This window comes from Herbaspirillum chlorophenolicum (assembly GCF_001189955.1).
GTDB classification, from domain to species: domain Bacteria; phylum Pseudomonadota; class Gammaproteobacteria; order Burkholderiales; family Burkholderiaceae_D; genus Herbaspirillum; species Herbaspirillum chlorophenolicum.
Genome location: NZ_LFLT01000022.1, coordinates 1 through 87,267 on the forward strand (window position 1 = coordinate 1; position 87,267 = coordinate 87,267).

Genomic DNA, 87,267 nt, shown 5'->3' on the forward strand with positions numbered 1-87,267 from the left:
GCCGACCGCAAAACCCCCGGCCCCGCCTCCGACAACCGGAAAACAGACAGCGGCGCACATGCCGGCCTGAGCGTGACCGTGAAATTCCGGCTCTAGCGCGTGGCCGACATCGACATGCGATATCGGCCACACCTGCCGCTCTTCTTCCGCCTTACTTTTTCAGCTTCGCCGCCCTGGCTGGTTTTTTGGATTTCTCTTTCCCGCCATTCTTTGCGTTCTTGAACAGCTCAAAGTATTCAGACGCCATCTTCCTGATCGCACGGCCGATGTTGGCGTAATCATATTCATTGAGGTTCGCCAGGGAAACCCGGCCTGACGGATGGGTGGTGCCGAAACCTTTTCCGGGAAGCAAAATGACGCCAGTTTCCTCGGCCAGGCGGAACAAGGCTTCATTCGGCTTCAGTTGCTTGAGAAGCCACTTGGAGAATTCCTCGCCATGCATCTGCGCGGCCAGGGATTCCATGTCGAGGAGGTGGTAGTAGCGTACCGAATTGGCGTCGTAAGGCATGGGCAGGCCGAGCTCGCGATACAGGGCCTCCTTGCGGCGCAAAACGATGCGCTTCATCTCGGCCTTGTAGCTGCCCGCCTCATCCATCAGGGAAAACAGGGAGAACAGGCCCATCTGCGCCTGGACCGGCGTGGACAAGCCGGCCGTGTGGTTGAGCGCGACGGTGCGGCTGTCGGCAACCAGGCGATCGATGAATTTGATATCCCGTGGCGCCGTCGTAATGGAGCTGTAGCGCTCATCCAGTTGGCGCGCCGTCTTTTCGGGCAATTTGGCAATGATTTCGTCGATGACATTCTGCTTGTGTGTCGCCACCACCCCCATGCGCCAGCCGGTTGCGCCGAAGTATTTGGAGAACGAATATACGAGGATGGTGTTGTACGGACAAATCGCAAACAGCGAAACGAAGTTGTCCGCGAAGGTGGCGTAGACATCGTCGGTGAGGATGATCAGGTCCGGGCGTTTCTTGACGATCTCGGCGATGTAGGCAAGGGTCTTGTCATCGATCTTGACGGAAGGCGGATTGCTGGGATTGACCAGGAAGAAAGCCTTGACCTTCGGGTCCAGCAGCTTGTCCAGCTCCTTCTTCGTGTATTGCCAGTTGTTCGATTGCGGCGCGTCGATCGTGACTTCCACCAGGCTGAATTCCGCCAAATGCGGGATCTCGATATACGGCGTAAAAATGGGCATGCCCAGGGCGATGGTGTCGCCCTCCTTGATGACGTGGTTCGCCTTGAGGCTGGCAAACAGATAAGTCATCGCCGCGGTTCCGCCCTCCACGGCATACATATCGAAATGCCCCACGAAGGGATGCGTACCGATCATCTCCTTGTGCAAATAATTACCGACGATGCGTTCGGTCATGCGCAGCATACGGTCCGGCACCGGATAGTTGCAGCCGAGGATGGCTTCGCACATCTCGTAGATGAAGTCGCCCGCCGACATGCCAAGCTGGTCGCGCACGTAGGAAACGGCCGCCTCGATGAAGCGGATGCCGGGCACGCCGGCATGGTTCTTGGCGAATAGTTCGAAACGGGCCTCGATACCGTCCCGTTTGGGAAAGCCGCCCACGCCATCCATGTAGATGTACGAACGCTCGGCTTCGGTCATGGCGAACAGGCCGAACTGGAAGAAGCCGTGCCGCGGCGTCGTTGCAAGGAAGTTGGGATTGCCCCGGCCGGCATTGAGCATCAGTTTGTTGCTTTGCTGGGCAGTCTGGATCAGCGCATCTTTGAGTTCGAACGGGCTCAATAGGGAAAGCTTTTCTGGGTCACTAAAGTCCATGGTGTAGCTCCTTTTCTAAGTCAGGCCGCTTCCAAGCGGAAAAGAACGGATGGGATTACAGTAAAAATCCTGGGGCGGATATCGTCTATACGAATGCCACGATGAGCGGTCCCAATAAAGTCAGGAAAACGTTGGCCAGCGCATAGGTGATGGCGAAGGGTACTGTTGGGATGGAGTTTTCGGCCTTGTCCAGCACCTCGCCGAATGCCGGGTTGGCGCTGCGTGAACCGGACAATGCCCCGGCGAAGATGGCGGTATTGTCATAACGCAGGACGTAGCGGCCGATCAGCATGGTGAGGATCAGGGGCAGCACGGTGACCACTACCCCAACGCCGAACAGGGTCAACCCTTGCTGCTTGACGGTTTCCACCGCCTGCAAGCCCGATGACAGGCCGACGACCACGACGAAGCCCGCCAGGCCCAGGTCCTTGAGAATCTGCACGGCGCCATTGGGCATCGCACCGAAAGTCTGGCGTTTTGCGCGCAACCAGCCAAACAGCAAGCCGGAGAGCAACGCCCCGCCTCCGCTGCCAAGGGTCAACGGGATCGACCCGATGCGCGCGGTCAGCAGACCGACCAGCAAACCAACCACCAAGCCGGCGCCGAGATAGACGAAATCGGTTTTGGCGCTCGGCACGACCGCATAACCGATCAGCGAGGACACACGCTTGATGTCTTGTTCCGATCCAAATATCGAGACCACATCGCCGATCTGGACCACAGTCTTTTCCTGCATGGGCAGTACTTTTCCCATGCGCTGGATCTGGACGACGTAAATGCCGTGCCGGACCTGTTGCGAGGTGTTGGCGCGGATGTCGCCGACCGTCCTGTTGTGATATTCCTTGTTGACCAGGACGATGTCGCGCCGCTCCATCATCAGTTCCATTCCCTCGACCGCGTAGAGTTCCTTGCTGAAGATCGGCACGATATCGACCATCGCCTGCCTGCGTCCGACAGCAAGAACGATGTCGCCGTTTTCCAGCTTGAGGTCGGGCGATATTTCGATGATCTTGCCATTGCGCTTGAGGCGCTCAATGGTGATCCCGTGGGCCGCATGTTCTTTTTCAAGCTGCTGGATGGTGAGGTCGGCGTTGTTGCCGATCTGGTAAATCCGCCCGACCAGATCGGGCGCGGCGGCTTCCTGCCCGGGCGCCAGGACTTGCAGGCCGCCTTGCATGGCTGTTTCGGCGCGTACCGCATCTTCCTTGATGCTTCGCCCCATGAATTTCGGCAGCAAATTAACGCACACCAGAATCGCGCCGAACGATCCGAATACATAGGTAACCGCATAGCCGACCGCAACATTGCCCTGCAGGCGCTGGACCTCTTCTGCCGCCAATCCAAGTTTGTTGATGGCGTCGCCTGCGGTGCCGATGATTGCCGACTGGGTCAGCCCTCCGGCGGCCACGCCGGCTGCAAGCCCTTTATCAAGCCCAAAGAGCCGTGCCATGACGACCACTGTCGCCAGCCCGGTGATGGCCAATACGGCGGCAAGGATAATTTCACGGATCGATTGCCTGCCCAGCGAATTGAAGAATTGCGGGCCGCTCTCGTAACCGACGGCATAGATAAACAGTGCAAACAGCACCGACTTCACACCGGGATCGACCGTGACGCCAACCTGGCTGACCAGGACGGCAACCAATAGCGAACCCGCCACGCCGCCGAGCTGGAATTTTCCGAACTGGATTTTTCCTATGTAATAACCGACTGCCAGGGACAAGAACAATGCAATTTCAGGGGACCGGGAAAATAACTGATGTAGCCATTCCATGATTACCACCTTTCAGCATAGTGAAAATGTTCGATCGGTACCTAGTTCCTCGCCATTTGACCCACCACACCAGCCAATGCAACGACCAGTGGACCAAGCAGGGGCAACACGACATTCGAAATCGCATAGGTAATGGTGTACCCAAGCAACGGCGTAGAGTTGCCGGCGGCATTTTGGATGCCGCTTAATGCCGGCGTGCTGCATTGCTGGCCGGCGATCGCACCGAGAAGAATCGGCGCACTTAACTTGAAGAGGAAATGCCCTACCAGCAATGAAACCAGCGCGGGCACCAGTGCCACGGCCACACCGATCAGCGGCAAGGTGATTCCATACTGGGAAAGCAGATGCAATGCCTGGGGGCCTGCCTCCAGGCCGACACAGGCAATGAAAACCGTGAGCCCGATATCCTTGAGAAGTATGAGGGCGTCCTTATTGATGGTAGGCAGATCGGGACGTTTTGCGCCATACCATCCAAGCACCAATCCGGTCAGCAAAGCACCGCCACCGGTGCCGGCCGAGAATGGCGTATCGCCGATGCGTACGCTCAGCCCACCGATGAAAATGCCCAGCAGTATCCCGAACCCCAGCACACCGATATTGCTCCGGCGATTCTCGGGAAGCGGCTTCCCGATCTGAGGAATAATCTCAGAAAATGCCGATTTATATGTTGCTGCAACGGCGCACAGGCGGATGACATCATTGAGCTGCAGCTCGACGTCGGGAAGCAAGGGCAAACTCTGTTCGCCACGCCGGATCATGGCGATATGCAGGTTCGGCGGCAAGTCCGATGCCAGTTCGTGCAGCGTTCGCCCTTGCAGGGCCTTGTTGCGCACGACAATGTTTTGCGTCTGCAGGCCCGTATTCAGTTCGGAAATGTTGGCCAGCTCTTCGCCAAGCAAGGGGGCTATCTTGATCAGAGCGTCACGACGCCCAACCACCAGGACTTCGTCATCGGGCTCAAGCCGCAGCGTCGGATGAATGGCAATGTCGTTTCCTTGCCGGCTCATCCGCACGATACTGATCCGCTTGCCCAGCTGGATGCCGAGATCGGCAATGGTCTTTCCAGGCGCCAGGCTTCCTTGCCCGCCAATACGATAAATACGCCCTACCAGATGGGGCGCGGCCACCACAGCACTCTCCCCTTCATCGCTCTCTCCGCCCATTTCCGACCAAAGCTTTTTTGCCTCGGTACGGATATTGATGCGCAACAGCCGCGGGAATACCTGGCTTGTCGCGATGACAATCGTGATCAGTCCAAAGATATAGGTAATCGAATACGCGGTGACGATGTTGGCCTGCAATTGCGTCACTTGCGCAATGGGGAGTGGAAGTTTGGAAATGGCATCCGTCGCCGTACCGACGATCGCCGATTCAGTGGCGGCCCCGGCCATCAATCCGGCGGCCGTGCCCGGATCGAGTTGCAATGCGTATGTCGCGGCCAGCACCATGCAGAGTACGACCACGACCTCGATCAGGCAAAACGCACCCAGGCGAAGGCCTTTGGCATTCAGGTTGGCGAAGAATTGCGGGCCGCCGGCAAAGCCCAGGGCGAAGATGAAGAGTGCGAAGAAAACGCTCTTGACATGCGGGTCAAGCGTCACCCCCAGCTGACCGAGGATGAGAGCGGCAATCAGCGTTCCGCATACGCCACCCAACTGAATCGGCCCGAATTTTATTTTTCCAAGGCCATATCCAATGGCCAGCGCGGCAAATAACACGACCTCTGGAATTGCCGTCAATAGAGCGACAACCGAATTCGTCATAAACAACCCATGGCAGATTTATTTCACGCAAGACCGGTTCAGTGGAGGCCGGTATCGATGGCTAGTCACACAGACATAAGTAATGCGCGCGATATTTGCTAGGGCAGTAAATTTGAATAACCGGGTGAGATTCCAGTTTTTCAAAAAATATTGCCGCATGGCTAGTTACTTGCAAAGTAAGCAGAATGCTTGATAAATACAAAAGCGTCAATGCACAACCCTATCAATTGGTTTTCTGCAAAGACGGAGGTGCCGTTGGTCTTCACTGAACGGCATTGCCCGCTAAACGGGGCAGTTTGCGATGCACTGCACCAACGATAGCGATTAATTGCCCGCTTTGATGCTTTTTTGAGACTTACCTATGGAGCAATATCGAATTAGTTGGCAGAATCGCCTATTGAAAATTTCGATGGGAATCGAAATTAATCCAGCAAGGAAATCATTTGTTTCCGCCCTGGAAATTACCGTATCGGAAAACTCCCGATATACGGCTGGCTTGGCAGGAAATAGGATGACGCCATCGCAACACGTCTCCCTTCCTGCATGAGGGAAAAATGAACATCATCGAAACTTTGGTGCACTACGGCACCTACGCATTGACCTTCTACGCCTTGTACGTAGTGATAGGCGCTCTGGCATTCGGCTACTTCATCTGGCGGAAGGTTTTCCGCAGCAGCGGCGCCAAACCGCAGAACATCGCCCCCCAGCTGGGCGATTCCGATTCGCACCTCCCCCACTAATCGGACATTTCGCGCAACCACCCGTCAGAACAGCTCCTGTTGCGGTGAAGTCAGGCTGGCAAAGCTGTCGCCGACGAAGACCAGGATGGCATCGGCCACCGGCGCCAGCTGGCGCTCCAGGTAGTGCCCATAGTCAATGGCGGCGGTGCGCTTTTCCAGCGGCTCCGGTCCTGCCGTGGTCATCACGTAATTGATCCAGCCGCCCTGCTGGTACTGCAGCGGACGCCCGTCCTCCTTGTTCACCTCGTCCGCCATGCGCGCCGCGCGCACGTGCGGCGGCACATTCTTTTCATAATGGTCCAGTTGCCGGCGCAGGCGCTTGCGATAGACCAGTTGCGCATCCAGCTTCCCCGCCAGCAGGTCGGCCACATAACCGGCGATGTACTCGCGGTAAGGCTCCTTCCTGAAAATGCGCAAGTAAAGCTCCTGCTGGAACTGCTGCGCCAGCGGCGTCCAGTCGGTGCGCACGGTTTCCAGGCCTTTGAATGTCACTTTGTCTTCGCCCTGCGCAGTGCGCACGTAGCCGGCGTAGCGTTTTTTGCTGCCGACATCGGAGCCGCGCACACTGGGCATCAGGAAGCGCTGGTAATGCACTTCAAATTGCAGTTCCAGCGCGCTGTCCAACTGGTATTGCTCGCGCAGGCGGCGGCGCCACCAGTCGTTGATCTTTTGCACCAGCGCCAGCCCGATGGCGCGCGCCTGCTCATCGCTGTGCGCGCGTTTCAACCAGACGAAGGTGGAGTCGGTATCGCCGTAGATCACTTCATAGCCCTGCCCTTCGATCAGTTCGCGCGTGTGGTGCATGATCTCGTGCCCGCGCCGGGTGATCGATGAGGCCAGGCGCGAATCGAAGAAACGGCATACGGTCGAACCCAGCACGCCGTAGAAGGAATTCATGATGATCTTCAGCGCCTGCGACAGCGGCTGGTTGCCGTGGCGCTTGGCGGCCTCGCGCTCTTCCCATATCTGCTCGATGATGGCCGGCAGGCTGTGGCTGCGCCGGGAAAAGCGAGCATCGTTGAACCCTGGCACGGTATCGGCCTCGGGCTCGTTGTGCATGCCGTCCACCAGTCCGACCGGGTCGATCAGGAAGCTGCGGATGATGCTCGGGTACAGGCTTTTGTAATCCAGCACGATCACCGAGTCGTACAGCCCCGAGCGCGAATCCATCACAAAGCCGCCCGGGCTGGCGATGGCTTCCGCATCGCCCAGGTTGGGCGCCACGTAGCCCTTGCGATGCATATGCGGCATGTAAAGGTGCGTGAAAGCCGCCACCGAGCCGCCGCTGCGGTCGGCCGGCAAGCCGGTGACGCTGGCGCGCTCCAGCAGGAATTCAAGGATCTCGGTCTTGGCGAAAATGCGGGTGACGAGTTCGCAGTCCTTGAGGTTATAGGTGGCCAACGCCGCCTTGTCCTCGGCGAACATGCGGTCGATCTCATCCATGCGCTGGTAGGGCGTGGCGATCGCCTTGCCCTCTCCCAGCAGCGTTTGCGCCACGTTTTCCAGGCTGAACGAGGGGAAATTCCAGAACGCCGAACGCAGGCTTTCGATGCCGTCGATGACCAGCCGGCCCGGCGCCGTCACCAGCAGGTGGTTGGCGCGAAAGCCGTGCTCGCGCCATTCCAGCGGAGCGCCGCAGCGCCCCAGGCGCAACGGCACCTTGAATTTATCTGCCTGCTTCTGCAAGACGTTGAGGTCGAACTGGATCAGGTTCCAGCCGATGATGGCATCCGGATCGTGGCGCGCCATCCACTCGTTGAGGCGTTCAACCAGCTCCTTGCGGGTATCGCAAAAATGCAGCGCGAAATCCACTGCCTCCACTGCGCCGCTGGCCGGTCCCAGCGTGTAGACGGTACGCTGCCCGCAGCCTTCCAGTGCGATCGAATACAGGTCGCCGTGCCAGCTGGTTTCGATGTCCAGCGAGGCCAATTTGAGTTGCGGCCGGTAGCCCTCTAGCGCGCGGATACGTACATCCGTGAGCACGCCATCCGCACCCGGCGTTCCCGAAAAAGCCAGCGGCGCATTGATGAAGCGTTCCATCAGGTAGCGCTCCGGCGGCCGCACGTCGGCTTCATAGACCGGGATGCCGTTCTCGATCAGTTGCTTTTCCTTCTTCAGCAGTTTGCGGTAATGGCGCGCATACAGGCCCATCACCGGCCGTTGGCTGAAGTCTTTCAGGTTGTCGAGCGCACGCAGCTCGAAACCGCCGTCGCCGGCCAGCAAAGGCTCCACCCGTTCACGCTCGGATTGCGGGATGAACGCCACCGCCTGCTGCGGCGGCAGGCGCAGGCATTGCGGGCCGTCGTCGGTCGCCAGCCACAGTTCGACCTCGATACCGGCAGGCGTATCGCGCCAGTGGCGGCTGAGAATGAATCCCCTGCGCTCGCCTTCCTGCAATTGGCCTTGGTCATCCTGGCCGCCCTTGTCCTGCATATCCTGTCAATCTCCCTTCTGCCCTGCCTGAGTTCGCTGCACCATGGCGAAAAGGGGATTTTACTTGGATAGAAAACGCACTGTGCACAATGCATCGACACGCCATTGAAGTGGCCTCCGGACATCGAATGTAAAGAAGTCCGAACACGCTTTTTCACCTGCAAAGATTTTAAAAAAAAGACCTCTCTTCTTGTCGTTTTGCGCCTGCAATGGCGATGCGATGCTTGCGCACATCGCATCGCAGCAACATTGGAGGAACACAATGAAAACGCCGTTCACGCTTATCCCTCGGCGCATTCTTTCTCTCGATGCCGACCACCCGCAACGTCATTTCGCCAACGCCATGAAGAAAACCACCCTTTACGCAATCTTCGCTGCGCATTGCGCCTTTGCCTGCGCTCCAGCCTTTGCCGCCAGCTTCGATTGCAGCAGAGCAGGTTCCGCCAACGAAAAAATCATTTGCGGCGATACCGAACTCTCTGCGCTGGACGACAAACTGGGCAAGGCGTTCCGCCAGGCTCGCATGCACGCCTCCGACAAGCGCGCCTTTACCATCGATTCAGACAAGCAATGGCGCTGGCGCGAACAGAATTGCCGCGACCGCACCTGCCTGGTCGATTGGTACCAGCGCCGCCAGGCCGAGCTGCAGGCACAGGCCGACAGCTCCATTGCAGTCGCCGCACGCCTGCCGGCCAAAGCCGTTCAGTCACCTATGCCTTCCATACCGGCCCTGGCATCGGTCCAACCTGTGCCGCCCGCGCCGGCGGCCGACGTGGCGCAGGCAGAACCGCTACGCCTGAAGTTGAACAATGCGCAGATTGCCGGCATCGCGCCTGCCGGCGCCATGCCCTGGCCGCACTATGTGCGTGTGGACAGAGGGGAATATTTTTATGAGGACCCGCAGGCCGGCGGCGCGGCAGCGCTCATCGGCGTGCGCTACTACGGCGTCGAGAACGGCCAGTACATCATTGAAGCCAGCCGCGGCAACGCCGTGCTGCGCTACACCTGTAGCGCGGACTGCGCCTACATCGGCCAGCTGACGCTACCGGGTGATATCGAGAAGGACATGGTGATCGTCAGGAACGACCGCAATTCGCTGCCCTCGCTGATCGTCAACGACGCCGTCAACGGCCTGCTGGTTCCATCTGCGGTGCACTGAGTACAGGTTCTTACACCACCACCTGGCGCTGGTTACGCCGATGCGCCAGCTCGCTCAGCCGGCGCAAGGCGTTGACCAGTTCGAAGCGGCTGCGCGCGCGTCCCAGCGAGATGCGGATGTGCGCCTGCCGGGAGGGCATGCCGTCGGCCCCGGCCGTGCGGAAGGCATCATCCGCCACCACGTCCAGCCCTTCCATGCGCGCCTTCTGCACGAAATCGGCCGCGCTCCAGTGCGCAGGCAGCGCCTTCCAGAGATGGATGCCGCCGGCATTGGCCAATGCGCTGTCGCCCAGCGTGCGGTGCGCCAGCTCCTGGCGCGCCCAGGCTTCGGTGCGGATGCCTTCCTGCAGCGCGGCCGCGGTGCCGTCGTGTATCCATTGCGTGGTCAGGGCCGTCATCAGCGGCGTCGACATCAGCACGAAGGACCTCAACGCGCCCAGCACGTCTTCCTGCTGCATGCCCTCCGGCATCGCCACATAGGCGGTACGCAGGCCGGGCAGCAGGCATTTGGACAGCGTCGACACGTAGAACACCTGGCGTGGCGCGTAGTACGCCAGCGGTTTCGGCGCGGCGGCGCTGAACAGCCAGTAGGGATCGTCCTCGATAATGCGCAGGTCCAGCCTTTGGGCCACCGCCGCGATCTCGGCGCGCCTTACCGGGGGCATGGTGTGCGTGGTCGGGTTTTGCAATGTGGGGTTGAGATAAACCAGCCGGGCCTTGTGCTTCTTGACCATCATTTCCAGCGCATCCGGCCGCATGCCGTCGGCATCGCTCTCCACTGCCACCACCTGCCGCCCCAACTGCACTGCGGCTGACAGCAGGCCGGGATAGCTCAATGGTTCAGCCAGCACCGCCTCGCCGGGTCGGGTCTGCGACAGCACCAGCGCCGCCAGCGCCGACTGTGCGCCGGGGCAAGCCAGCACGCGCTCCTCATCCAACGTGCCCAGCATCGGCGCCAGCCACGCTGCGCCGGCCGCGCGGTCCGTGCTGCTGCCGCCGCCCAGGTGGTAGGTCATCAGCAGGTCGACATCGCTATGGATCAGCACCTGGGACACCCCCTGGCGCAGCAGGTCGTCAAGATCGACGCCGGCCGGCGGCGGCGGGATGTTCATGCTGAGGTCGACCAGTTGCGTCAGGTCCACCCTTGGCGACGCAATGAAGGTACCGGCCGGGCCGCGCGCTTCCAGCAGATTGCGCCGGCGCGCTTCGGTGTATGAACGCGTCACCGTGGTCAGGTCCACCCCCAGATGCTCGGCCAGCAGGCGTTGCGGCGGCAGCCGGTCGCCGGCCTTGAGCCGCTCGTCCGAAATCGCCTGTTCGATGAAATCCACGATCTGCAGATAGCGCGGTCCGCCGTTGTCGGCGAAGGTGCGCGTCCATGCCAGGAGGCTGTCGTTGCGGCTCATGTCTTGTTCCTTGAATCCGGCTCTTGCGGGATGCCTCGGGCGTGCCAAAGCACGCTGTGCAGGGATATTGCCAGGATTGTTGCCATGCACATTCGCACATCGAATGTTAGTATGGATTTAATTTAAACACAAATCCATACATATCCGCAGCATCGCATACTAGACGGCAGCGCGCCATTTGGGACATGTGCGGCAGGTCTGCATGGAGCCTGACTTACCTCAACACGGCCTTGATCCATACAAGCCATTGAAGTCGGAAAACCCGTCGGTACGGGTAGAGGTCGTGGCGCTGAACAGGCATCTTCGCCTGTTCAGGCCGCAGAAAAACCGACTCTTTCCATCGTGCCGATGTGCATGCTCAGCAATTGCAGCGCACGATCGACCTTCTTGTCCTTCAACGCATCGATGATCAGCAGGTGGTCGTGGTCGGAGCGCGGTTGCCAGCCGCGCTTGAAACCGGTTGAAAACAGGTAGCGCGAATTGGTCAGCTGCAGTTGCCTGAGCACCGCCAGCAGCCTGGGCATGCCGCATTCGCTGCTGAGGATTTCATGGAACAGGTTGTTGGCCTCGTCCCACTGCGCCAGCGAGGCCGCTTCCGAGCATGAGGCATGCGCCTGCTCAAGGCGCTCGATGTGCTCCGGCGTGAATTTCCCTGCGCTGTGCCTGAGCGCCAGTATCTCCAGCGAGGCGCGCATCTCGACGTTTTCCTTGATGACGGCCGGGCTCAGCGAGGTCACGCGCACGCCGCGGCGCGGCAAGGTCACTACCAATCCCTGCGCTTCCAGGCGCTGGAACGCTTCGCGCACGGGCACATGGCTGGACTGGAATTCCTGTGCGACATGGTCTTGCCGGAGCGCCGCGCCACCGGCTATTTCGCCTCGCACGATGCGGATACGCAGCGCCTCCGCGATGCGTTCGACGGTCGTGCCGGGGTCTTTTTGAGGCTCGCTCATTTATAGATAATCTATAAAAAAATAAATTGTTAAATGAAAATGACGGCAGATAGAATCCGCCAAACGCATCATTCTACGTGATGATGCTACCAACTTCATTTTATCTATACTTTGGGACGATATGACGCAATCAGAATGCACGATCCACTGGGCGCCGTCCCACCGCGATTCCTCGGCCGTCGATTCCGCCCTCGCCTCCGCCCCCTGGAGTGCGGAGGCAGTGCAAGAGCTGTTCGACCTGCCCTTCCTCGACTTGCTGTTTCGGGCGCAAACCGTCCATCGCGACCATTTCCCTGCCAACGAAGTGCAGCTGTCCAGCCTGCTCTCGATCAAGACCGGCGGTTGTCCCGAGGACTGCGGCTATTGTTCGCAATCGTCCCGGCACCAGTCGGCCGATATCACCGCGACCAAGCTGATGTCGGCGGAAGCCGTCCTGGCCGCCGCGCGCGACGCCAAGGAACAAGGCGCCAGCCGCTTCTGCATGGGAGCGGCCTGGCGCAACCCCAAGGAACGCGACATGGACACGCTCACGTCCATGGTGCGCGAGGTACGCGCGCTGGGCCTGGAAACCTGCATGACGCTGGGCATGCTGGAAGAGACACAGGCCCATGCGCTCAAGCAGGCCGGACTCGATTTCTATAACCACAACCTCGACACCGCCCCGGATTTCTACGGCAACGTCGTCTCCACCCGTACCTATCAGGATCGCCTCGACACCATCCGCAAGGTGCAGGATGCCGGGATGCGCGTATGCTGCGGCGGCATCGTCGGCATGGGCGAGACGCGCCGCCAGCGCGCCATGCTGATCGCGCAGCTGGCCGCCCTGTCGCCGCAGCCGGAGTCGGTGCCGATCAATCATCTGGTGCCGATCAAGGGCACGCCGCTGGAAGATGCACCGCCGCTGGACGAGTTTGAATTCATTCGTACCGTGGCGGTGGCGCGCATCACCTTGCCCAAGTCGATGATCCGGCTCTCGGCCGGCCGCGAAAGCATGGGTGAAACCACCCAGGCGCTGTGCTTCGCCGCCGGCGCCAACTCGATCTTCCTCGGGGCCAAGTTGCTGACGACGCCCAATGCCTCGGTTTCTTCCGACCATGACTTGCTCACCCGGCTTGGCATCAAGCCCATGTCCACGGCTTGCGCATCGTGATGCGGCAGGATGGCGCGCATCACGTACATGAGGCGCCCGTGGAATGGAGCGAGGAATTTTGTGGCGGTGCCTGGATCATCAGAAGCTATGCCGATGTCGCCGCCGCCTTGCGCGATCCGAGGTTCTCGGTACGGCGCGCGGCCCGCTGGATCAACAGCACGGTCGCGCCGTCCATGGGAGGCTTGTCTCGCACAGCAAGGGATTCCGGGCTGGACCAGTTCAAGCGCGTGTTCTCGCGTTCCTTGCTGTTTGTCGATGGCCGCGCCCATCGCCGGCTGCGCACCATCGTCAATATCGGGTTCAAGCCGAACGATTTGCAGTCGTTGGCGCCCGCCATTGCGGGCATCGCCGCGGAGTTGATTTCCGCGCTATGCGCGAAGGCGACGGCAAGCGGCGACGGGCTGCGCCATGTCGCATTCGATTTCGTCGAGAGTTTCGCCCGCCCGCTGCCGGCGCTGGTGATCGCCCGCATGATGGGAGTCACATCCAGCCAGCCGGCCGGCTTCGTTGGATGGGCGGCCGACCTGGCCGCATTCATCGGCAGCCCGACGCCTACCGTCGAACAAGCCCGGCGCGCGCAGGAAGCGCTCGCCTGCATGACCGCCTTCTTCCAGGATGAAATGGCGGCACGCGCAGATACCCCAGGCGACGACCTGCTGGGGCGCATCATGCTGGCGCAACAGGAGCATCGCCTGTCCCGCATCGAGGCCCTGGCGCAATGCTGCACCCTGCTCTTCGCCGGCTATGAAACGACCCGCAACCTGCTCGGCAACGGCTTGCTGGCGCTGCTGCGGCATCCGGAGCAATGGGCCAGGCTGAAGGCGTCGCCGCAACTGCTGCGCAATGCCATCCGGGAAATGCTGCGCTATGACAGCCCGGTGCAATACACCGGCCGCCGGCTGGTGGCCGATATCGAACTGCGCGGCAAGACGCTGCGCAAAGGCGAACTGGCGATCTTGCATATCGGCGCTGCCAACTACGACCCTGAACGCTTCACCGATCCGCACCGCTTCGATATTGCCCGCGACGAAGGCAACCACCTCGCGTTCGGCCATGGTCCCCACGTCTGCATCGGCGCCGCGCTCAGTTGCATGGAAGCGGAGATTGCCTTTGGTGCACTGCTGCGAGCCATGCCCGACATGACGCTGGGCTCCGCCGGCCTGTCCTGGCAAAACAATTCCGCCTATCGCGCGCTTGAGCGGTTTTCCCTCACTTGCCACCTGCCGTCCATGTCGCCACGGCGAGCAACATACGAGAGCATCCATTGACCTCACATCACCTTCACTTCCACCAATCCCTGTCCGAATTGTCGGCCCAGAGCCTGCGCCGCACCCGGCGCGTGGTCGACGGCCCCCAGAGGCCGATCCTGGAAGCCGACGGCGTAAAGTACCTGTCGTTTTGCAGCAATGACTATCTCGGCCTGGCCAGCCATCCCGGGATCGTCGATGCCACGATCTCTGCGGCGCAGCGCTATGGCGTCGGTGCAGCCGCATCGGCGCTCATTTCCGGCCACGCCCAGGCGCATGAAACGCTTGAGCGGGAATTGGCCGATTTCGTCGGCATGCCGCGCGCCTTGTATTTTTCCAATGGCTACATGGCCAACATCGGCGCCATCACCGCGCTGGTGGGCGCCGGCGATGCGGTCTTCCTCGACCGGCTCAGCCACGCCTCGCTGATCGACGGCGCCCGGCTGTCGCGCGCCGAGTTCAGTGTCTATCCGCATAACGACATCGCGCGGCTGGAACATCTGCTGGCCAAGTGCCGGAGCCCGCGCAAGCTGGTCATCACCGATGCCGTCTTCAGCATGGATGGCGACATCGCGCCGCTGGCGGCGCTAACAGCGCTGTGCGAGCGCCACGGCGCCTGGCTGCTGGTGGATGACGCTCACGGTTTCGGCGTGCTGGGGCCGCAAGGGCGCGGCAGCCTGCAACACTTCGGCCTGCAGTCGGATTGCCTGGTCTACATGGGCACGCTGGGCAAGGCGGCCGGTGTCGCCGGCGCCTTCGTGGCCGGGCACGCCGACCTGGTCGAGTGGCTGATGCAGCGCGCCCGGACCTATATGTTCACCACTGCCAATCCAGCCATGATGGCGTCGGCGGTGTCCGCCAGCCTCGCCATCATTGGCCGCGACGAATGGCGGCGGGAACGCCTGCGCGAAGGCGCCGCCTATCTCAGGCAGCGCCTGGCGCCGTTGCCGTGGAAACTGTTGCCGTCCTCGACGGCGATCCAGCCGCTGATCGTCGGCGACAACCAGAAAGCCCGTGGCTTGATGGACCATCTGCGCGGCCGTGGCATCTGGGTGCCGGCGATCTGCCCGCCGACCGTGCCGAAGGGAACCGCGCGCCTGAGGATCAGCCTGTCCGCCGCGCACACCAACGAACATCTGGAACAACTGACGGATGCATTGCTGTACGCCGCCTCGGCGCTGGCTGGAGATGCGCCATGAGCGGCGCCCGCTCCCATGACCTGGTCGCGCGCAGCCTGCGCAGCGTCTGGCATCCGTGCACCCAGATGCGGCACCATGAAACCAGCCCGCCGATCGCGGTCGCGCACGCCCACGGCGCCTGGCTCCACGATGCGGACGGCCGCCGCTATTTCGATGCGATCAGTTCATGGTGGGTCAACCTGTTCGGCCACACCAACGCGCGCATCAACAACGCCTTGAAGGACCAGCTCGACCGGCTTGAGCATGCGATGCTGGCAGGTTTCACCCATGAGCCGGTGGTGGACTTGTCGGAAAAACTGTCGGCCTTGACCGGCCACGCGCTGGGCCATTGCTTTTTCGCTTCCGACGGCGCTTCGGCCGTCGAAATCGCCTTGAAGATGAGCGCGCATGCCTGGCGCAATGCGGGAGACAGCAACAAGCGGGAATTCATTTGCCTGCAAGGGGGCTATCACGGCGAGACATTGGGCGCACTCGGCGTCACCGACACGCCCCTGTTCCGCGAACCTTATGAAGGCCTGCTGCGGGCATCGCATGTCGCCGCCTCGCCCGATGCGCGCCTCGCCCGGCCCGGCGAAAGCGCATCGGATGCCGCGCTGGCCAGCCTGGAACGTCTGCTGCAAGAACGCCAGGGCCATATCGCTGCCGTCATCGTTGAACCGCTGGTGCAATGCGCCAGCGGCATGGCCATGCATGGCGCCGATTATCTGGCCGGCGTGCGCCGGCTGTGCGATGCCTACGCGGTACATATGATCGCCGATGAAATCGCGGTCGGCTGCGGACGCACCGGCAGCTTCTTCGCCTGCGAGCAGGCCGGCATCTGGCCGGATTTTCTTTGCCTGTCCAAAGGCATCAGCGGCGGCTATCTGCCGTTGTCGCTGGTCATGACGCGCGATGACATCTATCGCGCCTTCTATGACGACGATGTACGCAAAGGCTTTTTGCACTCCCATTCTTATACTGGCAATCCGCTGGCCTGCCGGGCTGCGCTTGAAGTGCTCTCTATCTTCGAAGACGACGATGTCCTGGCCCGCAACCGCGTGTTCGCCGCAGCGATGGCCGAAGCGCTGCAGCCGATGGCGCACGATCCGCGTATCGCCAATTTCCGCCAGACCGGCATGATCTGGGCTTGCGATGCCGTGATTGACGGCCACCCGGACAAGGCCGATTTCCCGCGTCGCTTTTCCGCCGAAGCGGCGCGCAACGAACTGCTGCTGCGGCCGATAGGCAACACCATCTACCTGATGCCGCCTTACATCCTGGATCGGCAAGACGCCGCGTGGCTGGCCGAGCGGATCCAACGCACCTTCGATGCGGTAATGGAGGCGGCATGAATGCGGCGGGATTTTTCATCACCGGTACCGACACCGGCGTGGGAAAAACCTTGGTATCGGCAGCGCTGATTCGTCTTTTCGCGCAACGCGGGTTCAAGGTGGCCGGCATGAAGCCGGTCGCCTCAGGCGCATTCCGGGATGGCGAAGACTGGCGCAATGAAGACGTCGAGACACTGCGCGCCCAGGCCAACGTCGAACTTCCCATTGCCACGATCAACCCTTACCTGATGAAAGAAGCGACCGCCCCGCATATCGCGGCGCAGACCGAGGGAATACATATTGATCTGGAACATATCGAATGCTGCTACCGGGAGATCCGGCACGTGGCGGATGTGGTCGTTGTCGAAGGTGCTGGTGGCTTTGTGGTGCCGCTCAATGCAAGCGCCAATAGCGACGATCTTGCAGCCCGGTTGGGCCTGCCGGTGATCCTGGTGGTGGGAATACGGCTGGGGTGCATCAACCATGCCTTGCTGACGCGGCAAGCCATCGCCGGTAAAGGCTTGCGCCTGGCCGGCTGGGTGGCCAATGCCATCGATCCGCAAGAAAGCCAGGCCAGTTCGATGATCGCAAGCCTGCAGCAACGCATCGACGCGCCGATGCTGGGCAGTCTCCCTTGGCGCGATGGCATGGATGCCGCCAAGGCATCGGGCCTGCTCGACCTGGCCGCGCTCCAGTCTTCGGGTCTGAACTGATCAATTGCTAGAAGCCAGCAAATATTTCCTCTCTTTCGCCTGCGAGTATCGATTTTGCATCGAGCAACACAAGGTCGCACTTGAAATTTTCAATGGATTCGCCATAATAATGTTCAGTTAATTGAACATTATTGCAGAGGGATGCCATTATGCAACTACGCGAAGTAGGTATGCACGTCCACGATAAGCGGAAGGCCCTTGGGATCAGCCAGGCACAGCTTGCAAAGCTGTCGGGCCTGTCGCGCACTACTGTGAACCAACTGGAAAGTGGGGCGCTGGAAGATCTCGGCTATACGAAGCTGAACCATCTGCTTGGTATCCTCGGTTTGAGTCTAGATGCAAAGACCAAGGCGAAGAAGTCGTCGGCGCTGAAGATGGCTGCGCAGACCGCCAGCACCAGCTACAAGAAAATCCTCACATCCGACGTGCTGAAGAATATTTTGAAGTCAGGTGTAATCCCAGATGACTTCAAACCTCACGTGATGACGCTGCTGGATGAGACGCCACTGCAGTTGGTCGTCAGTGCGATCCACGAAGCCTCGGTTGAGACCAACACGCCGGCGAAGACCGTGTTGAAACACGTTTCAACCATGGCAAAAAATCTTCATGCACATAGGGCAGTTTGGTAATGGCCAACGAAAAGACTTGGGAAGGGCTTTTCCAAAACGCATTGCGTCTGGTCAACGAGATTCAGACTCGTGGTACCAAGCACCTCTACTGGACGTTTGGCGGAGGGACAGTACTGATGCGCAAGTATCAGCACCGCCTCAGCAAGGACATCGACATCTTCGTGCCGGATCCCCAGGCGCTGAACTATGTGAATCCACGCTTGAGCGAGGTCGCCGAAGACATGACCATGCACTACGATGAGGCCAACGGCTTCATTAAGCTGTACTTGCCCGATGGTGAGATCGACTTCGTTGCATCGCCGAATCTCACAGAAAGGCCCTATGTCGACGAAGAGATATTCGGCATGGTCGTGCACGTGGAGACCGCCGCCGAGATCGTGGCCAAGAAGTTCTACCACCGTGGTAATCGCCTGTTGGCGCGCGACATGTTCGACTTTGCTCTGGTGGCGGAAAAAGAGCCGGAAGAGCTATTGCAGGCGAGCGAATTCCTGATTCGCTACATCGCCCCGATCAAGACAGCGCTGGACAGCGATCTCACGAGCCTGCGTGCGCAGTTCGACGCGATCGAGACGCTCTCCTATACCCCCACGTTCGATTACGTACTGGAGGTCGTGCGCTACCAGTTGGACGCAGCGGCGAAGTATGTCGAAGACCAGACTAAGCACACGAAGCCTTAGCAGCTTGCTCTGAGGTTCCTCTAGTCGAGCCCGCCCTCACGGACGATGCGGCCGTGGTCGAGCTGATAAGCGCGGTCGCTGACCATGCGTGCAAAGTGGACGTTCTGCTCGCACAGCAAGACTGCCATGCCGGCTCGCTTGAGCTTGACGATCATGGCTGCCATCTGCTCCACGATCACCGGCGCCACGCCTTCCGACGGTTCGTCCAGCAGCAGCAGGTGCGGGTTGCCCATCAGCGTGCGGGCGATGGTCAGCATCTGCTGTTCGCCGCCGCTCATCTGGCCGCCAAGGCGTTTGGGCATGGCCCCGAGGTTGGGGAAAATCTCGAACAGCGCATCCGGCGTCCATGTTGTCGCCCCGGGGCGCGGCGGCTGGCGACCGGCCTCCAGGTTTTCCATGACGCTCAGTTCGGTGAATACGCGGCGGTCTTCCGGAACGAAACCCAGCCCCAGGCGCGCCCGCTTGTAGGGCGGCAGGCGCGAGATGTCGCGGCCATCAAAAGCCACCTTGCCTTGCGTACCTTCCAGCAAGCCCATCAGCGCCTTCAAGGTGGTCGACTTGCCGGCGCCATTAGGCCCCATCAACGCTACCACCTCACCGCGCCCGACCTCCAGTTTCAGGTCGAACAGGATGTGGGCGCGGCCATAGAAGGCGTTGAGCCCTTCGGCGTCGAGCAGCGGCGCGCTCATGCCTCGCCCTCCTCTGGCTTGTCTTCAAAAGTGCTGCCGGAGCCGAAATAGACTTCGCGCACCTGCGCGTCACGGCGGATGTCGGCGGCGACGCCGTCGGCGATGAGCCTGCCGCGTGCCAGCACGATGATGCGGTCGGCGAAGGCGAACACCACGTCCATGCTGTGTTCGGTAAACAGCACCGAGATGCCGCGTTCGCTGACAAACCGCCGCGTGAGCGCCATCAGTTCGTTGCGTTCATGTGCGGCCATGCCGGCGGTCGGCTCGTCCATCAGCAGCAGGCGCGGCTGGCTGGACAAGGCCATGGCCAGCTCGACGCGCTTGATGTCGCCATAGGCCAGCACGCCGCAGGCGCGCTCTGCCTGTGACGCCATGCCGACCTGCTGCAGCAGTTGCATCGCCTCGTCGCGGTAATAGCGAGCGGCCGGGCGCCACAACTGGCCGAGCTTGCGGTGGTGCGACAGCAAGGCGGCCTGGACATTTTCCAGCACCGTCATCGAATGGAAGGCGGCCGAGACCTGGAAGGTCCGCCCCACGCCGCGCCGCGAAATGCGGCGCGGGCCGAGGCCGGCGATGTCTTGCCCATCCAGCAGTACGGCGCCGCCATCCGGCTTGTGCTGGCCGTTGATGATGTTGAAGCAAGTGGACTTGCCGGCGCCGTTGGGGCCGATCAGCGCCAGCAACTGGCCAGCCGGCAGTTCGAACGACACATCGTCGAGCGCCTGCACGCCGCCGAAGGCCTTGGAGAGATGGCTAACCTGCAGCAGGCTCATGGCGCGGTCTCCTCCGAGCGGCGTTCAAAGCGCCGCAGCAGGCCCGCCACGCCGCCGGGGAACAGCAGCACCAGTGCAAGGATGATCAGGCCCAGCAAGGCGCGCCAGTAATCCGTTTCGCGCGCTACCACATCCTGCAGCCAGGTGAACAGCGAGGCGCCGGCCAGCGGGCCGAGCAGGCTTTGCACGCCGCCCAGCATCACCATCACCAGGCCATCGACCGAGCGGTTGATGCCGGCCACTTCGGGGGAAATACTCCCTTTGGAAAAGGCGAACAGCACCCCGGCCAGTCCGCAGAACAAGCCGGCTACGGCGAAGCCCAGCCACTGCACGCGCTTGACGGCTATGCCCAGCGCTTCGGCGCGCACGGCAGAATCGCGCGCGGCGCGCAGCGCCAGCCCGAACGGCGCATACACCACGCGGCGCAGCAGCCAGACCCCGGCCGCGGCGCACACCAGCGCCAGATAGTAATAAGCGACGGGAGACGCCAAGGCCTCCATCGGCCGAATGCCGACCAGGCCATTGCTGCCGCCGGTGAAGTCGTCCCACTGGAAGATCACGGCCCAGACGATCTGGGCGAAGGCCAGCGTCAGCATGGCCAGATAGACGCCCGACAAGCGCACGCAGAACCAGCCGAACAGCAGCGCGCCCAGCATCGCCACCAGCGGCCCGGCGACGAATGCGGCAGCCATCGGCCATTGCAGCTTCAAGGCCAGCAGCGCGGCGCCGTAAGCACCCAGGCCGAAGTAAGCCGCGTGTCCGAACGACGCCATGCCGCCCGGTCCCATGATGAAGTGCAGGCTGGCAGCGAACAGCACGGCCACCAGGATTTCCACCATCAGCACCGGCAGGTAGGGAAAGCGCTCGGCCAGCAGCGGCAAGGCCAGCAACAGCGCGAACAATGCAATGCCCGTCCAGCGGGCGGCGATGCTTGCCGGACGCAGCGGCAATTCATGCCCGGCGCCACTGCGCGCAGCCGCCAGCGGTTTGCCAAACAGGCCCCACGGCCGCACGACCAGTATCAGCGCCATCACCAGGAATTCCACCACCAGCGTCAGGCGCGACAAGGAAAACTCGATGTCGAACAGCGAGACGTTGCCCAACGCGATGCACAGCGCCTTGACCTCGGCGATCAGCAAGGCTGCCGCGAAAGCGCCGCCGATCGATCCCATGCCGCCGACCACCACCACCACGAAGGTGTTGCCGATGGTGTCCAGGTCCAGCGCCAGGTTGGCGGGAATGCGCGGCCCCTGCAGCGCACCGCCCAGGCCGGCCAGGAAGCAGCCCAGCGCGAACACGGCCGTGAACAGCCAGGATTGGTTCACGCCCAGCGCACCCAGCATTTCACGGTCCTGGGTGGCGGCGCGGATCAGCGTGCCCCAGCGCGTACGGTTGGTCAGGAGCCACAGCAGGCCGAACACCAGAGGCCCGATGAAGATCAGCAGCAAGTCGTATTGCGGCAGGCGGCGGCCCAGCAGATGCACCGCGCCTTCCAGGCCCGGCGCGCGCGGCGCGAACAGGTCTTCCGGGCCCCAGGTCCAGAGCGCGGCATCCTTGATCACCAGCACCAGGGCGAACGTGGCCAACAGCTGGAACAGTTCGGGCGCGCGATAGATGCGGCGCAGGATAAGGATCTCGACTACCGCGCCGATGACGGCCACGGCGAACGCCGACAGCAGCACGGCGCTCCAGAAGCCGCCGGCGCTGGCGCCGATGGCGTCGACCAGGGTGTAGGCGATGTAGATGCCCAGCATGTAGAAGGAGCCGTGCGCGAAGTTGACGATGCGCGTGACGCCAAAGATCAGCGACAGGCCGGCCGCCACCAGGAACATCGCGGAGGCGTCGGCCAGGCCGTTGACCAGTTGGACGGTGAGGCTGGCAAGCGTCATGGGCGCAGCGCCTGCCGGATGAGGACCATCATCGAAACCGCGGTCAATCGGCCGGACGCAGCTTCTTCACTTCGGCATCCGGCAATTGCAGCGCAGCGCCGTCGACGTAGGTGAAGCTGGTCATGATGCCCTTCCCCTCCTTGACGCCGGTGCGGCCGACGAAGGCTCCCAGCGTGGACTGGTGGTCCTGTGCACGGTAGACGATGGGCGCCACCGGGGTATCAACCTTCAGGCCGGAGAAGGCGGCGGCCAGCTTGTCGGCGTCGGTGCTGCCGGCCTTCTTGATCCCGGCGGCGATCGACATCAGCGCGGCATAGCCGACCAGCGAACCGTTGCGCGGGTAGTCGTTGAATTTCTTGCGGTAGGCATCGACGAACTTCTTGTGCTCGGGCGTATTGATCGCATACCAGGGATAACCGGTGACGATCCAGTTCACCGGCGCTTCGCCCTTGAGCGGGTCGAGGTATTCCGGCTCGCCGGTCAGCAGCGAGACCACTTCCACGCCATCGAACAGGCCGCGGGTATTGCCTTCGCGCACGAACTTGCCGAGGTCGGCTGCGAACAGCGCATTGAAGATGGCGTCAGGCTTGGCATCGGCCAGCGCCTGGGTGACCGAGCCTGCGTCGATCTTGCCCAGCGGCGGCGCCTGCTCGGCGACGAACTCCACGTCGGGTTGCGCCTGCTTCATCAGCGCCTTGAAGCTGGCTGCGGCCGACTGGCCGTATTCGTAGTTGGGGTAGACGATGGCCCAGCGTTTTTTCTTCAGCTTGGCCGCTTCCTTGACCACCGAGGCCACCAGCATGTAGGTGGAGGGACGCAGGCGGTAGGTGTATTTGTTGCCGTTCTGCCAGACGATCTTGTCGGTCAGCGGCTCGGCGGCGAGGAAGAACACCTTGTGCTGCTTCGCATAGTCGGTCAGCGCCAGGCCCGTGTTGGAGAGGAAACCGCCGAACAGCAGCGCCACGCGCTCGCGCGCCATCAGTTCTTCGGCAATGCGTACCGAGTCGCCGGGATTGCCGTTGTCGTCGCGTGCGATCACTTCCAGCTTCTTGCCCAGCACGCCACCGGCGGCATTGACCTCATCGAGCGCCATCTCCCAGCCGCGGCGGTAGGGTTCGAGGAAAGCCGGCTGCGCCTTGTAGCTGTTGATCTCGCCGATCTTGATGGTGGCTTGCGCCTGCGCGCCAGCGGAGATGGCAAGGATGGCGGCCCCGGCGGCCAACAGGATACTGTGTTTGAGCGGTTTGAGAAAGCCGATGCGATGTGTCACGTTATTCCCTTCAGAGGTCATTGCTGTCCTGCCGCGGCGCTGCAAAGACGTGCAGCGGATTGGCCCGCGCGGCGTTGCGGCGTAATCATAACCGTTGTCGCACGATCAGGCTTGGCACCATGCCGGCGGCTTATTTGATGCGCTGCTTTTCCAGCTTGCGCGCCAGGGTGCGGCGGTGCATGCCGAGCCGGCGAGCGGTTTCGGAGATATTGAAGTCGGTTTCCACCAGCATTTCGTGGATGCGTTCCCATTCCAGGGTTTTGATCGACGTTGCGCGTCCCGGCAACTCCAATTCCGCCATGCCGGCCACATGGCCGAAGGCGGCTTCGATGTCGTCAGTATTGGAAGGTTTGGCCAGGTACTGGCAAGCTCCCAGCTTGATGGCTTCCACGGCGGTGGTGATACTGGCGAAGCCGGTCAGCACCACGATCAGCATGGCCTCATCGTGGGCGTGCAGCATCTGCACGCAGGCCAGGCCCGAGGCATTGCCGGAGAGTTTGAGGTCGACCACGGCATAGCCTGGATTGTGGCTCCGCAGATGGACCGCGGCCTCCTCCTGGTTGGAGGCTTGCAGCACCGTGTAGCCGCGGCGCTCGAACGAGCGGCTCAAGGTGCGGGCAAAGGCGGCATCATCCTCGATGATCAGAAGCAGGCGCTCAGCCGTCATGTTGCAATTCCCATATTTCTTTCTACTTTCCTAACCCGCTATTGTATGGCGAGATCGGGTTTCGGCACCTATACCAAGGCATGAAATAGGAATTGATTGGCGTCAAACGGCCGCAGCTTGGCTTTTGCGCCCGCTCAACAAGCTGCATCGTTTTCTGTCAGGACGGGGATTGATCAGGTGAATCCGGCGCATCTTCCAGACTGATCGCCGACAGCGGCAGCGTGAGCGTCACCTTGGCGCCGCCGGTTTCGCGGTTGCTGGCGGCCACCCGTCCGCCCAGCTTGCGGGCGACGTTGACCACGAAAAATAATCCCAGCCCCCGGCCCGGCTTGCCTTTGGTCGACTGGTAAGGTTTGCCGAGCTGGCTGAGCATCCATTCAGGAAAACCGGTTCCGCGATCGCTGACTTCCATCTGCAGCAGATCCCCTTCCCGCTTTACCAGCAGCGAAATCCAGCCGGGCGATACCTCGAAGGCATTGTCCAGCACGTTGCCCAGCATCTGCTTGATGGCCGAGTCGAACACCACCGGTACATCCTGTTCGATCAGGTTGTGGTACTCAAATACCTCAATCGGCCGCGATTTGCGCCAGTCTTCGGCCACGCTGTCGAGGAAAGTGTTGAGCGTGGTCTTGACCGATGATTCGCCGCGCGCTTCGCCGGCCGACAGCAGCACGCCGCTGACGATGGCCTTGCAGCGCTGCAGTTGCGCTTCCATCTCGCTGATGTCGTCCAGCAGTTCCTCGCGCTGGCTGATTTCCGGCATGCGGCGCCAGTCGCCCAGGATCACCGACAAGGTCGACAGCGGCGTCCCCAGTTCATGCGCCGCGCCGGAGGCCAGGAGGCCCATCCGGACGATGTGGTCCTCTTCGGCGGCGCGTTGGCGCAAGTCGGCCAGCATGGCATCGCCGGCGCGCAGGTTGCTGTTGATGCGGGTGATGAAGAACACCATCAGTCCGGCATTGAGCAGGAAGCAGATCAGCGTGCCTTCCACATACAGGCTGAACAGGCCGTTGCTGTGGTCGGGCGGCAGCGCCAGCGGTTCGGAGAACAACGCCAGCCCGGCCAGGCAACCCAGGGTGATGCCGACGATGGCCCAGCTCGACCACGGCCGCAACAACACCGCCGAGAGGATGATCTGCATCAGGTAGAGGAAGGCGAACGGATTGGTGATGCCGCCGGAGAGGTACAACTGGAACGTCAGCGCCGCCACATCCACCAGCAAGGCCAGGAACAGTTCGGCATTGGCGACCGTGCGGCGCTCATGCCAGCGCAGGTGGCTGGCGATGTTGAAGGCGATCAGGCAGGACAGCACCTCCAGCATGTGCGGCAGCGGCAGGTGGATATCGAACACCAGCGCCACGAAAGCGACGGTGGAGATCTGACCCAGCACCGCCAGCCAGCGCAGCTGGATCAGCAGCAGCATGTTCTGATGGCCGGCCGGGTTTTCCTGCCCCTGCCTCAGGCGCTGCCAACGCTCCTTGAGCGTCCTGGGCTTGCCTGCCCCTGTGGCCTCAGTACCGGACGTCATCTTTCTTTTCCTGGCCGAGTCGTGCGAGGCCGGCGCGGCGGCGTTCATCGCGCACCACCCAGAAGCCTGCACCTGCGATCATCAGCGCCAGCGCATACCAGGTCAGCGCATAGACCAGGTGGCTGTTGTGGAAGGCGATCACGGTCAGACCGCCGACCGGTTTTTCGGCATCGGGGGCACTGGCGGCATTGGCTTGCGACGATGCGCGGTCGGCATCGACGAAGTAAGGCGCCACACGGTCCGGCGGCAGGCCGCGCGCGACAGCGATTGCCTGCACATCGCGCGAATACCAGCGGCTCTGCTCCGGCTCGTTGCTGCGCAGGAAACCGCCGCCCTTCTCGCTCATGCGCATCAGGCCCACCACCTCGACCTGCTGCTCGCTGGGGCCATCCTGCGCGGTGCTGGCAATTAGCTTGATCGGCGCGGTACCGACAAAGCCGCGATTGACCAGCACCAGGTCGCCGTCGGCGGTCTGCAGCGGGGTCAACAGCCAGGAGCCGCTGCCAAGGTCGGTGCTGGCCTGGACGGCAGTGGTCTTGCTGTACAGGAAGCGGCCGCTCAAGCTGACGCGGCGGTATTCATCGGCATCCGACGAGATTTGCGGCCACAGGTCACGCCCGGGCGCCGGCACCGGCGCTGCGTGCACGCGCGCATCGACCTTGGCGATCAGCGCCAGCTTCCATTGCAGGCGGTAGACCTGCCAGGTTCCGAGCGCGACGAAGGCTATAAAGAAAAATCCCGCACAAAGCGCCAGGAAAATCAGGCTGGCTTTTGAGCGGGATGTCGGGGCGGCTTGCGCACGCCCCGTTTCGATACCTTGCGTCACGCGTTTGCGTGGCGTTTGGCTCATTTCGCTTGCTGCATCTCGTGTTGCATGCCGGGCATGCTTTGCTGCATCGATTGCGGCACGGTTTCGTTAGGCATGTTCTCCGGCGACAGGTGCGGCATCATGTTGTGGTTCAAGTGGTACATGACCCACAGCGAACCTGCCAGCGTAATGCCGACGATGACGATGGTAAAGATCATCGACAGCATGTTCCAGCCGCCTTCGGCCTTGCCGTTCATGTGCAGGAAATACTTGATGTGCACCACGATCTGCACGGCAGCGAAGGCCAGCAGCACGATAGCCATGCTGCTCGGGCTTTCGATCTTCTTGCCCATCACCAGCCAGAACGGGATGGCAGTCAGGATGACCGCCAGCACGAAGCCGGTGACATAGTCCTTCATCGAACCATGCGAAGCATGGGCGCCGTGATCGTCGTGGCCGTGGTGGTCGTCGTGCTGGCCCATCGGGCGGGCCGGGTGTTCTTGGTGGCCGCGGCTCATGGCAGGACTCCCATCAGGTAAACAAAGGTGAAGACGCCGATCCAGACCACGTCCAGGAAGTGCCAGAACATCGACAGGCACATCAGGCGGCGGCCGTTTTCCGGGGTCAGGCCATGCTTGTTGACCTGGAACATCAGCACGATCAGCCAGATGATGCCGAAGGAGACGTGCAGGCCGTGGGTGCCGACCAGCGCGAAGAACGAGGTCAGGAAACCGCTTCGGGTCGGGCCGGCGCCTTCGTGGATCAGGTGCAGGAACTCATACAGTTCGAAGTAGATGAAGCCTGCGCCCAGGAGGCCGGTGATGGCCAGCCAGACCAGCGTGTTCTGCTGTTTCTTGGCTTGCATCGCCAGCATGGCGAAACCGTAGGTGATCGACGACAGCAGCAGCAGCGCGGTGTTCAGCGCTACCAGCGGCAAGTCGAACAGTTCGGCGCCGGTCGGGCCGCCTGCATAGTTGCGGCCGAGAACGGCGTAGCACGCAAACAGGCAGGCGAAGATGAGGCAATCGCTCATCAGGTAGACCCAGAAACCCAGCAGGGTACCGTTTTCCGGATGGTGATGGCGGGTCCAGAAACGCGAGCTTGGCGTCGCGTCGGCCGTAGGGTTCATGGCTTCAGACATGGCTATTCAACAGGCGAGTGCGCTCTGCTTCGACACGGACGACTTCGTCGGCCGGGATGTAGTAGTCGCGGTTGTAATTAAAGGTGTGGACGATAGTCGCTACCACCACGGCGATGAAGGCAGCCACTGCCGGCAACCACATCTGCCAGATCATGGCGAAACCGAAAGCTGCCGCCAGTGCCGCGATGATGAAGCCGGCGCCGGTGTTCTTCGGCATGTGGATCTCGACAAAGTCACCCAGCGGGCGCTTGTAGTCGTGCTTCTTCATGTCGGCCCAGGCGTCGTTGTCATGCACGACTGGGGTGAACGCGAAGTTGTAGGCCGGCGGCGGCGACGATGTCGACCATTCCAGCGTACGGCCGCCCCATGGGTCGCCGGTGACATCTGCCAGCTGCTTGCGGTCGCGGATGGACACGTAGATCTGGATGATGAACGAAGCGATGCCCAGGGCGATCAGGCCTGCGCCAATCGCGGCGACCACGAACCAGATTTGCAGCGACGGATCGTCGAAGTGGCTTACGCGGCGGGTCACGCCCATCAGGCCCAGTACGTACAGCGGCATGAAGGCCAGGTAGAAACCGACCAGCCAGAACCAGAACGAGCAGCGGCCCCAGAAATCGTTGAGCTTGAAGCCGAAGGCCTTCGGGAACCAGAAGTTGATGCCGGCGAACATGCCGAACACCACGCCGCCAATGATCACGTTGTGGAAGTGGGCGATCAGGAACAGGCTGTTGTGCAGCACGAAGTCGGCCGGGGGAACGGCCAGCAGCACGCCGGTCATGCCGCCGATCACGAAGGTGATCATGAAGCCGATGGTCCACAGCATGGGGACTTCAAAGCGGATGCGGCCGCGGTACATGGTGAACAGCCAGTTGAAGATCTTGGCCCCGGTCGGGATCGAGATGATCATCGTGGTGATGCCGAAGAACGAGTTGACGCTCGCTCCTGAACCCATGGTGAAGAAGTGGTGCAGCCACACCAGGTACGACAGGATGGTGATCACGACGGTCGCGTACACCATGGAGGTGTAGCCGAACAGGCGCTTGCCGCTGAAGGTCGAGACGATTTCGGAGAAAACGCCGAACGCCGGCAGGATCAGGATGTAGACCTCGGGGTGGCCCCAGATCCAGATCAGGTTCACGTACATCATGGCGTTGCCGCCCATGTCGTTGGTGAAGAAGTTGGTGCCAAAGACGCGGTCCAGCGAGAGCATGGCCAGTACGGCGGTCAGGACCGGGAAAGCGGCCACGATCAGCACGTTGGTACACAGGGAGGTCCAGGTGAAGACGGGCATCTTCATCATGTTCATGCCGGGGGCGCGCATCTTGACGATGGTAACCAGCAAGTTGACCCCCGATAGCAGCGTCCCTACCCCGGCCACCTGCAATGCCCAGATGTAGTAGTCGACCCCGACATCCGGGCTATACAGGATACCCGACAGCGGCGGATAAGCCAGCCAGCCGGTTCGTGCGAACTCGCCGACGAACAGGGATGCCATCACCAGCAGCGCGCCGAAGGTGGTCATCCAGAAGCTGAAGTTGTTGAGGAACGGGAATGCCACGTCGCGCGCGCCGATCTGCAGGGGCACGACATAGTTCATCAGACCGGTGACCAGCGGCATCGCCACGAAGAAGATCATGATCACGCCGTGGGCGGTGAAGATCTGGTCGTAGTGGTGCGGCGGCAGGAAGCCCGGATTGTCGCCGAAGGCGACGGCTTGCTGGGCGCGCATCATGATGGCGTCGGAGAAGCCGCGCAGCAGCATGACGATGGCCAGCACGATGTACATGATGCCGATGCGCTTGTGGTCGATGCTGGTGAACCAGTCGCGCCACAGCACGCCCCACAGGCGGTACTTGGTCAACAGCGCCAGCAGCACGATACCGCCCAGGGCGACTGCGGCGAAGGTGCCAATCAGGATCGGCTCGTGGTATGGAATCGCTTCCAGACTGAGGCGACCGAAAATCAGCTTTGTCAGGTCAAAATTGTCAGACATCTTTACTTCCCGGGGAAAAAGGAAAATACGGCGCAGCCGGAGACTGCTGCACCAATACAGCTACTGCGCTCGGAACGGTCATTCATGCTTTTGGCCAGGCTTCACGTTCAGGTCGGCGGACATCATCTTGTCCATGCAGACCGAATTGGGCTCGACGCAGCGATTGACGATCGCATGGAACAGGCCGGCATCAACGTTGCCGAACAGGCGGGCAGGTTCACGCTCGCTGGGCTTTTCCAGTTGCAGGTAGTCGGCACGCTTCATGGCGCCGGACTCGGACTTGGCCTTCTTGACCCAGTCGTCAAAGCCTTGCTGGTCCAGGCCGTGGAACTTGAAGCGCATGTGCGAGAAGCCCGCGCCGCTGTAGTTGGCCGAGAAGCCTTCGTATTCGCCGGCCTTGTTGATGACCGCATGCAGCTTGGTTTCCATGCCCGGCATCGCGTAGATCTGGCCTGCCAGGGCGGGAATGAAGAAGGAATTCATCACGTTCGATGCGGTGATCTTGAACTGGATCGGCGTATCGACCGGCGCGGCCAGCTCGTTCACGGTGGCGATGCCCTGCTCCGGATAGATGAACAGCCACTTCCAGTCCAGCGCCACCACTTCGACCGTCAGGGTCTTGGTTTCCGGCGGGATCGGACGCTCCGCATCCAGGCGCGACAGCGGACGGTACGGGTCCAGCGTGTGCGTGGTGATCCAGGTCAGCAGGCCCAGCGCGATGATGATCAGCAGCGGCGCGCCCCAGATAACCAGTTCCAGGCGGGTCGAGTGATCCCACTCAGGCTCGTACGGTGCGGAGGTGTTGCCCTTGCGGTAGCGCCATGCGAACAGCACGGTCAGCGCGATCACCGGGACGATGATCAGGAGCATCAGGATGGTGGAAATGACGATCAGGCGTCCCTGTTGGGAGGCGATATCGCCGGACGGATTCATCACTACGGTGTTGCATCCAGCCAACAGAACTGCGGGCAGGAGGAGCAATCCGCGACGGAGTATTTGAGAAACCATGGAGGAAAAGTCCAGTCGTATGTAGCAGAGCATGCTAATGTAACGGCAATAAAGTGTGTTGGCGATTGGACGTTTTGTCCCACCCCGTCATGCAGCACCCGCCGGGATGGGATTTCGTACTGCGACTAAACCTCTAACAGTGGGAGACAAAGCCATGGCAAGCAGCATCCACAACGGTCAAGGTTCCAGCGAGTTCCGGCCGCAATCCAACGTCCCCCCCGCAACCCATAGTCATGGGCACATCGAGCCAGGTGAAATCGCTGTCGGCGTGGTGATAGGACGAGCATCCGAGTATTTTGACTTCTTCGTATATGCGCTGGCATCCGTGCTGGTGTTTCCGGCCATTTTCTTTCCTTTCGAAAATAGGCTGGAAGGTACGCTTTACGCTTTCGTGATCTTCGCGTTCGCGTTCCTTGCCCGGCCTATCGGCACAGTGATATTCATGGCGATCCAGCGGGCATACGGAAGAGAAGTGAAACTGACGCTGGCGCTATTCCTGCTTGGTTTTTCAACGGCGGGTATTGCTTTGCTGCCAACTTATGAACACATAGGCGTGTGGGCCATCATCCTGCTGTCCTTGTTGCGGGTCGGACAGGGCGTCGCTCTGGGCGGCGCCTGGGACGGGTTGCCATCCTTGCTGGCGATGAACGCTCCTCAGAACAAGCGCGGATGGTATGCAGCCCTCGGCCAGCTTGGCGCACCGATCGGATTCATCATCGCGGCGAGCCTGTTTGCCTACATGCTTGCGGATCTTACCACGGAAGATTTCCTGGATTGGGGCTGGCGCTATCCTTTTTACGTGGCTTTTGCGATTAATGTTGTTGCATTGTTCGCACGCCTGCGCCTTGTTTCCACACCGGAATACGCCAAGCTGCTCGACGAGCGCGAGCTGGAACCCGCCGGCGTGGTCGAACTGTCCCGCACCCAGGGCCGCAACATCATCATCGGCGCCCTCGCCGCACTGGCCAGCTACGCGCTGTTCCACCTGGTGACGGTGTTCCCGCTGTCCTGGGCCCGGCTGTACTCGTTGCGGGCCATGGACGATTTCCTGATCACGCAGATCATCGGTGCCGTCATCATGGCGCTGGGCATCGTCGCCTCGGGCCTGATCGCCGACCGCTTCGGTCGCCGCACCGTGCTGGGCTCGATGGCACTGCTGATCGCCATCCTTTCCGCCTTCGTGCCGACCCTGATGAATGGCGGCGAATACGGCCAGAACATCTTTATCCTGGTGGGCTTCGCATTGCTGGGCTTGTCTTATGGCCAGGCTGCCGGCGCCGTGACGGCCAATTTCCAGAAGAAGTATCGCTACACCGGCGCCGCGCTGACGCAAGACCTGGCCTGGCTGGTGGGCGCCGGTTTCGCACCGCTGGTGGCGCTGGGCCTGTCGGCGCACTTCGGTCTGGCCTACGTGAGCTTCTACTTGCTGTCGGGCGCGGTCGGCTCGCTGGCGGCCCTGAGCCTGAACCGGGCGCTGGAAGCAAAGGAAGACTGATGTACTGATGCTGCCACGAAGCTGGACTGCTTCAGCAACGAAAAAACCCGGAAGTTCGCTTCCGGGTTTTATTTTTTCCGCATGAACTCAGATGAAGTGCTCGCCAATAATGCGCGCGGCGGTAGCCACGACGTCATTGCGCGGCGGCGCATCCTGAACGGTCTGGGTAAAGTAGATGGCCAATATGACCGGCGACTCACTGCCCGGCCAGATGACCGCGACATCATTGGTCGTGCCGTAATCGCCGCCGCCGGTCTTGTCGGCGATTACCCAATCGGATGGCATGGCTGAACGGATACGGGTACCGCCGGTGGTATTGCCGCGCATCCAATCGACCAGCATGCGGCGCTGCAGAGGCGGCAATATCTCCCCCAACACCAGGCGCTGCAAACTCTGGGCCATCGCCAGTGGCGTGGTGGTATCGCGGTCGTCCCCGGGTACGGCGCTGTTGATCTCGGTTTCCATGCGGTCCAGCCGGAAGCTTTCATCGCCGATATTGCGCGCGTATTCGTTGACCGCACCGATCCCGCCCAACTCGCGAATCAGCAGATTGCCGGCGGTATTGTCGCTATATTGCAATGCTGCGGCACATAAGCCGCTAACGGACAAACCTGCGCCGACGGCCTTCTCCGTCACCGGCGAATAGGCCACCAGATCGGCCGCGTCATAACGCACACGGCGTTGCAGCAGAGTACTGTCTTCCAGGCTGCGGTTAAGAATGGCGCTGACCAGGATGAGTTTGAAGGTGCTGCAAAACGGGAAACGCTCGGTCTCGCGATAGCCGATACGGTCGGACGATGCACCGCCAATGTTATCGATGGCCATGACGCCCAAACGTCCACCGGATTGTTTTTCCAGTTCGGCCAATTTCTGCGCAATCACAGCCCGGTTGTCAGGACGCTCGCGAATCAGCGCGCAACCGCCCAGCAAAGTAGAGAGGCCGCCGGCAATCATCAGGGTGCGGCGGTTTGGCGATGGAGTCATGACTGTCTCTTTATTCTTTACATGCCGCCTCGCTGTCAGCGTCGCTGCATGCCGTTCGCGAGGGCAATCTGTATCAGTCGCCCCGCAGGGAAAATGGTTCCGGCCTGTCATGAAAATTTCATATTGGCAGAGGCCTGCGTGGCGGGAACAACCTGGCGTCCAACATGGGAACCGGATGCAAAAACTCAAGGGTGCGAGCGTAAAAATATCGCGCCTGCCGGCGTGGCTGGCTGGTGCTATATTGCCCCTCCCTACTCTCCGCTTCTAGGCCAACCATGCACTATCTGCTCATGTACGATTTCGTCCCGGACTATCTCGAGCGCCGCCCCGCCCATCGCAACGAACACCTCGCATTGTGTAAAGAAGCCGTAGCACGCGGCGAACTGGCGGCCGGCGGCGCCGTCGGCGATCCTCCCGAAAGCGGCCTGCTGCTGTTCAGCGGTTCGGCCACCCATGCCGAAGCCTTTGCCGCTGCCGATCCTTATGTCCGGCACGGCCTGGTGACACGCTGGCAAGTCAAGCCTTGGGCCACGGTGGTCGGCATTCCTGAGCTGGTTCCCAACCCGCTCTGAACACCTCCCTGTCGTCGGCATTCGCTTTTCACACGCCGGCAATGTCGATGCCATTTCATCACAGCCGGTTAAAAACATTCACCTGCAAGCCGCGGGGGAAAACGGGATAATAAGCGCCAGACATCGTCTACTGAATACACAACGGCCAGGCACACATTGCCCAAGCCGTGATCGGAACCAGACGCCTAAGGAGACCCGCAATGCCCCCAAGCCAGCAATTCGCCCGCACCGCCCGCCATCCCGGCAAGCCCGACCCGGTACGCATCGTCAGCCTGGAAGGCGGCGCCATGCACAAGACTTTCACGCTGGAACCGGGACGCACGCTGCGCGATGCCATGAGCATTCCGCTGGACGAAGCCGGCATCGCCGGCGGCACCGTGCGCTTTGAAAACCTGAAGGTAACACCGCACCATTTCCTCATGCCGGCACTGGCGGTGGACGACCAGCATGCCGCGTTCTACAGCGCCCCCTATTCCATCGAAGAAGGCACGGTCATCGAATTCGCCTGCGCCACCTACGGCCGCAAGGACGGCGCGCCCTTCGTGCATTGCCATGCCGTCTGGCGCGGCAGCGACGGCGAGCGCCAGGGCGGCCATATGCTGATGGACCAGACCATCGTGGCCGAAGCCTGCCAGGCGCAAGCCTGGGGCGTGCATGACGCCACCATGGCAACCAAGTACGACCCGGAAACCAATTTCACGCTCTTCCACCCCACCCGCCTGGAAGAGCGGACGCACACCGTCCAGGGCAAGCGCATCATCCTGGCCCGCATCCGTCCGGATGAAGACCTGACCACGGCCATCGAGGACGTCTGCCGTTCCCACGGCATCGACAATGCCGTCATCCGCGGCAGCGTCGGCAGCATCATCGGCGCCGATTTCGAAGACGGCCGTGTGCTGGAAGATCGCGCCACCGAGATCCTGGTACGCTCGGGCGAAGTCCGGAACGGCCCGCAAGGCTTGCGCGCGACGCTGGACATTGCGCTGATCAATCCCGAAGGCAAAGTATGCGAAGGCGTACTGGCACGCGGCCGCAATCCGGTGCTGATCTGTTTCGAACTGGTGATTGAAGAACAATAAAAAAACGCCGCCGTCACGAAGACAGGCGGCGTTCCACAAGTTGCGCCGGCCGCGATCCAGCCGGCCGGCGCACTTTCCCCCTCTACTACTTCCCCACGATAAACGCCGATGGCGGTGCAAGCCCCCGCAAGCACCGCAACCGGCCGAGGTCCACCCTAGCGATTAAGCGCCGACCAGCTTCTTGAACGTCGGCAATACCGCATCGCCCTTGAACGGCTTGACGATCCAGCCCTTGATGCCGGCCGCCTTGCCGCGCTCCTTCATGATCGGCGAGTTCTCGGTGGTCAGCATGATGATGTTGACGCTGGCATTGCCCAGTTCGCTGCGGATTTTCTCGGCCATGGTCAAGCCATCCATGTTGGGCATGTTGACGTCAGAGACCACCAGCTTGATGCCCGGATCGCCCTTGAGCTTGTTCAGACCGTCGCGGCCATCGACGGCCAATGCCACGTCCAGGCCATTCTTTTTCAGGAAATCGCCGACTTCGGCGCGCACCGTGCTCGAATCGTCCACTACCAGAATTTGTGCCATGTTGTTTCTCTCTCGATGATGAAATGCGTGAATTGAATGTTGGTTCAGAACAGTTCCAGCTCGCCCGATTCGAACAGGTCTTCCACTGAAGCCTGGTTCTCGGTGAAGTCCTCGGGCGACCAGGACAGGTTGAAAATGAAGCGCTGCTGCAGCACAACCGGAACGCCGCCATCCTTGTCCGCCAGCACGTACTTGAAGCACAGTTGCGCATCCTCCGAGCCGAAGGAAATGTAGCGGTGCGGATGGTTGATGATGATCGGCACCTGGCTCAATTGCTGGACCAGCTGCGTCTGGTTGATGAAGCGGTTCTTGAACCATCCCCAGATCAGGTTGGTGATCTCGCCCAGGGTATTGTTCAGATCGCGAAAATCCTCTGACTCGTTGGGCACCAGCGCCTGCAGCGCCCGCTGTTCGGCCTGCAGCATCATGTAGCCGCGGCACCAGTTGCTTTCCAGCGGAATCAGTGTGAACACTTCGCCGAAAATGATGCGGTCGCGCACCAGATAAGGCCTTTCCATGTCCACATTCATGCCGGGGAATTGCTTCTCCAGCACCATCCGGCTGATCTCGGCGATGCCCCGCACCAAGGCGTTCGGATAATGCTGGCTGAAGATCGACGCGGCTACGGCCGCGCCGAGCGAGTCGATCTCATCGATGCGATAAACCGCATCGAACAGCATGCGTTCGCGAGGGGAGATTTCATCGTCGGCAGCCGCTTCACGCCTGCGGCGCAGGAAGATCGGCAACTCCGGACGCACCTCGTGGATGCGGCGCGCCAGCCCCCGGCCCGCCTCGCCCAGCCCCGCGCAGCTCTCCGACAGCATGATGCCGCCCAGGTCGACGTTCGAACGCAGCACCGACATGACGTGCTCCTCTTGCACCTTCAGGCCGACCAGGTTGTTGCGCTCGCAAAATGCCTTGATGGTGCCGTAGCAGTCGGCATCCTTGTCCAATACCAGAACCTTGCTGGTGATGGCGGTATCCATACTCACCGTTCCTTCCCTGTTTGATGGCCCGGATGGCGCGCAGCGGCGTCGTTCAGAACAACTCCAGTTCGCCGGTGCCGACATCGGCCTCTTCTTCCGAGACGGCAAAATCCATCTCGGCATAGGCCGACACGCACAGCGTGATGTGAAAACGCGGCGCCTGCGGCATGTCCACCGCCAGATGGCGGAGGTGGCCGACATTGAGCGTCTGCAGGTAAGCCGCACAGTTCTTGTCGATCACATTCGGTGTAGACATGCCAAGGTGCGGGAAGAAACGTCCCAGGTCGCGGTTCAGGATGCCGCAGCACAGGTTGCCGCATTCGGCGATGGCGTCCATGAACACCTGGTCGGACATTTCCTCCGGGGCGATCCGGTTCAGGCGCGCGAAATGCGCCTTGGTGGCTGCGTCCGGCGTGAAATAAAACATCACCATCAGGCGAAACAGATAAGACGACACCGTCAGCACCACCATCTTCTTTTCGCTGATGGCGGCAATATCGTCGATGACCGACATCTCGGCCTCGGTATCGGCCGGCACCAGCCCCGTCCTGAGCGCTTGCCGCAACAGCGTATCGAAGCCGTCTTTGGCGGATTGGCTGATCATGTCGTGCGCCATCATCAGACTGCTTCGGCCAGCGTTTCCCTGGTTCGCTTGTTGATCAGGTCCAGCCCGATCACGGCGCCCATGATCATCTTGCCGCCGGCTTGCAAGTCCTGGAAGGTGGTGGTGGTGATCAAGTCGTTCTGGTACAGGTTGGCGCGATAACTCTTGGACAGCTTCTCGGCGCGCTGCGCCAGGTCGCGTACTTCGGACGCCACCACCGCGAAGCCGCGGCCGTGCGCGCCGGCCCGGGCCGCTTCGATGGAGGCATTCAGGGCGACGATGATGACCTGGTTGACGATCAGCGCGAACTCGTCGTTCTTGCGGTGCATCTCGCGGTTATGGGAAATCAGCACGTTCATGTCGTCGTGCCAGCGCTCGAACGTACGCATCAGGCCCAGCAGTTTGGAAATCGTATCCTGCGAGGCGTCGCAGTTTTCCATCACGCGCGCCATGCTTTGCGAATTCTGCTCGCTCAAACTCGCCACCAGCGCCTCGCTTTCGTGGCGTATCTCGGCCATGCGGCGTTCGCCTTCCAGGCGTTCCTCCTCGATATGCTGCTGGTGCTCCGCCACCTCGCGCTGCTGTTCTTCAAGCGTTTCCTGCACACTGCGCTTCAGGGCCTCTACTTGCGTCAGGTCGATCATGCGCGCCGCACGGGCTTTCTGGCGGCGCCACAGCACCGCCATCGGCACGCCGGCCAGCAAAGCGCCCAGCACCAGGAAGAGTATCGAGTTCCACACCATGACATTCATTTCTCACCACCATCACTTCACATCTGCGCCAATGCGCGCAAACCTGCAACATCAAGCCAAACGCGCCCAATGCGCCCGTTCATGCCACCTGGGGATCGCCGCCCTGCGGCAGGCTCACCGCCGGCGCGGCTTGCTCGTGGCCGGCGACGGGATATGGCACGTCGATACCGTCCACTTCCACTGCCACACTCTCCGGCAGCATCACGATGATCTGGAACGTGCGGAAATCGGCGCCTTCGTCCTGGCCGGTGAAACGAATCTCGATCTTGCCGTGCTCGCGGGTGACGAAGTCCAGCACAGCATCCATGCCCACGCCGCGGCCGGAAACCTCGGTCACTTCGCTGCGGGTCGAAAAGCCGGGCTGCATGATCAGGTGGGCCAGTTCGGTATCGGTCATGGCCTGGTCGATACTGATCAGGTTCTTCTCGACACCGATCTGGCGTACCCGCTCCAGCGCCAGCCCGCGGCCGTCATCGGACAGCGCCATGTGGAACATGTTGTCCATCACGCCCATTTCCAGCTTGATCGTGCCGGCCTCCGGCTTGCCCTTGGCGATGCGTTCGTCGGCGCTCTCCAGGCCGTGGTCCATGGCGTTGCGGATCAGGTGCATGAACACGTTCTGCAGCAGCGGCGAGGCGAAGCTGTGGACCACATAACCGTTATCTTCGATCTCCACCACCGGCGCCGCCTTGCCCAAGTCGGCGGCCAGCGCCGGCAGCGAATCGGTCACCGGCGCCAGCACGTCCTGCACGCTCTCGGTGCCCAGGAGCCGCAGCGTGCGGCGCACTTCGTTGCGCACCGCCACCAGTTCGTGCAGGTTGGACGTATTGACGTTTTCCAGGCGATGCAGGCTTTCCTGGATGTACTTGCGGTCGATCGTCATGATGTGGCGCTCGTAGCCGGCGCCCGCATCGCCCGACTCAACAGCAGCGCCGCGGCCCAGGGTGACATCGTTGATGCGGGCATAACGGTCGATGATCTCGCGCACTTGCGCCAGCTGCAGCAGCAGGTGTTCCTGGCTCCAGGTTGCGCCGGTTTGCGGATGGCGCAGGTCGTCGTAATGCTGCTCGGTATCGTGTACCACGTTGGCCAGATGCAAGAGGCCGTAAGTGCGGCCGTTGCCCTTGATGGTGTGCATGTTGCGGAACAGCTTGGCGATCGCAAAGGCGGTGGCTTCCGGATTCTGGTGGACGATCTGCTCGTTCTCATCCAGGAAGTTGCGCGCGCTGCCGATGAATTCGCCGAACTTGGACGGCGCCACGGCCAGGATCTCGCCGATCATTTCCAGTTCGCGCTTTTGCTCGTTGGCTTCGGCCGCCAGCTGGCGCAGCTCGGTAACGTCGCGCACGCACAGCATCAGGCGGATCACCATGTCGTTGTCGTCGGTAATCGGCGACCACGACAAATCGAGGATCTTCTTGCTGCCGTCGGCCATGGCCTTCTCGACTTCGCCCACCATCAGGTGTTCGTTGAATTCGAAGTTCATCACGTCTTCGCCGATGCAGGCGCCGCCGATGGCTTCGATCTGCGACAGCGTGTCGGCGCCGAGATTGGTGCCGGAGAAGACCAGCTCCATCATGTCGCGGCCGGCGATGTCGGTGGTCTCGAACACGGTTTCCAGGAAGGCCGAATATTCGGGGTGGATCTTGTTGCCGTCGACGATGGTCAGGATGCCTTGCGGGATGTTCTGCAGCATGGCCTGCATGTCGGCGGTCTTCTGGCGCACTTGCGCGGAAGCTTCTTCGATCTTTTCCACCATGCCGTTGAAGGCGACGATGGAGTGGCCGACTTCATCCATGCGCTGCACCGGCAGGCGGCGGGTGAAGTCCTGGCTGGTGGCGATCTCGCCCATCATGCTCGACATGCGGCTGATCGGGCCGGTGATCTGGCGGTACAGCAGGAAGCCGATGCCGGCCAGCAGCACCACGGCCACTGCGGTGACGATGGAAATCGTGGCCGTAGTCGACGACAGCTTGCTGTTGAGCGACGTGATGGCCGTGTCCTTGAAGCGGTTCTTCTCGATGCGCAGAGTGTTGACGATGCCTTCGAGTTCGGTCTGGTACTGCATCACGCCGCCGAAGAACTGCGCCTGGGCGATCTCGTTCTTGCCCGCGAGCTTGAACTTGGCGGTGTTGTCGATGGCGCCGAAGTAGTTATCCAGGCTCTCGCGCGCCTGCTCGATCAAACCGCGCTGGGCTACGCCGTCGGCATGCTGGGCCTGCATCTCCAGGGCTTTTTCCAGCGCCGCCTTTTTCTCGGCCAGCTTTTCGTTTTCCTGGGTAACCAGCTGGTTGTCGGATTCGGTGACCATCACCATGGCCGCCAGCTGCACATCCTTCAATTGGCCCATCAGGTCGGACGAGGCCAGCACGCTCGGCATCACCCCTTCCGTAACCGACTTGACCTCCACCGCGCTGTCGCGGGACTGGATCATCGCGTAGCCGCCAATGCCGGCGATGGCGATGAATGTGAGTATGACAAGCAGCGTGATGCGCAGACGGATGGTCATTGAGTTCCCCTTGTGAAGGCGATCCGTGGCACAGTTTCACGATCATCCCAGGAAAGTGAACAAAAAATCAGGCCGTAGCGGATGCGGGGCGGATTGTTGCATCGAAGTATTACTACTCAATGACAATAGAATTGCTGAATCGCACCGAAAAACGCGACTCGTATTTTCGAGCGACAAGTTTATTTATTCTTTTTTTCAGTGCATGGCAGTCTGGGCAGGCTACCGGTCGATCGATGGCCGCTCTTGAAGAATGACTGTCAGGAAGTGCGCCTCAGCGTGAGGGCCGCTTGCCATTCCACAGCTTGACCGCCAGCGCCACCCAGACCAGCAGGAACAAGGTATTGCATGGCAGCCAGATCATCTGGGTCCAGACATAGTCGCTGACCCAACGCGATACCGTCTCGCGGCAGCCGCAATACTGGTCGGCATACAGCAGCTCTCCCGATTCGCGCGCCGATGCGTATTGTGCCCATAAAAAGGCCATCATGAGCGGAATCATGACAACGCCGAAGGTGCACCATCGCCTGGTTTTTCGCTGCCGCCGGCACCAGTCCGTGCCGCGTGACAGGACTTGCCCTTCCGGTTCGCACGGAGGCATGCCTGGCGCGCCCCCGCATCCGCTCATCGCATCGCTGTGCATTGTTTCCCCTTGCACTTGCATGTGTTTTACGCCCCTGGATCACCGCACGGCCGCCTGCAAGACGCCCTCCGCCGCACATGGCAATCGTCCGCCAGCCGCCCTTGCGGGAAGCCGGTGTTTTACTTGAATCTGGATGAACGCATCGGATAGGTGGGACGCTTGCTCACGCAAGCGCGTCCGGGCGGGCTGAGCCGGGGAAAAACCTCGGCTCGCATTTCAGCAGGACCGGCAGGTGGAACGAAAATTCCACGCCTGGTCACTGAAAACGGCTATTCAAGCATCAAATCAAGCCATCCAAATGAATGGCCATCGTTTGCTTTCGCCATAGAACACTTGCCCAGAACCAATACGATACGTTTCGTCTCGGATTCTAGGTGCAAATTATCTTATGCTCAACAAAATTTACGATTGTTAGCTCGAATATTTACTCAGTCCTGTGATGACTCTGTGATGGGATGCTCAAGGGCGATACTGCTAAGCACCAGCTTCAATTGCGCATTGACCTGGCGCTCATCGATGTCGGCACTGCCGGTAAGAAGCCGCTGCAACAAGGGGGCGTACAGCAGATCGAATACCAGGTTCAGGTCGAAATCCTCCCTGAACTCGCCGCGTTGGGCGCCGCGGCGCAGTGCCTCCACCAGCGCCGAACGGCGCGGTTTCAGATAGCTGTCATTGAAGATGCGCATGGTGTCATCATCGAACTGCGCCAGCGCGATCATCTCCCGCACCACACGCCCGCTCTTGCCGCGAAACAGCTGCGCCAGGCCGGTGATGTGGTCTTCGATGTCCTTGCGGGCGCAGCCGCTGTCGCCGATCGACGGCATCGGCTCGACCGCACGCAGCAGCGCTTCCATCGCCAGCGCGCTCTTGTTGGGCCACCAGCGATAAATGGTCGCCTTGCCCACGCCTGCGCGCGTCGCCACACCTTCCAGCGACAGCTTGTCAAAGCCGATCTCCTCAAGCATCACATAGGTGGCGTCGAGGATGGCGTCGTGGCTGACCGCGTTTCTGCGGCGGCCTGTGGCCGGATCGGAAATGAAGGTGAGAGAAATGATGTGCTCCAATGACAATTGCAGGTAATCCGTGTTGTATAACGGCATGCCTTGCGACAACTTGAGCACTTTTGTCAGCAAAAAACAGGAAATTGCGACAACAAACCCGGAGGAGGTTTGCGAGGCGCCGTCCCAAAAATGGACGGCAGCCGCATCTTAAAATATTTAATCAAACAAAATCAAATACTTAAGATAAATATTTAAGACAAAACATTAAATTTAGTTCCGACCGACCTCGACTATCTCAACGACAGAAAGATTCCCGTGATTTCAATTTTCGGCAGTCGCACCATCCAGCAACCGCCCCGTACGACTCAAGCGCGGCAGGTAACCGCGCTCCGAATCCAGTGAAAACGCAATGCGACGGGTGCGTCCCATCAGTTCGTCGCGGCCGAAGAAACCGTAATAGCGCGAGTCGGCACTGTTATCCCGGTTGTCGCCCAGCATCAGGTAATGGTCGGCCGGCACCACTACCGGCCCATAGCTGCTGCGCAGGCTGGGATGCGACTCCGACAGGCGCACCAGATGGGACATGTCGCCCAGGCGTTCATCGCGATAGGCGGCCTCGTCGATACCATCCCCCGCTTGCGCCTTCACTGCGGCACGGCGGTAGCTGGCGGCCTGGCCATTGATATAGAGGACGTTGTCGCGCAGCTCGACCACGTCGCCAGGCAGGCCGATTACCCGCTTCAGCAGCAGTTCGCCCGCCTCTTTCGAATCGACGGTCACGATATCGCCGCGCTTGGGTTCGCCCAGGCGGGCGATGCGGAGATGCGTCAGCGGCACGCGCAGGTCATAGGCCATCTTGTCGACCAGGATGCGGTCGCCAACCAGCACCGTCGGCAGCATCGAACCGCTGGGCACCACGTTGTAGTCGGCGATGGCGCTGCGGAACACCACCATCAGCGCCATGAACACCAGCACGCCCTTGTACTCGCCCAGCAGGCTCTTGATCGGTTTCATGGGATTTTCCTTCTCGATTGGCAATGGATTGGATATGGGAATCACAATGCGGCAGGGGGCGGCCCGGTTGACCGCCAGCTCAGCCACATGACACCCGTTATCCTATCGTTTTCAGCGCCACTCTGCCGGTACCGAGCGCAATGGCGAAGCCGGAAGATCCCAGCGCATGGGCACGCCGGCGATCGACAACGGCGCACGCAAGCGGCGCGCCGAGCCCCAGACTGTATTTTCCTCGGCAGTTCCCAGATCGCCTGGCTGCTCGGCCTCGAAGGCCGCTTCGACGCCCTCAGGACGATGCGATGCCAACAGTTGCGCCGTACGCGCCAGCGACAAGCGATATTCGCCGCCCTGCCCGGTCTGCTGCCGGCGCACCAGGCCGCGCAGTGCCGATGCAGCCATCAGGTAGCCGGTGGCATGGTCCAGCGCCTGCACCGGCAACGGAGCTGGCTTGTCGCGGCCCAGCAGGCGCATGCCGGCATCGGCGATACCCGAACTCATTTGCACCAGGCTGTCGAAACCACGCCGGCCGGCCCAGGGGCCGCTCCAGCCATAGGCATCCAGTGCCACATCCACCAGCGCCGCATTGAGCTGGCGCCGACGCGCCGTCCCCAGCCCCAGGTGTTCCAGCGCTTGCGGGCGGTAGCCATGCACCAGCACATCGGCTTGGGACAGCAGATGCTCCATCGTGCGCCTGCCATCCGGCTGGCTCAGGTCGAGATGGGCACAGCGTTTGCCCAGCGTCATCTCCGGCACCAGGCCAGGCTCATCCCAGGAGGATGGATCGATACGCAATACCTGGGCGCCGAAAGCCGCAAGGAAGCGCGTGGCAGTCGGCCCGGCCAATACCCGGGTCAAGTCCAGCACCCGAACACCCGCCAGCGGTCGTGCCGGATCGACGGGCGTGGTGCGCCGCCAGGCGGCATCGAAAGCCTGGTATCCGAGCAGCGGTTCGGCGGCGACCGCCATCCCTTGTGGGTGGACGGCCCATTGGGACTGGCTGCGCATCTCCGCCGCACACCCGTTGTTATCCACGATAGCGGCCTCCAGTTCGCCGGCCTTCCAGCGGGCCACGGCTTCGGCCACCTGTTCTCGCGGCGCTTGCTGCGCATCCAGCCCCAGGACCTGCAAGGCTGCGGCCCGGTGATGCGGCGCATTGGTATGCAGCCGGATCCAGCCGTCAGCGCTGCGGTAATCGCCCGCCACCGAATCCCACAAGGCCGGCGGCGTCCAGCCCTGGGCCCGCAGCGAGCTGGAAAACCACATCGATGCCAGCCGCCGGTCGCACTCCACCGAAGGCAATGGGACGCCCGCGGCTTCGGCCAGTTCAGCGACTGCCAATCCGGCAGCAGCTACCGAGGCTTGCGCCAGGTCGCTAGTGGCAAACACCGAGGGCAAGGCGCCGTTACCAGTCAGGCGCACATTGGACAGCACGGCCTGCGGGCCACCCAGTGCAGCCCATATCTCGGCCAGCATGGATGTGGCCACCGGTGGTGCCGTTGTCGTGGCAAGAGATTGCGAGGGCATGGCGAACTCCTTCTGGTCATTGGCGGGATATCAGGATGGTGGCAGCTTAATCCACCCGGACACCCTGTCAATCACCAACATCCAGGCGCTCCACGGGACTTGCATTCATTGCCGGTCAAGCCAGGCATCCCGATGGACTCAAATTGCAACGCCAGGAGCGCCAAAATTTGTAAATAAGAATTATTCCTAATATAATCGCCAGATATCAATCCGTCGCCCAACCCGCGGCGGATTTGCATCCGGGTCCAGCTTCTTCTGCCACGATTACCGGTCGATTCGCGTTCGCTCGATTCATTTTTCCAGTTTCGTTCGTCTCGTCCAGTCCCCAGTCTGACAGTATCGTGGCTTATTCCAGCAATCCGCCCTTGGGCGACTCCCTTGAGAAGGTCTACAGCAGCCATCACAACTGGCTGTACAGCTGGCTATGGCGCAAGCTGGGCTCGCGCGAGGATGCCGCCGAACTGGCGCAAGACACCTTCCTGCGCCTGCTTTCCTGCAAACCGGCAGAAACCCTGCAAGAACCCCGCGCTTATTTACGTACTGTCGCCCACGGCCTGATGGTCAACCACTGGCGCCGGCTGGAACTGGAGCGCGCCTACCTCGACGCGCTGGCCGTCCATCCGGAACTGGAAGAACCCTCGCCCGAACAGCGTGCCCTGGTGCTGGAAACCCTGATCCGCATCGACGCCATGCTGGACAAATTGCCGCCCAAGGTGCGCCAGGCTTTCCTGCTGTCGCAACTGGACGGCCTTACCTATGTGCAGATCGCCGCCGAACTGGGCGTCTCCGATCGCATGGTCAAAAAATATATGGCGCAGGCCATGCTGCAATGCATGCTCCTGCTCGACCACTAAGATTACTCCTTCCCGCCAGCCATTCGCCATGCAGGACAACCTACAGTTTCATCGCCCACCAGAAAACCTCCCGCCGCTGCAGCCGGGTGAAGCCCAACCGTCATTTTCCGATCTGCAGCAGGCCGCCGAATGGTTCGCCGTGCTGCGGGACGAAGATGCAGGCGAAGCCGCACGCCGGCGCTGGCGCCAATGGCTGGAAGAAGATGGCGGCCATCGCGCCGCATGGCAGCGGGTGGAAACGGTCAACGCCGAATTCGGCGTCATGCCGGAAGCGTTAACGCACCGCGTATTGAGCCAGAGCGGACTGCGCCGCCGCAAGGCGATCAAGACCCTGGCCTGGCTTGCCGCCGGCGTCACCGTCGCCGGCGGCCTGGGCAGTTCGCGCGAGGTGCGTGACTACGTGGCGGCGCTCAATGCGCAATACCGCACCGGCGTGGGCCAGACCAGCCGCCAGCAACTGGCCGACGGCTCCATCCTCTGGCTCAATACCGCCAGCGCTGCCGATGCTGAATTCAGCGACGTGCTGCGCCGCGTGGTGCTGCACCGTGGCGAGATCATGATCCAGACCGCCCACGACAACCGCCAGCCTGCACGCCCACTGGTGGTCGACGTCGCCGCGGGCCGCATGCAGGCGCTGGGCACCCGCTTCCTGGTTCGGCTGGAAGGCAACGGCACGATGCTGACGGTGCTGGAAGGCAGGGTCATGGTCACCCCCTCCGGCAAAGGCACACCACAACTGGTCGAGGCCGGCTCGCGCGTGCATTTCGACGAAGACCGCGTTGAAGCCCCGGCCCCGTCCGACGAAAGCATGGCCGCATGGTCGCGCCAGCTGCTCATGCCCGACGGCATGCGCCTGGATGAATTCATCGCTGAACTGGGCCGCTACCGGCGCGGCTATCTGGGCTGTGCGCCGGAAGTGGCGTCGCTGCGGCTGGTCGGCGTCTACCCGCTCAACGACATTGACCGGATTCTCAACACGCTGGAAGCGACCCTGCCGGTCAAGGTGCGCCGCATCCTGCCCTGGTGGGTAACAGTGGAAGCAGCGGCCCCAGACCGTCATCCGGAATAAAGATGCCTGAACGTTTTCCCCCAATTTTTTATCGATAGCGGTTCCCTTTTTTGAATTTCGCTTGGCAATGGATATATCAGACCAACGAATTCAAGAAAGTCCACCCATGCGCCACGCTTCCTTGTTGTCCGCCTCCGCCGTACAGCCCCGTCTTCGCACTCTGGCCCTGGCGGTCCATCTGGCCGCCCTGTCCCTGCCTTTGCTGGCGGTTCCCGCTCATGCACAGCAAGTCCAGGCCACCCGCAGCTACAGCATCGCGGCCGGACCGTTGGGCCAGGCCCTGCGCCAATTTGCCTCCGAGGCGGGAATCCTGCTCTCGGCAGATGCCCGCTTGACCCAGGGCAAGGCTTCTCCCGGACTGCAAGGCAGTGCCTCGGTCGAGCAAGGCCTGGAACGCCTGCTGGCCGGCAGCGGCCTATCGGCGGTGCGCCAGCCTGATGGCGGCTTCGTGGTGATCAATGCCGGCACCACCAGCGCCAGCGCCGATGGCCAATTGCCGCAGATCGCCGTGGTCGGCGCCGCCTCCGGCGAAGCCGACGGCAGCTACCGCGCCGTCCCCAACGCCAGCACCCTGCGCGGCAACGCCCCCATGCTGGACGTGCCGCAGATCGTCAACGTCGTCCCCGCCCAGGCGCTCAAAGACCAGCGCCCGCGCAACCTGGACGATGCGCTTGCCGGCGTAAGCGGCCTTACCCAAGGCAACACGCTGGCCGGCACCCAGGACACCATCATGAAACGCGGCTTCGGCGGCAACCGCGACGGTTCCGTGATGCGCAACGGCATGCCGATGGTGCAGGGCCGCGCCTTCAATGCCACCGCCGAAAGCGTGGAAGTGCTCAAGGGCCCTGCCTCGCTGCTCTACGGCCTGATGGACCCGGGCGGCGTGATCAACATCGTCACCAAGAAACCGCAGCTGCAGCAGCGCAACGAAATCTCCTTCGCCGGCTCCACCTACGGCAACGGCAAGAACGGCGGCCAGCTCACGCTCGACACCACCGGACCGATCGGCGACACCGGCCTGGCCTACCGCCTGATCGTCGACCGCACCGACCAGAACTACTGGCGCAATTTCGGCCAGATCCAGCAGACCGTGGTCGCCCCATCGCTGGCCTGGTACGGCAGCGATACCCAGGTGGTGTTCTCGATGGAGCAGCGCGAATTCCTCTATCCCTTCGACCGCGGCACCGCGATCGACCCGCGTACCAACCGGCCGCTGGCGATCCCCGCCGAACGGCGGCTGGACGAACCCGGCAACGACATGAAGGGCAGCAGCGAGACCGCCCAGCTGACTGTCGACCACCAGATCAACCAGGACTGGAAGGCCCACGTCGGCCTGAGCTACAACCGCGAAGTCTATGACGCCCGCCAGTTGCGCGTGACCGGCATCAACACGAGCACCGGCACCATTACCCGCAGCAACGACGGCACCAAAGGCGCACTGTCCACCGACAACTACGCCATCGCCTACCTCGACGGCAAGCTGAACCTGGGCGGAATGCGCCACGACCTGCAACTGGGCACCGACATCGAATATCGCAAGATCTATCGTGCCGACTTGCTGCGCGGCGTGGGTACCAATACCTTCAACTATCTCAACCCGGTCTATGGGGCGACGTTGCCGGCCAGCGTCGTATCGGCCGCCGACAGCAACCAAACCGACCTGCTGCACAACAAATCGGTATTCGTGCAGGATGCGTTGCACCTGGGTGACCGCTGGATCCTGGTCACCGGCCTGCGTTACCAGGACTACAGCCAGCTGGCCGGCAAAGGCCGTCCATTCAAGGCCAATACCGATCTCTCGGGCGATAAATGGCTGCCGCGCGCCGGCCTGATCTACAAGGTGGATGAAGCGGTCTCGTTATACGCCAGCTATACCAAATCGCTCAAGCCCACCTCCTCGATCGCCGCGCTGACCGGCGGCACGGTGATTACCTCGACCGTTGCGCCCGAACAGGCGACCTCGTGGGAAGGCGGCGTCAAATATGACAGCCCGAACGGCCTGTCCGGCACGCTGGCGGTGTTCGACATCAAGAAAAAGAACGTGCTGGTATCGCAATTCAATGCCGCCACCAACCTGACCGAATGGCGTACCTCGGGCGCGGCGCGCTCGCGCGGCATCGAGCTGGATGTCACCGGCCAACTGACCAAGCGCCTGTCGATGATCGGCAGCTATGCATGGATCGACGCCAAGACCACCGAGGACCCTCTGTACGCCGGCCTGCGCCTGTGGAACGTAGCCAAGCAGACCGCCGCACTGACGCTGGCCTATGACGTTGGTCCCATCGTCGGCGGCGACAAGCTGCGCGTGGGCGGCGGCGCGCACTATGTCGCCAAGCGGGCTGGCGACTCGGCCAACAGCTTCATGCTGCCGTCTTACACCGTGGCCGACACCTTTGCCACCTACGACACCACGATCGGCGGCCGTGCAGTCAAGTTCCAGTTCAATATCAAGAACCTGTTCAACAAGACTTACTACACCTCCAGCGCCAACCAGTACTTCGTCTCCATGGGCGACGCCCGCCAATTCTCGCTGCTGACTTCACTGGAGTTCTGAACATGTCCCGCCATTGCAAGAGCACTGCCGCTGCCGCACTGGCCGCCGCCCTGTTCGCAGGTACCGCCCACGGCGCTGCACCGGAAATGCCGCAGGCCGCCATCCGCAGCGACGTGCTGCCCGGCAGCGGCCACAGCTGGGGTTTCGGCGCGCTCGATCCGACGCGCCCATTCCTGTTCATCGCGCGCCGCGAAAACGGCCTGACCGTGTTCGACACCGCACGCCGCAAGCTGGTGAAAGATATCCCCGGCACGGACGGCGCCAATGCGGTCGCCTTCGCACCGGCGCTGGACCGCGCCTTTGTGGCCTATATGGATGGCGCGCTGGGCATCCTGCGGCTGTCCGACATGGTCCAGCTGCAGCGCATCCCCATCGATGCCGGCAATCTCAATAACGCCGTCTTCGATACCGCCAGCGGCAAACTGATCCTGACCGGCGGCCGGCGGGAGCAGCGCTCGGCCATCTACCAGTTCGATCCGGTGGCCGGCCGCATTACGGCGAAGCGCGAATTCGATGCGCGCAAGTTCGATGCGCCGCTGGGGCTGGCCGACGGCAGCGTACTGGTGCCGCTGCGCGACGAGGGACGCGTCATGCGCATCAGCGCCGCCACGCTGGAACCGCTCCCCGGCTGGTCCGGCAAGCAGTTCAGCGGCTGCGAACACCCCAGCGCGCTGGCTGCGGACGAAAGCCGCAACCGCGTGTTTATCGCCTGCCGCGGCAAGGCGCCGCAACTGACGGTGGCACGCCTGGATGACGGCGCCGCCATCGCCGCCCTGCCGGCCACGCCCGCCATCAATGCCCTGGCCTGGGATGCCGCCCGGCGCGAACTGCTGATCCCCAGCGGCAATGCGGCCAGCCTGTCCATCTTGCAATTGGAAGACGGCAAAGGAGATGAAAAGGCCGGCGAGCATTACCGCATGCTGGGCTATATCGGCACCCGACCATGGGCCCACAACATGGTCTACGACGCCAGCCGCGGGATAGCCCACCTGTTCACCATGGAGTTCACCCAACCGGCGCCGGACGCCGCCGGCGTCAAGCAAGATCCGCAATTCCACGTAGACAGCTTCACGGTCATCAGCATCACGCTCGGCCAGCCATCGCGCTGATCCCGCGCCGCCTCATCCTCAGGCCACACACGGCCGCGGGCAAGGTCTCATGATTTTTACTCATGAGACCTTGCCGATTATCCCGTCTAATCAAGAATACGCCCTGGCACTATCATGCACAGCTACCCGGTGCATCCCCAGTAGCGCGTCAGCCGTTAAAGCTGCGGTTTCTGGCCGCACGGTCTTTTACGTTACAGTTTGCGCCGCCATGCCTTCCATCTTGCCCAGTCCACCCGCCATGCCCTCTGTCTCACCCCAGCCGTCTGCCACCGAAACTCGCCATCAACCCGCTGCCCGCCACAGTTTGGTCACGCTGGGCATCCTCAGTGCGCTGATGGCATTCGCCTCGATTTCCACCGATCTCTACTTGCCCGCACTGCCCGCCATGGGTTTGGCGCTGGGCGCCGGCCACGGTGCAATGGAAGTGACCATTTCCGGTTACCTGATCGGTTTCAGCCTGGGGCAACTGGCGTGGGGACCGCTCGGCGACCGCTACGGCCGGCGCTTGCCGGTGGCGGTGGGCCTGGTGCTGTTCATCATCGGTTCGGCCGGATGCGCACTGGCCGGCAGCGTCGGCGCCATGATCGCCTGGCGCGTGCTGCAGGCTATCGGCGCTTGCGCCAGCGTGGTGCTGGCGCGCGCCATGGTGCGCGACCTCTATGCCGGGCCGCACGCGGCCCGCATGATGTCGACGCTGATGACGGTCATGGCCATTGCGCCGCTGGTCGGCCCCAGCGTAGGTGGCCTGATCCTGCAGGTGGCCTCGTGGCGCGCCATCTTCTGGGCACTGGTGGCGGTCGGCATACTGACCTTGCTGGCACTGCGCCTGCTGCCGGAGACGCTACCGCCGGCACACCGCAACCGCCATGCGCTCGACGGCGTGCTGGCCACCTATTTCAGCCTGCTGCGGCATCGCCGCATGCTGGGCTACATCGGGGCCGGCGGCTTTTTCTATGGCGGGATTTACGCTTACGTCGCCGGCACGCCGTTCGCCTACATCAGCTATCACCACCTGTCGCCGCAGGCTTACGGCTTGCTGTTCGCACTGGGCATCGTCGGCATCATGGCGACCAACCAGATCAACTCCAGGCTGGTAGTGCGTTTGGGCAGCGACCGGCTGCTGCGCATCGGTGCGCTCGGCGCCGCCCTGTCCGGGCTGCTGCTGGCAGTGACGGCACGTTTCGACATCGGCGGCATCGCCGGCCTGGTCGTGCCGCTGTTCCTGTTCGTCTCCGCCAACGGGTTCATCGTCGCCAATGCCATCGCCGGGGCCATGTCGGGCTCCTCGCAACGCGCCGGGGCGGTGTCTGCGCTGGTCGGCGCCACCCAGTACGGCACCGGCATACTCGGATCGGCGCTGGTCGGCATGCTGGCCGACGGCACGCCGTGGCCGATGGGCCTGATCATCGCGGTATGCGGAGTGGGCAGCGCCTTGTCGGCGCTCTCCGTGGCCGACCATGCCGGCGGCGACGCGGCAGAGTCCGGTGCGGGACGCTGATACTGATCATTGGGCAAAGGTGCTCTGCTGCAATACACGCCCAGACCGCCAACTGACAGAATTGTCATATTGACGTCAGCCTGACGTTGATCACATGGGGGTAGATTAGGCACCAGTACCAGCCATGGCCGGCGTCAGCACGCGGGGGCGCGCAACAACGGCCAGCCCGTCACCCGAATATCATCATGTGCCCTATGGTCGTCCCGTTCCGCCGTGCTGCAGCCAGCTCCAGCGCTAGTCATCTCACTCATCCAAACTACAGATCCCCCTTCCGCGCCACCCGGGGAATGACTGCGCTGGCGCTGGCTGTACTGCTGGCCGGTTGCGCCGTCGGGCCCGACTACGTCAGGCCGGCGATGGACCTGCCCCAGGCCTACAAGGAAGACGGCCCCTGGAAGGTGGCCGCGCCCAGCCAGATCGACAGCAACCAGCACTGGTGGGAAGCCTATGGCGACCCCATCCTCAATGACCTGATCGTCCAGGCCAACGCCGCCAACCAGAACATCCGCCAATCCGAAGCGCAATACCGCCAGGCCCAGGCCACCGCGCAGCTCGCGCGCGCCAGCCTGTGGCCCACCATCGGCGCGGCAGCCGGCCCGAGCCGCGCGCAAACCAATACCAGCGGCACGCCACGCCTGGCCGATACCTACAGCGTGGGCCTGAACGCCTCCTGGGAAGCCGACATCTGGGGCGGCATCCGCCGTTCTGTCGAAGCCGGCGATGCCGGTGTCCAGGCCAGCGCCGCCAGCCTGGCCGCCGCGCGCCTGTCGATCCAGGCCACGCTGGCGCAGGATTACCTGCAATTGCGCGTCACCGACCTGCAAAAAGACCTTTACCGTCGCACGGTCGACGCCTACACCCGCTCGCTGGAACTGACCACCCACCAATACGATGCCGGCACCGCGCTGCGTTCCGACGTGGCCCAGGCCGAGACGCAATTGCGCTCGGCCCAGGCCCAGTTGATCGATCTCGACGCCACGCGCAACCAGCTTGAACATGCCATCGCCATCCTGGTCGGCCGCGCGCCCGCCGCATTCACGCTGCCGGCCCTGCCTGCCGCTGCCGGCGACGCCGGTGACAAGGCGATCGACGACAATGCCCAGCGCCTGCAGTCCAGCCTGCCGCAGATCCCGACCGGATTGCCCTCCGACTTGCTGGAGCGCCGCCCCGACATCGCCAACGCCGAACGGCTGGCGGCGGCCGCCAACGCCAACATCGGCGTGGCGCGCGCCGCCTATTTCCCGACCCTGACGCTGTCGGCGTCGGGCGGCTATTCCAGCGTGGCCTTCGCCCAGTTGTTCGACACCCCCAGCCGGGTCTGGTCGCTGGGCGCGGCGCTGGCCGCGACCATTTTCGACGGCGGCGCCCGCAGTGCGCGCAGCGACCAGGCCGTAGCGACGTATGACGCCGCCGTGGCGCAATACAAGCAGACCGTGCTCGGCGGCCTGCAGGAAGTGGAAGACAACCTCTCCAGCCTGCGCGTGCTGGATCAGGAAAGCGCGGTACAGGCGCAAGCCGTCAAGGCCGCGCAACTGGCAGAACGGCTGGCAATGAGCCAGTACCAGGCTGGCACCTTGAACTACCTGTCGGTGGTGACCACCCAGGCGACTTCCCTGACCAACCAGCGCAGCGCCGTCACCTTGCTGGGCCGCCAGCTGGTGGCCAGCGTGGCGCTGATCAAGGCCACCGGTGGCGGCTGGCATGCGGGCCAGCCGGAACCGCAAGCGCAGCCGCTGGCCACGCGCTGAGCCGCTCCCTCTCATCAGACATTCCCAGCGATCACTCCAGGAAGAGTTTCAGGCATGACAACCTCACCCAATATCCCTAAGCGCTCCACCCTCACCCTCTCCGTGGCCGCCGCCGTTATCGTGCTGGCCGGCGCCGGCGGCTGGATGCACTGGCAACGCGCCAGTGCAGCAGACAAGCAGGAAAGCGCCAAGGAGGCGCCGCCTGTCGCAGTGACGCTGACCCGAGTGCAGGAACGCGACGTACCGCTGTACCTGGCCGGCGTCGGCACCGTGACGGCCAATGCCAGCGTGACGGTCAAGGTACGCATCGACGGCCAATTGGACAAGGTCGGCTTTGCCGAAGGCGAAGACGTCAAGAAAGGCCAGTTGCTGGCCCAGATCGATCCGCGCGCGCTGCAGGCGCAACTGGCACAGGCCGAAGCGCAACGCGCCAAGGATGCGGCCCAGCTGGCCAACGCCCGCCTGGATCTGCAACGCTATACCACCCTGCGCGGCCAGGATGCCGCCACCCAACAACAACTCGATACGCAAAAGGCGCTGGTGGCGCAACTGGATGCGGCCGTCAAAACCGATGATGCGCAGATCGGCTACGCCCGCGTGCAATTGAGCTATACCACCATTACCGCGCCGATTTCCGGCCGGGTCGGCGCGCGCCTGGTGGATCCGGGCAACATCGTGCACGCCGCCGATGCCAACGGCCTGGTCGTGATCAACCAGATCGATCCCATCACCCTGGTCTTCACCTTGCCGGAAGAAGCCGTGCCGGCCATCAACCAGGCCATGAGCGCCCACCTCGACAGCCAGAATGCAATGAAGGTCACGGCCTATGCGCGCCAATCGGATCAAGCCGACGAGCCGCTGGCCACCGGCAAGCTGGTGCTGCTGGATAACCAGATCAACACCACCAGCGGCACCGTGCAATTGAAGGCTCGCTTCAGCAACGCCGAACACAAGCTGTGGCCGGGCCAGTACGTCAATGTGCGCCTGCAGATGAATGCCCATGGCAACGCACTCACGCTGCCGGCCGCCGCCATCCAGCGCAACCAGCAAGGCACTTACGTGTATGTGGTCAGCGACCAGGAAAAGGCCAGCATGCAGCCGGTCAAGGTCGCCCGCATCCAGGACGGCATCGCCGTGCTGGCCGACAATAGCGGCGTGGCCGCCGACCAGCGCGTGGTGCTGGATGGCCAGTACAAGCTCAAGCCCGGCGCGCGCATTGTCGAAAGCAAACCGCAGCAAAAGCCCGCGGCCAACGATGCAGCGAAAGGAAATGCCAAGTGAGCGTCTCCGCCGCATTCATCAAGCGCCCGATCGGCACCACGCTGCTGGCCATCGCCATCCTGCTGGTGGGCGTGGCCGTGTGGCCGCTGCTGCCGGTGGCGCCGCTGCCGCAGGTCGACTTTCCGACCATCCAGGTCTCGGCCAGCCTGCCGGGGGGCAGCCCTGAAACCATGGCGTCCAACGTGGCGCAACCGCTGGAACGCCAGTTCTCGCTGATCGCCGGCCTGACCCAGATGACCTCGCAGAGCGCGCTGGGCAGCACGCAGATCACGCTGCAGTTCGACCTTAACCGCAACATCGATGCCGCCGCACTGGATGTGCAAGCCGCCATCAACGCATCGACCGGCCAGTTGCCGGCCAACCTACCCAGCCCGCCGACCTTCCGCAAGATCAACCCGGCCGACTCGCCGATCATGATCATGTCGGTACAGTCGGAAGCGCTGCCGCTGACGGTGGTCAACGACTACTCCGACAATATCCTGGCGCAGCAGATCTCGCAGATCTCGGGCGTCGGCCTGGTCAGCGTCAATGGCCAGCAAAAGCCGGCCGTGCGCATCCAGATCGATCCGGCCAAGATCGCCACGCTGGGCATCAGCCTGGAAGATATCCGCGGCGTGATCGCCACCACCACCGTGAACCAGCCCAAGGGCACGGTAGACGGCACGCACCAGAGCTTCACCGTCTACACCAACGACCAGTTGCTCAAGGCCGACCAGTGGAACGACATGGTGCTGGCCTACCGCAACGGCGCGCCGGTCCGCGTGCGCGACATCGGCGTTGCCGTGGACGGCCCCGAAAACAACAAGATCGCCGCCTGGGCCTTCTCGGGCGCCGCCGCCGGCGACGACCACTCCATCACCAACGGCCGCTCCATCGTGCTGGCCATCACCAAGCAGCCCGGCGCCAACGTGATCGAGACGGTCGGCCGCATCAAGGACGCCATGCCGCGCCTGCGCGCGGCCATCCCCGCCAGCGTGCACATCAACACCCTGATCGACCGCACCCAGACCATCCGCGCCTCGGTGCTGGACGTGGAATTCACGCTGATCCTGACCATCTTCCTGGTGGTGATGGTGATCTTCGTGTTCCTGCGCAACATCGCCGCGACCATCATCCCCAGCATCACCGTGCCGCTGGCCATCATGGGCACGGCGGCCGTGATGTACGTGGTCGGCTACAGCCTGGACAACCTGTCGCTGATGGCGCTGACCATCGCGGTGGGCTTCGTGGTGGACGACGCCATCGTGATGCTGGAAAACATCTACCGCTACGTGGAAGAAGGCATGTCGCCACTGGAAGCTGCCTTGAAGGGCGCCGGCGAGATCGGCTTCACCATCATCTCGATCTCGGTCTCGCTGGTGGCGGTGTTCATCCCGCTGCTGCTCATGGGCGGCATCGTCGGCCGCCTGTTCCGCGAGTTCGCGGTGACGGTGACGCTGACCATCGGCGTATCGGTGATCATCTCGCTGACCCTGACGCCGATGTTGTGTTCGCGCTTCCTCAAAAACCCACACGATGAAATGAGCGGCAACCGGCACGGCAAGATGTACCAGTGGTTCGAGCGCGGCTTCGACGCCATGCTGTCCGGCTACAAGCGCGGGCTCGATATCGTGTTCAAGCACCAGTTCATCACCCTGATGACCTTCATCGGCACCGTGGCGCTGACGGTGGTCTTGTTCATCGTCATTCCCAAGGGCTTCTTCCCGCAGCAAGACAATGGCGTGATCATCGGCTTCGCGGAGTCGGCGCAAGACATTTCCTCGTCCGCGATGCAGAAGCGCCTGCTGCAAGTGGCCGACATCGTGCGCCAGGACCCGGACGTGACCGGCTTCGGCGTGAGCGCGGGTTCCACCACCTTCAATACCGGCACCTTCTTCATAGCCTTGAAGCCCAAGGACGAAGGCCGCACCACCAACGCCGACCAGGTGATCGCACGCATCCGCCCCAAGGTCGCCAAGGTGCAGGGCATCAACCTGTTCATGCAAGCCAGCCAGGACATCAACGTCGGCGGCCGCCTGTCGCGCACGCAGTACCAGTACACCATCACCGACACCGACCTGGACGAACTCAACGTCTGGGCGCCGCGCATGCTGGAACGATTCCGCCAGTTGCCGCAACTGACCGATGTCGCTTCCGACCAGCAGAACGCCGCCGCCACCGCGACCATCACCATCGACCGCGCCCGCGCGTCCAGCTTCGGCATCTCGCCTTCGCTGATCGACGCCACCATCTACGACGCCATCGGCCAGCGCCAGGTCGCACAGTACTTCACGCAGATCAACAGTTACCACGTAGTACTGGAAATCACGCCCGAACTGCAAAAGGACCCGGCGCTGTTCGACAAGCTCTACCTGACCTCGCCGCTGACCGGGGAACAGGTGCCGCTGTCGACCTTCGTGAAAATCGACACCACCAAGACCGGCTACCTCTCGATCAGCCACCAGAGCCAATTCCCGGCGGTAACGATTTCGTTCAACCTGGCGCCGGGCGTATCGCTGGGCGAAGCGGTGGACATGATCCAGAAAACCAAGGATGAGATGGGCGTGCCGCAAACCCTGGTGGGCAACTTCCAGGGCACGGCCAAGGCCTTCGGCGATTCGCTGGCGTCGCAGCCTTACCTGATCGCGGCGGCGCTGATTGCGGTGTATATCGTGCTGGGCCTGCTCTATGAGAGCTACATCCACCCGCTGACCATCCTCTCGACACTGCCTTCGGCCGGCGTGGGGGCGCTGCTGATCCTGATGATAGGCGGCTACGACCTGTCGGTGATCGCGCTGATCGGGATCATCCTGCTGATCGGCATTGTCAAGAAAAACGGCATCATGATGATCGACTTCGCCCTCACCGCCGAGCGCGAAAAGGGCATGAAACCGGAAGAAGCGATCTACCAGGCCTGCCTGCTGCGCTTCCGCCCCATCATGATGACCACCATGTGCGCCCTGCTCTCGGGCCTGCCGCTGATGCTGGGCCACGGCGCCGGCTCCGAGCTGCGCCGTCCGCTGGGCTACGCGATGGTGGGCGGCCTGGTGCTGTCGCAGGCGCTCACGCTGTTCACCACGCCGGTGGTCTACCTTTACCTGGACCGCGCCCATTACTGGTACATGAACAAGAAGGAAGCACGCGCCGCGCGCAAGGCCGCACGCCTTGCACAAGGCCAGGGCCATTGATTGACGACATTGGAAACGGCAGCAAAGCGGAAAGACGGAGCCAACAAAGTCCGGAGAAGCAAAAGCCGAAGGGTTAAAATTCTGGCATTGCCAATGCAGGGACACGCCGTCCCCGCGCGACGGGTGGAGACTGCATGAAAATCCTGATTGTCGAAGACGAGCAAAAGATGTCCGATTACCTTTGCAAGGGCCTGACCGAGCAAGGGTGTGCGGTCGACCTCGCATCGAACGGCGTCGACGGCCAGCACCTGGCGATCCAGCACGACTACGACGTGATCGTGCTGGACGTGATGCTGCCGGGACTGGACGGTTTCTCGGTGCTGCGTTCGCTGCGCACGGTCAAGCAGACGCCGGTCATCATGCTGACTGCGCGCGACAGCGTGGAAGACCGCATCAAGGGCTTGCATGACGGCGCCGACGACTACCTGATCAAGCCCTTCTCCTTCCTCGAACTGCTGGCCCGCCTGCAGGCGCTGACGCGCCGCGGCCGCTCGCAGGAACCGGCGCAGTTGCGCATCGGCGACCTGCAGATCGACCTGATCAGCCGCAAGGCCTTCCGCAGCGGCACCCGCATCGACCTGACCGCCAAGGAGTTCGCGCTGCTGGCGGTGATGGCGCGCCGCCAGGGCGAGATCCTCTCCAAGACCGCCATCGCCGAACTGGTGTGGGACATGAATTTCGACAGCAACACCAATGTGGTCGAAGTCGCCATCAAGCGCCTGCGCGCCAAGATCGACGCCCCGTTCGACCAGAAGCTGCTGCACACCGTGCGCGGCATGGGCTATGTGCTCGAGCCGCGCGCTGCGGCCGACGCCGTGGAAGACTGAGCCGATACGCCGCATGGACCGCCACCATCTCCCGCAGGAAACGACCGCCAGCCCAGCCCCTGTGCGGCGGCAGCGCTTCCTGCCGCTGCGGCAGTCGATCACGGCGCGGCTGGTATGGATGTCGGCGGCGTCGGCGCTGTTCATCTTCGCGCTCACCGGAATCGTGCTCTATACCGTGCTCAAGGGAGAACTGCTGCGCCACGAGCGCGACGGGCTGGTCACGACCCTGAACGACATCAGCTTCCAGATCTCGCGCGCCGGCAACACCGAACGCTGGTCGCGCGTGCAGTTGAAACTGGCCGCATTGTCGCAGGCCGACCAGCGGGTCTCATTCTGGATTTCCTGCGACGATGAGCGTTTCCGCTACGGTGACCTGTCGCGCCTGAAGCACGAGGCGATCGACCAGGACAACAATACCGTCGGCATGCTGCGCGTGCCGGGCAAGGAATATCCGCTGCACACCATGACGCGCACCCTGCCCGCGTTCGAGGAGCGGCCTGAAGTACGGGTGACCGTCGGCATCGATACCGAACCCTATTTCGAGATGCGGCGCACCTTCCTGGTGGCGACCTTCACGTTCTCCCTGCTGGGCATCGTACTGGCGGTGATTTCCAGCTACTGGATCGCCCGTGCCGGGCTGGCGCCATTGCGGCGCATGTCGGTGCGCGCCCAGAGTTTCTCGCCGCGCAAGCTGTCGGCGCGCATGCCGGTCGAATCGCTGCCGGAAGAATTGTCGGTCCTGGCGCATGCCTTCAACGGCGCGCTGGAACGCATCGAGGATGCCTATACCCAGCTGGAAGCCTTCAACGCCGATGTTGCCCATGAATTGCGCACGCCGCTGGCCAACCTGATCGGGGAAACACAGGTGGCGCTGGCGCGCGAGCGCAGTGCCGGCGAGTTCAAGGGCGTGCTGCAATCCAACCTGGAGGAGCTGGACCGTATCCGCTCCATCATCAACGACATGCTGTTCCTGGCGCGTTCCGACCAGGGCGAGGCCGCCACATCGCTGGTGCATGCGCGGGTGGCCGACGAGGTGCAGAAGACGGTCGACTTCTTCGAGTTCGTGCTGGACGACGCCGGCATGGGCATCACCGTCAGCGGAGACATTGAATCCACCGCAATGATGGAGACGGCGCTGTTCAAGCGGGCATTGACCAACCTGATCCAGAATGCCATCCAGCATTCACCGCCAGGCGCCCTGATCCGCATTGATATCGCCGCGCGGGATGGTGGCGTGCGCATCGCCGTCACCAATCCCGGCCAGGCCATCGACGCGCGCCATTTGCCGCGCCTGTTCGACCGTTTCTACCGGGTCGATACCTCGCGCCAGGACATCAACGGCAGCCACGGCCACGGCCTGGGGCTGGCCATCGTCAAGGCGGTGGCGCGCATGCATGGCGGCCGTGCGTTCGCCTCCAGCGAGGATGGCTTCAACAGCATCGGCTTTACCATTTCCCAGGCTTGATGATTGGAAGTCCCCGCCGTTCCGGCCGGGATGTTCTCAATACCCGCGCCGTATATCCACATTGGCCGGTATCTCACCGGTCTGGCGGTAATGCCGGACATTGCCGGCCACGATCGCCGAAGCCGTCTCGCGATTGGTCGGCGCCGAGCAATGCGGCAGCACCGTGACATCGGGATGAGTCCAGTGCCAGCTATCGGCCGGCAGCGGCTCGGTGGCGAACACGTCCAATACTGCATGGCGCAGCACCCGGGAATCCAGCGCCTCGCACAACGCCTGATCGTCGACGATGGGCCCGCGCGCGAAGTTAATCAACTGGGACTGTGGCGGCAACATTGCCAGGCGCTGGGCATTGAGAAGGCCGCGCGTGTCGCTTGTAAGCGGCAGCAGGCACACCAGGATATCGCTCATTGCCAGCATCCCGGCCAGGCCCTGCTCGCCGCTGAAGGTGCGCACACCGGCCAGTTCACGGTGGGTGCGGCTCCAGCCGCATACCTTGAAACGCGCCTGCAGCAGCACCTCCGCAGCCGCTTCTCCCAGCGTACCCAGTCCCAGGATGCCAACCGTGCGCTGCTCGGGCAGTACATATTCCTCCGCCTGCCAGACGCGAAAACGCTGGCGTTGCGCATACAGCGGCATATCGCGATGCAGGTAGAGCGTCCACGCCAGTACTGCCTCGGCCATGGTCGCGGCCAGCCTGGGGTCGACCAGGCGGGTCAGCTTCAAGCCGCTATCGCCGAGGTCCTCGACCAGCCGCTCGACACCGGCCCATACGCTATGCACCCACTCCAGTTGCGGCATGCGCTTGAGTTCGGCCGGATCCGGATTGGCGACCACCGCCAGCTTGCATTGCGCCAGTTCAGTCTCGCTCAGTTCGGCAACGTCCATCACTCGCTCATCCGGCATTGCTGCACGCAGCGCCTTGAGCCAGGCCTGCACCGTGGCGGCATCGCCCTGGCTCACGAAAGGGATGGGCGTGACCGGCCGGCTCATTTGGCGTAGACCTGTTCCAGGCTGCTGAAGCCCTTGACCTCGATCGGGTTGCCAAACGGGTCCATGAAGAACATCGTGGCCTGCTCGCCCGGTTCGCCGGCAAAACGGATGTGAGGCTCCAGCACGAACTCGACCGCGCCGCTGTCGCTCAGGCGGGAAGCCAGTTGCTTCCAGTCATCCATGGCCAGGATGATGCCCAGGTGCGGCATCGGCACCATGTGGTCGCCGACCTTGCCGGTATTGGCAACGCTGAACGGCTCACCCAGGTGCAGCGACAATTGATGGCCGAAGAAATCGATATCGACCCATGTGTCGGTGCTGCGGCCTTCTTCGCAGCCGAGCAGACCGCAATAGAAATGGCGCGCCTGGTCGAGGTCGCGTACGTGATAGGCCAGGTGGAAGATCGATTTCATGGGATTCCCTCGATAACAAAAATGAACGGGTTCTGAATGAGGCATAGGATAGCCGCCATCAATCAAAAGAGATAGCATGTAATTTTTAATCGATTCGAAAGAATTTTTTATGGATAGCCGGTATCTCAAAAGCCTGATCGCCGTCGCGGACAGCGGCTCCATTGCCGATGCCGCACGCGCCGAAGGCCTGACGGCTGCCGCCGTTAGCCAGCGTATCCAGGCGCTGGAACGGTCGCTCGGCTTTGCGCTGCTGTCGCGCGCCGGCCATGCCGCCAAGGCCACCGATGCCTGTCTGGCGCTGCTGCCGCGGGCGCGCCGCATCGTGCGCGAAGTCGCGTTGCTGGCGGGCGATGCCGACGATGAAGGCTTGACCGGCACGCTGCGCATCGGCGCCATTTCAACCGCGCTGACAGGCATGCTGCCGGCCGCCCTGCGCGTGCTGACGCAACAAGCGCCCGGCATGCGTCCAGCCATCGTCCCGGGTACCTCGCGTTCGCTTTACCAGGCCCTGCTGGCCGGCGAGATCGACGCCGCCATCCTGGTAGCGCCGCCGTTCGAGTTGCCCAAGACCCTGCACGCGCTGACGCTGCGCCGCGAGGAACTGATCCTGCTGGCGCGGCGCAAGCTGCGCGGTGACGCCGCCACGCTGCTGCGGACCCAGCCCTATATCCGGTACGACCCGTCGGCCTGGGGCGGACGGCCGGCCCAGCGCTACCTCGATGACCAGGGCCTGCAACCGGCGCTGCTATGCGACCTCGACGCCCTGGAAACCATTGCCATGCTGGTCGCCGATGGGGTCGGCGTGAGCCTGGTGCCGCGCTGGAGCGGACTGGAAAAGCTCGCCGCCGGCTGCCGCATGGAGGCGGTCGAGCCCGAAGGGCATGCACTCTACCCGCGCGACATCGTGCTGCTAATCCCCGCCCAGAGTGAACGCCCCAACATGCTGAGAATGTTGTCGCAGGCCATCCCGTCCGCCGAATCCGCCTGAGCGCACGCACGCTTGATGTAGCTCAACTTGCCCCGGCTTTGGGCTGGACGCCGGCCGCTCTCCGACCTAGGCTGAATAGATGGAATCCGATACCGGTTCCGCATTCGAGACCTTTCCGAGGAGCTGCCATGACCTACAAATCCATCCTGGTTCACGTCGACCAGTCGCGCCACACCGCGCAACGCATCCGCATCGCCGCCGAGATCGCGCGCGCCCACCAGGCGCACCTGATCGGCAGCGCCATGACCGGCATCTCCAGTTTCATCCAGATGGAAGGCGCGGCCTTCGTGGCCACGCAGCTCGACGGTTTCCGCGACCGCGCGCTGGCGGCGCTGGAGCAATTCGACAGCATCGCGCGCAGCGTGGGCGTGCTCTCTTATGAGAAACGCTTCATTGACGACGACGCCGAAGGCGGTTTGGCACTGCAGGCGCGCTACAGCGACCTGGTCATCGTCAGCCAGACCGATCTCGACGAGCCCGACACCAGCCTGCTGGCCGACCTGCCCGAATATGTGATGCTGAACACGCCGCGCCCGGTGCTGATCATTCCCAGCGTCGGCGAGTTCAAGCAAGTCGGCAGGAATGCGCTGATCGCCTGGGACGGCAGCATGGAAGCCACACGCGCCGTCACCGCCTCCTTGCCGCTGCTGCGCCAGGCCGGCAATGTTACCGTGGCAATCTTCGATGCCGACAAGCGGCAAGGCGCGCACGGCGAGCAACCGGGCGCCGATATCGCGCTCTATCTGGCGCGCCATGGCGTGAAAGTGGACGTGGTGCAGGAAAAGAGCAACATGGACATCGGCAACGCCTTGCTGTCGCTGGCGGCCGACCTCGGCTCAGACCTGCTGGTGATGGGCGGATACGGGCATACGCGCTTCCGCGAAGTATTGCTGGGCGGCGTCACGCTGACGGTCTTGAAGACCATGACCATTCCGGTGCTGATGGCGCATTGAAGCGAAGGCCGACAGCTTAAAGGTAAGCCTCGGCTCCGTAATCTGTCGTCCTGACTTTTTTCAGGACGACGGAGGTAGATTGATCAGGCCCGTACACCGACGATCACATGCGAGGCCTTGAAGAAAGCCACGACCGGCTTGCCCGTGGCCAGCCCCATGCTGTTGGCGCTTTCCTGGGTAATGATGGCGGCCAGCGTCTCGCCGCCCTTCAGGGCCACTTCCACTTCGGTATTGACCGCTCCCGGCTTGACCGATTTCACCGTCCCCTCCAGCCGGTTGCGGGTAGACAGCCTGACGCCGGAATTGGGGACGGAAAGGATGACCCACGGCGCCTTGACCAGGGCGATGGCTTCGCTGCCGATCTTCAGTTCCAGCGACCTGGTGCTTTCCTGCGTGATCACGGCGACGATGCGGTCGCCGCCGGCCAGGGTGATTTCGATCTCGTCGTTGACGGCTCCCGGCCGGATCTGGCTTACCTTGCCGGAAAATTCGTTGCGTGCGCTTGTCAGCATGGCATCTCCTTTGATGTGTTGATTGTGTCCCGGACACCCTGTCAGGCGCCAGCTTGCGTCCTATCATAGGCGAAATATCGCGCAGAAACTGCCCCGCTTCGCCATCCTGAATATATAGCTGCCAATATGCCGTTACATGTCGGCCGCCATCAATTCAAAAGCAAGAGGCGGAGTGCGCCGTCACGGCAACCGGCACACACTGGACGCATTCATCGACAAGGATTTGCCATGCCTGCGAACGCCGCCCTTTTTCCCCCAATTCAACTGGAAGCCGCCAATATCGGAACCGACCTGGACCAGCGCATCGCCTCGCAACCCTGGAACGACATCGGCGCCGCGCTGCATGCCGGCGGTTGCGCATTGATCCCATCCCTGTTCGATGCACAGGAAGCGCAACGGCTGGCTGAACTTTACGACGACGACAGCCTGTTCCGTTCGCGCATCGTGATGGCGCGCCACAACTTCGGGATGGGCGAATACAAATACTTCCGCTACCCGCTGCCGGCGCCGATACAGGCGCTGCGCAGCGCGTTCTATCCGCATCTGGCGCCGCTGGCCAACCACTGGAACGCGATGATGGATATCGGCGTGCGCTATCCGGCTACACACGCCGAATTCGTGCGCCGCTGCAACGATGCCGGGCAGGTACGCCCGACTCCTTTGTTGCTGCGCTACGAGGCCGGCGACTATAACTGCCTGCATCAGGATTTATACGGAGAACACGTGTTTCCGCTGCAGGTGGCAATCCTGCTGTCGGAACCGGGGCGGGATTTCACCGGCGGCGAATTCGTGCTGACCGAGCAGCGCCCGCGCATGCAGTCGCGTCCGGAAGTCGTGCCGCTGCGCCAGGGCGATGCAGTGGTGTTCGCGGTCAGCCAGCGGCCGGTGCAAGGCGCACGCGGACCTGGACATGTCTATCGGGTCAACCTGCGCCACGGCGTGTCGCGCCTGCGCAGCGGACGGCGACATACGCTGGGCATCATCTTCCACGACGCCGCATAGCTCGGGATAGCGCGGGATATTCAGCGCGGCTTGGCCACTGCCTGGGGCGGCGCCAGACGGGCACGCTGCTGGATGCGCGCCTTGCGCTTGCGCACCCAGATCACCACGCCGGTCACCGACAGCATTGCCACCAGCGCGCCCATGAAGGAAATCAGGATACGTCCCGGCAGTCCGAGGATGCGGCCGGAATGCAAGGGGAATTGCGCCTGCAGGAAGATGTCGCCGGCGCTGCCGTTGCCCGGTACGCGTCCGCCTGTATATGCGCCGGTATTGGAATCGAAGTACAGCCAGGCATTGCCCAGGCCGACGTCGCCATGGTCGTTGCCGGGCTGGAAGAAGCCCACGCCATACACGCCGAACATCGAGGAATAGAACACGCCGCCGACCGGATCGGCCAGGCCCAGTTTCCCCCCTTCCTGCCGCCCCAGTTCCACGGCCTGTTCACGCGAGATGCGCGGCTCGGCGGCCTTCTCCGGCGCCACCGGGGTACGTGTATCGAAGGGGCCGGGCGTCAAGGTCGAGACGGTTTGCAGGATGGGGCGCATGACCTGGCGCTCCAGGTTCATCGACACCGACGTCACCGCCAGCACCAGCAGCAAGGCCCACACCCACACGCCGCCGGAACGGTGCAAGTCGAAGTTGAGCTTGTGGCCGCCGTCGCGCCAGCGGAAGGCGAACGATTTGCGCCAGCTGCGCCAATTGGGGAAAGACAGGTAGAGCGCGATGAAGCAATCCAGTGCCCAGACGATGCCGATGATCCCCATGAGCCAGATGCCGGTTTCAAAGCCGCCCATGTCGGGCAGGTGCATCGTGTAATGCAATTTGTACAGGAACGGCAGCAGGTTTTCACGCGACAGCGAGATCGCCCCCCACATGCGGCGGCCCTGGACCTCGGCGGTGACGGGGTCGACTGCGATCTGGTTATAGTCCAGCGTGTAGGGTTTTCCGGTAGCGGGGTCGATGCGCGGCTCGACCATCATGCCGATGGTGTGGTCCGGCTCGCTCTCGGCCAATACATAGGTCACCCGCAGTTTGGGTTCGGCCTTCTCGACCAGGTTGGCCAGTTCCAGTCCGCCTTTGGGAGCGCCTGCACCGGTCTGGCCGGCGCTGTTGGCATGGAACAACTGGGGATTGAGCCAGGCATCCAGCTCGTGGTCCCAGGAGATGACCGCGCCGGTGGCCCCGGAAATAAAAAGAAAGACTGCGGCCGCCAGGCCGAACCAGCGGTGGATGATGACGAACAGTGCGCGCATTGCTGTTTTACCTGGCTGCCGTGAGTTTTGTTGGCTGGCTTGCATATCTTCGGCGGACCGCCGATGCCATGTTGGAATTGCGACGTCTACAAATACAAGCGGCAACCTTCCTGATGGAAGGCTGCCCATAATCGAGAACGAGAATTGCTTCGTTTTCGATATTGTACTACCAGTGCACTGGCGCCGGCGATCAGAAGTCCACTTTGGCACTCACGCTGAAGGTGCGCGGGTCGCCTGGCTTGATGTAGTTCTCCCACTGGTATTGCCAATAGCGCTTGTCCAGCAGGTTGTTGACCGCAGCCCGGAACGTGGTGTCGTACTTGCCGATGCGGGTGGTATAGCTGGCGCCGAGGTTAAACAACGTATAGCTGGGCACCTGGAGGTCGTTGGCCGCACGCAGCATGGTGTTGCCGGTGTACTTGGCGTCGGCCATCAGTTTCAGGCCGGCCAGTTGCGGCACCAGGTAGGACACCTGCGCGGTCGCCATCATGTTCGGTGCGCCGGCCACGCGATTGCCGTTGTAGGCCGAACCCTTGCTGTACTTGGAATCGAGGAACATCAGGCTGCTGCCCAGTTGCCACTGCGAACCCAGCTTGAGCGAGCCGCCCAGTTCCAGGCCTTGGTAATCGGATTCGCCATCCTGCACCAGCGCTCCGCTGGAATCGGTGTACTCAGCCGCCCGCTCGATGCGGAACAGTGCCGCCGTGGCGCTCCAGGTACGCTGGTCGGTCTTGGCCCCCACTTCATATTGCTTGCTCATGAGCGGCTTGAGCTGCTGGCCGTAGTTGGTGTTGGTCACACCGGGCGTACCGCCCTGCTCCAGCGACTCCACATAGCTGCCGTAGAGCGTGGTGTTCGGCTCCGGCTTGAACATCAAGGCCACCGTCGGAGTCAGTGCCGACTTGTTATAGCGGGCAGTCCGGGCGCCGCTCGTATCGAAACTGTCCTGCTGGAACTCGTTGTAGCGGGCGCCCGCCAGCAGCGACCACTGGTCGGAGAACTTCAGGGTATCGCTGGCGAACACCGCCTGCTGGGTAAGGATGCCGGCGTGGTAAGGATGCCGGCGTGGTAGGTCTGCAGGTCGGTAGAGCTGTCATGCGAATTGGTGTTTTGCGTGTACAAGTTACCGGTACCGATCTGCTGGTAGTACTGCGCGACCGAATAGTCGTTGACCTGCTTTTGCCAGGATGCCCCGAGCACCAGCTGGTGCTCCAGGAAACCGGTTTTTGCATTGCCTTCCAGCATGGCTTGCCATTGGTCGAAGACATGGCCCTCCCGCGAATCGGAGCGCCAGTCGGTGTAATTGCCTGCCGCATCGGTCAGGGTCGCGATGCCTTCGTTGCGGAAGCGCTTGGAGGTACTGTGGCTGTAGCTGAGGTTGGCTTTCCAGTCCGGTGTAATGCGGTAAGTCAGGCCGGTCTGGTACAGCTGGAAATTGGTGTCGATATGCTGCCCGGCGCCTATCAGGTTGCGGTTGCCGCCGCTGATGACGGCCGGCAAACTGCCGCCGGCCAGGCTGGATGTGGTGATGGACGGCGTCTGGCCTTCCCCGTTGCTGTTCTGCCAGATCGCCTGGAAATCCCAGGTCAGGTCGCGCGTGAGCCGCGCATCCAGCGCCAGCGATACCGAATCGCGCTTGAGCTGGCCCTCGTTGAAGGTCTCGCCCTGGTCATGCGTGGCGTTCAGGCGATAGCCGAACATCTGGTCGTTGCCGAAGCGCCCGCCCAGGTCGACGTGCTCGCTCCAGATGTTGTTGCTGGTATAGCCTACGCTGACGCTGCGTACCGGCGTGTCGGTCGGTTTCTTGGTGATGTAATTGATCAAGCCGCCCGGCGAACCGAAGCCATACATGAAGCCGGATGAGCCCTTGAGCAGGTCGATGCGTTCGAAGTGGTCGTAAGGCAGTGTGATGGCGTAGCTAAGGAAAGGCTTGCCGTCGATGCGGAAGGAATTCTGCCAGTCGGCGGGCAGGCCGCGGATGGTGACGTAGGACGCCCAGGAGCTATAGCCGCCGCTGTTGTCGCTGACCGATGCATCATTGAAGAATACGTCACCCAGCTTGAGAATCTGCCTGTCGGCCAGTTCATCGGCAGTGACGCTGGTAACCGAGAACGGCGTGTCCAGGATCGAACGTGAACCCAGTGCACCGCTGCTCGACTGGGTCTGCAAATGCTGCTTGTCGTCGCCGCTGCCGGTGACTGTGACCGTGGGCAAATTGGCGCCCTGGGAATCTGCGGCCGGCGCCTGCTGCGTGTCGGTGGCCTGGGCTAGAGCCGGCGTACTTGCCAATGCCGGCACTCCCGCCAGCGTCATGTAAACAAGCGCCTTGCGCAGCGCACGAATCATTGCCCGTGGCTGCGCTGGAATTGGATTGTGGCGGTTCAATTTCTACCTTTTCGTCAAATAAAATATAAATACGAATAGTAATTATTCTTATTTATTTTAAATAAGACAGGTAAAAAAGGAAACAAAACTTACATAATTTGATCGTCTTAAGCGCGGCCCGATAGCGCCTTGATAAGTTTTTGGTGGCTGGGAAAAAGCAGAAAGTGAAGAAGATAGCGAGCGAAACCGCTGCCGAAAAATGCCAACTCCTCAGGCCACGGCCCCGATTTTCTTGAGGATGTCTTGCAGCTGAGCGATGTCGTAAGGTTTGGGCAGGGAGTGGGACGCAAAACCGACATTGCGCGCCACCACTGCGCCATAGCCGGAAGCGAAGATGATGGACATGCCGGGAAAACGCGACAGCACATCCTTGGCCAAATCGACGCCGGAGATCCCGGGCAAGCTGACGTCGGTAAACAGCACATCGAACTTCTGTTCATCGAGTGCCTTTTGCGCTTCCTCCCCGGTGGCCACGCCGTACGCCTCATGCCCAAGCGCTTCCAGCAACTCGCAGATCAGCTCCTGCGAATCGATGTTGTCTTCCACTACCAGCAAGCGCAAGCGCGGCGCCTTGCTGCCGTCATTTTCTGCCGGTGGATGCAACTGCTTCGGCGCCATGCCGATCGCTTCCCTGGTCTTCCTGCGCTGGCGCTCCGCCACCGGCAAGACATGGATGGTGGCAGTCCCCAGCCCATCATCCACTGCATGACCACTCTTGGCACTACGCACCAGCTGAGAACGATGGGCTCGCCTGGAGAGCATGTAACGAATGCGCTGCGCCAGCTGGCTGATGCGGTAAGGCTTGGAAAGCAGTTCGACCCCGGCATCCAGCCGTCCCTCATGCATGATGGCATCGCGGGGATAGCCGGAAGTGAACAGGATTTCTATTCCCGGCAACAACTGGCGGGTCTGGCGCGCCAGTTCGGTTGCCGGCACGCCACCCGGCATCACCACATCGGTAAAAAGCATATCGATCGGAACACCGCTGCGGACGATTGCCAGCGCGCGTTCGCCGTTATCCGCCTTGAGCACGCGATAACCCAGCGAAGACAGCGTATCGGTTACGGTCAGCTGCAAGCTGGGGTCGTCTTCCACCACCAGGATGGTCTCATCGCCGCCGCGCACTTCCATTTCGCGGCCATCGTCGAGGGCAGATTCGTCTTCCCGCGAACGCGGAAAATAGATGCGGATCGTAGTGCCTCGGCCCGCTTCGCTTTGGATGCTGATATGGCCCTTGCTCTGCTTGACGAAGCCGTAGGCCATGGATAATCCGAGCCCGGTCCCCTCGCCTTCCTTCTTGGTGGTGAAGAACGGTTCGAAGGCGCGCTCGCGCACTTCCGGCGACATGCCGGCGCCATTGTCGGAAATCGACAGTTCCACATAGTCTCCCGGCGCCAGATCGGCTTGCGACAGGAAATACGGATCGGACAATTGCACGTTCCCGATCTGCATCGTCAGGCGCCCACCGTTGGGCATGGCGTCGCGTGCATTGATGGCGGTATTGATGATCAGATTTTCGACCTGGTTAGGGTCGAGCATGGTGTTCCACAGGTCGCTTGCAACGGCCGTGGAAATCTCAACGGTTTCGCCCACCGCGCGGTGCAGCAGGTCATCCATGTTGTGCAATACGCGCCTCAGGTTGATGCTGCGAGGCTGGAGCGGCTGCCGGCGCGCGAACGCCAGCAACTGCGACGACAGCTTGGCGCCGCGGTCGACCGCATCGATGGCGATCTTCACGCGTTGACGGCTCTTCTCTTCCAGCGTCGCATCGGACTGCAGCAGCTGCAGGTTGCCGCCGATGATCTGCAGCACGTTGTTGAAATCGTGCGCCACGCCGCCAGTCAATTGGCCTACCGCTTCCATTTTTTGCATCTGGCTCAACGCCGCCTCGGCGCGGCTGCGTTCCAGGATTTCCTCGACCACACGCTGCTCCAGCGTATCATTGAGATCGCGCAGCGCCTCTTCGGCACGGCGGCGCTCGGTGATGTCGGTGGATACCGCGATCATGGCCTGCGGCCGCCCTTCCGCATCGACGATGCGGCTGATATTGCTGGATACCCAGAAGAACGAACCGTCCGGGCGCACGTAACGCTTTTCCAGCGTGAAGGATTTACCGTCCTCGATGCAGCGGTTGAACATCGACATGTTGATCGGAACATCGTCCGGATGCGTCACATCGGCCAGCGTCATTTGCAATAACGCATCCTCGCTGCGGCAAAGCATGCGGCACAGCGCATCGTTCACGCGCAGATAATGTCCCTGCAGGTCGAGTTCGGAAAAGCATACCGATGCCTGGTTGAAAATCGCAGTCAGGCGGTTCTCGCTCGACAACAATGCCTGCATACCGCGGCGGCGTTCGGTGAGGTCGACAAAGGTGCACAGCACGCCTTCGACACCCGTTCCGTCTGCCGAAAAGACCGGCACATAGGAAAAGTCGAACCAGGCATCGACCGCATCCGCCAGGCGCACTACGTGCTGGTCTTCCAGTGTCTGGGTGCGGCCAGAGAAGCAAGCCTCGATCGCGGCAAGATGCGCTTCGCGGATTTCCCGCCAAAACGACACATCGGCCAGGCGCGCGCCGAACACGCCTGGATGCTGGCTGCCGATACAGGCTGCGAAAGAATCGTTGTAGAGGATGTTGCGCGCAACGCCCCAGATCAGCAGGACCGGCGATGGCGAATGCAAGGCGATATTCAGGGAGATCCGAAGCGACACAGGCCAATGCGCCGGGTCGCCCAGCGCATTGCCAGACCAATCGGATCTGGAAACGATTCCGCCGGCCTGACCGCCACCGCGCAACCAAGAGATTTCTGCCATGTCGTGAAAACGTGTAAGACCCGATATGTCGTCTGAGCATGACGACATCAGTGTCATTGCTCAGGGGTCAAGGCACTTAAATATCTGCCTGGTTATATGAGAATGCCAAGTGCGGCAACGCATTGCCGCACTTGGCAAAGAATTCAGAATGCATCCGATATCATGCAATGCGCCCTTGTCAGCGGCTCTTCTTTTTTTGCGCACGCTCTTCCCGCAAGATGCGATTGAGTTCGGCCAGCTCATTGATGGATTCCGGCGTCAGGATCACCGGTTCATTGGCATGGTAAGCGCGTCCGCCCAAACGTCCGTTCATGCCGATATAGGCACGCGCACATTGGCGACGGTAAGCCAGGATGTCTTCCTCGCCGTTCAGCGGCTGGCCGGATGAGTCGCTTCGCGTATCGGCCAATGCGCGGCGGATCTCCTCCTCGCATTCATCCTGCGCCTTTTGCTGCTCCGTCGTATGGTTTTCGATATGGTTCCGGTATGCGTTCCAGTCGCCTTGCTGAATGGAGATGTTCTTGTCGGTCGGATGAGCAGAATCGGACTTGTCCATGACATTTCCCCTGTCAAATTTCCAAAGCTAGCAATCTCTGTTCGTCGCGCTTCCTAAGGCGCATTCCGGCTTCGCAACGGCGCACTGCAACTTGCGCCTCCTGTGGCGGGCGAAGCGTGTTGGGCTTTGGAAACTGCAATCGATTTTTGTTTGTATTCCATCGACAGCATGGTCTTCACTCCCTGATGTTCAGGTGTAAATACATTCAATGCTCCACAATCACCGGCCAATTCATTTTAGCCAAACTGCGCGAATCCGGCGGATTTTGTTTGTGAAAAATAAGGGCTTGTATTGCCCATGAACATCATCGCTGCAACTGCATGCACAACATTGAAGCACGGCTTGGGATACCCATTCCGCCACCGCATCCGATACAACTTTTATATGCGGTCACTACCTCAACAAACTGATGACAAAGTGCGTTGACACAAACTTTATTGAGCATGCGACAACCTGTCTGATACAACGTCGCCACTGCTGTCTTGCCGCCATTTTTTAGCGGGTTTGACGATCATAGGCGGTCGCAATGATGAGCCGTATCGGACGCCACCGTATTTATTTGTAGGACAAAATGGAAGTTGTTGCGCAGGGGCGATACTGCCCGGATCGGCAACATCGGACTGTTGGCTCAGGCCGCCGGCACGCAGGCCTGAGTCCCTGGTGCAACCTTGCCGGGGATAAGCGGAACTCAGGCCACTCGGGCCTGCAAGCTGCTGCGGTTGCAGTTTCGGAAACGGCGGATCAACGCATTGGTTGAACTGTCGTGATGCAGCGGCTGGCGATGATCCAGCAACTGGGACGCAGTGCGCTTGGCCAGTACCTTGCCCAGCTCGACACCCCACTGGTCGAAGGAATCGATGTTCCAGATCACCCCTTGGGTAAACACGCTGTGTTCATACAACGCTACCAGCGTTCCCAGGCTGTACGGTGTGAGCTTGTCGATCAGCATGCTGTTGCTGGGCCGGTTGCCGTCGAACACGCGATGCGGCACCAGTTCTTCCGGCGTACCCTCCCCACGCACCTGCGTCGCGCTCTTGCCGAAGGCCAGCGCTTCTGTCTGCGCGAACATGTTCGCCATCAGCAGTTCATGCTGGTCGCCACTCTGTTCCAGCGGCTTGCAAAAACCGATAAAGTCGCATGGCACCAGTTGGGTTCCCTGGTGCAGCATCTGGTAGAACGAGTGCTGGCCGTTGATGCCATTGTCGCCCCAATAGACCGGCGAGGTTTGGTAATTGACGGTCTCGCCGTTGACGGTGATGTGCTTGCCGTTGCTCTCCATGGTCAGTTGCTGCAGGTAGGCAGGCAGGCGCTTGAGGTATTGGCTGTACGGCAGCACCGCCCGGCTGGCGGCGCCGAAAAAGTTGCTGTACCAGATCGTGAGCATGCCCAGGATCACCGGCAAATTCTTCTCCGGCGGCGCGGTGCGGAAATGCTCGTCCATGGCATGAAAACCTCGCAGCAGCTCGCGGAAATTTTCCGGGCCGATGGCGATCATGGTCGACAGGCCGATGGCGCTGGTCATCGAATAACGTCCGCCCACCCAATCCCAGAAACCGAACATGTTGTCGGGATCGATGCCGAACTGCGCGGCTTGCTTGATGTTGGTGGTCACGCCGGCAAAATGGCGCGATACGGCCTTTGCATCGCCCAGCTGGGCGACCAGCCAATCGCGTGCGGCGTGGGCGTTCGTGATGGTTTCAAGTGTCGTGAAAGTTTTCGAACAGACGATGAACAGTGTCTGCTCAGCCGGCAGCGTGCGCACCGTTTCCAGCAAGGCGGCGCCATCCACGTCCGACAGGAAATGCATACTGATATCGCGCTTGCCATAGTGGCGTAATGCCTCATGCGCCATCATCGGACCGAGGTCAGAACCGCCGATGCCGATATTGACCACGTGACGGATCGGACGTCCGGTATGGCCCAGCCATTGGCCCGAACGCACCCGGTCTGCGAAACCCGCCATGCGGCCCAGCACCTCTTGCACCTGCGCCACCACATTCTCGCCATCGACAACCAGGCGCGTTCCTGCCGGTTTGCGCAAGGCCGTATGCAATACCGGGCGCCCTTCCGTGTTGTTGATCTTGTCGCCACGGAACATGGCATCGATGCGCTCTTGCAAGCCGCACTGACGGGCCAGCTGCATCAGCAGCGCCATGGTCTCGGCGGTGGCCAGATTCTTGGAGTAATCGAGATAGATGCCGACATCTTCGGCAGCCATGCTTTCGCCGCGCTTTGCATCAATGGCGAAAAGGCGTTCAAGCTGGAAGTGGCGTGCGCGGTCGCGATAATGCTCATCGAGCGCAACCCATGCGCTTTTTTCAGTCAGCGGTTCTCGCTGGGTATAGATAAAGAGAGGCAACTGGATGTCGCTGGCGGGCAAAGTCGTCATGAGTCCTGCTCCTTGTTCCTGGTGTGCTGGGCGGGGCGAGCAAGGCACAGGCGCCGTGCATCATGATGCAACGCATCAGCAACAGCGCCAGGCAAGGGTTTTGTCTATCCGGCTTGCCAGCCCGCTGCATCGCTCCGATATGGCCAAATGCTTGCTGGATAAGGCTCCTGGCCTTTCCATGCCGCATACAAGGCAGAGTGACAGGGTAACGAGGCAACTTGTGCCATGCGATAGGACTGCTCCGCTTTTCCCTGTAGGAAAAATGGAAATTACCGCAATGCAACCAGGCATCGCGGCAAATCAATTTCCTCTGGAATGGAGAAGTTGCGCAAGGAAGGGCGATACAACGACGAAGGGGACTTTAGTCTACCTCCCGATGCCGCGGCCGATGGTGCGCGCTCTTGATCTTGAAGAACCCGTCCCGCAGCCACAGCCGGCAGACCAAATAGACGCCGAATACACCGCCGGCAATCAGGACATAGAGCGCATACCATCGCAGCATGAGCGCCCCATACGACAAGATTTGGTCCAGGATACCCATAAGGGTCAATGGCTCAATCCGGTACGACGCCAGACATATGCACCGAATGCACAGCTCGCAATGAGCACATACAAGGCGTACCACAACAATACTTGCACGCCGTAGCTCATCAGAAGGTCGATGATTTTCATACTGTCTCCACCAAATATTTTTTGCTGGCGCGGCCCAGCTCACGCAGCTTATTGTTCAGCATGCCATGCATGCCCGCCTCTCGGACGAGTCTTCAAAATCGCACCAAATTGTTGCGCATCTCCTGCTGCCACTCCGGCCTGTCATTCACGGGCAATCCCGCGCGGCTACTGAACTTAAGTTCATCTTGCTCTTGCCATTTTTCGATGTAAAGGAGCACCTGTTTCGCGCAGCAGCAATTTCCGCACGTCATAAATAAAAAGCCCTCCGGCAGCGCTTGCCGGTTTGACTTTTTTCTTTCGGGAACAGGGGGATTAAAGGATGTGGCTGATTGCCAATTGATCGGCAAAATGACGTTCTGCGTTGCAATACGAAAAGCCGGTTACCGTCGCTCAATGGCGACGGTAACCTTCAAGAAGAGGCAAAAAAGAGATAAGCGACGATCGGAATTTTTACAGCCTGGTACCGGTTTTCGCCTTCAAGACATTCAGCGCGGTGATGTCTTCCGCCATAAAACCAGCGTCCCCAGCAAACCTGCCAGGACAGATCCGCCAAGCACGCCCAGCTTGAGCTTCGCTTCAAAATCAGGACTCAGTCCCTGGAACGCCAGGCCGCCGATAAACAGGCTCATGGTGAAACCGATCCCGCACAGCATGCACACTCCCACGAATTGGCGCGTGCTGGCGCCGGCCGGCGCCGTAGCCAGGCCGCTGCGCATCATCAGCCAGCTGGCGCCGAAAACGCCGACAGTCTTGCCCAGCACCAGCCCGGCGGCGATACCCAGCGGAACCGGATCGAACAGGCTGCCCAAGGACATCCCCTGCAGCGACACGCCGGCATTGGCGAAGGCAAACATCGGCAGCACCAGGAAAGCCACCCACGGATGCAGGCCATGCTCCAGCGCTCCAGCCAAGGGCCGGCCTTTGGCATCCCGCATCGGTATCGCCAGCGCCGTCAATACGCCGGCCAGCGTGGCGTGAATACCCGATTTCAACACGCAGACCCAGATCATCAGGCCGACCACGATGTAGATATCGACACGCCGCACGCCGGCACGGTTGAGCAGCAGCAGCACGATGGCGCCAACGCCTGCCGACGCCAGCATCCCCAGCGACAGGTTATCGGTATAGAACAGTGCAATGATGACGATGGCGCCAAGGTCATCGATAATCGCCACGGCGGTCAGAAACACCTTGAGCGAAGTCGGCACGCGCGAACCCAGCAGCATCACGATGCCGATGGCGAAAGCGATGTCGGTCGCCGCAGGAATCGCCCAGCCGCGCAGCGCCGCAGCATCCCCCCAATTGATTGCAGCATAGATCGCGGCAGGCACTACCATGCCGCCCAATGCCGCAACCGCCGGCAAGATGGCCTGGCTGCGCGAAGCCAGCTCGCCCTCGACGAACTCCCGCTTGATCTCAAGCCCGACAAGGAAAAAGAACACAGCCATCCACAGATCGTTCACCCACAACAACAGGGGCTTGGAAAGTACGAGGAATCCACCGATGTCGACCGTGCCCTGGATGCGCGTGAAGGCGTCATACATGTCTCGCCATGGCGAATTGCTGACGACCAGCGCCAGCATGGCGGCGATGGCCAGCACAATGCCGCCTGCCGCCTCATTCGCAAAAAACTGCATGAAGGCATTGCCGCCGTTGCGACGGTTGTGGTGTGCATTGCTCAAATCGATACCCCCTGCCAGCTTGTCGTTAACCAAAGGCAGACTGTACCAATTGCGGCGCGTTTCTCCAAATCCGCCTTTTTACGCATCGGCGCCGACGGCAGGAAGACCGTGCGTCTTGCGCAGCAACTCCAGCGTCTTTTCGGCGGCCAGCGACAACGGCCGCGCGCCGTTGGTCACTGCATAGATCTTGACGCTGAAGGTGGGAGACTTCGGCACTTCGGCCAGCGGGACGATGCGCTTGAGCATGTTGGCGTAATGCGTTGGCAGCACGCCTACGTAATGGGTGCTGCTCACCAGCATGGCCACCGACTCCATCCCGATGGCTTCGGGGCCGCGCCGATAGCCCATGTGTTCGATGACCTCCTCGACGAAAGGCTGCGCCGCGCGGTAGACGATGGGCAGCTCAGATGGCTTTCGCATGCGTTCGCCCTGCTTGCTCTTGACATAGTAAAGGCGGTGCGTCTCCTCGAACAGCTCAAGGTAATTCAATCCCGGCGCGCGCGCATATGCCTGGTGGATGCCCTTGATGACGATATCCAGCTTGCGCTCCATCAGTGCGCCAATCAGCGAATTGGTCGGCATGGTGGATAAGGTCAGCGCAACCTCGGGCGCGCTCTGGGATAACAGGTCCAGCGTCGCCTGCAGCGCGCAGTCCGGGTTGCCGATCACATTGTCGCTCATGCCGATCGCCACCGGCCCGGACACCACGCCGCGTCCGGCCTGCACCGCAGGAATGATGCGGTCCAACGCATCCAGCGCATCCCCGGCATAGCGCAGGATGATGGTGCCGTCCGGCGTCAGCTCAAAGCCGCCGGGGCCACGGATGCACAAGCGGCAGCCCAGGCTGTCTTCCACCGCCTTGATTTGGCGGCTGATGGTCGCCTTGGTCATGCCAAGCAGCTTTTCCGCCGCCGCGAAGCCTTTGGCCTGCGCCGCCACGCGGAAAATCCGCAAGGCGCGCAGGTCGCGCTCGTTCAATGCTTTGCGTGTCATTTGTGCTTTCTCTCACCTCATCCGGCATTGCCTTGAGCAAGCGCCATGCCAACTGCGCCGCGCGGCCGTTTCCGGTTGCCACGGCCAGCGGCGAACGCTAATCGAAATTATTTACGGCCTGTTCAAACCCTTTGCCAGCGCGGATTTCCGGGCGAAAAAAGGTTTCGGTTTCCGCAACCGTGATTACAAAGAAAACGGGTTTTTTGTTGAAGTGGGCACTTGTACCATCGGCTCAACCAATGCCCCATCACCAACCGTTTTCAGAGTGACGCCATGCCCCTTCCCCTGACCATTGCACCAAAAACCAACCACAAGTCGCTGCTGTTTTCCGAACTGGCGCTCGACCTCGACCATCTCGATGCGGACTTCGCCGTGCTCGGCATGCCTTATGGCGCAGCCTACTCCCCGGCCGACTACAACAACGACCAGACCAACGCGCCCACTGCGATCCGCCAGGCTTCCGACCGCGTCATCCGCAGCCCCGAGCGCTACGACTTCGATATCGAAGGCCCGCTGCTGCAAGGCCGCAGCGACATCCGCTTTGTCGACTGCGGCGACGTGCCGGCCGACCTGAACGACCCGCGCGGCCATTATGCCCGCGCCGAGGTGGCTACCCGCAAAATCCTCAAGGCCGGCGCCATCCCCATCGTGCTCGGCGGCGACCACGGCATCACCAATCCTATCCTGCGCGCCTATGACGACCAGGGCCCGATCACCATCGTCCACGTCGACGCTCACCTGGACTGGCGCGACGAAGTCAATGGCGTGAAGGATGGCCTCTCCAGCCCGATCCGCCGCGCCTCGGAACTGCCTTACGTGAAAAACATCATCCAGATCGGCATGCGCGCCTCCGGCAGCGCCCGCCAGCAGGATGCCGACGATGCCCGCAACTGGGGCGCCCAGATCATCACTGCCTATGAACTGCACAAGATCGGCATGGAAGCCGTGCTGGAGCGCATCCCCGCCGGCGGCCGCTACTACCTGACCATCGATGCCGACGGCATGGACCCGACCTGCATGCCTGCCGTGGCCGGCCCGGCGCCAGGCGGCGTGGACTTCATCCAGATGCGGGAGCTGATCCACGGCCTGGTGAAGAAGGGCCGCGTGGTCGGCATGGATATCGTCGAGATCCAGCCCGAGAAGGACATCCACCAAATCTCATGCATGACCGCCGGCCGCCTGATCCTCAACCTGATCGGCACCGCCATCCGTGCCGGCTATTTCGACGGCAAGCGCAAGTAATCCGCCAGCCGCTTTTTCCGCAGCAAGCCTACCACCATCACAAACAGGGGAAATCATGAAGCTGAAGAACATCATCATGGCCGGCGCTCTGGCGCTGGGCGCCTACGCCAACCTCGCGTGCGCCGCCGAGCCGGTACGCGTGGCGATCGATCCGACCTTCCCGCCCATGGAGTACATCCAGGACGGCAAGAGGACCGGTTTCGACATCGACATGGCCGCCGCGCTGTCGGAAAAGCTGGGACGTCCCCTGGCCTACACCGACATGGACTTCAAAGGCATGATCCCCTCCGTCATTTCCGGCCGCCAGGATATCGTGCTGTCGGCCATCTACATCACCGACGAGCGCAAGAAGGTGGTGGATTTCACCGATCCCTACTTCACTGCCGGCCTGGTGGTCATGGTCAAGAAAGGCAACACCAGCCTTACCAAACCGGACGACCTGTCCGGCAAGCGTGTAGCGGTGCAGGTCGGCACCAAGTCGATTGCCTGGATGAAGGAGCATTACCCTGCCGCCAAGCTGGTCGAAGTCGAGAAGAATGAAGAGATGTTCAACTCGCTGGAAGCCGACCGCGCCGACGCCGTGGTCACCGGCAAGCCGGCCGCCCTGCTGTATGCAAAGAATCGCGGCACCGCCAAGGTGCTGCCGGAGCCGCTCACGCGTGAAGACTACGGTATCGCGGTCAGCAAGAAACTGCCGCAGCTGCGCGAGGATATCAACCGTGCGCTGCGCGACATCAAGGCCGATGGCACCTACGACAAGATCCTCGTGCGCTGGTTTGGCGCCGACGCGAAATAAAGCCCGCGCGAGCCTCCGATGGATTTTGATTTCTTGCCGGTAATCGCCGGTTGGGGTGACCTCGCGCGCGGTGCGCTGGTCACCGTCGAGGTCACACTGGTCTCACTGGTGCTGTCCTGCCTGCTGGGTACGCTGATCGGCCTGGCGCGCGTCAATCCGCGCCGCCGGCTGGCTTACGGCGCAGCCAATACCTACGTGGTGTTCATTCGCGGCACGCCGCTGCTGGTGCAGCTGTTCATCTTGTTCTATGGACTGCCCTATTTCGGCATCACGTTGCCGGCTTTTGAATGCGGCGTGCTGGGACTGGGCTGTTATTCGGCGGCCTATGTCTCGGAAATCGTCCGTGGCGCGGTGATCTCGATCGACCGCGGGCAGATGGAAGCGGCGCGTTCGATGGGCATGTCGGCGCGTATGGCGATGCGGCTGGTGGTGCTGCCGCAAGCCTTCGTACGGATGATCCCGCCGCTGGCCAACGAATTCATCGCGCTGACCAAGAATTCCGCCCTGGTGTCGCTGGTGACCATCCACGACCTGATGCACGAGGGGCAGAAGATCATCAGCGTGTCGTACCGTTCGCTGGAAGTCTACCTGGCCATCGCCCTGGTTTATCTGGTGCTGACCACCGGCACGGCCTTGCTGTTGCGGCAAGTGGAAAACCGGCTGCGCGCGGGAGGAATGGTGCAATGAACACGATCAGCCAACTCAATACCCCCGACACGCCGCCCATCATCAGCGTCAGCGGCCTGAGCAAATATTTCGGCGACCACCAGGTACTGCACGACGTCAGCGCCCGCTTCAACCGTGGCGAAGTGGTGGTGGTGATCGGCCCCAGCGGCTCGGGAAAGAGCACCTTCCTGCGCTGCTGCAACGGCCTGGAAATCGCCGAGGCCGGCTCCATCAGCATCTGCGGCGAGTGGCTGCTCAAGGATGGCGCGGCGCTGGCCGAGGAAGCCCTGAACGAACTGCGCAAGCATGTGGGCATGGTATTCCAGTCGTTCAACCTGTTCCCGCATCTGTCGGTACTGGGTAACGTGGCGATCGGGCCGCGCAAGATCCTGGGCATGCCGCGCGACGAGTCCGAAAAAATCGCCCGCGAACTGCTGGCCAAGGTCGGCCTGGCGCACAAGGCCGAGGCGATGCCGGCCAGCCTGTCCGGCGGCCAGAAGCAGCGCGTGGCGATCGCCCGTGCACTGGCCATGAAGCCTGAGGTGATGCTGTTCGACGAACCGACCTCGGCGCTGGACCCGGAGCTGGTCGGCGAAGTCCTGCAGGTAATGCAGCAGCTGGCGGCCGAAGGCATGACCATGATCGTGGTCACGCATGAAATGTCTTTCGCCCGTGAAGTTGCCGACGTGCTGGTAGTGATGGAAGACGGCCGCATCGTCGAGAGCGGCCCAGCGCGCGCGATCTTCGAGGCACCGGTGCATGGGCGTACGCGCCTGCTGCTTCAGAAAGTAGCGGCCATCGCCGCATGAGAGAAAACACCATGACCAACATGCGCGGCATCCACCGCACCAACCGCGCCTTCACCGGCATCCCCACCTTCCTGCGCAGCGACCTGTGCACCGACCTCGAGGCCATCGCCGCCGACATGGCGGTGTTCGGGGTGCCGCTGGACGAAGGCTCGCCGTTCCTGCCCGGTGCGCGCTTCGCCCCGCGCAGCATCCGCGAGCATTCGATGCGCTTCGCCGCGACCGGATTCTTCGATGTCGAACGCCAGCAACACTACCTGGCCACCGAGATTACCGGCGGACGTATCGTCGACATCGGCGATGTCGACGTGCTGCCCACCAACATCGGGCAAACCGCTGCCAACGTCACCGCCCTGGTGGCCGCGCTGCGCGCGCGCGGCGTGATGCCGGTGGGTATCGGCGGCGACCATTCGGTGAGCTTTCCCATCCTGCGCGGTTTCGACGAGCCCCTCCATGTGGTGCAGTTCGACGCTCACCTCGACTACGCCCCCGTCACGCCCGAGCTGCAATACACCAACGGCCAGCCGTTCCGGCACATCTCGGGCCTGCCCCATGTGAAGAGCGTGACCCAGGTCGGCATCCGCAGCCTGCGCGTACGCCCGGCCGAATTCGCCGACACCCGCGCGGCCGGCAACCGCGTGGTCACCATGGGCGATTTCCGCCGCGGCGTACCGGCCGATATCGCCGCCGGCCTGCCGGCCGGCGAAAAGTGCTACGTCAGTATCGACATCGACGCGCTGGACATGTCGCTTACGCCCGGTTGCGTCTCGGCCGAACCCAACGGCCTGATGTATGCGGAATTGCGCGATGCGCTCATCGCGCTGGCGGAACGTATGGAGATCGTCGGCTTCGACCTGGTGGAGGTATGCCCGCCATTGGATGTGGGTACCGGCGTGACCTCATATCTGGGCGCCCATGTCATGGTTGAATTCATGGGGCATATTTTTGCCAACCGCAGCAAGCCTTGATTCTCGGAATCCGGCACCCATGCAAAAAAGGCCTGCATCGCTGCAGGCCTTTTTCGTTATCGGGCAGCCGCATTCAGGACGGCTTGAACGCCAGGTAACTCCGGATGAATTCCCTGAGCACCGGTTTCAGCTTGCCGGACAATGCCGCGTCCAGCGCATAAGGCGCTTGTTCTTCCATATAGCTGCGCTGCGCCAGCTCCAGCTGCACTGCGTATACCTTGTTGGCCGGCTGGCCATAGTTGCGGGTGATGTAGCCGCCCTTGAAGCGGCCGTTGAGCACCGCCGGGTAATGCGGCGCCAGTTCCTGCGCCTGCTTGAGCAAGGCTTCCGCCACGCCGGGTGCGCAGGATTCGCCGCTGGCGGAGCCGAAGTTGAACACCGGCAGTTCCCCCTCGAACAGGTGCGGGATCACCGAGCGGATCGAGTGCGCGTCCCACAGCAGGGCGTAGCCATGGATGGACCTGATGCGCTCCAGCTCGGCCTGCAGCGCCGCGTGGTAAGGCTTCCAGTACAGCGGCAGGCGGCGCGCGACTTCGGCTTGATCCGGCTCCATGCCCGGCTTGTACAGCGGCACGTTGTCGAAGGTGGTCAGCGGGCACAGGCCGGTGGTGTTCTGCCCCGGGTACAGGCTCTTGCCATCGGCCGGGCGGTTCAGGTCGATGGTGTAGCGCGAGTAGAACGGGCGGATCACGGATACGCCCAGTTCGCCCGCGAAGTCGTACAGGTCCTCGATGTGCCAATCGGTGTCATCCACCTGCAGGCCGACATCGCTGAAGGCGGACTTCAAATCGTCCGGCAGCAGCGTGCCGACGTGAGGCATGGAGATCAGCAAGGGCGATGTGCCCTGCCGCAGCTTGAATACTTCCTGGGTCATTGTTGGTTCCTCAATCGTTCAGCAAGTGCGACACAGTCGCACGGTAATCGGTACGCGCCTGCCTTTCCAGCGCATGGCGGCCTTCGGCCACCACCTGGCGGCCGCCGACGAAAACATCACGCACCGGATTGCCCTCGTGTTCGCAAAACACCAGGGCCGACAGCAACTGTTCCGTGCCGCGGCCGGCCAGGTTTGCGTCCTCGCCATCGAGCACCACGAAGTCGGCGCGCTGTCCTGCCGCCAGCCCCGCCACGGCCCGCCCGGTGGCGAGCGCGCCGCCGGACAGCGCCTGCGCGAACATGCGGTCGGCCACGGCCGGCTGCGCTTCGGAAGCAAGCATGTTGCGGCGGCGATGGTGCAGGCGCTGCCCATATTCGAGCAGGCGCAGCTCCGAGCGCAGGTTGATGGCGATGTTGCTGTCCGAGCCGATGCCCCAGTTGGCGCCATCGGCCAGGAGGCGCGGCGCGTCGATGATGCCGTCGCCGAGGTTGGCTTCCGTGGTCGGGCACAGGCCCACCACGGCGCCGCTCCGAGCCACGGCGCGGTACTCGTCATCCGCCATGTGGGTGGCGTGCACCAGGCACCAGCGGGTGTCGAGCTCCTGCAATGAAAGCAACAACTGTACCGGACGCTTGCCGCACCAGGCCAGGCAATCGTCGACTTCCTTGGTCTGCTCGGCGATATGGATGTGCACCGGCGCATCGGCGCCCTGCGCCTGGGCGCGCACGCCGCCGACCAGTTCGGCCAGGCCATCGGCCGCGACCGCGCGCAGCGAATGCGGCGCCACGCCGTAGCGGCGCATGCCGTTCTCCGGCAGTACGCGCTGCAGGCGTTCACGCAATTCCAGCATCCATTGCGGCGACGAGATGAAACGCGCCTGGTGCGGCATCGGTGCGATGCCGCCGAAGCCGCCGTGCTGGTACAGCACCGGCAGCAGCGTCATGCCGATGCCGGCGTCCTGCGCCGCCTGCATCACGCGCAGCGACAATTCGGCCGGGTCGGCATAGGCGGCACCGCCTTCGGCATGGTGCAGGTAATGGAACTCGCACACCGAGGTGTAGCCGGCCTTGAGCATCTCGATATAGAGATGGCGCGCGATCGCTTCCAGGTGTTGCGGCTGCAGCCGTTGGGCAAAGCGGTACATCAGCGTGCGCCAGCTCCAGAAGGAATCGGTCGGGCTGCCCATGGTCTCGGTCAGGCCGGCCATGGCGCGCTGGAAAGCATGCGAATGCAGGTTGGGCATGCCGGGGATCACCGGCCCGGCGGCCTGCGCCGCGTCGCCGCGCATGCTGTCGGGCGTAACCTCGATCAGGTCGCCGGCTGCGTTCCAGCGCAGCAGAACATCGCTGCGCCAGCCTTCGGGCAGCAATGCGCGCGGGCAGAACAATGCGCCGCCATTGGAGTTCAGGTCTTGCTCAGCGTGAGTTGGCATAGGCTCACCATTTTCCGTTTTTGTATGTTTGAACGACCCTGTGTTTACCGGCTACAGGCGGCAGATCAGGTCTTGCGGCGGATACGGATGGCCAGCACCATCGCACCGGCCGCACACAGCAAGTCGGGCAGGACCGCGCCTTCGCGCAGCCTCACGAATTCGCCTGAACGCAATTGCCGCTGCATCCCGGAGACGTCGGAGAGGCAGGCCGCGCCTTGTGCGACGTACAGCAATACCGTATCGGCCGGAAGCCTGCGGGAGTTCTGTTCACTCAGCGCCACCACTTCGCCGCTGGCCAGGTCGCGCCGCACCATCAGGTTGAAATCCAGGGTGGGCGCGCCGTGCAGGCGGACCGACACATCCGATTCGCCGGAGAAGGAGAACGGCGCGAAGCATTCGCGCAAGTCATGTATTTGCGCGCCATCGGCATGCATGGTGAAACCGCCGCCCTCCAGCAATACGATGGTGCGGTCGATACCGGCGAAGGTCGAGAAAACGCCATCGCGCCCGACATCGGCCACACTGGCACGCCAGGCGAACGAAGAGAAATCCGCCTCGGGCGGCTCCACGCACAGCTCGCGCGTCTGCCCGCCTTCGTTTTTCCAGGGCACCGCGGCAATCCGGCCGAGACTGCCGCTGGCGATGACGGCGCCGCCAGCTTGCGGCTTCGGGGAAGTATCAGGCGCCATGAGCCACCTCACGCGCCAGCATGGTCTGCAGGAAGCTGCGGGTACGCGCTTCCTTGGGCGCGGTGAAGATATCTGCCGGCGCGCCGGCCTCGACGATGCTGCCGTGGTCCATCACCACCACCACATCGGCCACTTCGCGGGCGAAGCCCATCTCGTGGGTGACGATGAGCATGGTCATGCCTTCGGCGGCCAGGTCCTTCATCACCTGCAGCACTTCGCCCACCAGCTCGGGGTCGAGCGCGGAGGTCGGCTCATCGAACAGCATCACCTTGGGCCCCATCGCCAGCGCACGGGCAATCGCCACGCGCTGCTTCTGGCCGCCGGAGAGCGTGCCGGGGTAGACCTTGGCCTTGTGGTCCAGGCCGACCTTCTTCAGCAGGCGCATGCCCTGCTCTTCGGCTTCCTTGCGCGGCACGCCGCGCAGGCAGGTCGGCGCCAGCGTGATGTTGTCCAGCACGGTGAGATGCGGGAACAGGTTGAACGACTGGAACACCATGCCGACTTCGGCGCGCAGTTCGTCCAGCTTGGCTTCGGGCATCATGCGCCCGCCTTGCACCACCGGATGGCCGCACACCGTGACGGTGCCGCCTTCGGCTGTTTCCAGGCCGTTCAGGCAGCGCAGGAAGGTGCTCTTGCCCGAGCCACTGGGGCCGATCACCACTACCACCTGGCTGGGTTGCACGGCAAAGTCGATGTCCTTGAGCACCACATGCTCACCGAAGGATTTCTTCAGGCCCTTGATGTCGACAATGGCTTGCGTCATCACACTCTCCCTTCCGAACGCAGTACTTTCTCGATCCGGCGCAGGATCAGGGTGGTCACGCTGGTGAGGATCAGGTAGATCGCGGCGATGACCAGGTAAACCTCCAGCGAGCGGTAGCTCACGCTGATGATCTTTTCCCCCTCGTGCATCAGGTCGGCGATGGTCAAGAGCGACACCAGCGCCGAGTTCTTGATCAGCGCGATGAATTCATTGCCCAATGGCGGGATCATGCGCACGAAGGCCTGCGGCAGGATCACGCGGCGCATCGCCATCTTGTACGGCAGGCCGAGCGAACGGGCCGCCTCCATCTGGCCGCGTTCGATCGACTGGATCGAACCGCGCACGATTTCGGAGACATAAGCCCCGCTGTAGATGCCCAGGCCGAGGATGCCGCATACATAGGCCGGCAACAGGATGCCGAAATGCGGCAGGCCGAAGAACCAGATGAACAATTGCACCAGCAGCGGCGTGCCGCGCACCAGGGTGAGGTAGACGGTGCAGATGCCATAGATGATGCGGCGCTGCGGAGACAGGCGCCCGAGGCCGACCAGCAGGCCCAGCAGGCAACCCAGCACCAGCGCGGCGGCGGTGATTTCCACCGTGACTGCAGTGCCGGTGGCGAGCGAATGCCAGCTTTCCCATACCGGCGAAAAGTCGAAATCCATATGGGCTCCGGAAAATTGAAATGCGCAACCGTACCGGCTTGCCGCCGGGCGGACCGCTGGGAAGATAAGAAAACCGCCGCAGCCGCTATGGCGGCGCGGCGGTCAGGCCGGCATTACTCGCTCTTGCCGAACCACTTGTCGGTCAACGCGGTATAAGTGCCGTTCACGCGCAGGGTCTGCAGGGCCTTGTTCAACTGCTCCGCCAGTTCGGTGTCGCCACGGCGCATGGCGAAGCCATACAGCTCGGTAGTCAGGCCCTTGTCCAGCACGCGCACCAGCGGCTGGGTACGTGCGTACTCCACCGCGGCAGGCCGGCCGGTGACGGCGGCATTGACGCGGCCGGTGGCCAGCAGGTCGAACATGGCCTGGTTTTTCTCGACCTCGACACGCTCTACGCCAGGGAAGTTGTCCTTCAGGTAGCCGACCGACTTGGTGCCGACCTGCACCGACACCTTCTTGCCCTTGTTCAGGTCATCCGGCACCTTGATGCTCTGGTCATCGCGGCGCACCAGCACGGCCAGGCCGCCACGGTAGTACGGATCGCTGAAGTTGACGACCTTGCGGCGCTCATCGGTCATGTAGATGGCCGATGCGGCAATGTCGAAGCGGTTGGAAATCAGGCCGGGAATCAGGCCCTTGAAGTCGATGTCCACCCATTGGATCTTCTTGCCCATGCTCTTGGCCAGCGCTTCCATCAGTTCGATGTCGAAGCCGGTGCGCTTGCCGTCCTTGACGAACTCCATCGGCGGGAAGGTGGCATCGGTACCGACGCGGATCACGTTATCGGC

Annotated in this window: 74 protein-coding genes and 1 pseudogene; 30 read left to right on the forward strand and 45 right to left on the reverse strand. The window is 62.1% G+C overall.

Annotated features, from left to right (window positions below; translation table 11 throughout):
- Nucleotides 1-151: 151 nt before the first annotated feature.
- From AKL28_RS14210 to aspT (AKL28_RS14220), 3 genes are all read right to left on the reverse strand, one after another.
- A complete protein-coding gene (locus AKL28_RS14210) occupies nt 152-1,789 on the reverse strand; it encodes a bifunctional aspartate transaminase/aspartate 4-decarboxylase (RefSeq protein WP_050468819.1) in 1,638 nt (545 codons plus the stop codon).
- Nucleotides 1,790-1,874: 85 nt separating this feature from the next.
- A complete protein-coding gene (aspT, locus tag AKL28_RS14215; protein ID WP_050468820.1) occupies nt 1,875-3,563 on the reverse strand; it encodes an aspartate-alanine antiporter in 1,689 nt (562 codons plus the stop codon).
- 41 nt (nt 3,564-3,604) lie between these two features.
- Nucleotides 3,605-5,326, reverse strand: coding sequence for an aspartate-alanine antiporter (gene aspT / locus AKL28_RS14220; RefSeq protein ID WP_050468821.1), 1,722 nt, complete (start codon nt 5,324-5,326; stop codon nt 3,605-3,607).
- 554 nt (nt 5,327-5,880) lie between these two features.
- Between aspT (AKL28_RS14220) and AKL28_RS14225 the strand changes: the two genes are divergently transcribed.
- Nucleotides 5,881-6,066 carry a hypothetical protein gene (locus tag AKL28_RS14225; protein WP_050468822.1) on the forward strand — a complete coding sequence of 62 codons (186 nt, stop codon included), beginning with the start codon at nt 5,881-5,883 and terminating at the stop codon, nt 6,064-6,066.
- A 24-nt stretch (nt 6,067-6,090) separates the two neighbouring features.
- Here the strand turns inward: AKL28_RS14225 and AKL28_RS14230 are convergent, their stop codons facing one another.
- Both AKL28_RS14230 and AKL28_RS24845 read right to left on the reverse strand, forming a co-directional pair.
- The gene (locus AKL28_RS14230) at nt 6,091-8,499 is read right to left on the reverse strand and encodes a DNA polymerase II (protein WP_050468823.1); all 2,409 of its coding nucleotides are present in this window, start codon (nt 8,497-8,499) and stop codon (nt 6,091-6,093) included.
- Between the two features lie 169 nt (nt 8,500-8,668).
- On the reverse strand, nt 8,669-9,028 hold the full coding sequence (locus AKL28_RS24845) for a hypothetical protein (RefSeq protein ID WP_169801815.1): 360 nt from the start codon (nt 9,026-9,028) through the stop codon (nt 8,669-8,671).
- Between AKL28_RS24845 and AKL28_RS14235 the strand changes: the two genes are divergently transcribed.
- Nucleotides 9,023-9,658: a lysozyme inhibitor LprI family protein gene (locus AKL28_RS14235; RefSeq protein ID WP_169801816.1), complete on the forward strand. Its 636-nt coding sequence runs from the start codon at nt 9,023-9,025 to the stop codon at nt 9,656-9,658. The genes AKL28_RS24845 and AKL28_RS14235 overlap by 6 nt on opposite strands.
- Nucleotides 9,659-9,668: 10 nt before the next feature.
- Here AKL28_RS14235 and AKL28_RS14240 read toward each other — a convergent pair whose 3' ends face one another.
- A complete protein-coding gene (locus AKL28_RS14240) occupies nt 9,669-11,063 on the reverse strand; it encodes an aminotransferase-like domain-containing protein (protein WP_050468825.1) in 1,395 nt (464 codons plus the stop codon).
- Nucleotides 11,064-11,374: 311 nt separating this feature from the next.
- Nucleotides 11,375-12,016, reverse strand: coding sequence for a GntR family transcriptional regulator (locus tag AKL28_RS14245; RefSeq protein ID WP_050468826.1), 642 nt, complete (start codon nt 12,014-12,016; stop codon nt 11,375-11,377).
- A 121-nt stretch (nt 12,017-12,137) separates the two neighbouring features.
- On the opposite strand from AKL28_RS14245, the gene bioB reads away from it, so the two are divergent.
- From bioB to AKL28_RS14280, 7 genes are all read left to right on the forward strand, one after another.
- Nucleotides 12,138-13,166 carry a biotin synthase BioB gene (gene bioB, locus AKL28_RS14250; RefSeq protein ID WP_050468827.1) on the forward strand — a complete coding sequence of 343 codons (1,029 nt, stop codon included), beginning with the start codon at nt 12,138-12,140 and terminating at the stop codon, nt 13,164-13,166.
- Nucleotides 13,167-13,204: 38 nt separating this feature from the next.
- Entirely contained in the window at nt 13,205-14,434 is a 1,230-nt protein-coding gene (locus AKL28_RS14255) for a cytochrome P450 (protein WP_231602438.1), read from the forward strand.
- Nucleotides 14,431-15,612 carry an 8-amino-7-oxononanoate synthase gene (bioF, locus tag AKL28_RS14260; RefSeq protein ID WP_050468828.1) on the forward strand — a complete coding sequence of 394 codons (1,182 nt, stop codon included), beginning with the start codon at nt 14,431-14,433 and terminating at the stop codon, nt 15,610-15,612. The genes AKL28_RS14255 and bioF overlap by 4 nt, the downstream gene beginning before the upstream one ends.
- Entirely contained in the window at nt 15,609-16,943 is a 1,335-nt protein-coding gene (gene bioA / locus AKL28_RS14265) for an adenosylmethionine--8-amino-7-oxononanoate transaminase (RefSeq protein WP_050468829.1), read from the forward strand. The genes bioF and bioA overlap by 4 nt, the downstream gene beginning before the upstream one ends.
- A complete protein-coding gene (bioD, locus tag AKL28_RS14270) occupies nt 16,940-17,635 on the forward strand; it encodes a dethiobiotin synthase (protein WP_050468830.1) in 696 nt (231 codons plus the stop codon). The genes bioA and bioD overlap by 4 nt, the downstream gene beginning before the upstream one ends.
- 149 nt (nt 17,636-17,784) lie before the next feature.
- Nucleotides 17,785-18,264 (forward strand): helix-turn-helix domain-containing protein, encoded by a 480-nt coding sequence (locus AKL28_RS14275; RefSeq protein ID WP_156226348.1) that lies wholly within the window; start codon nt 17,785-17,787, stop codon nt 18,262-18,264.
- Entirely contained in the window at nt 18,264-18,941 is a 678-nt protein-coding gene (locus AKL28_RS14280) for a nucleotidyl transferase AbiEii/AbiGii toxin family protein (protein WP_050468832.1), read from the forward strand. The genes AKL28_RS14275 and AKL28_RS14280 overlap by 1 nt, the downstream gene beginning before the upstream one ends.
- Nucleotides 18,942-18,961: 20 nt before the next feature.
- Here AKL28_RS14280 and AKL28_RS14285 read toward each other — a convergent pair whose 3' ends face one another.
- From AKL28_RS14285 to cyoA, 11 genes are all read right to left on the reverse strand, one after another.
- Nucleotides 18,962-19,630, reverse strand: a complete 669-nt coding sequence (locus AKL28_RS14285; RefSeq protein WP_050468833.1) for an ABC transporter ATP-binding protein — start codon at nt 19,628-19,630, stop codon at nt 18,962-18,964.
- A complete protein-coding gene (locus AKL28_RS14290; protein WP_050468834.1) occupies nt 19,627-20,403 on the reverse strand; it encodes an ABC transporter ATP-binding protein in 777 nt (258 codons plus the stop codon). Before AKL28_RS14290 ends, AKL28_RS14285 begins: the two co-directional genes overlap by 4 nt.
- Complete coding sequence (locus tag AKL28_RS14295) at nt 20,400-22,292, reverse strand: ABC transporter permease (RefSeq protein ID WP_050468835.1); 1,893 nt, start codon at nt 22,290-22,292, stop codon at nt 20,400-20,402. Before AKL28_RS14295 ends, AKL28_RS14290 begins: the two co-directional genes overlap by 4 nt.
- A 43-nt stretch (nt 22,293-22,335) precedes the next feature.
- Nucleotides 22,336-23,520, reverse strand: coding sequence for an ABC transporter substrate-binding protein (locus tag AKL28_RS14300; protein WP_050468882.1), 1,185 nt, complete (start codon nt 23,518-23,520; stop codon nt 22,336-22,338).
- A gap of 172 nt (nt 23,521-23,692) precedes the next feature.
- Nucleotides 23,693-24,229 (reverse strand): response regulator transcription factor, encoded by a 537-nt coding sequence (locus tag AKL28_RS14305; RefSeq protein ID WP_050468836.1) that lies wholly within the window; start codon nt 24,227-24,229, stop codon nt 23,693-23,695.
- Nucleotides 24,230-24,386: 157 nt separating this feature from the next.
- Nucleotides 24,387-25,757, reverse strand: coding sequence for an ATP-binding protein (locus AKL28_RS14310; protein WP_050468837.1), 1,371 nt, complete (start codon nt 25,755-25,757; stop codon nt 24,387-24,389).
- Nucleotides 25,741-26,607 carry an SURF1 family protein gene (locus AKL28_RS14315; RefSeq protein ID WP_050468838.1) on the reverse strand — a complete coding sequence of 289 codons (867 nt, stop codon included), beginning with the start codon at nt 26,605-26,607 and terminating at the stop codon, nt 25,741-25,743. Before AKL28_RS14315 ends, AKL28_RS14310 begins: the two co-directional genes overlap by 17 nt.
- Complete coding sequence (cyoD, locus tag AKL28_RS14320) at nt 26,604-27,083, reverse strand: cytochrome o ubiquinol oxidase subunit IV (RefSeq protein ID WP_050468839.1); 480 nt, start codon at nt 27,081-27,083, stop codon at nt 26,604-26,606. Before cyoD ends, AKL28_RS14315 begins: the two co-directional genes overlap by 4 nt.
- The gene (cyoC, locus tag AKL28_RS14325; RefSeq protein WP_050468840.1) at nt 27,080-27,706 is read right to left on the reverse strand and encodes a cytochrome o ubiquinol oxidase subunit III; all 627 of its coding nucleotides are present in this window, start codon (nt 27,704-27,706) and stop codon (nt 27,080-27,082) included. Before cyoC ends, cyoD begins: the two co-directional genes overlap by 4 nt.
- Nucleotides 27,699-29,702, reverse strand: a complete 2,004-nt coding sequence (cyoB, locus tag AKL28_RS14330) for a cytochrome o ubiquinol oxidase subunit I (RefSeq protein ID WP_050468841.1) — start codon at nt 29,700-29,702, stop codon at nt 27,699-27,701. The genes cyoC and cyoB overlap by 8 nt, the downstream gene beginning before the upstream one ends.
- Nucleotides 29,703-29,780: 78 nt before the next feature.
- Entirely contained in the window at nt 29,781-30,710 is a 930-nt protein-coding gene (cyoA, locus tag AKL28_RS14335) for a ubiquinol oxidase subunit II (protein WP_050468883.1), read from the reverse strand.
- A gap of 154 nt (nt 30,711-30,864) precedes the next feature.
- Between cyoA and AKL28_RS14340 the strand changes: the two genes are divergently transcribed.
- Nucleotides 30,865-32,205, forward strand: coding sequence for an MFS transporter (locus AKL28_RS14340; protein ID WP_050468842.1), 1,341 nt, complete (start codon nt 30,865-30,867; stop codon nt 32,203-32,205).
- An 87-nt stretch (nt 32,206-32,292) separates the two neighbouring features.
- Here AKL28_RS14340 and bla read toward each other — a convergent pair whose 3' ends face one another.
- Complete coding sequence (bla, locus tag AKL28_RS14345) at nt 32,293-33,189, reverse strand: class A beta-lactamase (protein WP_050468843.1); 897 nt, start codon at nt 33,187-33,189, stop codon at nt 32,293-32,295.
- 275 nt (nt 33,190-33,464) lie between these two features.
- On the opposite strand from bla, the gene AKL28_RS14350 reads away from it, so the two are divergent.
- A complete protein-coding gene (locus tag AKL28_RS14350; protein WP_050468844.1) occupies nt 33,465-33,761 on the forward strand; it encodes a YciI-like protein in 297 nt (98 codons plus the stop codon).
- A gap of 200 nt (nt 33,762-33,961) precedes the next feature.
- Nucleotides 33,962-34,840 carry a PCC domain-containing protein gene (locus tag AKL28_RS14355; protein WP_050468845.1) on the forward strand — a complete coding sequence of 293 codons (879 nt, stop codon included), beginning with the start codon at nt 33,962-33,964 and terminating at the stop codon, nt 34,838-34,840.
- 162 nt (nt 34,841-35,002) lie between these two features.
- On the opposite strand, the gene AKL28_RS14360 is transcribed toward AKL28_RS14355, so the two are convergent.
- From AKL28_RS14360 to AKL28_RS14400, 9 genes are all read right to left on the reverse strand, one after another.
- Entirely contained in the window at nt 35,003-35,371 is a 369-nt protein-coding gene (locus AKL28_RS14360) for a response regulator (protein ID WP_050468846.1), read from the reverse strand.
- Between the two features lie 44 nt (nt 35,372-35,415).
- Nucleotides 35,416-36,357, reverse strand: coding sequence for a chemotaxis protein CheX (locus AKL28_RS14365; RefSeq protein WP_050468847.1), 942 nt, complete (start codon nt 36,355-36,357; stop codon nt 35,416-35,418).
- A gap of 52 nt (nt 36,358-36,409) precedes the next feature.
- Entirely contained in the window at nt 36,410-36,961 is a 552-nt protein-coding gene (locus AKL28_RS14370) for a hypothetical protein (RefSeq protein ID WP_050468884.1), read from the reverse strand.
- 14 nt (nt 36,962-36,975) lie between these two features.
- Complete coding sequence (locus AKL28_RS14375) at nt 36,976-37,704, reverse strand: methyl-accepting chemotaxis protein (protein ID WP_050468885.1); 729 nt, start codon at nt 37,702-37,704, stop codon at nt 36,976-36,978.
- An 88-nt stretch (nt 37,705-37,792) separates the two neighbouring features.
- Nucleotides 37,793-40,222: an ATP-binding protein gene (locus tag AKL28_RS14380; RefSeq protein ID WP_050468848.1), complete on the reverse strand. Its 2,430-nt coding sequence runs from the start codon at nt 40,220-40,222 to the stop codon at nt 37,793-37,795.
- A 271-nt stretch (nt 40,223-40,493) separates the two neighbouring features.
- Nucleotides 40,494-40,709, reverse strand: a complete 216-nt coding sequence (locus tag AKL28_RS14385) for a hypothetical protein (RefSeq protein WP_231602439.1) — start codon at nt 40,707-40,709, stop codon at nt 40,494-40,496.
- A gap of 581 nt (nt 40,710-41,290) precedes the next feature.
- Complete coding sequence (locus tag AKL28_RS14390) at nt 41,291-41,962, reverse strand: TetR/AcrR family transcriptional regulator (RefSeq protein ID WP_082221503.1); 672 nt, start codon at nt 41,960-41,962, stop codon at nt 41,291-41,293.
- A 222-nt stretch (nt 41,963-42,184) separates the two neighbouring features.
- Nucleotides 42,185-42,877, reverse strand: a complete 693-nt coding sequence (lepB, locus tag AKL28_RS14395; RefSeq protein ID WP_050468849.1) for a signal peptidase I — start codon at nt 42,875-42,877, stop codon at nt 42,185-42,187.
- Nucleotides 42,878-42,988: 111 nt separating this feature from the next.
- Nucleotides 42,989-44,401 (reverse strand): CoA transferase, encoded by a 1,413-nt coding sequence (locus tag AKL28_RS14400; RefSeq protein WP_050468850.1) that lies wholly within the window; start codon nt 44,399-44,401, stop codon nt 42,989-42,991.
- A gap of 341 nt (nt 44,402-44,742) precedes the next feature.
- Here AKL28_RS14400 and AKL28_RS14405 point away from each other — a divergent pair, with 341 nt between their 5' ends.
- The 10 genes from AKL28_RS14405 (at nt 44,743) to AKL28_RS14450 (ending at nt 59,973) form a co-directional block, all read left to right on the forward strand.
- Nucleotides 44,743-45,255 carry a sigma-70 family RNA polymerase sigma factor gene (locus AKL28_RS14405; protein WP_050468851.1) on the forward strand — a complete coding sequence of 171 codons (513 nt, stop codon included), beginning with the start codon at nt 44,743-44,745 and terminating at the stop codon, nt 45,253-45,255.
- Nucleotides 45,256-45,283: 28 nt separating this feature from the next.
- Nucleotides 45,284-46,324: a FecR domain-containing protein gene (locus AKL28_RS14410; protein ID WP_050468852.1), complete on the forward strand. Its 1,041-nt coding sequence runs from the start codon at nt 45,284-45,286 to the stop codon at nt 46,322-46,324.
- A 106-nt stretch (nt 46,325-46,430) separates the two neighbouring features.
- Entirely contained in the window at nt 46,431-48,878 is a 2,448-nt protein-coding gene (locus AKL28_RS14415) for a TonB-dependent siderophore receptor (protein ID WP_050468853.1), read from the forward strand.
- A 2-nt stretch (nt 48,879-48,880) separates the two neighbouring features.
- A complete protein-coding gene (locus AKL28_RS14420; RefSeq protein WP_050468854.1) occupies nt 48,881-49,987 on the forward strand; it encodes a YncE family protein in 1,107 nt (368 codons plus the stop codon).
- Between the two features lie 238 nt (nt 49,988-50,225).
- Complete coding sequence (locus tag AKL28_RS14425; RefSeq protein ID WP_156226353.1) at nt 50,226-51,485, forward strand: multidrug effflux MFS transporter; 1,260 nt, start codon at nt 50,226-50,228, stop codon at nt 51,483-51,485.
- Nucleotides 51,486-51,772: 287 nt separating this feature from the next.
- Complete coding sequence (locus tag AKL28_RS14430; RefSeq protein ID WP_050468856.1) at nt 51,773-53,233, forward strand: efflux transporter outer membrane subunit; 1,461 nt, start codon at nt 51,773-51,775, stop codon at nt 53,231-53,233.
- 54 nt (nt 53,234-53,287) lie between these two features.
- Nucleotides 53,288-54,514, forward strand: coding sequence for an efflux RND transporter periplasmic adaptor subunit (locus AKL28_RS14435; RefSeq protein WP_050468857.1), 1,227 nt, complete (start codon nt 53,288-53,290; stop codon nt 54,512-54,514).
- Nucleotides 54,511-57,681: an efflux RND transporter permease subunit gene (locus tag AKL28_RS14440; protein ID WP_050468858.1), complete on the forward strand. Its 3,171-nt coding sequence runs from the start codon at nt 54,511-54,513 to the stop codon at nt 57,679-57,681. Before AKL28_RS14435 ends, AKL28_RS14440 begins: the two co-directional genes overlap by 4 nt.
- Nucleotides 57,682-57,815: 134 nt before the next feature.
- Nucleotides 57,816-58,508, forward strand: coding sequence for a heavy metal response regulator transcription factor (locus tag AKL28_RS14445; RefSeq protein ID WP_050468859.1), 693 nt, complete (start codon nt 57,816-57,818; stop codon nt 58,506-58,508).
- A gap of 13 nt (nt 58,509-58,521) precedes the next feature.
- Nucleotides 58,522-59,973 (forward strand): heavy metal sensor histidine kinase, encoded by a 1,452-nt coding sequence (locus AKL28_RS14450; protein ID WP_050468860.1) that lies wholly within the window; start codon nt 58,522-58,524, stop codon nt 59,971-59,973.
- 36 nt (nt 59,974-60,009) lie between these two features.
- Here the strand turns inward: AKL28_RS14450 and AKL28_RS14455 are convergent, their stop codons facing one another.
- Both AKL28_RS14455 and AKL28_RS14460 read right to left on the reverse strand, forming a co-directional pair.
- A complete protein-coding gene (locus AKL28_RS14455; RefSeq protein WP_050468861.1) occupies nt 60,010-60,963 on the reverse strand; it encodes a 2-hydroxyacid dehydrogenase in 954 nt (317 codons plus the stop codon).
- The gene (locus AKL28_RS14460; RefSeq protein ID WP_050468862.1) at nt 60,960-61,376 is read right to left on the reverse strand and encodes a VOC family protein; all 417 of its coding nucleotides are present in this window, start codon (nt 61,374-61,376) and stop codon (nt 60,960-60,962) included. Before AKL28_RS14460 ends, AKL28_RS14455 begins: the two co-directional genes overlap by 4 nt.
- A gap of 109 nt (nt 61,377-61,485) precedes the next feature.
- Here AKL28_RS14460 and AKL28_RS14465 point away from each other — a divergent pair, with 109 nt between their 5' ends.
- Nucleotides 61,486-62,364 (forward strand): LysR substrate-binding domain-containing protein, encoded by an 879-nt coding sequence (locus tag AKL28_RS14465; protein ID WP_050468863.1) that lies wholly within the window; start codon nt 61,486-61,488, stop codon nt 62,362-62,364.
- Between the two features lie 128 nt (nt 62,365-62,492).
- On the forward strand, nt 62,493-63,317 hold the full coding sequence (locus tag AKL28_RS14470) for a universal stress protein (RefSeq protein ID WP_050468864.1): 825 nt from the start codon (nt 62,493-62,495) through the stop codon (nt 63,315-63,317).
- A gap of 83 nt (nt 63,318-63,400) precedes the next feature.
- Here AKL28_RS14470 and AKL28_RS14475 read toward each other — a convergent pair whose 3' ends face one another.
- Nucleotides 63,401-63,829: a TOBE domain-containing protein gene (locus tag AKL28_RS14475; RefSeq protein WP_050468865.1), complete on the reverse strand. Its 429-nt coding sequence runs from the start codon at nt 63,827-63,829 to the stop codon at nt 63,401-63,403.
- 228 nt (nt 63,830-64,057) lie between these two features.
- Between AKL28_RS14475 and AKL28_RS14480 the strand changes: the two genes are divergently transcribed.
- A complete protein-coding gene (locus AKL28_RS14480) occupies nt 64,058-64,831 on the forward strand; it encodes a 2OG-Fe(II) oxygenase (protein ID WP_156226351.1) in 774 nt (257 codons plus the stop codon).
- A 20-nt stretch (nt 64,832-64,851) separates the two neighbouring features.
- On the opposite strand, the gene AKL28_RS14485 is transcribed toward AKL28_RS14480, so the two are convergent.
- The 8 genes and pseudogenes from AKL28_RS14485 to AKL28_RS14520 form a co-directional block, all read right to left on the reverse strand.
- The gene (locus tag AKL28_RS14485) at nt 64,852-66,084 is read right to left on the reverse strand and encodes a PepSY-associated TM helix domain-containing protein (RefSeq protein ID WP_050468866.1); all 1,233 of its coding nucleotides are present in this window, start codon (nt 66,082-66,084) and stop codon (nt 64,852-64,854) included.
- A gap of 190 nt (nt 66,085-66,274) precedes the next feature.
- Nucleotides 66,275-68,430, reverse strand: a pseudogene (locus tag AKL28_RS25385) (TonB-dependent siderophore receptor).
- A gap of 249 nt (nt 68,431-68,679) precedes the next feature.
- The gene (locus tag AKL28_RS14495; RefSeq protein ID WP_050468889.1) at nt 68,680-71,334 is read right to left on the reverse strand and encodes a hybrid sensor histidine kinase/response regulator; all 2,655 of its coding nucleotides are present in this window, start codon (nt 71,332-71,334) and stop codon (nt 68,680-68,682) included.
- A 130-nt stretch (nt 71,335-71,464) separates the two neighbouring features.
- Nucleotides 71,465-71,842, reverse strand: a complete 378-nt coding sequence (locus tag AKL28_RS14500; protein WP_050468867.1) for a hypothetical protein — start codon at nt 71,840-71,842, stop codon at nt 71,465-71,467.
- A gap of 688 nt (nt 71,843-72,530) precedes the next feature.
- Complete coding sequence (gene pgi / locus AKL28_RS14505; RefSeq protein ID WP_050468868.1) at nt 72,531-74,231, reverse strand: glucose-6-phosphate isomerase; 1,701 nt, start codon at nt 74,229-74,231, stop codon at nt 72,531-72,533.
- A 546-nt stretch (nt 74,232-74,777) separates the two neighbouring features.
- Nucleotides 74,778-74,903, reverse strand: coding sequence for a hypothetical protein (locus AKL28_RS25300; protein ID WP_269432191.1), 126 nt, complete (start codon nt 74,901-74,903; stop codon nt 74,778-74,780).
- 485 nt (nt 74,904-75,388) lie between these two features.
- Nucleotides 75,389-76,540 (reverse strand): Na+/H+ antiporter NhaA, encoded by a 1,152-nt coding sequence (gene nhaA / locus AKL28_RS14515; protein ID WP_156226354.1) that lies wholly within the window; start codon nt 76,538-76,540, stop codon nt 75,389-75,391.
- Nucleotides 76,541-76,663: 123 nt separating this feature from the next.
- A complete protein-coding gene (locus AKL28_RS14520; protein WP_050468870.1) occupies nt 76,664-77,578 on the reverse strand; it encodes a LysR family transcriptional regulator in 915 nt (304 codons plus the stop codon).
- Between the two features lie 273 nt (nt 77,579-77,851).
- Here AKL28_RS14520 and AKL28_RS14525 point away from each other — a divergent pair, with 273 nt between their 5' ends.
- From AKL28_RS14525 to AKL28_RS14545, 5 genes are read left to right on the forward strand one after another with little or no spacing between them, the layout of a single operon-like run.
- A complete protein-coding gene (locus AKL28_RS14525; protein ID WP_050468871.1) occupies nt 77,852-78,820 on the forward strand; it encodes an agmatinase in 969 nt (322 codons plus the stop codon).
- Nucleotides 78,821-78,875: 55 nt separating this feature from the next.
- Entirely contained in the window at nt 78,876-79,616 is a 741-nt protein-coding gene (locus AKL28_RS14530) for a transporter substrate-binding domain-containing protein (RefSeq protein WP_050468872.1), read from the forward strand.
- An 18-nt stretch (nt 79,617-79,634) separates the two neighbouring features.
- The gene (locus tag AKL28_RS14535) at nt 79,635-80,303 is read left to right on the forward strand and encodes an amino acid ABC transporter permease (protein WP_050468873.1); all 669 of its coding nucleotides are present in this window, start codon (nt 79,635-79,637) and stop codon (nt 80,301-80,303) included.
- Entirely contained in the window at nt 80,300-81,091 is a 792-nt protein-coding gene (locus AKL28_RS14540; RefSeq protein WP_050468874.1) for an amino acid ABC transporter ATP-binding protein, read from the forward strand. Before AKL28_RS14535 ends, AKL28_RS14540 begins: the two co-directional genes overlap by 4 nt.
- An 11-nt stretch (nt 81,092-81,102) precedes the next feature.
- Nucleotides 81,103-82,056, forward strand: a complete 954-nt coding sequence (locus AKL28_RS14545; protein ID WP_050468875.1) for an arginase family protein — start codon at nt 81,103-81,105, stop codon at nt 82,054-82,056.
- Nucleotides 82,057-82,129: 73 nt separating this feature from the next.
- On the opposite strand, the gene hutG is transcribed toward AKL28_RS14545, so the two are convergent.
- The 6 genes from hutG to AKL28_RS14575 form a co-directional block, all read right to left on the reverse strand.
- Nucleotides 82,130-82,930, reverse strand: coding sequence for an N-formylglutamate deformylase (hutG, locus tag AKL28_RS14550; RefSeq protein WP_050468876.1), 801 nt, complete (start codon nt 82,928-82,930; stop codon nt 82,130-82,132).
- 10 nt (nt 82,931-82,940) lie between these two features.
- Nucleotides 82,941-84,362, reverse strand: coding sequence for a formimidoylglutamate deiminase (locus tag AKL28_RS14555; RefSeq protein WP_050468877.1), 1,422 nt, complete (start codon nt 84,360-84,362; stop codon nt 82,941-82,943).
- Nucleotides 84,363-84,427: 65 nt separating this feature from the next.
- The gene (locus AKL28_RS14560) at nt 84,428-85,051 is read right to left on the reverse strand and encodes a HutD/Ves family protein (protein ID WP_050468878.1); all 624 of its coding nucleotides are present in this window, start codon (nt 85,049-85,051) and stop codon (nt 84,428-84,430) included.
- Nucleotides 85,041-85,814 carry an amino acid ABC transporter ATP-binding protein gene (locus tag AKL28_RS14565; protein WP_050468879.1) on the reverse strand — a complete coding sequence of 258 codons (774 nt, stop codon included), beginning with the start codon at nt 85,812-85,814 and terminating at the stop codon, nt 85,041-85,043. The genes AKL28_RS14560 and AKL28_RS14565 overlap by 11 nt, the downstream gene beginning before the upstream one ends.
- Nucleotides 85,814-86,479 carry an amino acid ABC transporter permease gene (locus AKL28_RS14570; protein ID WP_050468880.1) on the reverse strand — a complete coding sequence of 222 codons (666 nt, stop codon included), beginning with the start codon at nt 86,477-86,479 and terminating at the stop codon, nt 85,814-85,816. Before AKL28_RS14570 ends, AKL28_RS14565 begins: the two co-directional genes overlap by 1 nt.
- 113 nt (nt 86,480-86,592) lie before the next feature.
- On the reverse strand, nt 86,593-87,267 hold a 675-nt coding region (locus tag AKL28_RS14575), incomplete at its 5' end, for a glutamine ABC transporter substrate-binding protein (RefSeq protein WP_050468891.1).

What these genes read in the sequence shown, in the direction of transcription:
- AKL28_RS14315 (WP_050468838.1), bottom strand. Translation starts at nt 26,607, where the DNA reads ATGAGCCAAACGCCACGCAAACGCGTGACGCAAGGTATCGAAACGGGG.
- AKL28_RS14495 (WP_050468889.1), bottom strand. Translation starts at nt 71,334, where the DNA reads ATGTCGTCATGCTCAGACGACATATCGGGTCTTACACGTTTTCACGAC.
- AKL28_RS14470 (WP_050468864.1), top strand. Translation starts at nt 62,493, where the DNA reads ATGACCTACAAATCCATCCTGGTTCACGTCGACCAGTCGCGCCACACC.
- AKL28_RS14545 (WP_050468875.1), top strand. Translation starts at nt 81,103, where the DNA reads ATGACCAACATGCGCGGCATCCACCGCACCAACCGCGCCTTCACCGGC.
- AKL28_RS14480 (WP_156226351.1), top strand. Translation starts at nt 64,058, where the DNA reads ATGCCTGCGAACGCCGCCCTTTTTCCCCCAATTCAACTGGAAGCCGCC.
- AKL28_RS14455 (WP_050468861.1), bottom strand. Translation starts at nt 60,963, where the DNA reads ATGAGCCGGCCGGTCACGCCCATCCCTTTCGTGAGCCAGGGCGATGCC.
- hutG (WP_050468876.1), bottom strand. Translation starts at nt 82,930, where the DNA reads ATGACCCAGGAAGTATTCAAGCTGCGGCAGGGCACATCGCCCTTGCTG.
- aspT (WP_050468821.1), bottom strand. Translation starts at nt 5,326, where the DNA reads ATGACGAATTCGGTTGTCGCTCTATTGACGGCAATTCCAGAGGTCGTG.
- AKL28_RS14240 (WP_050468825.1), bottom strand. Translation starts at nt 11,063, where the DNA reads ATGAGCCGCAACGACAGCCTCCTGGCATGGACGCGCACCTTCGCCGAC.
- aspT (WP_050468820.1), bottom strand. Translation starts at nt 3,563, where the DNA reads ATGGAATGGCTACATCAGTTATTTTCCCGGTCCCCTGAAATTGCATTG.
- AKL28_RS14355 (WP_050468845.1), top strand. Translation starts at nt 33,962, where the DNA reads ATGCCCCCAAGCCAGCAATTCGCCCGCACCGCCCGCCATCCCGGCAAG.
- AKL28_RS14285 (WP_050468833.1), bottom strand. Translation starts at nt 19,630, where the DNA reads ATGAGCGCGCCGCTGCTCGACGCCGAAGGGCTCAACGCCTTCTATGGC.
- AKL28_RS14235 (WP_169801816.1), top strand. Translation starts at nt 9,023, where the DNA reads ATGCACGCCTCCGACAAGCGCGCCTTTACCATCGATTCAGACAAGCAA.
- AKL28_RS14460 (WP_050468862.1), bottom strand. Translation starts at nt 61,376, where the DNA reads ATGAAATCGATCTTCCACCTGGCCTATCACGTACGCGACCTCGACCAG.
- AKL28_RS14340 (WP_050468842.1), top strand. Translation starts at nt 30,865, where the DNA reads ATGGCAAGCAGCATCCACAACGGTCAAGGTTCCAGCGAGTTCCGGCCG.
- AKL28_RS14530 (WP_050468872.1), top strand. Translation starts at nt 78,876, where the DNA reads ATGAAGCTGAAGAACATCATCATGGCCGGCGCTCTGGCGCTGGGCGCC.
- AKL28_RS14360 (WP_050468846.1), bottom strand. Translation starts at nt 35,371, where the DNA reads ATGGCACAAATTCTGGTAGTGGACGATTCGAGCACGGTGCGCGCCGAA.
- AKL28_RS14430 (WP_050468856.1), top strand. Translation starts at nt 51,773, where the DNA reads ATGACTGCGCTGGCGCTGGCTGTACTGCTGGCCGGTTGCGCCGTCGGG.
- AKL28_RS14555 (WP_050468877.1), bottom strand. Translation starts at nt 84,362, where the DNA reads ATGCCAACTCACGCTGAGCAAGACCTGAACTCCAATGGCGGCGCATTG.
- AKL28_RS14500 (WP_050468867.1), bottom strand. Translation starts at nt 71,842, where the DNA reads ATGGACAAGTCCGATTCTGCTCATCCGACCGACAAGAACATCTCCATT.
- AKL28_RS14275 (WP_156226348.1), top strand. Translation starts at nt 17,785, where the DNA reads ATGCAACTACGCGAAGTAGGTATGCACGTCCACGATAAGCGGAAGGCC.
- AKL28_RS14435 (WP_050468857.1), top strand. Translation starts at nt 53,288, where the DNA reads ATGACAACCTCACCCAATATCCCTAAGCGCTCCACCCTCACCCTCTCC.
- AKL28_RS14390 (WP_082221503.1), bottom strand. Translation starts at nt 41,962, where the DNA reads ATGCCGTTATACAACACGGATTACCTGCAATTGTCATTGGAGCACATC.
- AKL28_RS14280 (WP_050468832.1), top strand. Translation starts at nt 18,264, where the DNA reads ATGGCCAACGAAAAGACTTGGGAAGGGCTTTTCCAAAACGCATTGCGT.
- AKL28_RS14375 (WP_050468885.1), bottom strand. Translation starts at nt 37,704, where the DNA reads ATGGTGTGGAACTCGATACTCTTCCTGGTGCTGGGCGCTTTGCTGGCC.
- AKL28_RS14305 (WP_050468836.1), bottom strand. Translation starts at nt 24,229, where the DNA reads ATGACGGCTGAGCGCCTGCTTCTGATCATCGAGGATGATGCCGCCTTT.
- AKL28_RS14445 (WP_050468859.1), top strand. Translation starts at nt 57,816, where the DNA reads ATGAAAATCCTGATTGTCGAAGACGAGCAAAAGATGTCCGATTACCTT.
- AKL28_RS14570 (WP_050468880.1), bottom strand. Translation starts at nt 86,479, where the DNA reads ATGGATTTCGACTTTTCGCCGGTATGGGAAAGCTGGCATTCGCTCGCC.
- AKL28_RS14370 (WP_050468884.1), bottom strand. Translation starts at nt 36,961, where the DNA reads ATGATCAGCCAATCCGCCAAAGACGGCTTCGATACGCTGTTGCGGCAA.
- bla (WP_050468843.1), bottom strand. Translation starts at nt 33,189, where the DNA reads ATGACTCCATCGCCAAACCGCCGCACCCTGATGATTGCCGGCGGCCTC.
- AKL28_RS14410 (WP_050468852.1), top strand. Translation starts at nt 45,284, where the DNA reads ATGCAGGACAACCTACAGTTTCATCGCCCACCAGAAAACCTCCCGCCG.
- AKL28_RS14380 (WP_050468848.1), bottom strand. Translation starts at nt 40,222, where the DNA reads ATGACCATCCGTCTGCGCATCACGCTGCTTGTCATACTCACATTCATC.
- AKL28_RS14400 (WP_050468850.1), bottom strand. Translation starts at nt 44,401, where the DNA reads ATGCCCTCGCAATCTCTTGCCACGACAACGGCACCACCGGTGGCCACA.
- cyoD (WP_050468839.1), bottom strand. Translation starts at nt 27,083, where the DNA reads ATGAGCCGCGGCCACCAAGAACACCCGGCCCGCCCGATGGGCCAGCAC.
- bioD (WP_050468830.1), top strand. Translation starts at nt 16,940, where the DNA reads ATGAATGCGGCGGGATTTTTCATCACCGGTACCGACACCGGCGTGGGA.
- AKL28_RS14295 (WP_050468835.1), bottom strand. Translation starts at nt 22,292, where the DNA reads ATGACGCTTGCCAGCCTCACCGTCCAACTGGTCAACGGCCTGGCCGAC.
- AKL28_RS14225 (WP_050468822.1), top strand. Translation starts at nt 5,881, where the DNA reads ATGAACATCATCGAAACTTTGGTGCACTACGGCACCTACGCATTGACC.
- AKL28_RS14560 (WP_050468878.1), bottom strand. Translation starts at nt 85,051, where the DNA reads ATGGCGCCTGATACTTCCCCGAAGCCGCAAGCTGGCGGCGCCGTCATC.
- pgi (WP_050468868.1), bottom strand. Translation starts at nt 74,231, where the DNA reads ATGACGACTTTGCCCGCCAGCGACATCCAGTTGCCTCTCTTTATCTAT.
- lepB (WP_050468849.1), bottom strand. Translation starts at nt 42,877, where the DNA reads ATGAAACCGATCAAGAGCCTGCTGGGCGAGTACAAGGGCGTGCTGGTG.
- AKL28_RS14385 (WP_231602439.1), bottom strand. Translation starts at nt 40,709, where the DNA reads ATGATGGCCTTTTTATGGGCACAATACGCATCGGCGCGCGAATCGGGA.
- AKL28_RS14210 (WP_050468819.1), bottom strand. Translation starts at nt 1,789, where the DNA reads ATGGACTTTAGTGACCCAGAAAAGCTTTCCCTATTGAGCCCGTTCGAA.
- AKL28_RS14465 (WP_050468863.1), top strand. Translation starts at nt 61,486, where the DNA reads ATGGATAGCCGGTATCTCAAAAGCCTGATCGCCGTCGCGGACAGCGGC.
- bioB (WP_050468827.1), top strand. Translation starts at nt 12,138, where the DNA reads ATGACGCAATCAGAATGCACGATCCACTGGGCGCCGTCCCACCGCGAT.
- AKL28_RS14520 (WP_050468870.1), bottom strand. Translation starts at nt 77,578, where the DNA reads ATGACACGCAAAGCATTGAACGAGCGCGACCTGCGCGCCTTGCGGATT.
- cyoC (WP_050468840.1), bottom strand. Translation starts at nt 27,706, where the DNA reads ATGTCTGAAGCCATGAACCCTACGGCCGACGCGACGCCAAGCTCGCGT.
- AKL28_RS25300 (WP_269432191.1), bottom strand. Translation starts at nt 74,903, where the DNA reads ATGAAAATCATCGACCTTCTGATGAGCTACGGCGTGCAAGTATTGTTG.
- AKL28_RS14450 (WP_050468860.1), top strand. Translation starts at nt 58,522, where the DNA reads ATGGACCGCCACCATCTCCCGCAGGAAACGACCGCCAGCCCAGCCCCT.
- AKL28_RS14535 (WP_050468873.1), top strand. Translation starts at nt 79,635, where the DNA reads ATGGATTTTGATTTCTTGCCGGTAATCGCCGGTTGGGGTGACCTCGCG.
- AKL28_RS14420 (WP_050468854.1), top strand. Translation starts at nt 48,881, where the DNA reads ATGTCCCGCCATTGCAAGAGCACTGCCGCTGCCGCACTGGCCGCCGCC.
- cyoB (WP_050468841.1), bottom strand. Translation starts at nt 29,702, where the DNA reads ATGTCTGACAATTTTGACCTGACAAAGCTGATTTTCGGTCGCCTCAGT.
- AKL28_RS14485 (WP_050468866.1), bottom strand. Translation starts at nt 66,084, where the DNA reads ATGCGCGCACTGTTCGTCATCATCCACCGCTGGTTCGGCCTGGCGGCC.
- AKL28_RS14230 (WP_050468823.1), bottom strand. Translation starts at nt 8,499, where the DNA reads ATGCAGGACAAGGGCGGCCAGGATGACCAAGGCCAATTGCAGGAAGGC.
- bioA (WP_050468829.1), top strand. Translation starts at nt 15,609, where the DNA reads ATGAGCGGCGCCCGCTCCCATGACCTGGTCGCGCGCAGCCTGCGCAGC.
- AKL28_RS14525 (WP_050468871.1), top strand. Translation starts at nt 77,852, where the DNA reads ATGCCCCTTCCCCTGACCATTGCACCAAAAACCAACCACAAGTCGCTG.
- AKL28_RS14475 (WP_050468865.1), bottom strand. Translation starts at nt 63,829, where the DNA reads ATGCTGACAAGCGCACGCAACGAATTTTCCGGCAAGGTAAGCCAGATC.
- AKL28_RS14290 (WP_050468834.1), bottom strand. Translation starts at nt 20,403, where the DNA reads ATGAGCCTGCTGCAGGTTAGCCATCTCTCCAAGGCCTTCGGCGGCGTG.
- AKL28_RS14415 (WP_050468853.1), top strand. Translation starts at nt 46,431, where the DNA reads ATGCGCCACGCTTCCTTGTTGTCCGCCTCCGCCGTACAGCCCCGTCTT.
- AKL28_RS14245 (WP_050468826.1), bottom strand. Translation starts at nt 12,016, where the DNA reads ATGAGCGAGCCTCAAAAAGACCCCGGCACGACCGTCGAACGCATCGCG.
- AKL28_RS14310 (WP_050468837.1), bottom strand. Translation starts at nt 25,757, where the DNA reads ATGACGTCCGGTACTGAGGCCACAGGGGCAGGCAAGCCCAGGACGCTC.
- AKL28_RS14365 (WP_050468847.1), bottom strand. Translation starts at nt 36,357, where the DNA reads ATGGATACCGCCATCACCAGCAAGGTTCTGGTATTGGACAAGGATGCC.
- nhaA (WP_156226354.1), bottom strand. Translation starts at nt 76,540, where the DNA reads ATGCAGTTTTTTGCGAATGAGGCGGCAGGCGGCATTGTGCTGGCCATC.
- cyoA (WP_050468883.1), bottom strand. Translation starts at nt 30,710, where the DNA reads ATGGTTTCTCAAATACTCCGTCGCGGATTGCTCCTCCTGCCCGCAGTT.
- AKL28_RS14565 (WP_050468879.1), bottom strand. Translation starts at nt 85,814, where the DNA reads ATGACGCAAGCCATTGTCGACATCAAGGGCCTGAAGAAATCCTTCGGT.
- AKL28_RS14350 (WP_050468844.1), top strand. Translation starts at nt 33,465, where the DNA reads ATGCACTATCTGCTCATGTACGATTTCGTCCCGGACTATCTCGAGCGC.
- AKL28_RS14540 (WP_050468874.1), top strand. Translation starts at nt 80,300, where the DNA reads ATGAACACGATCAGCCAACTCAATACCCCCGACACGCCGCCCATCATC.
- AKL28_RS14425 (WP_156226353.1), top strand. Translation starts at nt 50,226, where the DNA reads ATGCCCTCTGTCTCACCCCAGCCGTCTGCCACCGAAACTCGCCATCAA.